Source organism: Clostridium drakei (assembly GCF_000633595.2).
Taxonomy (GTDB): domain Bacteria; phylum Bacillota; class Clostridia; order Clostridiales; family Clostridiaceae; genus Clostridium_AM; species Clostridium_AM drakei.
In genome coordinates, this window is the sequence record NZ_JIBU02000012.1 from 65,574 (window position 1) to 180,916 (window position 115,343).

104 protein-coding genes (1 of these 104 only partly in view) are annotated in these 115,343 nt (G+C 29.6%); 87 read left to right on the plus strand and 17 right to left on the minus strand.

Annotated features, from left to right (window positions below; genetic code table 11):
• Positions 1 to 325: 325 nt before the first annotated feature.
• From EG57_RS25140 to EG57_RS0206020, 3 genes are read right to left on the minus strand one after another with little or no spacing between them, the layout of a single operon-like run.
• Complete coding sequence (locus tag EG57_RS25140) at positions 326 to 979, minus strand: alpha/beta fold hydrolase (protein ID WP_341350105.1); 654 nt, start codon at positions 977 to 979, stop codon at positions 326 to 328.
• 48 nt (positions 980 to 1,027) lie between these two features.
• Positions 1,028 to 1,288 carry a DUF1294 domain-containing protein gene (locus EG57_RS0206015; protein WP_032076367.1) on the minus strand — a complete coding sequence of 87 codons (261 nt, stop codon included), beginning with the start codon at positions 1,286 to 1,288 and terminating at the stop codon, positions 1,028 to 1,030.
• A gap of 58 nt (positions 1,289 to 1,346) precedes the next feature.
• The gene (locus tag EG57_RS0206020; protein WP_032076368.1) at positions 1,347 to 2,486 is read right to left on the minus strand and encodes a hypothetical protein; all 1,140 of its coding nucleotides are present in this window, start codon (positions 2,484 to 2,486) and stop codon (positions 1,347 to 1,349) included.
• A gap of 222 nt (positions 2,487 to 2,708) precedes the next feature.
• Between EG57_RS0206020 and EG57_RS0206025 the strand changes: the two genes are divergently transcribed.
• From EG57_RS0206025 to EG57_RS0206060, 8 genes are all read left to right on the plus strand, one after another.
• Positions 2,709 to 3,536 carry an alpha/beta hydrolase gene (locus tag EG57_RS0206025; RefSeq protein ID WP_032076369.1) on the plus strand — a complete coding sequence of 276 codons (828 nt, stop codon included), beginning with the start codon at positions 2,709 to 2,711 and terminating at the stop codon, positions 3,534 to 3,536.
• 95 nt (positions 3,537 to 3,631) lie between these two features.
• Positions 3,632 to 4,579: a glycoside hydrolase family 73 protein gene (locus EG57_RS0206030; protein WP_032076370.1), complete on the plus strand. Its 948-nt coding sequence runs from the start codon at positions 3,632 to 3,634 to the stop codon at positions 4,577 to 4,579.
• 305 nt (positions 4,580 to 4,884) lie between these two features.
• Positions 4,885 to 5,307 carry a cytochrome b5 domain-containing protein gene (locus tag EG57_RS0206035; RefSeq protein ID WP_032076371.1) on the plus strand — a complete coding sequence of 141 codons (423 nt, stop codon included), beginning with the start codon at positions 4,885 to 4,887 and terminating at the stop codon, positions 5,305 to 5,307.
• 52 nt (positions 5,308 to 5,359) lie between these two features.
• Positions 5,360 to 6,184, plus strand: coding sequence for a hydrogenase small subunit (locus tag EG57_RS0206040; RefSeq protein WP_242859821.1), 825 nt, complete (start codon positions 5,360 to 5,362; stop codon positions 6,182 to 6,184).
• A gap of 17 nt (positions 6,185 to 6,201) precedes the next feature.
• Positions 6,202 to 7,602: a nickel-dependent hydrogenase large subunit gene (locus tag EG57_RS0206045; RefSeq protein ID WP_032076373.1), complete on the plus strand. Its 1,401-nt coding sequence runs from the start codon at positions 6,202 to 6,204 to the stop codon at positions 7,600 to 7,602.
• 42 nt (positions 7,603 to 7,644) lie between these two features.
• Positions 7,645 to 7,995 carry a hydrogenase maturation nickel metallochaperone HypA/HybF gene (locus EG57_RS0206050; RefSeq protein WP_084572172.1) on the plus strand — a complete coding sequence of 117 codons (351 nt, stop codon included), beginning with the start codon at positions 7,645 to 7,647 and terminating at the stop codon, positions 7,993 to 7,995.
• Between the two features lie 3 nt (positions 7,996 to 7,998).
• Entirely contained in the window at positions 7,999 to 8,661 is a 663-nt protein-coding gene (gene hypB / locus EG57_RS0206055; RefSeq protein WP_032076375.1) for a hydrogenase nickel incorporation protein HypB, read from the plus strand.
• Positions 8,658 to 9,098, plus strand: coding sequence for a hydrogenase maturation protease (locus EG57_RS0206060; RefSeq protein ID WP_032076376.1), 441 nt, complete (start codon positions 8,658 to 8,660; stop codon positions 9,096 to 9,098). The genes hypB and EG57_RS0206060 overlap by 4 nt, the downstream gene beginning before the upstream one ends.
• 110 nt (positions 9,099 to 9,208) lie before the next feature.
• Here EG57_RS0206060 and EG57_RS26640 read toward each other — a convergent pair whose 3' ends face one another.
• Together EG57_RS26640 and EG57_RS0206070 are read right to left on the minus strand one after the other, a co-directional pair.
• Entirely contained in the window at positions 9,209 to 9,853 is a 645-nt protein-coding gene (locus EG57_RS26640; protein ID WP_152563672.1) for a hypothetical protein, read from the minus strand.
• 178 nt (positions 9,854 to 10,031) lie between these two features.
• Positions 10,032 to 10,238 carry a hypothetical protein gene (locus tag EG57_RS0206070; protein ID WP_029159257.1) on the minus strand — a complete coding sequence of 69 codons (207 nt, stop codon included), beginning with the start codon at positions 10,236 to 10,238 and terminating at the stop codon, positions 10,032 to 10,034.
• A 776-nt stretch (positions 10,239 to 11,014) separates the two neighbouring features.
• Between EG57_RS0206070 and aroF the strand changes: the two genes are divergently transcribed.
• From aroF to EG57_RS0206110, 8 genes are read left to right on the plus strand one after another with little or no spacing between them, the layout of a single operon-like run.
• Complete coding sequence (gene aroF / locus EG57_RS0206075) at positions 11,015 to 12,028, plus strand: 3-deoxy-7-phosphoheptulonate synthase (RefSeq protein WP_032076377.1); 1,014 nt, start codon at positions 11,015 to 11,017, stop codon at positions 12,026 to 12,028.
• A gap of 18 nt (positions 12,029 to 12,046) precedes the next feature.
• Positions 12,047 to 12,904, plus strand: coding sequence for a prephenate dehydrogenase (locus tag EG57_RS0206080; RefSeq protein ID WP_029159259.1), 858 nt, complete (start codon positions 12,047 to 12,049; stop codon positions 12,902 to 12,904).
• A 3-nt stretch (positions 12,905 to 12,907) separates the two neighbouring features.
• Positions 12,908 to 13,969 carry a 3-dehydroquinate synthase gene (gene aroB / locus EG57_RS0206085; protein ID WP_032076378.1) on the plus strand — a complete coding sequence of 354 codons (1,062 nt, stop codon included), beginning with the start codon at positions 12,908 to 12,910 and terminating at the stop codon, positions 13,967 to 13,969.
• A 20-nt stretch (positions 13,970 to 13,989) separates the two neighbouring features.
• A complete protein-coding gene (aroA, locus tag EG57_RS0206090) occupies positions 13,990 to 15,270 on the plus strand; it encodes a 3-phosphoshikimate 1-carboxyvinyltransferase (protein ID WP_032076379.1) in 1,281 nt (426 codons plus the stop codon).
• On the plus strand, positions 15,248 to 16,321 hold the full coding sequence (aroC, locus tag EG57_RS0206095; protein ID WP_032076380.1) for a chorismate synthase: 1,074 nt from the start codon (positions 15,248 to 15,250) through the stop codon (positions 16,319 to 16,321). Before aroA ends, aroC begins: the two co-directional genes overlap by 23 nt.
• Positions 16,322 to 16,335: 14 nt before the next feature.
• Complete coding sequence (locus tag EG57_RS0206100; RefSeq protein ID WP_032076381.1) at positions 16,336 to 17,460, plus strand: chorismate mutase; 1,125 nt, start codon at positions 16,336 to 16,338, stop codon at positions 17,458 to 17,460.
• 6 nt (positions 17,461 to 17,466) lie between these two features.
• Entirely contained in the window at positions 17,467 to 18,282 is an 816-nt protein-coding gene (gene aroE / locus EG57_RS0206105; RefSeq protein ID WP_032076382.1) for a shikimate dehydrogenase, read from the plus strand.
• 34 nt (positions 18,283 to 18,316) lie between these two features.
• Complete coding sequence (locus EG57_RS0206110) at positions 18,317 to 18,811, plus strand: shikimate kinase (RefSeq protein ID WP_032076383.1); 495 nt, start codon at positions 18,317 to 18,319, stop codon at positions 18,809 to 18,811.
• A 298-nt stretch (positions 18,812 to 19,109) separates the two neighbouring features.
• On the opposite strand, the gene EG57_RS0206115 is transcribed toward EG57_RS0206110, so the two are convergent.
• Positions 19,110 to 20,021, minus strand: a complete 912-nt coding sequence (locus tag EG57_RS0206115; RefSeq protein ID WP_032076384.1) for a LysR family transcriptional regulator — start codon at positions 20,019 to 20,021, stop codon at positions 19,110 to 19,112.
• A gap of 349 nt (positions 20,022 to 20,370) precedes the next feature.
• Between EG57_RS0206115 and EG57_RS0206120 the strand changes: the two genes are divergently transcribed.
• On the plus strand, positions 20,371 to 22,377 hold the full coding sequence (locus tag EG57_RS0206120; protein ID WP_032076385.1) for an oxidoreductase: 2,007 nt from the start codon (positions 20,371 to 20,373) through the stop codon (positions 22,375 to 22,377).
• Positions 22,378 to 22,441: 64 nt separating this feature from the next.
• Here EG57_RS0206120 and EG57_RS0206125 read toward each other — a convergent pair whose 3' ends face one another.
• Positions 22,442 to 23,338 (minus strand): LysR family transcriptional regulator, encoded by an 897-nt coding sequence (locus EG57_RS0206125; protein ID WP_029159268.1) that lies wholly within the window; start codon positions 23,336 to 23,338, stop codon positions 22,442 to 22,444.
• A 303-nt stretch (positions 23,339 to 23,641) separates the two neighbouring features.
• Here EG57_RS0206125 and aroD point away from each other — a divergent pair, with 303 nt between their 5' ends.
• Positions 23,642 to 24,409 (plus strand): type I 3-dehydroquinate dehydratase, encoded by a 768-nt coding sequence (gene aroD, locus EG57_RS0206130; RefSeq protein ID WP_032076386.1) that lies wholly within the window; start codon positions 23,642 to 23,644, stop codon positions 24,407 to 24,409.
• Positions 24,410 to 24,466: 57 nt separating this feature from the next.
• Complete coding sequence (locus EG57_RS0206135; RefSeq protein ID WP_032076387.1) at positions 24,467 to 25,339, plus strand: shikimate dehydrogenase; 873 nt, start codon at positions 24,467 to 24,469, stop codon at positions 25,337 to 25,339.
• Positions 25,340 to 25,475: 136 nt separating this feature from the next.
• Here EG57_RS0206135 and EG57_RS0206140 read toward each other — a convergent pair whose 3' ends face one another.
• Positions 25,476 to 26,360, minus strand: a complete 885-nt coding sequence (locus EG57_RS0206140) for a LysR family transcriptional regulator (protein WP_032076388.1) — start codon at positions 26,358 to 26,360, stop codon at positions 25,476 to 25,478.
• Positions 26,361 to 26,640: 280 nt separating this feature from the next.
• Here EG57_RS0206140 and EG57_RS0206145 point away from each other — a divergent pair, with 280 nt between their 5' ends.
• The 50 genes from EG57_RS0206145 to EG57_RS0206390 all read left to right on the plus strand — a co-directional run bounded on the left by EG57_RS0206145 (position 26,641) and on the right by EG57_RS0206390 (position 88,484).
• Positions 26,641 to 27,495 carry a sugar phosphate isomerase/epimerase family protein gene (locus EG57_RS0206145; RefSeq protein ID WP_029159272.1) on the plus strand — a complete coding sequence of 285 codons (855 nt, stop codon included), beginning with the start codon at positions 26,641 to 26,643 and terminating at the stop codon, positions 27,493 to 27,495.
• A gap of 53 nt (positions 27,496 to 27,548) precedes the next feature.
• A complete protein-coding gene (locus tag EG57_RS0206150; protein ID WP_032076389.1) occupies positions 27,549 to 29,471 on the plus strand; it encodes an oxidoreductase in 1,923 nt (640 codons plus the stop codon).
• 37 nt (positions 29,472 to 29,508) lie between these two features.
• Entirely contained in the window at positions 29,509 to 30,378 is an 870-nt protein-coding gene (locus EG57_RS0206155) for a shikimate dehydrogenase (protein WP_032076390.1), read from the plus strand.
• Between the two features lie 194 nt (positions 30,379 to 30,572).
• Entirely contained in the window at positions 30,573 to 31,775 is a 1,203-nt protein-coding gene (locus tag EG57_RS0206160; protein ID WP_032076391.1) for an MFS transporter, read from the plus strand.
• Positions 31,776 to 32,069: 294 nt separating this feature from the next.
• On the plus strand, positions 32,070 to 33,374 hold the full coding sequence (locus EG57_RS0206165; protein ID WP_029159276.1) for an MFS transporter: 1,305 nt from the start codon (positions 32,070 to 32,072) through the stop codon (positions 33,372 to 33,374).
• A 245-nt stretch (positions 33,375 to 33,619) separates the two neighbouring features.
• Positions 33,620 to 34,933 carry an MFS transporter gene (locus EG57_RS0206170; RefSeq protein ID WP_032076392.1) on the plus strand — a complete coding sequence of 438 codons (1,314 nt, stop codon included), beginning with the start codon at positions 33,620 to 33,622 and terminating at the stop codon, positions 34,931 to 34,933.
• Between the two features lie 121 nt (positions 34,934 to 35,054).
• A complete protein-coding gene (locus EG57_RS0206175) occupies positions 35,055 to 36,011 on the plus strand; it encodes an alpha/beta hydrolase (RefSeq protein ID WP_032076393.1) in 957 nt (318 codons plus the stop codon).
• Positions 36,012 to 36,413: 402 nt separating this feature from the next.
• On the plus strand, positions 36,414 to 37,286 hold the full coding sequence (locus EG57_RS0206180; protein WP_032076394.1) for a shikimate dehydrogenase: 873 nt from the start codon (positions 36,414 to 36,416) through the stop codon (positions 37,284 to 37,286).
• Positions 37,287 to 37,619: 333 nt separating this feature from the next.
• Complete coding sequence (locus tag EG57_RS0206185) at positions 37,620 to 38,924, plus strand: MFS transporter (RefSeq protein WP_032076395.1); 1,305 nt, start codon at positions 37,620 to 37,622, stop codon at positions 38,922 to 38,924.
• Positions 38,925 to 39,091: 167 nt separating this feature from the next.
• Positions 39,092 to 39,796 (plus strand): MgtC/SapB family protein, encoded by a 705-nt coding sequence (locus EG57_RS0206190; protein ID WP_029159281.1) that lies wholly within the window; start codon positions 39,092 to 39,094, stop codon positions 39,794 to 39,796.
• 71 nt (positions 39,797 to 39,867) lie between these two features.
• On the plus strand, positions 39,868 to 40,515 hold the full coding sequence (locus EG57_RS0206195; RefSeq protein WP_032076396.1) for a DUF4397 domain-containing protein: 648 nt from the start codon (positions 39,868 to 39,870) through the stop codon (positions 40,513 to 40,515).
• 1,122 nt (positions 40,516 to 41,637) lie between these two features.
• Positions 41,638 to 43,413, plus strand: coding sequence for a DUF4365 domain-containing protein (locus EG57_RS0206200; RefSeq protein WP_032076397.1), 1,776 nt, complete (start codon positions 41,638 to 41,640; stop codon positions 43,411 to 43,413).
• A 411-nt stretch (positions 43,414 to 43,824) separates the two neighbouring features.
• Positions 43,825 to 51,159 (plus strand): DUF4011 domain-containing protein, encoded by a 7,335-nt coding sequence (locus EG57_RS25370; RefSeq protein WP_052037753.1) that lies wholly within the window; start codon positions 43,825 to 43,827, stop codon positions 51,157 to 51,159.
• Positions 51,156 to 52,871, plus strand: a complete 1,716-nt coding sequence (locus EG57_RS0206215; RefSeq protein ID WP_032076398.1) for a protein kinase domain-containing protein — start codon at positions 51,156 to 51,158, stop codon at positions 52,869 to 52,871. Before EG57_RS25370 ends, EG57_RS0206215 begins: the two co-directional genes overlap by 4 nt.
• A gap of 17 nt (positions 52,872 to 52,888) precedes the next feature.
• Positions 52,889 to 54,301: a DUF5050 domain-containing protein gene (locus EG57_RS0206220; RefSeq protein WP_032076399.1), complete on the plus strand. Its 1,413-nt coding sequence runs from the start codon at positions 52,889 to 52,891 to the stop codon at positions 54,299 to 54,301.
• 395 nt (positions 54,302 to 54,696) lie between these two features.
• The gene (locus tag EG57_RS0206225) at positions 54,697 to 56,736 is read left to right on the plus strand and encodes a DUF5050 domain-containing protein (RefSeq protein WP_032076400.1); all 2,040 of its coding nucleotides are present in this window, start codon (positions 54,697 to 54,699) and stop codon (positions 56,734 to 56,736) included.
• Positions 56,737 to 56,864: 128 nt separating this feature from the next.
• Positions 56,865 to 57,248, plus strand: a complete 384-nt coding sequence (locus EG57_RS0206230) for a hypothetical protein (protein WP_032076401.1) — start codon at positions 56,865 to 56,867, stop codon at positions 57,246 to 57,248.
• Between the two features lie 20 nt (positions 57,249 to 57,268).
• Positions 57,269 to 58,573 carry a hypothetical protein gene (locus tag EG57_RS0206235; RefSeq protein ID WP_032076402.1) on the plus strand — a complete coding sequence of 435 codons (1,305 nt, stop codon included), beginning with the start codon at positions 57,269 to 57,271 and terminating at the stop codon, positions 58,571 to 58,573.
• A gap of 12 nt (positions 58,574 to 58,585) precedes the next feature.
• Positions 58,586 to 59,191, plus strand: a complete 606-nt coding sequence (locus tag EG57_RS0206240) for an FHA domain-containing protein (protein WP_032076403.1) — start codon at positions 58,586 to 58,588, stop codon at positions 59,189 to 59,191.
• Positions 59,185 to 59,805 carry a 4Fe-4S single cluster domain-containing protein gene (locus tag EG57_RS0206245; protein WP_032076404.1) on the plus strand — a complete coding sequence of 207 codons (621 nt, stop codon included), beginning with the start codon at positions 59,185 to 59,187 and terminating at the stop codon, positions 59,803 to 59,805. Before EG57_RS0206240 ends, EG57_RS0206245 begins: the two co-directional genes overlap by 7 nt.
• 2 nt (positions 59,806 to 59,807) lie before the next feature.
• Entirely contained in the window at positions 59,808 to 61,679 is a 1,872-nt protein-coding gene (locus EG57_RS0206250) for an AAA family ATPase (protein WP_032076405.1), read from the plus strand.
• A gap of 2 nt (positions 61,680 to 61,681) precedes the next feature.
• A complete protein-coding gene (locus tag EG57_RS0206255; RefSeq protein ID WP_032076406.1) occupies positions 61,682 to 62,440 on the plus strand; it encodes a PP2C family protein-serine/threonine phosphatase in 759 nt (252 codons plus the stop codon).
• A gap of 55 nt (positions 62,441 to 62,495) precedes the next feature.
• Entirely contained in the window at positions 62,496 to 62,603 is a 108-nt protein-coding gene (locus EG57_RS26995; RefSeq protein WP_242859817.1) for a PTS glucose transporter subunit IIA, read from the plus strand.
• Positions 62,604 to 62,780: 177 nt separating this feature from the next.
• Positions 62,781 to 63,737, plus strand: coding sequence for a carbohydrate kinase family protein (locus EG57_RS0206260; RefSeq protein ID WP_032076407.1), 957 nt, complete (start codon positions 62,781 to 62,783; stop codon positions 63,735 to 63,737).
• Positions 63,738 to 64,084: 347 nt separating this feature from the next.
• Positions 64,085 to 65,266, plus strand: a complete 1,182-nt coding sequence (locus EG57_RS0206265) for a 1-propanol dehydrogenase PduQ (RefSeq protein WP_032076408.1) — start codon at positions 64,085 to 64,087, stop codon at positions 65,264 to 65,266.
• Between the two features lie 162 nt (positions 65,267 to 65,428).
• Positions 65,429 to 65,773, plus strand: a complete 345-nt coding sequence (locus tag EG57_RS0206270) for a BMC domain-containing protein (RefSeq protein ID WP_029159291.1) — start codon at positions 65,429 to 65,431, stop codon at positions 65,771 to 65,773.
• 43 nt (positions 65,774 to 65,816) lie between these two features.
• Positions 65,817 to 66,245 carry a EutP/PduV family microcompartment system protein gene (locus EG57_RS0206275; protein WP_032076409.1) on the plus strand — a complete coding sequence of 143 codons (429 nt, stop codon included), beginning with the start codon at positions 65,817 to 65,819 and terminating at the stop codon, positions 66,243 to 66,245.
• Between the two features lie 39 nt (positions 66,246 to 66,284).
• Positions 66,285 to 66,857, plus strand: coding sequence for an ANTAR domain-containing response regulator (locus EG57_RS0206280; RefSeq protein WP_032076410.1), 573 nt, complete (start codon positions 66,285 to 66,287; stop codon positions 66,855 to 66,857).
• Positions 66,850 to 68,286, plus strand: a complete 1,437-nt coding sequence (locus tag EG57_RS0206285) for a sensor histidine kinase (protein WP_032076411.1) — start codon at positions 66,850 to 66,852, stop codon at positions 68,284 to 68,286. Before EG57_RS0206280 ends, EG57_RS0206285 begins: the two co-directional genes overlap by 8 nt.
• 116 nt (positions 68,287 to 68,402) lie before the next feature.
• A complete protein-coding gene (gene eutA, locus EG57_RS0206290) occupies positions 68,403 to 69,836 on the plus strand; it encodes an ethanolamine ammonia-lyase reactivating factor EutA (RefSeq protein WP_029159295.1) in 1,434 nt (477 codons plus the stop codon).
• A gap of 22 nt (positions 69,837 to 69,858) precedes the next feature.
• Complete coding sequence (locus EG57_RS0206295) at positions 69,859 to 71,223, plus strand: ethanolamine ammonia-lyase subunit EutB (RefSeq protein WP_029159296.1); 1,365 nt, start codon at positions 69,859 to 69,861, stop codon at positions 71,221 to 71,223.
• Positions 71,224 to 71,243: 20 nt separating this feature from the next.
• Entirely contained in the window at positions 71,244 to 72,131 is an 888-nt protein-coding gene (eutC, locus tag EG57_RS0206300; RefSeq protein ID WP_029159297.1) for an ethanolamine ammonia-lyase subunit EutC, read from the plus strand.
• Positions 72,132 to 72,152: 21 nt separating this feature from the next.
• On the plus strand, positions 72,153 to 72,806 hold the full coding sequence (gene eutL, locus EG57_RS0206305) for an ethanolamine utilization microcompartment protein EutL (protein ID WP_029159298.1): 654 nt from the start codon (positions 72,153 to 72,155) through the stop codon (positions 72,804 to 72,806).
• 12 nt (positions 72,807 to 72,818) lie between these two features.
• Positions 72,819 to 73,370 (plus strand): BMC domain-containing protein, encoded by a 552-nt coding sequence (locus EG57_RS27235; protein ID WP_032076412.1) that lies wholly within the window; start codon positions 72,819 to 72,821, stop codon positions 73,368 to 73,370.
• Positions 73,371 to 73,374: 4 nt separating this feature from the next.
• A complete protein-coding gene (locus EG57_RS0206315) occupies positions 73,375 to 74,841 on the plus strand; it encodes an acetaldehyde dehydrogenase (acetylating) (protein WP_032076413.1) in 1,467 nt (488 codons plus the stop codon).
• A gap of 54 nt (positions 74,842 to 74,895) precedes the next feature.
• Positions 74,896 to 75,183, plus strand: coding sequence for a BMC domain-containing protein (locus EG57_RS0206320; RefSeq protein ID WP_029159301.1), 288 nt, complete (start codon positions 74,896 to 74,898; stop codon positions 75,181 to 75,183).
• Positions 75,184 to 75,340: 157 nt separating this feature from the next.
• On the plus strand, positions 75,341 to 76,102 hold the full coding sequence (locus tag EG57_RS0206325; RefSeq protein WP_200880533.1) for a cobalamin adenosyltransferase: 762 nt from the start codon (positions 75,341 to 75,343) through the stop codon (positions 76,100 to 76,102).
• Positions 76,103 to 76,110: 8 nt separating this feature from the next.
• Positions 76,111 to 76,743: an ethanolamine utilization phosphate acetyltransferase EutD gene (gene eutD, locus EG57_RS0206330; protein ID WP_414629340.1), complete on the plus strand. Its 633-nt coding sequence runs from the start codon at positions 76,111 to 76,113 to the stop codon at positions 76,741 to 76,743.
• Between the two features lie 24 nt (positions 76,744 to 76,767).
• On the plus strand, positions 76,768 to 77,475 hold the full coding sequence (locus EG57_RS0206335; protein ID WP_032076414.1) for a hypothetical protein: 708 nt from the start codon (positions 76,768 to 76,770) through the stop codon (positions 77,473 to 77,475).
• A 16-nt stretch (positions 77,476 to 77,491) separates the two neighbouring features.
• Positions 77,492 to 77,773: a EutN/CcmL family microcompartment protein gene (locus EG57_RS0206340; RefSeq protein WP_029159305.1), complete on the plus strand. Its 282-nt coding sequence runs from the start codon at positions 77,492 to 77,494 to the stop codon at positions 77,771 to 77,773.
• Positions 77,774 to 77,843: 70 nt separating this feature from the next.
• Complete coding sequence (gene eutH / locus EG57_RS0206345) at positions 77,844 to 78,974, plus strand: ethanolamine utilization protein EutH (RefSeq protein WP_029159306.1); 1,131 nt, start codon at positions 77,844 to 77,846, stop codon at positions 78,972 to 78,974.
• Between the two features lie 31 nt (positions 78,975 to 79,005).
• Positions 79,006 to 79,464 (plus strand): cupin domain-containing protein, encoded by a 459-nt coding sequence (locus EG57_RS0206350; protein WP_029954335.1) that lies wholly within the window; start codon positions 79,006 to 79,008, stop codon positions 79,462 to 79,464.
• Positions 79,465 to 79,862: 398 nt separating this feature from the next.
• Complete coding sequence (locus EG57_RS0206355) at positions 79,863 to 80,660, plus strand: FAD binding domain-containing protein (protein WP_032076415.1); 798 nt, start codon at positions 79,863 to 79,865, stop codon at positions 80,658 to 80,660.
• Positions 80,651 to 81,100 (plus strand): (2Fe-2S)-binding protein, encoded by a 450-nt coding sequence (locus EG57_RS0206360; RefSeq protein ID WP_032076416.1) that lies wholly within the window; start codon positions 80,651 to 80,653, stop codon positions 81,098 to 81,100. Before EG57_RS0206355 ends, EG57_RS0206360 begins: the two co-directional genes overlap by 10 nt.
• A 2-nt stretch (positions 81,101 to 81,102) precedes the next feature.
• Positions 81,103 to 83,388: a xanthine dehydrogenase family protein molybdopterin-binding subunit gene (locus tag EG57_RS0206365; protein ID WP_032076417.1), complete on the plus strand. Its 2,286-nt coding sequence runs from the start codon at positions 81,103 to 81,105 to the stop codon at positions 83,386 to 83,388.
• Between the two features lie 56 nt (positions 83,389 to 83,444).
• Positions 83,445 to 84,179, plus strand: a complete 735-nt coding sequence (gene yqeC, locus EG57_RS0206370; protein ID WP_032076418.1) for a selenium cofactor biosynthesis protein YqeC — start codon at positions 83,445 to 83,447, stop codon at positions 84,177 to 84,179.
• A gap of 55 nt (positions 84,180 to 84,234) precedes the next feature.
• Entirely contained in the window at positions 84,235 to 84,807 is a 573-nt protein-coding gene (gene mocA, locus EG57_RS0206375; protein WP_032076568.1) for a molybdenum cofactor cytidylyltransferase, read from the plus strand.
• A 3-nt stretch (positions 84,808 to 84,810) separates the two neighbouring features.
• Positions 84,811 to 85,644 (plus strand): selenium-dependent molybdenum cofactor biosynthesis protein YqeB, encoded by an 834-nt coding sequence (gene yqeB / locus EG57_RS0206380; protein WP_052037755.1) that lies wholly within the window; start codon positions 84,811 to 84,813, stop codon positions 85,642 to 85,644.
• 112 nt (positions 85,645 to 85,756) lie between these two features.
• Positions 85,757 to 87,184 (plus strand): TldD/PmbA family protein, encoded by a 1,428-nt coding sequence (locus tag EG57_RS0206385; protein ID WP_032076419.1) that lies wholly within the window; start codon positions 85,757 to 85,759, stop codon positions 87,182 to 87,184.
• A 1-nt stretch (position 87,185) separates the two neighbouring features.
• The gene (locus EG57_RS0206390) at positions 87,186 to 88,484 is read left to right on the plus strand and encodes a metallopeptidase TldD-related protein (RefSeq protein ID WP_032076570.1); all 1,299 of its coding nucleotides are present in this window, start codon (positions 87,186 to 87,188) and stop codon (positions 88,482 to 88,484) included.
• Positions 88,485 to 88,587: 103 nt separating this feature from the next.
• Here EG57_RS0206390 and EG57_RS0206395 read toward each other — a convergent pair whose 3' ends face one another.
• A complete protein-coding gene (locus EG57_RS0206395; protein WP_032076420.1) occupies positions 88,588 to 89,808 on the minus strand; it encodes a multidrug efflux MFS transporter in 1,221 nt (406 codons plus the stop codon).
• Between the two features lie 77 nt (positions 89,809 to 89,885).
• Positions 89,886 to 90,722 (minus strand): AraC family transcriptional regulator, encoded by an 837-nt coding sequence (locus EG57_RS0206400; protein WP_032076421.1) that lies wholly within the window; start codon positions 90,720 to 90,722, stop codon positions 89,886 to 89,888.
• Between the two features lie 144 nt (positions 90,723 to 90,866).
• Between EG57_RS0206400 and EG57_RS0206405 the strand changes: the two genes are divergently transcribed.
• Complete coding sequence (locus EG57_RS0206405) at positions 90,867 to 91,313, plus strand: staygreen family protein (protein WP_029159319.1); 447 nt, start codon at positions 90,867 to 90,869, stop codon at positions 91,311 to 91,313.
• 336 nt (positions 91,314 to 91,649) lie between these two features.
• A complete protein-coding gene (locus tag EG57_RS0206410; protein ID WP_032076422.1) occupies positions 91,650 to 92,573 on the plus strand; it encodes a polysaccharide deacetylase family protein in 924 nt (307 codons plus the stop codon).
• A 57-nt stretch (positions 92,574 to 92,630) separates the two neighbouring features.
• On the opposite strand, the gene EG57_RS0206415 is transcribed toward EG57_RS0206410, so the two are convergent.
• The 3 genes from EG57_RS0206415 to EG57_RS0206425 all read right to left on the minus strand — a co-directional run bounded on the left by EG57_RS0206415 (position 92,631) and on the right by EG57_RS0206425 (position 94,648).
• Positions 92,631 to 93,068 carry a threonine/serine exporter family protein gene (locus EG57_RS0206415; protein ID WP_032076423.1) on the minus strand — a complete coding sequence of 146 codons (438 nt, stop codon included), beginning with the start codon at positions 93,066 to 93,068 and terminating at the stop codon, positions 92,631 to 92,633.
• Entirely contained in the window at positions 93,065 to 93,814 is a 750-nt protein-coding gene (locus EG57_RS0206420; RefSeq protein WP_029159326.1) for a threonine/serine exporter family protein, read from the minus strand. The genes EG57_RS0206415 and EG57_RS0206420 overlap by 4 nt, the downstream gene beginning before the upstream one ends.
• Before the next feature lie 141 nt (positions 93,815 to 93,955).
• Positions 93,956 to 94,648 (minus strand): hypothetical protein, encoded by a 693-nt coding sequence (locus EG57_RS0206425; protein WP_032076424.1) that lies wholly within the window; start codon positions 94,646 to 94,648, stop codon positions 93,956 to 93,958.
• A gap of 213 nt (positions 94,649 to 94,861) precedes the next feature.
• On the opposite strand from EG57_RS0206425, the gene EG57_RS0206430 reads away from it, so the two are divergent.
• The 8 genes from EG57_RS0206430 (at position 94,862) to EG57_RS0206470 (ending at position 102,641) form a co-directional block, all read left to right on the plus strand.
• On the plus strand, positions 94,862 to 97,123 hold the full coding sequence (locus tag EG57_RS0206430) for an alpha/beta fold hydrolase (protein ID WP_032076425.1): 2,262 nt from the start codon (positions 94,862 to 94,864) through the stop codon (positions 97,121 to 97,123).
• Between the two features lie 26 nt (positions 97,124 to 97,149).
• A complete protein-coding gene (locus EG57_RS0206435; RefSeq protein WP_032076426.1) occupies positions 97,150 to 97,704 on the plus strand; it encodes a GNAT family N-acetyltransferase in 555 nt (184 codons plus the stop codon).
• A 147-nt stretch (positions 97,705 to 97,851) separates the two neighbouring features.
• Complete coding sequence (locus EG57_RS0206440) at positions 97,852 to 98,418, plus strand: beta-class carbonic anhydrase (RefSeq protein ID WP_032076427.1); 567 nt, start codon at positions 97,852 to 97,854, stop codon at positions 98,416 to 98,418.
• Between the two features lie 570 nt (positions 98,419 to 98,988).
• Positions 98,989 to 99,543: a PadR family transcriptional regulator gene (locus EG57_RS0206450; RefSeq protein WP_032076428.1), complete on the plus strand. Its 555-nt coding sequence runs from the start codon at positions 98,989 to 98,991 to the stop codon at positions 99,541 to 99,543.
• 21 nt (positions 99,544 to 99,564) lie between these two features.
• Positions 99,565 to 100,266 carry a flavodoxin family protein gene (locus EG57_RS0206455; RefSeq protein ID WP_032076429.1) on the plus strand — a complete coding sequence of 234 codons (702 nt, stop codon included), beginning with the start codon at positions 99,565 to 99,567 and terminating at the stop codon, positions 100,264 to 100,266.
• A 104-nt stretch (positions 100,267 to 100,370) separates the two neighbouring features.
• A complete protein-coding gene (locus EG57_RS0206460; RefSeq protein ID WP_032076430.1) occupies positions 100,371 to 100,982 on the plus strand; it encodes a VC0807 family protein in 612 nt (203 codons plus the stop codon).
• A gap of 11 nt (positions 100,983 to 100,993) precedes the next feature.
• Positions 100,994 to 102,193, plus strand: coding sequence for an alpha/beta hydrolase family protein (locus EG57_RS0206465; protein ID WP_032076431.1), 1,200 nt, complete (start codon positions 100,994 to 100,996; stop codon positions 102,191 to 102,193).
• Between the two features lie 106 nt (positions 102,194 to 102,299).
• Positions 102,300 to 102,641 (plus strand): hypothetical protein, encoded by a 342-nt coding sequence (locus EG57_RS0206470; protein WP_032076432.1) that lies wholly within the window; start codon positions 102,300 to 102,302, stop codon positions 102,639 to 102,641.
• A 67-nt stretch (positions 102,642 to 102,708) separates the two neighbouring features.
• On the opposite strand, the gene EG57_RS0206475 is transcribed toward EG57_RS0206470, so the two are convergent.
• Positions 102,709 to 103,725 (minus strand): MarR family transcriptional regulator, encoded by a 1,017-nt coding sequence (locus EG57_RS0206475; protein ID WP_032076433.1) that lies wholly within the window; start codon positions 103,723 to 103,725, stop codon positions 102,709 to 102,711.
• 254 nt (positions 103,726 to 103,979) lie between these two features.
• Here EG57_RS0206475 and EG57_RS0206480 point away from each other — a divergent pair, with 254 nt between their 5' ends.
• The 8 genes from EG57_RS0206480 to EG57_RS0206515 all read left to right on the plus strand — a co-directional run bounded on the left by EG57_RS0206480 (position 103,980) and on the right by EG57_RS0206515 (position 112,783).
• Positions 103,980 to 105,764, plus strand: coding sequence for a proton-conducting transporter transmembrane domain-containing protein (locus tag EG57_RS0206480; RefSeq protein WP_032076434.1), 1,785 nt, complete (start codon positions 103,980 to 103,982; stop codon positions 105,762 to 105,764).
• A gap of 34 nt (positions 105,765 to 105,798) precedes the next feature.
• The gene (locus tag EG57_RS0206485) at positions 105,799 to 106,728 is read left to right on the plus strand and encodes a respiratory chain complex I subunit 1 family protein (RefSeq protein WP_032076435.1); all 930 of its coding nucleotides are present in this window, start codon (positions 105,799 to 105,801) and stop codon (positions 106,726 to 106,728) included.
• A 126-nt stretch (positions 106,729 to 106,854) separates the two neighbouring features.
• On the plus strand, positions 106,855 to 107,466 hold the full coding sequence (locus EG57_RS0206490) for a hydrogenase (protein WP_032076436.1): 612 nt from the start codon (positions 106,855 to 106,857) through the stop codon (positions 107,464 to 107,466).
• Between the two features lie 10 nt (positions 107,467 to 107,476).
• Positions 107,477 to 108,937 (plus strand): proton-conducting transporter transmembrane domain-containing protein, encoded by a 1,461-nt coding sequence (locus EG57_RS0206495; RefSeq protein ID WP_052037757.1) that lies wholly within the window; start codon positions 107,477 to 107,479, stop codon positions 108,935 to 108,937.
• 30 nt (positions 108,938 to 108,967) lie between these two features.
• Positions 108,968 to 110,548: an NADH-quinone oxidoreductase subunit D-related protein gene (locus EG57_RS0206500; protein ID WP_032076437.1), complete on the plus strand. Its 1,581-nt coding sequence runs from the start codon at positions 108,968 to 108,970 to the stop codon at positions 110,546 to 110,548.
• Between the two features lie 8 nt (positions 110,549 to 110,556).
• Entirely contained in the window at positions 110,557 to 111,309 is a 753-nt protein-coding gene (locus EG57_RS0206505) for an NADH-quinone oxidoreductase subunit B family protein (protein ID WP_032076438.1), read from the plus strand.
• A gap of 315 nt (positions 111,310 to 111,624) precedes the next feature.
• Positions 111,625 to 112,005 carry a MerR family transcriptional regulator gene (locus EG57_RS0206510; protein ID WP_007061303.1) on the plus strand — a complete coding sequence of 127 codons (381 nt, stop codon included), beginning with the start codon at positions 111,625 to 111,627 and terminating at the stop codon, positions 112,003 to 112,005.
• Positions 111,989 to 112,783: a carboxymuconolactone decarboxylase family protein gene (locus tag EG57_RS0206515; RefSeq protein WP_032076439.1), complete on the plus strand. Its 795-nt coding sequence runs from the start codon at positions 111,989 to 111,991 to the stop codon at positions 112,781 to 112,783. The genes EG57_RS0206510 and EG57_RS0206515 overlap by 17 nt, the downstream gene beginning before the upstream one ends.
• Positions 112,784 to 112,872: 89 nt before the next feature.
• On the opposite strand, the gene EG57_RS0206520 is transcribed toward EG57_RS0206515, so the two are convergent.
• The 3 genes in view from EG57_RS0206520 to EG57_RS0206530 are tightly spaced (at most 47 nt apart) and all read right to left on the minus strand, a layout consistent with a single transcriptional unit that may run on beyond the window.
• A complete protein-coding gene (locus EG57_RS0206520) occupies positions 112,873 to 114,330 on the minus strand; it encodes an FAD-dependent oxidoreductase (protein WP_032076440.1) in 1,458 nt (485 codons plus the stop codon).
• Between the two features lie 47 nt (positions 114,331 to 114,377).
• On the minus strand, positions 114,378 to 115,064 hold the full coding sequence (locus tag EG57_RS0206525) for an NADH-ubiquinone oxidoreductase-F iron-sulfur binding region domain-containing protein (RefSeq protein WP_052037759.1): 687 nt from the start codon (positions 115,062 to 115,064) through the stop codon (positions 114,378 to 114,380).
• Between the two features lie 16 nt (positions 115,065 to 115,080).
• On the minus strand, positions 115,081 to 115,343 hold the 3' end of the coding sequence (locus EG57_RS0206530) for an FAD-dependent oxidoreductase (protein WP_032076441.1). Its footprint extends 1,852 nt past the window's final position; 263 of the gene's 2,115 nt are visible here — the last part of the coding sequence; its start codon lies off the right edge, out of view; its stop codon occupies positions 115,081 to 115,083.

Sequence of the window (115,343 nt, forward strand, 5' to 3'; positions counted from 1 at the left end):
CATAAAAGTTAAAATTCAAACTAGTAACTTCAAGTGTACACATATAATTACATTGTTATAAGTAGTTTTAGTAAGTCAAAATTATATTTATAATCGCAACTTATAATGTTTAAAAATTAAGGCGTAGCCTGCTGCTAGGCTAATATTTCATTTAAAAGCAAGTTACTTCGCTTACATACGCTTAAGTCGCATTATTTTTATAAATTCTATATTTTACTTGATAACATCTAAGCTAAAAAAAGAATTTGCTATATTAGCAAAAGAAACAGCGTTTGAAATCATAGCAGGATGAAATCCAGTATCAAATAAATGCATTTTTCCGTTTTTAACTTTTAAGATTATATTCTGAATACTTTTTTTCAAAATGCTTTTCTAACATTTCATCTTTTTTACTTCCAGTGAGTAATATTTCGGTTTTTAGACTTGTTAGTGGTTTTCTAAATAAATTAGTATTTTTATTGGCAAACTCACAAAAAGCATTTGTATCATTATCAATAACTTGTTCCCAATCGTTGCCGTTACATAAAGAATAAAAGTGTCTTGCTTCATCAATTTGTTTTGATAATTCACGTTGTTCTCTAAGTTGATTACAAAAATCTGATTCTAAAGTTTCACCATTAAAGCTATCAGCAATTACTTTCATAACTAGGTCAGGTCTTTCAAGACATACATTTAGTGCAGTCCATGCACCACCACTTGTACCTATAATATTTACTTTTTTATAGCGTAAATGTTCTATAAGTTGTATCACCTGCATTGATTCATCAAACCATAAGTTTATAGGAAATTTGTTTAAGTGTTGAGAACGTCCATATCCTAAAAAATCTATTAAAACCAACTTATATTTATCTTTATACAAATTAAGGATAGCTTCAAACATTTTTGAAGAAGCAGTATTTCCATGCAGCAAAAACAGGGGAGTACCTATTCCTACTTCTTCATAATAAATATTTTTGTTGTTGTACTTAAAATATGACATGCCAATTATCACCTCTCTTAATATTTGAAAATAAAAATACTAAGTACCTTAACTAAAGTACTTAGCAAATATAAATATTTGAATAATAAGTATTACTGGTATTCCAATTGTAAATCTTTTATGCTTGGTTTTATGTCTAAATAAATACATGCCTATAAGTATACCAGGACTTCCAAGGAGAAGTGATGTGACAAAGAGAGTTTTTTCAGGTATTCTCCATTTGCCTTTTTGAGATTTACTTTTATCAGAATGCATTAAAAATATTCCATATAAGTTTATAACTAAGATATAACATAAAAAAACTTTCATTCTTCATATTTATATACTTTTTAAAGTATAATTCCTTTTGGAATCCTCCTGTTCGTAATTACTTGCATTTTTCACTTAAATCTTTAAATATAGCTTCTACACCTTTACCCCAATTTTTATCTTCAGCATAGCTTTTACCAACCCATAAAAATGGATCTGAATCTTTAGGCATATCTTTAGATAAATTGATAACAGTTCTTGCAGCTATTTTTGAAGCATCTTTTATATCTGTATTATACTCCTGCCAGCTGTGAAAAACGTTAAAAGGGTTATTGGCAATTTTAGAAGCAAACTTTGTATCTTCAGGCACAAAGCTTTGTTCTTGTCCAGTTATTGAAAAGAGCACTAGAGGATTTAAATTAAATTCTTTTGCAACAGACATAATAGTAGAAAAATAAGGCTCCTTCACAAGTAAAGATTTATGTAGAGTTAAAAATTTTTTTAATTTTACTTCATCTATATCTTTATATTTCATGTAATCTGGAAGATGGGCATTTGAAAATTTACAATTAGTATTTTGCAGTAAACCTTGAGAAACACTTTTTTCCTTGAAAGAATAAAACTTAAAATTACTTTTAGAGCTCATACTATAAGCAACTTTACTTATAGGATAAAACATAATAAGGAATATTATAACGATAAAAGTAATAATAGTTTTATTACTAAATTTCAATGTTCCTAAATATTTTAAATAAGTATTTAAAAATTTATAATTAGGAGCATTATTTTCAACATTAATGTTACTATCAGTCATATTAACTATAAGTTTATTATCATCAGTATTTTTAACTTTCTTTTTATGGTTAACCTCTTCTTTAATACCTAAATATGACTTCAAATCTTCATCTTTAATTGGATTATCTATATTTAAGTTAATCCAGTTTGTTAATAAGCTTGTACAATTAGTTTTTAATTTATTTTCCATCAAACAGCAATCGAAAACATCATACATAGTAATTGAGGTCTTATTTTTGGCAAAGGTATTTTTTAGTATATTTACTTTTATAGAAGATTTATATTCATTTGGTATTCCTTCCAATTTTGTGTATAGTATATGATGAATGGTGTTTGAAAGCATACTAGCTCTTTCTTTAGTTTGATTTTTAGCATACTTTTTATCAATATAATTTTTAAAAGTTTGAATATCATTTCTATTTATAACTTTTTTTGCTCTTAATTCATCTGTAAATTTATCCATAATTTTCACAACCTGTAAAAAATATTATACCGTATTATAATTTTATCGTAGTTTTAAAAAAAAACTTTATATTTATTACTATTATATAGTAATTTGTTGAAAAAGTAATACTTAGATACAATAAGTATACTATAAAACATAAAAATGTCATATTGAAAAAATAGTAAATTTTGAAGGAAAGTGAAATCTTTTGTAGAATAGGTTATTACGGAGGTGGGATGTATGTTTAACAAGCTACAAGGTGAATTTAATGCGTTTGATGGTACTAAACTATTTTATAGTAAGGACATAGTAGATTCTGCAAAGGCAGTAGTTGTAATAGTTCATGGCCTTTGTGAGCATTTAGAAAGATATAATTATTTTACAAAGAAACTAAATGATTTTGGTTATACAGTTTATAGATTTGATAATAGAGGTCATGGGAAATCTGGAGGAGAAAGAGGCTACATAGAAAATTTTCAGGATTTTTTTAAGGATGCAGATAAAGTGGTGGATATGGCTTTAGAAGAAAATAAAGGATTGCCTGTATTTATGTTTGGGCATAGCATGGGAGGATTTATTACAGCAGGTTATGGAATGAAATATAAAAATAAATTAAAGGGCCAAATATTATCAGGGCCTGCAATCACGGAACCTCATGCTTTTAAAGACTTAAAAAAGGATAATTATTTTGAAAAACATCCAAGAGAAAAATCGCCTAACGCTTTATCGAAATTTATTTGTAGAGATGAGAATGTAGTTAAAGATTATGATAATGATCCTCTTGTACTTAAAGAAACAAACATAAAACTTTTAGGAGAAGCATTTATAAAAGGCTCTAAATGGATTAGTGAAAATATTAAAAACTATGAGTATCCATGCCTTATACTTCATGGAGAAATGGATAGAATAGTTAAAAATGAGGCTTCTAAATGGATGTTCAATAATATAAACTCTGATGATAAATCTATGAAGATATATCCAAAATGCTATCATGAGATATTAAGTGAAAAAGAGGAAAAAGATGATATTATAGAGGATATACATAGGTGGATTGAAGAGAGAATTTAAAGAATTTTTGTAAACAATTTAATTTAACTGGTGCAAAATATTCTCATTATGTAGTATACTAATATGGATTTGAATTTAAAGACAGGAGAGGCTTAATGGGAAAAAAAATAAATAATTTACTTAAAATAATTGTTGTACTAGTTTTCTTTTGTGGAATTTTTAGTATAGCAAAATATTATATATATAAACATGAGCATATAAATACAAAAAATATTAATATGAATCTTTATATTGATACTACAGATAGTGTAAGTAAAGATAAACTTCAAGTAAATTGGAAACAACTTGCTGCTATTGATGGAGTTAGGTACAAAAATGATTTTTCAAAGGTAAGTGGAGAAAATATAACGAAACTGGCAAGTATGTTTTTAGTGAAAAACACATCAGTGCATAATGTTGGAAATAGTAAATATAAACTTTTAAGTTTAGATGAAGTTTTGGACAAGCTATCTTTAAAAAAGAGTGAAAAGGAAAAAGTATATAGATATTTAAAAGATTTAGATTCTGTAGCATTAAATAGAAAGTTAAAAGATGATCCTTCTTATAAAAAGTTTATAGATGAATTGACTCCAGAAGCGATTGACATATATAATAGGTATGGTATTTTACCTTCTGTAACTATATCACAAGCAATATTAGAATCAGGATGGGGAAAATCAGAACTTGCTTCCAAATCTAATAATTTATTTGGCATAAAAGCGGATAGTAGTTGGAAGGGAAAAAGCGTAATTATGAAAACTTCTGAGTATTATGATAAAATTATAAAAGATTCCTTTAGAGTTTATGCTAGTAAAAGTGAGTCACTAAAGGATTATGGTGATTTTCTTTATAAAAATAAGAGATATAAGGACAAAGGTGTTTTATCAGCATTAAATTATAGAGATCAAGCAGAAGCTATAGAAAAAGCTGGATATAGTACTGTACAAGATAAAAAAGGTAATGAAATTTATGCAGATTTAGTTATAAAAATAATAAAAGAGAACAATCTTCAACTTATAGATAATAAGGTTCAACTAGAAAAAAGCCAAGCATTATCTAAGTGATTAAATAGTTGAAATTTGTCTATAATTAAAAATACAAAAATATTTAGTGCCACAGCAGGGATACACAAGGTGGCAGCAAAATAGGCACTTGAATTTCAAGTGCCTATTTAAATTTAATATATTCTTGAAATATCATATCTAGGTAACATCTCTAAGTACATGTATTTATGAACATATTCTTAAAATTTCCTCCACTAGAAAATTTAAATGAGCACAGTCATTTGATAAATTATTGTAGAATTTTCAGTAATAAATTTAGGGTTTTAAAATATATTTACATTGAAGATTATAAAAGGGGGAAATTTATGGACAAACGAACTTCTCAAGAACTTAAAAATATGCTTCAAGAAATAAATTATTATAGGAAATTGATTAATGATTCTATATGCCCTTATGAAAAAATATATTTGATAAATACAATAGCTTATAAGACAACAGAAATTTTAGATGATATAAATATGAATGAAAATATGGAAAGAGAAATGCCAATTCAATCATCAAAGGAATTTACTATTGAAGAATTGGCTGAATATGATGGCTCCATGGGAAAACCTGCCTATGTAGCAGTAAATGGTATAGTTTATGATTTAAGTTACATCAGTGTTTGGGGAGGAGGAACTCATTTTGGACTATATGCGGGTAGAGATCTTTCAAAGGAGTTTAAAAGCTGCCATGGTAATAAAGTTGAAATGTTAAAAAATCTTCCAGTTGTAGGCAAAATTAAGTAAATGCTTTAATTTATAAGAGAAATATATAATGGGGGGATAAATTTTGCCTTTAATGAAACTTGTATATGAGGCTATAGATAAAATCAATAGAGGAATAGTCAAAAAACCTAATTTTATTTGGCTTGAATGTACTGGATGTGAGGGGAATATAATTTCTTTTCTCAATGCAGATAAACCAGATTTTAAATATTTTCTTAATCAAATGGTAAATTTAAAATACAGCAATAGTTTAATGCAGCCTGATGGAGAAAGAGCTTATGAAAATTTTCTAGAAACTTTGAATACAGATTTTATACTTGGAGTAGAAGGAGCCATTACAAAAAAAGATAATGGCTTTTATACATTAATGGCGTATTATAACGGAAAACAAATATCTGCAGCAGAAGGAGTTAGCTTGGCAGCAGCAAAGACAAAAAAAATAATAGCTATAGGTACTTGTGCTTCCTTTGGAGGAATATCTGCTGCAAAACCCAATCCTACTGGTTGTATGAGTTTAAGTGAATTTTTAAATAGGAAGATTATAAATATTCCTGGGTGTCCAGCAAATCCTTTATGGGTTATAGGAACTATTGCCAGTCTAATTTTATATGGTGAGATAGATGTTGATGACAAAGGTAGGCCATTAATGTTTTATAGAGAAACTAATCACACTGATTGTGAAAGACGTTCATATTTTGATAATAATATATTTGCAAAAAAACTTGGAGAACATGAATGTATGTTTAAACTTGGATGTAGAGGACCTATAACAAAAGCTTATTGCCCTTTAGGAAAGTGGAATTCAAGAATGAATTGGCCTGTAGAAAATAATACTCCTTGTATAGGTTGTGCTAGTGAATATTTTCCAGATGGCACAGAGCCTTTTATAAGGTATTAAGGAAGGGGAAATTTATTATGGATACAAGGATAACTATAGAACCAATAACTAGAATTAGTGGACCTTTAAGTATGGAGGTTGAAATTGAAAAGAATAAAATAGTAAATGCTAAAAGCAGTGGAGTATTGTTTAGAGGTTTTGAAAGTATGTTAAAGGGAAGGCCTCCATTAGATGCTGTGTATTTTACTGAAAGGATATGTGGCATATGTTCAACTGCACATGGAGTGGTTGCAAGCTTAGCTCTAGAAGATGCTTTAAAGGTAAAACCAGATAAAAATGGAGTAAGAATAAGAGATTTTGCCCATGGAGCTGACTTTATTCAAAATATTATAAGACAGATTTGTATTTTTGTATTTCCTGATTATGCTAAGATAAAGGAAGTTCCGGGAAGTATAGATTATGATTTTAGACTTCCTGATAAGTTAACACAAAAAATCAGTGAGGACTATTTAAAAGCATTAGAATATAGCCGTTTTGCTCATGAAATGGTAGCTATTATTGGAGGAAAAGCTCCTCATAATCATGGTGTATTTGTAGGAGGAACTACTGCAAATTTGGATGCTTCTAAAATAATAAGACTTAAATATTTGCTGCAGCAAATTCACGAATTTATATGTTCAGATATGATTGAGGATATAAACATTATATCAGCATATTATCCAGAATATTTTAATATGGGAGCAGGAACGAAGAACCTTTTGACATTTGGTTTATTTAATGATTTACCTGAAAAGGAATTAGTTTATGTTTACCCTTCTGTATATATCGATGATAAAAAAAGCAGCTTAGATGTAGATGCTATAAAAGAAGGTGTAGAATATTCTTGGTATAAAAATACAAAATCCAATACAGTGCCATCTGAGAAACCTTCAGAATTAGATATAAAAAAACCTGGAGCTTATACTTTTATAAAAGCACCTAGATATAGAGGAAAAGTTGTTCAAGTAGGTCCTTTGGCGCGTATGATTTTAGGTGGCTACTACAAATACAATGTATCAACTATGGATAGGTTAATTGCTAGAGTACTTGAAGGTAAAATATTATCAGAAAAAATGCTTGAACTTTTAGATTTTATAAGGCCAATACCAGCAGTTCAAAATCAGTATATAATTCCTGAAAGTGCAGAAGGAAAAGGACTTTATGATGCAGTAAGAGGAGCACTTGGACATTGGATAAAAATAGAAAATGGAGTTATAAAAAATTATGATATAATCACCCCAACAGTGTGGAATCTTTCACCTAAAGATAGTGTGTCACAGCATGGGGCTATTGAAGAATCACTTATAGGTACTGAAATTCAAAATGTAAAAAATCCGGTGGAAATAGGAAGAATAATTCGCTCTTTTGATCCTTGTGTATCTTGTGCAACTCATGTGACTACAGATTGTTGTAAAGACTATAATATTGAAATTGTATAAATTAATTTAGGCATTTTTAGAATGCAATATACATTTAGGGAGATGGTAAAATTGCATGAGATTTCCATAATGGAAAGCACTATAGATATTGTACTTAAAAAGGCTGAGGAATGTAATTTTAAGATTATAAGAAAAGTTACATTAAAAATTGGAGAGTTGTCAGGAGTAATGGATGAAGCTTTAAATTTTGCATTTAGTGAACTTAAAAATTATTCCATTTTGAAGGATGCAGAGCTTTGTATAGATAAAATAAAAGCAAGAGCTTATTGTAAAAATTGTGATATAAACTATGACATAGATCATTTTAATAAGCTTTGTCCTATTTGTGGAGGCTTCTCTTCAAAGATTATAACTGGATATGAATTATATTTATATTCTATAGAAGGAGAATAAAATATGAGTGAAATTAAAGTTATTGTAAATATGCTTCATACTAATGAAGAAATTGCTTTAGAAAATAAAAAGATTTTTGATGATGAAAATATATTTGTAATAAATTTGATGAGTGCGCCAGGTTCAGGTAAAACATCTATACTTGAAAAGTTAATTTGCAGTATTAAAAAGCATTTAAATATTGCAGTAATAGAAGGTGATATATACACTACTAAGGATGCAGATAGGATAGAAGCTAAAGGGATTCCAGTGGTACAAATAAATACTTCAGGAGCTTGCCATTTAGATGCAGATATGATAAGAGAAGCAGTGCTTAATTTAGATTTGAGAAATTTAGATATGATTATAATAGAAAATGTGGGGAATTTAGTGTGTCCTGCAGAATTTGAAGTAGGAGAAGACATGAAAGCATGTGTGCTCAGTATAACAGAAGGAAATGACAAACCATTAAAATACCCACTTATGTTTGAAAAAAGTGAAGTATTGATTTTAAATAAAATAGATCTAATTGATTTTACTAATTTTAGCAAGGAAGAATTTTATAAGGATATTAACACAGTGAATTCTAAAATTAAAGTTTTTGAAACTTCCTGTACTAATAATAAAGGGATAGATGAATTATCCAATTGGATTTTAGAAAAAGCCAATGAAAAAATATCAATATGAAAAAAATAGTGATAGGTGTAGGTAATAAACTTATGCTAGATGATGGAGTAGCTATTTTTCTACTTGAAAATATAAAAAGTGTTTTAGAGGATAATGATATAGAAGTAATAATTGGAGAAACGGATGTGGATTTCTGCCTTTCTAAGTTAAATAATGTCGATGAATTTTATATTGCAGATTCATATTTTTCTGATAAGGTTCCTGGCGATTTAACATTCAAGAAAATTAAGGATATAAAAAAAATAAGAAAGCAGTGTGCTGCACATTCTTTAGGGTTAATGGATTTAATTGATATATATGGAATAGAAGTGAAAGGATATTTTATAGGAATAGAAATAGGAAGAATAGATATGAATATAGGATTGAGTAATGACTTACAAGTAGAATTTAAAGATATATGCAGTAAAGTATTGAATTTTATTTTAAATGTGACGTGAATTCAATTAATAATCTGAAACTATAGATATTTTATTTGAAAAAGGGTATTAATGGAACATTTGAATAAATTTCAAACGTTCCATTAACAGAATTTGAATGAATGTCTAGTTTACAAAGGTAAATAGTCTCTATGATGAGGATATTTAGGATAATAAGGGTAATAAGGGTAATATGGATAATATGGGTATTTAGGATATTTAGGATATTTGTAGTAAGGATAAAATCTATCCTCATCCATATCCATATCAATATCATCATCTTCGCTGCGCATTCCAGCTCCACAAGAACAATTTGCTTGAGCACCAGCACCTTGGAATGGGAATCCTTGTGAATAAGGGAATCCTGCCCCAGCTCCACAAGAACAGTTTGCTTGAGCTCCTGCTGTAGGGAATCCAAATCCACCACCCAGCCAAGGTGAGTTCATCCAAGGTGATAACATCCAAGGTGAGTACATCCAAGGGAAAAATGGCATACAACAGCAATCGCGTCTACGGCGATGGTGACGGCTTTGATCCATGTCAATATCATCATCTTCACCACGCATTCCAGCGCCACAAGAACAACTTGCTTGAGCACCGGCACCTTGGAATCCACCACCGAACCAAGGAGAGCCACCACCGAACCAAGGAGAGCCACAGCCACCACCAAACCAAGGAGAGCCACCACCAAACCAAGGAGAGCAACCGCCCATCCAAGGGAAAAATGGCATACAGCAACAATCACGTCTGTGATGATGATGACGACTTTGATCCATATCAATGTCAATATCAGTATTAGTATTTTCGCTATCATTTTGATAGTACATGTACATACCTCCGTAAAATCTATCTTCACTATATATAGTATTAAGAAAGTAAAAAATAGTTACAACTTTTTAAAAAAAATAAGACTTTGCAAATTAAATGCAAAGTCTTATTTGTTATAGTATTATTTTATCTTTTGAAAAAATAATATAATGCTATAATTATCATTAAAATAAATAAAGGTCCAGCAAAAATTATTTTAAATATTAGTGCTAAAATTGAAATTACTATACCTATAGCAAAAATAAAAGCAAATATAGGTAGTGCTACTGCAGCAATTACTGAACCCAAAAGAATGAATACTACAGCAGATAAAAGTATTGTTAAGATTATCATAAAAATAAACCTCCTAATTGATATATTTATATTTTTTAAATTATACGCATAAAAGAGTAATTTGCAATGTGTTATGGAGTATATTATACCATATAATGAAAAAAGTACAAAGCTCAATTGTTATTAAAATTTTTCAATTTAAAGCAAATTACAACATGTACAAAAAAATAGTTAGCATCGCGTATAAAAGCTGGTTCTTGCTTTAATATAGTAGTTGTTATGCTTTAGTAAATAGAATATAAAATATTGAATTAAGTATCTATGAAAAATCATAATATTAAAAAAGATAAAATTATTTATTGACATCATAAAAATATATGTTATAATTACAACTAATATCAAGTTAATTTTAACATAAACCAATAAAAATTGTTTTGGAGGGAAAAATCATGAAAAATATCATTGGAAAGGGAATAAGCGGAAAATATTATTTTTATTTTAGCTGGGGCTACTTTTATTTTAGCGCTGGTTACTTTTTCTGCAAAAAAATATATATTCTTTTTTTCAATGAGTTTAATAGATTGAAATTTAATTGGTGTAAAGAAATGCTATGCGTATAGCACTATACATTTAATTTGTTTAGTAAGGCTCATTAGAGCCTTACTTTTTTTTATCTATAATGAGGTAAAGTGCTGAATTATACCATATATTTTATGAAAAAAATAGCAATTTAATCTAAAATTTATAAAAATAATTTTAAGCCGGCAAATAAATTATTTAATATATAAAAGCAATATACAAAATAATATTTTTAAAATTTTAAGGAGGTTTATTTTATGGTAGTAATTATGAGATGTGGTGCAACAAGAGAGGAAATAGAAAGAATAAAAGAGAGAATAGAGATGGAGGGCTGTAAGGTGAATTTAATACAAGGAGAAAATCAATGTATATTAGGAATTGTTGGAGATACTACAAAGCTTGATCCTGATAAAATTCAAGCTAATGAATGTGTAGAAAGAGTTACTAAAGTACAACAGCCTTTTAAATTAGCAAATAGATTATTTCATCCAAGTAATTCAGAAATAAAAGTTAATGATCAAGTAATAGGTGGAGATAAGATAGCTATTATGGCAGGACCTTGTTCTGTAGAAAGTGAAGAGCAGATCTTAGAAATTGCAAAAACGGTAAAGGAAAGTGGAGCTGGATTTTTAAGAGGAGGAGCTTTCAAACCTAGAACCTCACCATACAGTTTTCAAGGACTTAAGCAAGAAGGATTAGAACTTCTTAAGCTTGCAAGAAAAGAAACAGGACTTCCTATAGTAACAGAGATAATGTCTGCTGATATGATAGATACATTTGTTGAAGATGTAGATGTTATTCAAGTGGGTGCAAGAAACATGCAAAACTTTGATTTATTAAAACAACTCGGAAAAACAAGAAAACCAATTCTTTTAAAAAGAGGCTTATCTGCAACCATTGAGGAATTAATCATGTCTGCTGAGTATATAATGGCAGGTGGAAATGAAAATGTAATATTGTGTGAAAGAGGTATAAGAACCTTTGAAACATATACAAGAAACACTTTAGATTTAAGTGCTATACCTGCAATAAAAAGATTAAGTCACTTACCTATCATAGTTGATCCAAGCCATTCAGCAGGAATGTGGTGGATGGTAGAACCCTTAGCAAAAGCGGCTCTAGCAGTAGGAGCAGATGGACTTATCATTGAAGTACACAATGATCCAGCTAATGCAAAGTGTGATGGACAACAATCTATAAAACCAGAGAGATTTAAAGAACTTATGAAGGAATTATCACAAATAGCTAAAATAGAGAAAAAGGCAATCTAAAATTTGGGGGTGGTTACATTGGAGGAATGTGATTTTAACTTTAATATAGTTATTGTTGGTTTAGGGCTTATAGGTGGATCATATGCTATGGCATTAAGAAAATTAAATCCTTTAAGTATAAGTGGTATAGATGTAGATGAAAATTCATTAAAAGAAGCTGTAAATAGAGGAATAATAGACCAAGGATTTACAGATGGAAAAGAAGCTTTGAGAAAAGCAGATTTAGTTATTATGGCCACTTATCCTGAAGAAATTGTGAAATTTATGAAAAGCAATATAGGTGATTTTAAAAAAGGAGCTGTAATAACAGATACTTGTGGGATAAAGGAAGGATTAATAGATATTATAAACTCTTTTTTGCCTGATGAACTGGATTTTGTTGGAGGACATCCAATGGCAGGAAAAGAATCAAAGGGAATCAAGGTTGCTTCTGATGATATTTTTAATAATGCTAATTATATAATTACACCTACAGAAAGAAATCTTAAGGAAAATATAATGCTAATAGAAAAGATGGCAAGAGCTATAGGTTGTAAGAAAGTAATAAGTATATCACCTGAAGAACATGATAAGATAATATCATTTACAAGTCAGCTTCCACATGTTATAGCAGTATCACTTATGGATTCAGATTTTGCAGAAAATAATATAGAAACTTTTACTGGGGGAAGCTTTAAAGATGCTACTCGTGTTGCGGTTATAAATTCTACCTTGTGGTCAGAGTTATTCTTTCTTAATTCAGATAATTTGATTAATGAGATAGAAAGATTTCAAAAATCCATGGAAAAAATAAAAAATGCTATAATGTCAGAGGATGAAAATACTTTAAAACATATATTTAGAAATGCCACTGCAAGGAGAAAGAAGATGGTATAGATTATGAAAATAATTGAAGTAAAACTTAAAGATAATAGTTATAAAATTTATATTGAAAAAAACATTTTTGAAAAAATAGCAGCTTATTTGAAAGAAAACCATGAAAATAAAAAAATTCTTATAGTAACAGACAAGAATTTGGAAAAATTATATGTAAAAGCTTTAAACAAAACTATACAGGATAAAAATTTTAAAACAAAGATTATTTCCATAGAACCAGGAGAAAAAAGTAAATCTATAGATACACTAAAAAAGTTGTATGAGGATTTTACTAATTTTAATCTCACAAGAGGGGACTTAATATTAACCTTTGGTGGTGGTGTTGTTGGTGATTTAGGTGGCTTTGCAGCTGCTACTTATTTAAGAGGAATACCATATATACAAATACCTACATCACTTTTAGCTCAAGTAGATAGCAGTGTGGGTGGTAAAGTTGCGGTGGATTTACCTTGGGGGAAAAATTTGGTAGGAAGCTTTTATCAACCTAAAGCTGTTTTTATAGATCCAGAATTACTCAAAACTTTGGATAAAAGGTTTTTGCATGATGGATTAGCAGAAGTAATAAAGTACGGATGTATAAGAGATGAAAGTATATTTAGAACACTTATGAATTATAAAGATGATGAAGAACTCTTAGAAAACATAGAAAAGATAATATACACATGCTGTAATATAAAAAAGAAAGTAGTGGAGAGTGATGAGAAGGATTTAGGCGAAAGAATGATTTTGAATTTTGGTCATACTTTGGGGCATGCTGTAGAAGAATATTTCAATTACAGCAAATATACTCATGGTGAAGCTGTTGCTATAGGCATGGCTGAAATAACTAGAAGAAGTGAAGAACTTAACATTACTAAAATTGGCACTTATAATTTTATAAAAAAAATACTTATGAAGTATGAATTACCATACAGAAGAATAGAAATGGACAAAGAAAAAATACTTCACACAATAAAATTGGATAAGAAGAGTAGTGGGGAAAATATTAATTTAATTCTTCTAAATAAAATAGGTGAAGGTTTTATCAAAAAAGTGTCCATTAAGGAAATAGAAAATTATATTTAAAAAATAGGGGGCTAAATTTTATGAAATATGTAATGATTAATCCAAGTAATCTCAGTGGAAAAGTAGAAGTTCCAACTTCAAAAAGTGCTTGTCATAGAGCAGTAATTTGTGCTGGACTTTCAAATGGAACTAGCAATATATCTAATGTAGTTTTTTCAGAAGATGTAGAAGCTACTTGTGATGTAATGAAGAATTTAGGAGTAAGAATTAAAAAGGAAAAAAATTCACTTCAAATAAGAGGTTTGGAAAAGTTAGAACCTATAAATTCAAATATGGATTGTTCAGAATCTGGGTCAACACTTAGATTTTTAATACCAGTAGGAGCAACAACAGGGGAAAAACTTACGTTTAAAGGAAAAGGAAAGCTTATAGAAAGACCTTTAAAGTGCTACTATAATATATTTGATGAACAGAAACTTAAATATGATAATGCAAATGGAAAACTTCCATTAACTATAGAAGGTAAATTAAAACCAGATGAATATAAAGTTAGAGGAGATATAAGTTCTCAATTTATCAGTGGATTGATGTTTGCTCTTCCACTTTTGGATGGGGATTCAAAGATAATAATTACTACAGAATTGGAATCAAAGCCTTATGTAGATTTAACTATGGATATGCTTAAAAAGTATGGTATAGATATAGAAAATAGAGAATATAAGGAATTTATTATAAGAGGAAATCAAAGCTATAAATCATCAGATTGTGAAGTAGAAGGTGATTTTTCCCAAGCAGCCTTTTGGCTTGCAGCAGGATTACTTGGAAATGATATAGTATGTGAAGGACTGGATATAAATTCTTTACAAGGAGATAAAGCTATACTCAATATAATAAAAAGTATGAATGGTAAAATTTCTATACAAGGAAATAAAATAAGAGCAGTACCTTCTAAAACTAAAGGTACAATTATAGATGCTTCTCAGTGTCCAGATCTTGTACCTATATTAACATCACTGGCAGCATTAAGTGAAGGCACTACAGAAATAGTAAATGCAGCTAGACTTAGAATTAAAGAATCTGATAGATTAAGTGCAATAAGTACAGAACTTAACAGACTTGGAGCAGATATAGAAGAAAAAGAAGATGGACTTATAATAAGAGGAAAAGAAAGTCTTAAAGGTGGAGAAGTTCAAAGCTGGAATGATCATCGTATAGCCATGGCACTAGCAGTGGCTTCCATAAAGTGTAATGAGCCTGTTATAATAAAAGATGCGTCTTGTGTTAAAAAATCCTACCCAGATTTTTGGAAACACTTCAGAGCTTTAGGAGGTAATATAGATGAGTGGAGTTTGGGGCAGTAAAGTAAGACTTTCGATTTTTGGAGAGTCTCATGGAAAGGCTATAGGCATAAATATTGATGGCCTTAAGCCAGGTATAGAATTGGATTTAGATTATATAAATAAAGAGATGAAAAGGAGGGCTCCAGGAGGAAACGAACTTTCTACTCCTAGAAAAGAGGAAGACAATTTTGAAATATTAAGTGGATACTTTAATGGAAGAACTACAGGAACACCTTTGTGTGCGATTATTCATAATAAAAATCAACATTCCAAGGATTATGAAAAAACTAAGAATTTAATGAGACCTTCTCATGGAGATTTAACAGGATATGTTAAATATCAAGGATTTAATGATTATAGAGGAGGAGGGCATTTCTCAGGAAGGATAACAGCTCCTTTAGTATTTGCAGGTGCTATCTGTAAACAAATATTAGAAAAAAAAGGTATATTTATTGGAAGTCATATAAAAAGTATAGCTAAAATAGAAGATGTAAGCTTCAATATGACTGAAATAGAAAATGAAATCTTAAAAAGTTTAAATGAAAGTAAATTTCCTGTTTTGACTGAACAAATAGGTATTAATATGAAAAACAGCATATTAAAAGCTAAGGAAGAAATGGATTCTTTAGGTGGAGTTATAGAGACAGCAGTAAATAATTTACCGGTAGGTCTTGGAGAACCTTTCTTTGACTCTGTAGAAAGTGTTTTATCACATTTGTTATTTTCTATTCCAGGAGTAAAAGGAGTAGAATTTGGTGAAGGCTTTAATATATCAAAAATGAAGGGTTCAGAAGCCAATGATGGATTTTATATTGAAAATGAAAAAATAAAAACCTACAGCAATAATAATGGGGGAATTTTAGGTGGAATTACAAATGGAATGCCTTTAATATTTAGAACAGCTGTAAAACCAACACCATCCATTGCAAAAATTCAAAATACAGTGGACATACAAAAGAGAGAAAATGCTAAGATAGAGATAAAAGGAAGACATGATCCTTGTATTATACCTAGAGCACTTCCAGTGGTGGAAGCTGCAGCTGCAATAGCAATAATTCAATTTATAGATTAAGGAAAGTGATAAACATGGAAGATTTAAACTATTTAAGAGAACAAATTAATGAAATAGATGAGGAATTAGTAAAGCTCTTTAAAAAGAGAATGTCAGTAGTTTCTAATGTAGCTCATTATAAGATAGAAAATCACATGGAAGTATTGGATAGTAGTAGAGAAGATCAAATTATAAACAAGCATTTGAAGAAGGTTGAAGATAAAACTTTACAAAACTATTTAAAGGAGTTTCTTCAAGATTTAATGAGTATAAGCAGAGAATCCCAAAAGGAAATACTCTCTAAGGTATCATGTAATTGTGAAGCAGATGAAGATAGTGAATTTAAAGTAGGGTTTCAAGGGGTTCCTGCCTCATTTAGTCACCAAGCGGTAAATGAGTATTTTGGTAACAATGTAAAGTCAGAACATTTTAAGAGTTTTAAGGATATTTTTGAAGCAGTACAAAAAGGTGACATAAAATATGGTGTTTTACCTATTGAAAATTCATCAACAGGTGGTATTTCTGAAGTTTACGATCTTATGAGGGAATATGGATTTTATATAGTTGGTGAAAAATGTGTAAAGGTAGATCATAATTTAATGGGAATTGGAAATGCTGAAATTTGCGATATAAATGAAGTTTACTCACATACACAAGGTTTTCTGCAGTGTAAAGAATTTTTTGATGTTCATAGTGATTGGAGATTAATTCCATACTTTAATACTGCTAAAAGTGCAGAGTATGTAAGCAAGGAAAATTTGAAAAATAAAGCTTGCGTGGCAAGCAAAAAGGCAGCAGAATTTTATGGATTAAAAATTTTGAAGGAAAATATAAATTATAATAGTAACAATTATACTAGGTTTATAATTATAGGAAGAAAAGAAAAATGTGATGTTAACTGTGATAAGATAAGTGTTATTTTATCAATATCTCATGAGGTAGGAGCCTTGTATAAAATTTTAAAGCATTTTTCAGATAACAATTTAAATATGATGAAAATAGAGTCAAGACCAATTGTAGGTAAATCATGGCAGTACTTTTTCTATATCGATTTTCAAGGAAATATATTAAATGAAAATACAAGAAGTGCTTTAAAGACCATAGAAGAAGAAAGTTTGTATTATAAGTTTTTGGGAAACTACAAAGGTGAGGTGAGTTAAATATAGATGGGAAATTTATATGGACTAATTGGAAAAACTTTAGGACACAGTATTTCTCCTAAAATACACAGTTTAATATTAGAAGATTTAAATTTAAATGGTTTTTATAATTTGTTTGAAGTAAATAATGAAGATTTAAAAAAAGCTGTAATTGGATTAAAAGCACTTGGAGCTAAGGGAATAAATGTAACTATACCTCACAAAGTGAACATTATGGAATACTTAGATGATGTATCTGTGGAAGCTTCAAAAATAGGAGCCATTAACACTATAGATTTTAAAGGAAACAAACTTATAGGGTATAATACGGATTATTATGGCTTTGGTGAATCGTTAAAAAGAGAAGAAATAGATACTTATAATAAAGAAGCCGTTATACTAGGCACTGGAGGAGCTTCAAAGGCAGTGTTTCACTATTTATTGGATAACGGAATAAATGATATCATTTTTGTGAGTAGGATTCCTGAAAATGCTAAAGATAAGCTTAAAGATTTTAAGGTTATATCTTATGAAGATATGAATAAGCTTAAATGCAAGGATATAATTATAAATTGTACTCCTTGTGGAATGTATCCTAAGATAGAAAGTTGTTCAGTGGATAAGAATATATTAAGTAAATTTAGTTCGGCAATAGATTTAATATATAATCCTATAGAAACTATTTTTTTAAGAGAAGCTAGGGAAATTGGAGTAAAAACTGTAAATGGACTTTATATGTTAGTAGCTCAAGCTATAGCATCACAAGAAATTTGGCAGCAAATGAAAATTGGACAAGAAATTAAAAAGCATATATATAAAGTTATTGAAAAATGTAATTGTTAAATTTTTGAAATAAAAAATGAAAGGTGTTATAAATATGGTGAGTAAAAATATAGTATTAATAGGAATGCCAGGCAGCGGAAAAACAACAATAGGAAAAATTTTATATGAAAAATTGAGAACAGATTTCATTGATATGGATGATTATATAGAAGATAGAGAAGGAAAAACCATAACAGATATATTTAAAAATGGAGAAGATTATTTTAGAAAACTAGAAAAAGAAGCTGTTTGTGAAGTAAGTGCAAAAAAATCAGCTATAATATCCACTGGTGGTGGAGTAATAAAGAATTTTTCAAATATAGAAAACTTCAAGAAAAATGGTATTGTAATTTTTATAGATAGACCTGTAGAAAATATTGCAAAAGACATAAATGTATTAAGTAGACCTCTTTTGAAAGATGGAGTAGGAAAATTATATGAACTTTTAGATGAAAGATATGAACTTTACAAAAAATACTCAGATTTTCGAATTGAGAATAATGGTAAAATTGAAGATGTAATTGAAAAAATACTAGAATTAGCAAAATAAAAATTCAAACAGCAGTAAGTGACTTATACTAATTCTTAAATTTTCTATATAAATAATTAGATATAGTATTTTATAATTCCATAAGATTTAGACATATGAAGAAAATAACCAGTAAATATGTTTTTAACTTGTTATTTTGTTCATATGTTTATTTTCTAAAAATATTAATAATTACTATTAATTTATTCAATAACTTAATTATATATTTCATGTTTCAAAATATCTAATAGTTTTTTTGTGTATAATCAATAGAACAATTCTATAGATTTGTAGAGTGTATGTAAAAATAAAAGAAATTTTATATGCACTTATTTGTGTCTAAATAATTTTTCTTACCATATTTAATTGCAAATGAACGAAAAGAATCTGTAGCAAGAGTGTTATAACGATTTTTAACAGTAGCTGCATAAATAAATCTTTTATAATTTGGTTGTTTGATTTTAAGTATTTTTACATCAAAATTTTTTAAAGATGGTATATTAGGAATGATTGCCATTCCATAATTAATAGCTACAAAGCCAGCTATAGCACTATCCTCTTCAGCTTCACATGCAATTTTAGGTACTATATTTGAATCTTTAAACATTTTATCTATAAGTGGGCGCAAACCACTTTCATTACTGAAGAAAACAAAAGGGTAAGGTGAAGTTTCACTTAAACTTATACTTTTGTAATTAGAAAGAGGATGATCTTTAGGTACAATGATAACTAATTCTTCTTGTGCTATAGGAATAAAATCAATATTGGGTTCATTTTCAACAAAAGAGCAAAAAACCAGATCAAATTTTCCTTCTTTAAGGTTATTAATTAAATATTGAGTGTTTCCTTGAGCAAAAGAAAAATCTACATTTTTATAATTAGTTTCATTTAAAAAGCTTTGAACTATATTAGGTACAAATTTTGAACCTAAAGTGTAAATAAAAGCTAAGTCAACCTTTCCTTCTGTTGGACTTACCATTTTTAACAATAGATTTTTACCTAAATCTAATTCATCAAGAGCTTTTTCTACATAAGAAAGAAAAAAACGTCCATATTTTGTCAATTTTACATTTCTACCTTCCTTTTCAAATAGTTGAGTACCAAATTCTCTTTCTAATTCTGAAATACTATAACTTAAACTAGGCTGTGTTATGTATAATTTTTCAGCTGCCTTTGTGTAATGCTCAGTTTGTGCTAAAACACGAAAGTATTGAAGCTGTTTCAAATTCATTTTAATTCACCTCTTTCTATATTTTTATTTTAATACTTTTTTTAGAATTTTTAATCGTTTATAGTACTCATTATAATAGAATATATAAATAAATTCTATAGCTTTAAAGGAAAATATGAATTAGATTTATGATAACGGTTTTGCTATAATGAATCACGAGATGAATGTTAATTAACAAACACATTCATTTAAGTTTAGTTGTATTGATAAAAAAAGTATTTGATATAGTGAAAATCCAATTCTTGATACAAACACGATATAAATGCAATATGTTAAGAAAAAACTTTCCATATTGTTTCTAAATTCTACTATATAAAGATAAAATAGGTATAAAAATGGAGGAAGAAAAATGAAAAGCAAATATCCAAATCTTTTGTCACCAATTACTATAAATGGAATGACTCTTAGAAATAGAACTGTTATGCCACCAATAGGTAGTAATTTTGCTACTGTTAGTGCAGAAGTATCTGAAGAGATGATTAAATATTATGAATTAAGAGCAAAAGGTGGTACAGGGCTTATCATAGTTGAAAATGCTTGTATTGATTTTCCAATGGGAACTAACGGAACAAAGCAGTGCAGAATTGATGATAACCAATATGTACCTGGACTTTATACATTAGTGGAAAGACTTCATGCTTATGGAGCTAAAGTTTCAATTCAGCTTAACCATGCTGGAGCATCTGCTTATGCTGCAAGATTAGATGGAGTACAAGCAGTTTCTGCTTCTAATATTCCTTCAAAGACAGGTGGAGCAATTCCAAGACCATTAACTGTAGAGGAAATGAAAGATATTGCAAAAAAATATGGAGAAGCTGCTGCAAGAGCTCAATTAGCAGGATTTGATTCAGTTGAAATTCATGCAGGTCATTCTTATTTGCTTAATCAATTTTTATCACCTTTATTTAATGATAGAACTGATGAATTTGGTGGAAGTGCTGAAAATAGAGCAAGATTTGCTGTAATGGTTATAGATAGTGTTAGAGCTGCAGTAGGTCCTAGATTCCCAATTTCTATAAGAATTAGTGCTGATGACATGATTGAGGGAGGTAACACGCTTGAAGATTCTCTAGAATTAATGGGATACATGCAGGAAAGAGTAGATTTCTTAAATATTTCTATAGCACAAAATGATACCTTATATCTTCAACATGATAAAATGAGTTTAGCAGAAGGCTGGAGAAGCTATATGGCGAAGGCTTTCAAAGAAAAATTCAATAAACCAGTAATAACTTCAGGAAACATTCGTTCTCCAAAAGTTGCTGAGGAAATCATTGCTAAAGGAGATGCAGACCTTTTAGCTATGGGCCGTGGTTTAATTGCAGAACCATATTGGGCTAATAAGGTTGCTGACGGACAGGAACATCTTCTTAGAAGATGTATATCTTGTAATATAGGATGTGCTGATCATCGTTTAGCAAAATCACAACCAATTCGCTGTAGTATAAATCCAGATCTTTTATTTGAAGATGCTTATAAAGAAAAACAAGTAAAGAAACCTGTTAACGTTGTAGTTATTGGTGGAGGTACAGCAGGACTGGAAGCTGCCTGTACTGCTGCAGAAGTAGGTTGTAATGTTACATTATTAGAACAAAAGGATAGATTAGGTGGATTAGCTTGGATGATCGGAACGATTCCAGCAAAAGCAAGAATTCATTATTTTGTAGAATATTTAGAAAATAGAGTGAAGGAACTTCCTAACCTTAAAGTAAAACTTAACACAAAAGCTTCAAAAGAAGTATTAGATGGATTAAATCCAGATATTGTAATTAATGCAACAGGATCAAAACCATTACTTCCTCCAATATCGGGATTATTAGATCGTGTAGATAAAGATGGATCAAAGGTTAAATCAACATTTGGATTTATTAATAACATCAAAGAGTTTGATAAAGACTGTAAAGATAAAAAAGTTGTAGTAGTAGGTGGAGGAGCAGTAGGACTTGATGTTGTAGAGTTCTTTGCTGAAAGAGGAGCAGATGTTGCTGTCATAGAAATGATGCCAGTAATAGGAAAAGATTTAGATACTAATACAAAGCTTGATGTATATCATATGATGAAAGTAAATAATGTTAAACAGCTTGCAAATACTGCACTTCAGACTGTTAATGATAGTTCGTTTACAGTGAAAAATTCTGAAGGAGCTGCTGTATATATAAACTTCGACTATGGTTTTGTATGCCTAGGAATGAGATCAGAAAATGCTGAATTCCCTATGGTTGAAGAGTATGCTTCAGAAAATAATGTAAAACTTCTTAACATTGGTGATAGTGTAAGAGCAAGAAGAATAATATCTGGTATTGAAGAGGGTAGAAATGTAGTTAAAACTTTAGAGGTTATGGGTGCATTTAAGTAATAATTTAAATTAAGTAAAAATAGTGCCGATTAAGGTGATTTGATTTCACCTTAATCGGCTATTTTTATAGTGATTCACTTACAGAACTTTTTTCCTTTATATATGAAATAAAATTAATAACAGCAGAAGGAAAATACTTATTTTTTTTATATGCAAGATATATTATTTGAGAATATTTTGGGCTGTTGATGTTTATTTTTTTTACTTTAGCATGTGCAAGAGCAGGCGCTTCAGCTATAATAGCTACTCCAAAGTTTGCAGCAACTAGTGAAGAAATAGCATATTCATCAGCAGCTTCACAAATAATTTTTGGATTCAAATTAATACTTTTCAATAATTTTAAAGTAGTTTTTCCCATAGCAGAAGTTTTATCATATGCTACTAAAGGATATGGTTCAATATCTTTCAAATCAATGCTTTCAAATTTTGAAAGCGGATGATCAAAAGGAACAATAACAAATAAATCCTTTTTAATAATTGGAACAAACATAATATCAGGTTCATTTTCTATGTGAGAACAAAAAATTAAATCATATTTATCATTTTTAAGTTCCTCTATCATTTCGTAAGAAAAACCTTGTTTAAATGTGAAAGTAACATTTTTATTTTGTTCTATATTTAAAAAACTACGCACTGTATCAGGTATATAATATTGTGCTAATGGCGAAATATATGCTATATCAACATGACCATGTTCACTGCTTGCTAATTGATTCATCTTATTTTTGGCATTTTCTAATTCGTTTAAAATATTTTCTACATATTGTAAAAAAATTTTGCCATACTTAGTTAGATGAACATTTCTTCCTTCTTTATCAAATAAGCAAATACCCAGTTCTGATTCTAAATTTAGCATTGATTTACTTAAGCTAGGTTGAGATACATTTAATTCTAAAGCTGCTTGTCTGAAGTGCTCTAATTGAGCAATTTTTCTAAAATAGTATAATTGGCTTAAGTTCATAGAGTAGTCCTCCTAAATAGAATAATACATAGTATATCATAATTGATAGATAAAAACTATTAATAATCATAAAAATATGTATTAGAATTATCAAATGTATTGCAGTATAATAAAGTCAAGATATGTTAAAAAAATAACTAAACTGTTATATAATATACAATTATAGTAGAAAAGCTTTTATTATGTAGTGTTTTGTACAGTATTATCTGTTAAAATTTATAAGTAATAATTTTTTTAATTCTTTAAGATAACGATTACTTAATCTTAATCAATAATTTAAAAAGTTAAGAAAGGAAGTAAAAAATGAAAAGTATAGTTCAAGTAAGAAATATGAAATTAGGTCAGGGAATTCCCAAAATAGCAGTACCATTCATGGGATGCAGCAATGAAGAAATTATGAAGGATGTAGCTTATTTAAAAGAAGTTAAATTGGATGTTGCAGAATGGAGAATAGATTTTTACGAAGATGTATATAAAATTGAAAAAGTAAAAGAAATTTTAGCTGAAGTTAGAAAAGCATTAGGAGATACACCTTTGTTAGTTACTTTTAGGAGTGCTAAAGAAGGTGGAGCAAAGGAAATTACATTAGAATATTATATAGAATTACAAAAGGCAATATCAGCAACAGGCAATGCAGATATGATTGATGTGGAATTATTTATTGGTGATGAAGAAGCTGTGAAGGAAATTGTAAAAGCAGCACACGAACATGATGTTAAAGTAATTATGTCTAATCATGATTTTGATAAAACGCCTAGTAAAAATGAAATAATAGCAAGGCTTTGCAAAATGCAAGAATTAGGAGCAGATGTACCTAAAATAGCAGTAATGCCTTTAAGCAGTACAGATGTAGTTGAATTATTGACAGCTACAAATGAAATGACACGTGATCATGATAAAACACCGATTATAACTATGTCTATGGGACCACTAGGAGTTATAAGTCGTCTAGCAGGTGAAGCCTTTGGATCAGCGCTTACTTTTGGATCAGCAAAAGTTGCATCAGCTCCAGGACAATTAGAAGCAAATGAATTATACAAAATACTTTCACTTATTAGTGCTAATAAATAGTTATTATAATAAAAAACTATATAAAAATATAAATTAGATATAAAGGAGACGATTATTATGGCAGAAAGAATTACAGGACACACAGAACTTATAGGATTAATAGCATATCCAATTAGACATTCAAGTTCACCAGCAATGCACAATGAAGCATTTGCAAAATTAGGTTTGGATTATGCTTATCTTGCATTTGAAGTAGGTAATGAACAATTAGAGGATACTATAAAAGGCTTCAGAGCAATGAAAGTTCGTGGATCAAATGTATCAATGCCAAATAAAACAGTGGTACATAAGTATCTTGACAAGTTATCAGAAGCAGCAGAACTTTGCGGTGCAGTTAATACAATTGTAAATGACAATGGTGTTTTAACTGGACACATCACAGATGGTATTGGTTATATGCAATCATTAAAAGATGCTGGAATTGATGTTGTTGGTAAGAAAATAACAATAGCAGGAGCAGGTGGAGCAGCTACAGCAATAGAAATACAAGCAGCTTTAGATGGAGTGAAGGAAATATCAATATTTAACCGTAAGGATGAATTCTTCGAAAGAGGAAAGAAGACAGTAAAAGATATTAATGAAAAAACTAACTGTAAAGCAACTTTATATGATTTAGATGATCTTGCAAAATTAAAAGAAGAAATTGCAGACAGCTATTTATTTGCTAATGCAACTGGTGTTGGAATGAAACCTTTAGAAGGTCAAACTTATATTCCAGATCCAAGCTTCTTAAGACCAGATTTAATTGTAACAGATACAGTTTATGCACCTGCAGAAACAGCATTGTTAAAAATGGCAAAAGAAGTAGGTTGTAAAACAATGAATGGTTTTGGAATGATGCTATTCCAAGGAGCAGCAGCTTTCAAGCTATGGACTGGAAAAGAAATGCCTATAGAACACATGAAAAAAGTATTAAACATTAAATATTAATTAATTCAATTTTGCTATATATAAAACTTAGATTTAATATGAGCACATTGAGACACAACTTTTTAGAGGACAAAGAGTAATTGTCCTCTAAAAGTTGAATTAATAGGATTTTGTATACACATAATACAACTAAACTTTATATTTCAGTATTTTCTATAACAAAATTTTTAAATTCATGAACAATTGGTGCAAGGTAAGCATCTTTCAACATTGCTAAATAAAATAGTCTTTCAAAATTTGGACTTGAAATTTTAATTACTTTCAAATTCATAGAATTCAAAATAGGCATGTTAGGACAAACTGCAATGCCAAAATTTTTAGCAACAAGTCCAGCAATTACTTGATCTTCTTCAACTTCATAAACAATTTTGGGTTCTTTACCGATTTGTGTAAACAAATCATCAACTATAGGTCTAAGTCCACTTTTGCTTGTAAAAAAGATTTGAGGGTACGGGATTGTATCAATTAAATCTATTGAGTTTTTATCTGCAAGTGGATGGTCAGTAGGAACAATTAGTACTAGCTCTTGGTTAGCAACTGGTATAAATTCAATACCTTGTTCTTTACCGATTTTGGAGCAGAAAGCAATGTCATATTTTCTCTCCTTGAGACCTTGGATAATATCAACAGAAGTTGCTATAGTGTTGAAATTAAATTCTATTGATTTTTCACTATGGGTTTCTAAAAACTTTCGAGTAATATCTGGTACGAAATCCGTTCCTAATGTGCGAAGAAAGGCTAGCTGAATTTTACCTTCACCACTGCCAATAAGTTTTAAAGTTTTAACACTAGAATCAAGAATTTCTAAGGATTTTTCTACATTATTTAAAAATACTTTTCCATATTTGGTAAGCACAATGTTTCTACCGTCTTTTTCAAACAAAGAGATGCCTAGTTCATTTTCTAATAAGGATATTGCATGACTTAAACTTGGCTGAGTAATCATTAATTTCTCAGCAGCTCTTGTATAATGTTCTAAGTGTGCTAGAGTTACGAAATAGCGTAAATGATATAAATTCAATTTCATGCCTCACTTTCAAAATATGATTGGCACAATTATAACACAAACTATACATAAAATCTATTAATTGATAGGAAATTATCAATTTGTTTTATGAAAACTTATATAATATAATGAGTTTATAAATTTCAATTAAATCGATTACTTAATTGAAATTAGGCCTATTTTAATAGGAAACTACCGGTAGAAAATGACTTGATTAATTTATTAAATATCTCATACATAAGTTAAAAACTAAGCTAAATTAATAACAATTTTTCATTTGAAAGGGGATAATATCATGAAAAATCAATGCCCACCAATTACAGTTAGTTCATGGACATTAGGAGATCAATGTAAATTTGAAGAAAGAGTTAAAGCAGCAAAAGAAGCAGGTTATGAAGGAATAGGTCTTCGTGCTGAAACATATGTAGATGCATTAAATGAAGGTTTATTTGATGCTGATATACTTGATATTCTTAAAAAATATGATATGAAGGTTACTGAAGTTGAATATATTACACTTTGGGCTGAAGATAATCGTTCTTATGAAGAAAAATATAAAGAACAAATGTGTTTCCATATGTGTGAATTATTTGGTGTTAACCACATAAATATTGGATTAATGGAAGATTATAGTGTTGAACATACTGCACAAAAGTTAAAAGAATTATGTCAAAGAGCTGGTAAGTATGTTATTGGTTTAGAACCTATGCCATACAGTGGTGTTCAAGATATTAAAAAAGGTTGGGCAGTAGTTAAAGCTTCTGGCTGCGACAATGCTAAGCTTATATTAGATACATGGCATTGGGCAAGAGCAAATCAGGAAAATGATATTAAATTATTAGAAGGTATACCAGCTGATAAAATTGTATCCATCCAGATCAATGATGTTTATGAAAGACCTTATGCAAAATCTATATTAAGAGATGAATCAATGCATGATAGACTTGCACCAGGCACTGGAATTAATGTAACAGAAGGTTTTGTTCAGATGATTAAAGAAAAAGGTATAAAACCTGCATGTATTGGTGTTGAAGTAATAAGTGATGCTATTTTAGAAAAAGGTGTTGCTGAAGCAGCTAAGCACACATATGACAATACTATAAAAGTATTAGATAAAGCTTGGCCAGAAGTTTCTCCAAATGCAAAATAGTAATATATTATAAATTTTAATGGATTTCAAAAAATGAAAGGATGAGATTTTTTATGATGTTTAAATCCATGTTTGCTCCAATAAAAATTGGTCCAATGACAGTTCCAAATCGTTTTGTTGTTTCACCTATGGGAAACAATTTTGCAAATACAGATGGAACTATGAGTGATAAATCATTGGCCTATTATAGTAAACGTGCTCAAGGTGGTTTTGGATTAATAACTTTTGAAGCTACAGTTGTGCATAAAGAAGCTAAGGGAGGTCCTAGAAAACCTTGCTTATTTGATGATAGTACAGTAGAAAGCTTTAAACGTGTTATTGACGCTTGTCATGAAAATGGTGCTAAAATATCTATTCAGCTTCAACATGCAGGGCCTGAGGGTAATGCAAAAGTTGCTGGATATCCATTAAAATCTGCGTCAGCAATACCATCAGCATTAGGTCGTAATATACCTGAAGCAATGACTACTGAAGAGATTTATGAATTAATTGAAGCATATGGTGATGCAGCAGTACGTGCGAAGAAAGCTGGAGCTGATGCAGTAGAAGTACACTGTGCACATGGATATCTAATTAGTAGTTTCCTATCTCCAAGAACAAACAAACGTGTAGATGAATTTGGAGGATGCTTTGAAAATAGAATGAGACTTCCTCGTTTAGTTATTGAAAATATTCGAAAAAAAGTTGGACATTCTATAGCTATTATATGCCGTATAAATTCTAGTGATGAAGTTGCAGGTGGATTAGATGTTCACGATAGTGCAGTAATTGCTGCTTATTTAGAAGAGTGTGGTATTGATGGACTTCACGTTTCACGTGCTGTACATCTTAAAGATGAATATATGTGGGCACCTACAGTTATACATGGAGGCTTCAATGCTGAATTAGTTACAGAAATAAAAAGAGCAGTAAATATTCCTGTTATTGTTGTAGGACGTTTTACAGAACCACATTATGCAGAAATATTAGTTCGTGAAGGAAGATGTGATTTAGTAGCCTTTGGACGTCAAAGCTTAGCTGATCCAGAAACACCTAATAAGGCTGCAGCTGGATGCTTGGATGAATTAACTCCATGTATTGCTTGTTTACAAGGATGTGTTTGCAACATGTATCAAGGAAAGCCAATTACTTGCCTTGTTAATCCACTACTTGGAAGAGAAAATGAGTTAAAACAAGCAGATACTAGTAAAAAAGTAGTAGTTGTTGGAGGCGGAGTTGGTGGTATGCTTGCGGCATGGGTATGTGCTAAGAGAGGCCATGATGTAGCATTGTTTGAAGCAACTGATACACTTGGTGGACAAATGCGTTTAGCAGCTTATCCTCCAGGAAAAGGCGACATTACAAATATGGTACGTAGTTATATCAATAAGTGTAACAAATATGGTGTGAAAATCCATATGAATACAAAGGTAACTCCTGAAATAGTATCACAAGAAAAACCTGATGCAGTAATTTTAGCTACAGGAGCAACACCACTTGTACTTCCTATACCAGGAATCAATGAGTCTGGATTGATCCATGCAGTTGATCTTCTTGATGGAAAAGAAGTTTGTGGAAAAAAAGTTCTTGTTGTAGGAGGCGGTATGGTTGGATGTGAAACAGCTGCTTTCTTAGGAGAACTTGGACATGATGTTACTGTTGTAGAACTTCGTGATGAAGTAGGAGCTGATGTAATATCAGAACACCGTAAATATTTAATGAAAGATTTTGATGAATATAAAATTAAAACTATTACAGGAGCAAAAGTTGCAAAATTCTTTGAAGATGGCGTAGACTATACACTTGCAGACGGAGTAGGACAAAGTGCTCATGGTTTTGATTCAGTAGTTCTTGCTATGGGATCACGTAACTATGATCCATTAAGTGAAGATGTTAAAAAAGTTGTAAAAGAAACTTATGTTGTTGGAGATGCAACAAGAGCACGTAGAGCATTAGATGCAACAAAAGAAGCACTAGATGCAGCATTACAAATATAATGCTATAGCACTATAACAATTTTAGGGGGCTTACATTATGGAAAAAAGAATTTCAGGAACAACAGCTTTATATAGTTTAATAGGTACACCAGTGGGACATTCAGGATCTCCTGCTATGTACAATTACAGCTTTCAAAAGACAGGAATAGATTCTGCATATTTAGCCTTTGACATTTCTTTAGAAAAAGTTCCTGATGCTATTGCAGCTATTAAGACTTTGAATATTAAAGGGTCAAATGTCACAATGCCATGTAAGAGTGAAGTAGTTAAATATATGGATGAGCTATCTCCAGCTGCTCGTATAGTAGGAGCAGTAAATACTATTGTCAATAACAATGGTAAATTAACTGGAAATATTACAGATGGTGTTGGATTTGTACGCAGCTTAAATGAAAATGGAGTAGAGGTAAAAGGTAAAAATATAACTATTATTGGTGCAGGTGGTGCTGCAACGGCTATTCAAGTACAATGTGCTTTAGATGGAGCTAAGGAAATTTCCATATTTAATATAAAGGATGATTTCTATAAAAGAGCTGAAGAAACTATTGAAAAATTAAAGCAAGAAGTACCACAATGCGTTGTAGAGTTATACGACTTAGAAGATAGACAAAAGCTTAGAGAAAAAATTGCATCTTCTAATATTTTAGTAAATGCAACAAGAGTAGGAATGCACCCTCATGAAGATGAATCTCCAATAAAAGATAATTCAGTTTTTAGAAAAGATTTAGTTGTATCAGATACAGTATATAATCCAAAACAAACAAAGTTTTTAAAAGCTGCTGAAGCTGCTGGATGTAAGACAGTAGATGGGACAGGAATGTTATTATGGCAAGGAGCAGAAGCCTTTAAGTTATATACTGGATTAGAAATGCCAGCAAAAGAAGTTAAGGAATTATACTTTAAGTAATGGCTAACATTTAGTATCCAATTAGGTTGGATTTATAAATCCAACCTAATTATTAAAACAGAAAAGTTAATAAATTAACAAAAAAAGTATATAAAAATTAACAAATTAATAACAAATTGCAGACGGAATTTTAATATATAAAAATATAATTTTTATCAATAAAACTTTTAGATGAAGAATGAGAGGAGAAAAAAATGAATAATAAAAAATATTATCCAACGGCCTTAGCATTATATTTCACCTATTTTGTACATGGTATTGGGGTATCAATTTTAGGACAATATAAAAAGGATTTTGCTACTGCTTGGGGAGGACATGTTTTAGCTAATGGTAATATTGATGTAAGTATAGTGCTTGCTGTTATCGCTGCACTTGGACTAGGTCGTCTTATTGGATATCCTTTTTCAGGACCTATTTCAGATAAGTTTGGAAGAAGAGTTTCAGGACTAATTGGTATAGTACTTTATGTGTGTTATTTCTTTGGTCTTATATTAGCACCAAATATGTATGTTGCTTATATATTTGCACTAATTGGTGGTGCTGCTAACTCATTTTTAGATACATGCGTTACTCCATCATGTTTAGAGATCTTTGTAAATTCTGGTGATGTTGCTAACATGTTTACTAAATTCTCTATATCTATATCTCAATTTTTACTTCCATTTATGATAGGTATCGTTTCAGCAAACCACATGACTTATAAAACTATTTTCATTGTGACAGGTATTTTACTTGCTATAGATGGCATCTTAATTGCATTTATGCCTTTCCCTCCAATGAACACTGGTGCTAAGAGTGATAAACCTAAGGAAGAAAAGATGAAATTTACACCAACTAGCATTGCAGTTATTCTTATTGGTTTTACATGTACATCTACATTCCAATTATGGTTAAACTGTAATCAAGAATTAGGAAAATTATATGGGCTTGCTAAGCCAGCTCAAATTCAATCATATTATGCAATGGGATCAATGGTAGCAGTACTTTTAACAGCAGCTTTAGTAAAGAAATTCCTTAAACCAGTTAAAGTACTTGTTCTTTATCCTTTGCTTTCAACAATAATGCTTTTGATCATATACTTTGTACAGACACCAACGATTTGTTTAATAGGTGGATTTGTAATTGGATTTACAGCAGCAGGTGGAGTGCTTCAGTTAGCTGTATCTACAGCAAACTCAATGTTCCCAGCAAATAAAGGTAAGATTACTTCCATAGTTATGATTTCATCTAGTGTAGCAAACTATGTTATTTTAAATGCTGCTGGTGCTATAACAAGATCTGGTGGTACAGATGGACCAAAATATGTAGTTTTATTTAATGCAGTAATTACTATTATTGGTGTAATACTAGCTTTATATGTAAACAGACAATATGCAAAACATGCAGTAGAACAATAAAAATATATTAGAACAATAGAATAGAACATATTAAATAAAACTTAATTGCAGATATTATGATATTTGCAATTAAGTTACATCTATTTCTTGAAAAATAATTTTTTGAAAATTTTAAATTTTGAATTGTGAAAGTTAAAATTAACCCAATCAATTATACATATAACAAAGATTTTGCTTAGATGTTGAAAAAAATTAGCAAAAAACGTACATAAAATAATATATTATTACATATTTCATGTTAACTTTTAAATTATTGAAAACATAAATTATGAAAATTTATACAGGAGGGGAAAAATGAGAGAAGTAATTATGGAGAAAGAAGAAAGAAAAGCAACTGGCAAGAGATGGTTTATATTGTTATTAGTGTGCATAATAACATTTGTAAATTATCTTGATAGGGCGAATTTATCGGTAGCGTCAACAGCAATATCAAAGGAATTTGCACTAAATCCTGCTGTAATGGGATTGATATTCTCAGCTATGAGTTGGGCATATACTTGTATGCAAATTCCATGTGGGTGGTTTCTTGACACATTTGGACCTAGATTAGTATATGGAATTGCTCTTTTAGGTTGGTCCTTAGTTACAGGAGTTATGGCATTTGCTTCTGGCGTAAGTAGTTTGATAGCTTGTCGTATTGGTCTTGGCTTTTTTGAAGCACCAGCTTTTCCGGCAAATAACCGTATTGTTACTACTTGGTTTCCATCTCATGAACGTGGTTTGGCAATTGGGGCTTATACTGGCTCGGAATATGTAGGACTTGCACTTTGCACTCCAATTCTTACTTGGCTTTTAGTAACATTTGGCTGGAGATCAATTTTTATTACTACTGGTGTACTTGGAGTACTATGTTTTATAGGTTGGATTGCTTTTTATCATGATCCTGCTTCTGCAAAAGGTGTTAATAAGGCAGAGCTTGATCTCATTAAAAATGGAGGAGGACTTTCCGACACTATAAAAGAGAAGAGAAAGATTAGCTTAAGAGAATTAAAGTATCTTTTTAGTAATAGACAATTGTGGGGCATGTATATAGGTGGATTTTCAATTGCCTCAATACTGTTCTTTTTTATGACATGGTTTCCATCTTATCTTGTAAATGAAAAACATATGGCTATATTAAAATTTGGTATATATGGCGCAATACCATATTTTGCAGCTATTGCTGGTGTATTTGTAGCTGGAAGATGGTCTGATTGGATGCTTTCAAGAGGACTTAGTATGAGTATATCTCGTAAAATGCCTGTTATTATTGGTTTATTACTATCTGCTATGATTATAGGTGGTAATTATACAAATAATATCACGTTAGTTATAATTTTTATGTGTATTGGTTTCTTTGGACAAGGTATGGCATCAACTGTTTCCTGGGCATTGCTTTCTGAAATAATGCCAAAGAATTTAGTTGGTTTATGCGGAGCTACTTATAATTTTATAACTAATATGGGAGGAGCGTTATCACCTCTTATAGTTGGATATCTGATTGCTAGAACTGGTTCATATTCTTCAGCATTAGTCTTTATATCAATTATGGGTATTATAGGTGCTATATCTTATATATTTATAATTGGAAAACCTGAACGTATTGTAATTTCTGATTAATGTATCAATAATTGCTAAACTATGAGACAAAGAATAATTGATATTTTCAAATTACTTGATTGGAATTGATTTTACTTATTTTATCTATAAAACACCATCATATTCATGACAAGTATTTTATCTATGTGTAAAATGTTTTGACAAAAAGTGAGTATGATGGTTATTAGTATAGGTTGTATGTTAATTTCTAAATTATTAAGAAATATGAACTATATTACAAATTATTCAGTAAGGGGGAGTATGTTATGGAAACTTCAACAAAAAAAATACCTGGAGCAAGATGGATATATATTTTGCCAGTATGTTTTATTACAACTTTTTTCTATTTTATAGATAGACAGATTATAAGTATAGCACTGCCAGGAGGACTTCAAAATGGGCTTGCTTTAAATTCTACAATGGCAGGTTTAGTGGCAGGAGTTTTTTCTATTGGTGTATTGTTTCTTTCTGTACCAGCTGGACAGCTAGCTCAAAAGGGAAAAGTTAAAAAGTTTGTTTCAATTTGCATTGCTGGATGGAGTATATTTACTATACTTACTGGATTCGTTCAAACCGGTTGGCAATTAGTAGCAGTTAGATTTGTTATTGGATTTTTTGAAGGTGCATTTTCTCCTGCAATTACTACTATATTCACATTCTGGTTTCCAGATAAAGATGGAGAAAGAAACAGAGCAAATTCAACTTATTTTACAGCAATTTCAATAGCAGCAGTTTCTATGGGACCTATTGGAGGAACTCTTATACAATTTTATGGATGGAGAAGTTTATTTATAATACTTGGCTTATTAAGTTTAGTAGGTTGTGCTCTATGGCATTTTTTTATTTTTGATAGACCAGAACAAGCAAAATGGTTAAGCAAAGAAGAAAGAGAGTATATAGAAACAACTATACAACAAGAACGTGAAGAAGCTAAAAAAGTAGCAGGAAATGTTGAAGTAAAAAGTGAAAAATTACCTTTAGGACTTTTATTACGTAACAAATATGTATGGAGTTTATGTATTGTGGGTTTTACTGTAAATATAGGTCAATTTGGTTATACTATTTGGATGCCTACAATGATTAAAGCTATTACCAAAACTAATATTTTAAATGTAGGATTTATATCTATAATACCAAATATTTTTACAGTAATTGGTCTTTGGGCATGGACTTACATTGCAACCAAGGTAAAGAATAGAAGGTTGACTACAGGTTTACCGCTTGTTATGTTTGCAGTATCTTTGTTAATAGCAAACTTTGCAGGAGGTACATTAACTCCAGTAGCTGAAATTGCATTATTATGTCTTGTTAGTATATTTGTACAAGGACATATGCCAAGCTATTACTCAATACCATCTCTTGTGTTAGTAAAGGAACTTGATGGTCCAGCAAGAGGTATGATGGCTGTTGCTATGGGATTAGGATCATTTGTTGGTCCATATGCAGTGGGGTATTTTATTACATTAACTGGTTCATCAAAAGCTGGAATGTTCTTTTTAACAGCTATGCTTATAATTGGTGGTTTATCTACATTATTATTACCAAAAAATATGATAGCAAATACTTCTGCTTCTAAGTAGGGAGAAGTTTCTTAAAATCTTTAATAGTTATTGATAAATTCTAATTACTAATTGTAATTATGGATTTATGATATTTACTTTTTATTATATGTAAAATATTATTATTTAGGAGGAAGTTGTTATGGATAGAAATGACGCAATTGGTAGGGAAGTATCAAATGAAGCACTTTTAATGCTTGAAGTAGAAAAGGTTTTCAAAAAAACTTATTTGGATATTTCATATGCTAATGAAAGTAAACATCAAAAGATGGATATAATTATTCCAAATGAAGGTGAAGGCCCATTTCCAGTAGTTATTAATATTCATGGAGGTGCATGGTTCTTTGGAGATAAGAGAAATGTACATACAAGATCAAGTATCCAGTTGGCTTTTAAAGGGTACGCTGTTGCAACTATCAATTACAGATTAAGCGGTGATGCAAAATGGCCAGCACAAATATATGATTGCAAGGCAGCTGTAAGGTTTTTAAGAGCAAACTCAGCTAAATATAATATAAAAACAGATAAAATTGGAGTTATAGGAAATTCGTCAGGAGGACACCTTGCTGGAGTTATGGCAACTACAAATGGACGTTCTGAATATGAAGATTTGTCAATGGGGAATTCAGAATATTCTAGTGATGTACAAGCTGTAGCTGCATGGTATGGAATTTTTGACTTTATTAATATAGAAAATCATAAAAAACAACTTGTTAAAGTGGGAGAAACCTATAAAGGTGAAGATGATGGTGTTTTAGATCGTCTAATGGGATGCAGCATGAAAGGAAATGAAGACAAATATGCTGATGCATCTCCAATTTACCAAATGAATGCAAATATGCCTCCAATGCTAATTCAACAGGGGACATCTGATAAAGTAGTACCATATCTACAAGCAATTGATTTTTTCAACAAGTATATAAAGTTTTGTGGAGATGAGAATGTGCATATTGATATATTAGAAGGAGCTATTCATGGTGATGATGCTTTTAGGACTAATGAAAATATGTATAAAGTTCTTAAATTTATGGACAAGTACATCATGGGAGTTCAAGGTAGATCATATGGAGAAATTCCTGAAATTCCTTTAGCTAAATAAATATTAAAAACTATTATATAAGGAGTGATACATAATGAAAAGATGATTTTTAAGTTGATTAGAAATCATCTTTTTACATAATATAATTTTTTATACCAGAATAAGTAATAATTATACAGGGGATTACAATACATAGAAAAAAGCTATTAATAATGATAAAAATATGTATTAGAATTGTTAAAATATAAATAGTATAATATAGACACAAAATGTTAAAAAAATAACTATATATTAAGTGGTGAATAATGATGAAAACAAATACTTTTTGTAAAATTATTTCTTTAAAAATTACATAAAATAGTTATTTACGTACTTTAAGATAACGATTACTAAAAATTATATTAATTTAGAGGTTGATTATAATAATATATAAAAATTTTAAGGTTAAAGGAGAGAATTATTATGGCAGAAAGAATTACAGGACATACAGAACTTATAGGATTAATAGCATACCCAATTAGGCATTCAAGCTCACCAGCAATGCACAATGAAGCATTTGCAAAATTAGGATTGGACTATGCTTATCTTGCATTTGAAGTAGGTAATGAAGAGTTAGAAGATACTATAAAAGGCTTCAGAGCAATGAAAGTACGTGGATCAAACGTATCAATGCCTAATAAAACAGTAGTACACAAGTACCTTGACAAGGTATCAGAAGCAGCAGAACTTTGTGGTGCAGTTAATACAATTGTAAATGATAATGGTGTCTTAACTGGACATATTACAGATGGTATTGGATACATGGAAGCATTAAAAGATGCTGGTATTAATATCATTGGTAAAAAAATGACCATTGTAGGAGCAGGTGGAGCAGCTACAGCAATAGAAATACAAGCAGCTTTAGATGGAGTAAAGGAAATATCAATTTTCAATCGTAAGGATGAATTTTATGCTCGTGCTGAAAAGACAGTAAAGGATATCAATGAAAAAACAAATTGTAAAGCAATTTTATATGATTTAGCAGATCTTGATAAATTGAAGGAAGAAATTAAGGATAGTTATATATTCACAAATGCAACTGGTATGGGAATGAAACCTTTAGAAGGACAAACTTATATTCCTGACCCAAGTTTTTTAAGATCAGATTTAATTGTAGTAGATGTTGTTTATTCACCAAGAGAAACAGCATTGTTAAAAATGGCAAAAGAGGTTGGATGTAAAACAATGAATGGGTTAGGAATGATGTTATTTCAGGGAGCAGCTGCATTTAAATTGTTTACAGGAAAAGATATGCCTATAGAACATATGAAAAAGGTGCTAGATATTAAATATTAATTAAGATTTATATGTGTATAGTGAATAAGCTATGTGAATACTAGAAATTGAATTATATTATGTAATTAATAAGTTACACATGGGTTGGATTTTAAAATTCAACCCAATTATAAAAATAAAACATTTAATGAGTTAATAAAAAAGGAATTTATAGAATAGTGCATATTAAAGTAGTATAGTGCAAATCAATTTTAAGTATATGAAAAAAATCATTTATATAATACAATATATTAGGAAATTATAAAAATAATTATCTGAAAATTTCAAAAAATACAATTAAATATATATAATAAACAAATTTAAGCAACTTTAATTGGAATTGGAGGAATATTGATGAAACAAAGTAATATGAACAATTTACAAAACAAACCAACTAAGAAAAGATGGTTTATACTATTTTTAGTATGTACAATAACATTTATAAATTATTTGGATAGAGCTAATCTTTCTGTTGCTGCACCATTTTTATCAAAAGATCTTAATTTAAATCCTGCTCAAATGGGATTGATATTTTCAGCATTAGGTTGGTCATATACTTGTATGCAAATTCCTTGTGGATTTTTGCTTGATCGTTTTGGAACTAAATTAATATATGGAATTGCACTTTGTGGATGGTCAATATTTACTGGTGCTATGGCGATTACGTATAATGTTGCAAGTATAATTGCTTCTAGAATTGGACTTGGATTTTTTGAAGCACCTGCTTTCCCTGCCAATGGACGTATTGTTACTACATGGTTTCCATCTAAGGAGCGTGGACTTGCAATAGGAGCTTATACTGGTGCTGAATATATTGGACTTGCACTTTGTACTCCTATAATAACATGGATTTTGATAAATTTTGGATGGAGAGCTGTATTTATAGTTACAGGGGCATTGGGACTTTTGTTTGCTATTGTTTGGTTTACTTGTTACAGTGATCCTGCTAAAACAAAAGGTATTAATAAAGAAGAACTTGATCTTATTAAAGATGGTGGAGGACTTTCAGATACTGTAGCAGAGAAAAGAAAAATTACTTTGAAAGATTTAAAGTATCTATTTTCAAACCGTCAATTATGGGGTATGTATATAGGTGGTTTTTCCATTGCTTCAATACTATTTTTCTTCATGACTTGGTTTCCATCATACCTTGTAAGTGAAAAACATATGCCTATACTAAAAGTTGGAATTTATGGAGCATTACCTTACTTTGCAGCAATTGCTGGAGTTCTTATATCTGGAAGATGGTCAGATTGGATGGTTTCTAAGAATTTAGGAATGAGTATATCAAGAAAACTTCCTGTTATTACTGGATTATTATTGTCTTCTGTAATTATAGGAGCTAATTATTCCAATGAGGTTAATACTATAATTACATTTATGTCAATAGCATTTTTTGGGCAAGGAATGGCATCAGCTATTTCTTGGGCACTACTATCTGAAATAATGCCAAAAAATTTAGTAGGATTGTGTGGCAGTACTTATAATTTTATAACTAATTTGGGAGGAACTCTATCTCCAGCTATAGTTGGATTTCTAGTTGCTAGAACGGGATCTTATTCTTCTGCATTGGTTTTCGTATCTGCCATGGGTATTTTAGGAGCTTTTTCTTATATATTCATTATTGGTAAACCTGAACGTGTTGTAATTCCTGATTAGAAAAAGTTTTGATTTCATAAAAGTAAATTGCGAAGCTCTGCTTCGCAATTTTTTTGAGGTTGTAATTAATACTATTAATTCATTAAATAAACAATAATAATTTATTATTAACTTAAAGTTTGTTATAATAAGATAAAAATTTACAAATAAATTAGGGAGTAGATTAAATGAGAGTTTATGAAGTTGCAGTTAGACTGCTATTGGCTATAATTATTGGAGGATTAATAGGATATGAAAGGGAATATCAAAATAGACCAGCAGGATTTAGGACACATATACTTGTATGTATAGGTGCTTGTGTGATATCTATGATACAACTATACGATGTTCAAAAGACTGTTGAAATGATAGGGCAAAATCCACAATTAAGCAGTGCTTTAAAGGCAGATATAGGTAGAATAGGAGCACAAGTGGTAAGTGGTGTAGGTTTCTTAGGTGCTGGTACAATATTACATGAGAAAGGTTCTGTTAAGGGGCTTACTACAGCTGCTAGCCTATGGGTAGTTGCATGTATCGGGCTTGCAGTTGGATTAGGTTATTATGTGTTAAGTATTTTATCAACTGTTGCTGTAGTCATTGCACTTGTTAGCTTAAAAAAATTTGAAGCAAAATTTATTGATAAAAGTAATTTGGTAAAATTGGAAATAGAATATATGGATAAACAAGGAATGGTACAAATGGTTAATGGATATTTTGAGGGGAAAAATATAAAAATAAAAAACATTGAGTTTTTAATTGAAGAAGTAGATGGATGCGAAGATGGATGTATGAAGAGTTTATATACCATATTAATACCAAGACATATAAGAAAATCGGAAATTATTAAACATCTTGCATCTATAGAAGAAGTTATAAGAGTAACGGTAAAGTAGATATCTTTAATAACAAAAAAATTATAATAACATATAATGGTATAGTATAGTAATATTGAAAGGTGATTTAGATGCTATTTTGTCCTTACTATAATAGCTATTTTAGACAAGGGCCAGGATATTCATATATTAGAGTTTTTCATGCTGCACCAGATGTATCACCAATAGATGTTTATGCAAATAATGATATTATTGCAACGAATCTTAGATTTAAAGGGTTTACAGACTATATAAGATTACCATTAGGAAGATACAGAATTAGAATTTTTAGAAGAGGTACTCAAATCAATCCTTTGCTGGACAGAAGTATAGTTATTCCTCAAGGTAAAATATTTACATTAGCTGCAACAGGTTTAATACCTAATTTAGAATTAAGAGCTGTAGAGGATACTATAGAACCTTTAAGACCTGGAAGAGCTAAGATTAGGTTTGTCCATTTTTCTCCAGGAGCACCTGCTGTAGATCTTACATTATATAATGGAGATATAATTTTCAAAAATGTTTCATATGGTGGAATTACTGAATATAAGGAAATTGCTCCTGGAAATTATAATCTTCAACTAAGAGTTGCAAATACGGATCAAAAAGTGTTACTTTTACCTAATACTAGATTTGGTCCAGATAAATTTTACACTATTTATGCAGTAGGTTTAGTAAATAGGGAACCTAAACTGCAAGTTGTAATACCATTGGATGGAAACACATATTTAAAATTTTAAAGTATGATCTTTACAAAATAAGCATAATGCGATACAAGAGTACAGTGGAAGTTTAAATTTTAACTTTTACTTCATGATATATGATAAGTGTGTCATCACGGCTAAATGTTTTAATTATTCTAAAGCTCGAAGTTTTTAAAAGTCTAAGAACTTTGTCAAACTCGGTTCCCTCAGACAGGACTAAAGTTCTAAGACTTTTAAAAACTTCGAGCTAAGAATAATATTAAAACAATTTAGCTAATGTGATGACACACTTATCATATATCACTACATAAAAGTTAAAATTTAAACTAGTAACTTCAAGTGTATGCGCATAAATACATCGTTGTAAATGATGTCGCTAAAATGATAAACATACCTAATACATGACGTTTGTGTAAGCACAAAGGATTAAACTTCTCCGTTGAATATTACCAATAATTTTAAAAGTCAAATATAGTTTCTATATATCGTACTGGTGTTCAGACATATTTTATCACAGGCGAAGATGGAATGGGAGTTCTAAATACTATTGAAGTAATTGTATCACATGAAGGAAATGAATTTCAAACAATACTAATATAAATGAAATTACAAATTAATTTATGATTTCTAAGATAAATTTAAATAAAATAATGAATGATAACAGCAGCTTGTATTTGAAAATAGATACAGGCTGTTGTTAATTTACAAAATAAAAATACAAGAGGATATAGACAAGTTTTAATTCTTCCTCCTGTCAGAATAAAAGCTAGTCCTTTATTTGGATATTCGGCAGAGTGTGTGGGTTGGGAATTGTTTGCTGTAAAAATCTGCATGTATGGGCATTAAAAAGACATGTCCATATGGATTTCTGCAGCAAGACAGATCTGTTGGAGTTATGCTTTTATATAGGTTGTATAAAATTAATATGGGTTACATGATGTTAAGCAATATTCGAAATAAAGGTAAATAAATTTTATTTTGTAAATATAAGTATTAATATGGGCAATATGGTATAATTTGATTAAAAATATTATAACGTATGTAATGTATTTTAATTATAGTAATTATGTCTATAAAGGAAAGATGTTAGACTGATAAAAGTAGTATTTTAATAAATAAGAATTAGCTTTAATTTTATGGTTAAGGATGTGAAATAGCATGATGCTAGATCCATTGAGAATTGAAATGAGATCAGTAATTAAAATAAAGGATTTTCTTACTCGAAATCAAAGGCTTATTCCAGATATTCGAGAAAATGATAAAACACCTTCTTGGGATGGAGAAATTATTGTTTATAAATCTAATTCCATTGCCAAAAAAGATATTGAAGGCAGGGTTCCTGTTCAGATTAAAGGTTCTGTTCAAAAAGATTTATCTCAATATACAATTAAATATACACTAGATTGCAGTGATTTACGAAATTATTTAAGTAGTAATGGAGCAATTGTATTTGTTATTTATATGAAAGATTATGATGAGTGCAAGATATATTACAATGTTCTGCTACCTTTTGATTTAAATAAGTTAATTAAAACAATGGGAGGACAAAAAACTAAAACAATTGAATTACAAGAATTTCCAAAGGATGATCCAATTGAGGTAGTAAATATTTTCATTAATTTCATTAAAGATCAAAAGTTACAAGGTGGAACTGTAGATCAGAGAGTTTTGTCCTTACGTAATATTAAAGAACTTGGACTTGAAACTGATGGATTCTATTTTGGTTATAGGGGTATAGGTCTTAACAACTTCACAGATGTAATTAAGTATTCTTTAACACATTCTACGTATATTTATGCACAACCTAAAGGATTTAATGTTAAAGTTCCAATTGATAAGATAGAGGTAGATCAAATTTTATCTGATATACCAGTGCCAATAACAGTTGATGATAAAATTTTTTATAGCAGTTGTAAAGTTATACATGAAATTGGTAAGCAGGTATTAAATATTGGAAAAAGTATTACTTTCGATATCAATACGGGAAAATTCAATTATAAGCCTTTAGGAAAATTATCTGAAAGAGTAAAAGATTTAAAATTTGTAATAGCATTACTAAATAATAAGAATATAAAAATCAATGGAGTCATTTTTTCAGCAGATAGCATAAAAGGTAACTATCTAGAAAATCTAAAAAATCAAGAAGAATATTTACATGGACTTGAAGAAATTCAATCAGCTTTAAATATATTAGGGGTTAAGAAAGATTTAGAGATGGACAAACTTTCAAAGAAAGAATTAGATAAATTATTTTTATTAGTAAAATCAATTCTTTATGATGAGTATGTACCACTTAGTGTTAATAATAAGTCTGGAATTGGTAATTTGGATATAAGTAATATAACTATTAGATTGTTATGCATTGAAGTTGAGGCAGGAAAGTATAAAATATTTAATTTTTTTAGTGATAACAATCTTTCTTGCAAGGCTACAGTTGATGGAAAAGAAGTTGCTTTAAGCGTTTATAGCTACTTAAAAAAAGAAGACTTTTTAACAGTATCGAATATAAACTATTTAAGAATAATAGAATCAATTATTCATGCACCAAAATCAAAACTGCAAGATGAATTAGCAAATATATTAGTTTTGGAGATGTTGAAAGCTTATGATGAACAAAAAGAGAAAGATTTAGAAATTCTGAATTCAGCACAAAAGATTATGATGTGGCTTTTAGAGAGAGCTACTATTGATTTAGAAATTCTAACAGTAAATAAGTTTCAAATTCTTAAAAGAATGAGACCACTTTTGTCGGATGAATTACAAGAGATTTCTAAAATTAAATACAACACAACTGATGAGGCAATTTTAACAGCGGTGAGTATTTTGTTGGATAGTTTTCTAGAGGCTAAGTTACATTATGACAGGATTTCAGAAGAACGTCGTAAAGAATTTGATGGATATCCCATTACAAATTTATGGACAGAGAATAAGTAAAAATTATTGTTCATGTGAAAATCATACTATATAAAATAAGCTGTTAAAGTTTATAAAAATTAATAGGTAAAGTAGCTATCTAATTACAAAACTTTCAAATAGCTAGGTTAGTACAAAATCAATATATGAGATTCATGTTATACATGTACTTATTACATTAATAATATGTATAAGAACTATAATAAAAAAATCTTTCAGTGTAAATTAGGAAAAGCTATGATAACTATACTTCAAGGTAAAAGTGGTAGCCTAGCTATTGATATTAAAACACGTTAATAAAAAAGTGCTATATATGATGATTATATGATGATTAAAAGTTTATATATTATAAATAGAATTAACAGTAAAATGATTTACAGAGATAATATACATATTTAGTTAATTTAATAATTCAGAAACAGGTGAATTAAAGTGATTGATTATAATACAAAAATCGAAAAAAGGATTGAGATATGGAAAGATAGTTTATTAGATCCTGGTAAACGAAATAGGCTTTTGAATTATAAGAAGACTAAGCGATCAAATATAGGTATTGTTGAACCAGAATTTATGGATATTTATAAACGTATAGTGGGTAATGAAGAAAAACTTACTTTTAAAGCTCCTATAAGTAGAAATACTGATAAAAAAATGTATGACGTATTATCATTACTATCAGCTATGTCAGAACCAATAACTGTTGTTAGAGGGGACATTAAGACAGAAGTAAGTAATGAAGAATGTAAAAAGACACTAAAAAACTTACGAGATAAATCGAAGCTATCCCTTGATGAACAAGGTATTAATATACTTTATTTGGTATGTGGTTTTTTAAGGTGGAGAGATAAAAGTTATAATAGTTGGTTGCTATCACCACTTATATTAGTTCCAGTATCAATTGAAGTTGAGGCAATACATGCACCATATACGCTAAAATTGTACGATGATGAAATTGTACTTAATCCTACATTGGCATTTATTTTAGAAAAGGATTATGGTGTTACATTGCCAGCATTTGATTCAAATGAAGATGAAATTGAAACGTTTATAGATAAAGTTGAAGAAATAGTTAACTACAATGGTTGGGGTATTTTAAGAGAAACAAGTTTAAGTTTATTATCTTTTTTAAAAATTAATATGTATAAGGATTTAGAAATAAATACAGAACGTATTATTCAAAACCCTGTTATAAGGGCTATGTGTGGAGATAAAAGTTCTATTTTAGGATTTGATGAAGCATCAGATGGTTATGATCATGATAGTATTACTAAACCAATTGATACCTTTCAGGTTATGGATGCAGATTCAAGTCAGCAAGATGCAATATTACTTTCTAAGAAAGGTATTAGTTTTGTTATGCAAGGGCCTCCAGGTACGGGGAAAAGTCAAACTATTACGAATATAATTGCAGAAGCGTTAGCTGGTGGTAAGAAAGTTTTATTTGTATCTGAAAAAATGGCTGCACTGGAGGTTGTGTATAGAAGACTTACTGAAGTCGGCTTAGCAGATTTTTGTTTAGCAATTCATAGTCATAAGGTAAATAAGAAATGTGTTCTAGAAGATATAGGAAAAACATTATTGTTACCAGAAGAAACGGTAAATAATAATGCTTTAGGTGTATTAAATGAGTTATTAGTAGAGCGTGAAAAACTTAATAAATATAACTCTGAGCTACATACAGTTATTGAACCTTTAGGCATGAGTATTTATGAAGTATATGGTCAAGTGTTTAAGTTAAGTGAAATTCCAGATATATCATTCACTATAAATAATATAGATAAGACTACATTTGAGAATTTGAGTAGATATCAATATGCAATTAAGCTGTATATAAATACAATCAAAAATTTAAGAATAGATTATTATAAAAATCCTTGGAAAAACTGTACATTGTCAATGGTAACACATGAAAAGAAACTTAGTATTGAAAGTAATGTTAGTATATTGTATATAAAATTTGAAGATTTGGTTGAAAAATTAGAATGTTATATAAACAAGTATCATTTACCATTTGAATTTAAGCTAGAAGTGATCGGAGAAGTTCTTGAGGTGCTAAAAATCTCATCACAGTCTCCCACAGTTCCTCTATCGTGGATATATAATGATAATATAGAAGAACTAATAGAATGCGCGAAGATTTATAAAAAGACAAACGAACTTTACAAAAGTTCATTAGATGAGATTTCAAAAAATTACTCTTCAGGTATTTTGCAATTAGATGCTAAAAAAAGTGAAAATAGTATTGTTCAATCAATTAGATTAATTGAAAATATAATTAACGAAGGAAAATACACTGATAGGGAGAAAATTTTAGAAAGTATTGAAGATATAAGTAGAGTGGCCATAAACTTATATGATGATTCTCTAACTTTATATAATATAGCATCAAAGGTCTCAGAAAAGATTGGTATTCAAAGAGATATTACATTAAATTATATTAAAGAAATGGTGGACATCTGTAATAGTATAAATGAAATTCCAAAACTCGAGGAAATATGGTTTAGCCCAAATGCAATTAATGAAGCAGAAAAATTAGTTGATGCAGGTGAAAAGATTTCCACAGAAACAAATAAAGTATTAAGCGAAATTCTAACAAAGTATAAAGAAAATATATTAGAAATTAATTCAATAGAGATGCTTGATAGATTTTATAGTAAATATAAACAAGTATTTAACTACATACAGCATTGTAAGATGAAAGAAACTATCGATTCAGATAAGTGTGAAGGCATATACCAAATTGATGTGCAAATATTTGCTAAAAAAGCTAGAAAAATAGTTGAAGATATATCTAATATTTTTAATGATGCTTACAAAACTATGTTAAAAATATCAGAAAAATATTCAATGAATATTTATAGTACAATTGGTGATTTACATAAACTTAATGAATTAAGCAAATTAATTATTTCGGATGTAAGACCAACAGAAATTTGGTTTGATAAAAGTAAGCATATAGTTATTACGAAAATCCTTTCTAAAATAAAAGAAGAAGTTAATTTGCTAGTTGACAAGACTAATGAAATCAATATGTTATGTAGAAAAGATGTATTTAATACAGATTACTTGAAAATATTGAATAGATTTAAATTGCAATATAGTGGTATCTTTGAAGCATTTGAAAGATCAAGTGATTATAACGATCAACCTAATGAAAGAAAACTTATAACACTAAAATTCATCCCCAAAAATAAATTATTAATAAATGATGTTCAAAGACTATATAATGAGGCATATAATGCAGCATTAAATATTATAGAATCATATGGACTTAAATCATACGATACAATTAATGAAATAAATGAACTAACTGAAATATGCACACTAATTTTAAGCAATATAAGACCAACAGAAGTTTGGTTTGATAAAAATAGGTATGATGAGATTTCACAAACAATCGAAAATACTAGGAAAAGGGTAGAACTACTTTATTCCAAGATGAATAAAGTAGCTTCCATATACGAAAAAGGTATTTTTGATATAGATTACTTAGGTATGTTAAATAGATTTAAAGTAGAATATACAAGTATATTTAAAATATTCAAAAAATCATATAGAACTGACAGAAAAATAATTAGGAAAATGAATAAAAATGTAGTTAAAAAGCTTAAAGATGAAACTATTATTGATCTATTATTTGATTTAAAGGAAATAGATGAGAGTAAAAATTGGTTAGCTGAAAATGACATTTTAATAAAAAGTATGATGGGTCAACATTATGCAGAAGATAAAACAAATTGGAATAATATATATGAAAAGCTTAAGGATTTTAATAAGTTGCTACAATATTTTTCAAAAGAAAATATACCACCTAAAATTAAGGTTGAACTTATTGAAGGAGTAGCCGAAGATAGTGTTATTGCTAAGCAATATAGCAAAATTAATTCTTTAAAAGATTTCAATAGTACAGAAGATTTTTCTTTGATATTCCCAGATTTAAAAAATATAAAAGATCTACCAATTGATAAGCTTATTTATAATCTTAAATATAAATACAGCATAATGGAAAATATTGAATGTGATTATAATAGTATAATTTCTAATATTTATGATCAGCATATCAACGGAATTGATGATAAGAAAATAACTCAATTACTGGAAGATTTGAATATAATTAATGATAGTAAGAAGTGGTTATTTGAAAATGATAATTTGATTAAGAAAGTTTTAGGTGACTACTATTTGACAGAAAATACAAATTGGGATGTTATAGACAATAAGATAAATACATTTAGCAGTATTTTAAGTTTCTTCGAAAATGAAGTAATGCCAAACAAATTGCGAAATGAGTTTCTTTGTGAAGAAAGAAATTGGAATGAGTTTAAAGAATTTAATAATTTTATGATGAAATTACCAAATATTAATATAGAAGATACTATAAATTTGCTTTTTTATGATTTATATGATATTGAAGAAATAAATGTGAAAGACTTTTGGAATCTTACTAATAATATGAAGAAAACTACCATGGATATAGAAAAAGATTTTAATGATATCCTTTGTTGTTTAAAGAGAAGCGAGGAATGTAAAAATATTAATGAGAAAACAATAGAAAACTTGCTAAACTCTATAAAAAAGGTTCAAGTAAATAATCAATGGTTAAATGAAAATGACAGTATGTTAACTAATTTTTTTCAAAACATGAATTCAGGATTGGATACTGATTGGGAAAAATTAAGGAAAATTTGTAATTATGTTAAGAATATAAATAATTTTTTTGGACATCAAGATATAGCTGAAAAAACAAAGGAAATATTAATGGGAAAAGGTGATAAAAAAGAATTAATAGAATTAGCTGGAGAAATTAAAATTATTATAGAAACAAATTTAGTGGCACAGATATCAGATTTTTTAAAAAATGATATTATTAAACATGATAAAATTATTGAAATTGTTAACTATTGTAAGCAACTTATTAAATCATCAAATGAAATCATAAAAGAATATAATAATGTTTCACCAATGTTTATAACAAAACGTAATTATATAGAATTAATCAATGATTTAGATAAATTAATCATTATACAGGATTTTATTAAAGATATTCAACAGAATACTAAAAAATTAAATGACTTATACGTATATAAATTTATAGGAATCGATACGAACTGGGAAAATATACTAAGTGATTTAAATTGGACAATGAAGTTTAAAGATGCTTGTTTAAAATATAAATTAGACAAAGAGTTTATACAGTATGTTTGTACTCATAAAGATTCAGGAAAGAATATTTATTTAGCAGTAAAGCAATTGGAGGAATCCTACAATAATGTTATTCTTGACTTTAAACAGTATGAAACTTTATTTGAAAACAAGTTATCTTCTATGAATTTGAGAGAACTTTTAGTGAAAATACAAGGATGTGGGGACATTTCATTACTTGATGAGTGGATTAATTATAAAATTAGTAAAAGTAATTGTGAAGTAAATGGGGTAGGGGATTTTATTGAAAAAATAGAAGAGGAAAAGTTAGAAACTAATTTAATAATGAATTCATTTTTAAAAGGATTTTATAAGATGTGGTTAGATGCTACTATTGTAAGATACCCAGCAATTTTAGAATTTCGTAGAGTTATGCAAGACATAAGTGTTGAGACATTTTCACAATTAGATGAAGCTCAGTTTATAATAGCACAAGCTAGAATAAGAGAATTGCTAATAAAAAAGATACCTAAAAAAAATAAAATTGTATTAGCAAATGATGAACTTTCAACTTTGAAGCATGAATTAAATAAAAAGAAAAAGATAATGCCTTTGAGAAAGTTATTCAAAGCAATACCTAATTTACTTATGACACTTAAACCTTGTTTAATGATGTCTCCACTATCTGTTTCATATTTTTTAGAGGCACAAAGTTATAATTTTGATATGGTAATATTTGATGAAGCATCTCAAGTTCATCCACAGGATTCAATAGGTGCAATTTTTAGAGGAAATCAAGTTATAATAGCTGGCGATAAAGAACAGTTACCACCAACAAGCTTTTTTGCCAATCATACAGAAGATAATAATTTTGATGAAGATAATGAAGAAGATGAAGATTTATATGATAATTTTAGTACACAAGGCTCAATACTAGATGAAATGTCAAATATAATACCAGAACATACACTTCTATGGCATTATCGTAGCCGTAATGAAGATTTAATAGCATTTTCTAATAAAAAAATTTATGATAGTATGCTAACCACATTTCCAAGTAATAATAACTTACAGGATAATGGTGTTGAGTATATATATGTGGAGAATGGAGTTTATGAAAAGAGTTGTAATAAAATAGAAGCGCAAAAAATAGTAGAGCTGATAAGAATACATATTGCTAAATATTCAAAACGATCTTTAGGTGTTATAACATTTAGCCAGAAACAGCAGGATGTCGTTGAGGATGTCATTAATAAATTCAGAATTGAGAATCCACAATATGAAACATTCTTTGATGAAGCTAAAGAAGAACCTTTTTTTGTTAAAAATCTTGAAAATGTACAAGGGGATGAAAGAGATACAATTATATTTAGTATAGGTTATGCAAGAAATGCTAAAGGAACTATGTATATGAGATTTGGACCTCTTGGACATGAGGGTGGATATAGAAGATTAAATGTTGCTATTACTCGTGCAAAGTACAATGTAAAACTAGTTGGATCAATAAGGCCAACAGATATAGACTTATCAAGAACTAAGTCTGAAGGGGTAAAAATGTTACGATCTTATATTGAATTTGCTATTAATAGAGATAATCTTTTAAGTGAAAAAGATATTCATATGGATAAAGAAAAAGATTTATCATTTGAAGAATATATTGCAGATATATTAATTAAGTCAGGGTACAAAGTTGACACTCAAATAGGAAGTTCGGAATATAAAATCGATATAGCAATTAAGGATCCACAAAATTATCAGAGATACGTCATTGGTATTGAGTGTGACGGATATAATTATCATTTAGCTAAAACAGTTAGAGACCGGGATCGATTAAGGCAAAGTATGTTAAAAAAGGTTGGGTGGAAGCTATATCGTATTTGGTCAACTGAATGGATTAGAAATCCTATTACAGAGAAGGAAAGGCTTTTAAATGCAATAAAACAAGCTATCCAGGACAGTAGTCATGAAACCAATAAAATGCAGCAGGTTAAGACAAATAAAAAGATTGAGTTGATTGCAAAAAACTTAGTGGAATCTCATAATGATATTGAAGCAGAAGATGACAGTTTGGATACAAATAATCCATATCAATTTGAATATTATAAAGAGGCCCATTTATCAGAATACGTAGCTTCTGAGAAGCAACCATCATTATATGGTGCAATTAAGTTTGTTGTAGAAAATGAGCAGCCAATACATAAGGATCTATTGTATAAAAGATTAGCATGTCTTTGGGAAAATCAAAAAGTTACGATAAAGGTACGTAAAGCAGTAGATAGTCAACTAAGCTTTAATTTAGAAAATGATGTAGAAATAATTCAGGATTTTTGCTGGAGTAAGTTAAATAAAAAAGCTAAAGTTCGTATACCAGAAAAGGGTGGAGAAGTAAGATCTATAAAACACATATGCAAAGAAGAACTTGCGGAAGCAATGAGTGTAATAGCAAGTAAAAGTATTGGAATTGATGAAGAAGAATTACTTTTGGCAACGGCTAGGGAATTTGGTTTCCAACGATTTGGTGATAATATTAGGCAGGCAATGACAGAAGCGAGAGAATATTTAATAAACAGTGAACGTGTACTAAACATTGATGGCAAAATTTTGAAAAAGGATGATGCAAAATGAAAAATAACAATAACATAACGCAGATTAACGGAACTGTTTTATCTGGAGAGCAAACTCAATTAAATCTGATAATTGATGATAATAAAACATCAATTAATCAAGAACTTAATAATACTATAAATAATAATTTAGAGCCTGGTACTGTGCTTTGCGATAAATATGAAGTTATTAGTAAATTGGATGTGGTGACAGGAGAGGCGGACTTATACATTTGCAAGTGGAATAATAAAGAGTATATTGCTAAGGTGTACAGGCGTGAATTTGCTATAAAGCAGGATGTTGTAGAAATATTAAAAAGTATTAATTCGCCATTTGTATCTAAGATATATGAGACAGGTATACATAAAGGAAAACCTTTTGAAGTTTTGGACTATTATAAAAACGGAAGTTTGCAAGGAAGAAAATTAAACAAAGATTTTAATTATGAAGAGATTCGCAAAAATATTATTCCAAGTATTAATGAAGGTTTGAAGGTTTTGCACAGTAATGGAATTATTCATAAAGATTTAAAACCATCTAATATCATGATTACTGACAATGGAAAAGATGTTACTATTATTGACTTTGGTATCAGTTCAGTGAAAAGTGATGGTAATACAATAATTGTTACCAAAACAGGAATGACACCAGAGTACTCGGCACCAGAAACTTTTCGTAATTTATTTTTGGAGGAATCTGATTATTATTCTTTTGGAATAACAATATTTGAGCTATTTTGCGGATATACTCCATATAAAAATATGAAGGCTGAGGAAATAGAAAAGTATGTATCTGTGCAAAGAATACCATTTCAAGAGGATATGCCAAGTGAACTAAAAAATTTTATTTCTGCACTTACTTATTATGATATTACAAATAGAAGAAATAAAAAGAACCCCAATCGACGATGGACATATGATGAGGTTAAGCAGTGGTGTGATGGAAAGAAACTAGCTATTCCTGGAGAAGGCATTGGTAATTCTGAAAAACTTGAAATGCCACCATATACTTTTTTACGCAAAAAATATACAGATATTCCATCTCTTGTTGCAGCATTAGCTGAGAATTGGGAAAATGGTAAAAAGCAATTATTCCGCGGATTGATTTCAGGATTCTTTAAAGGTTTTAATCCTGAGATTGCTACATTTTGTTTAGACGCTGAGTTAGAAGCAACAAGAACTAGTGGAAAAGACGATATCATCTTTTGGAAATTGCTTTATACTATTTATCCAGAATTAAGAGCATTTTATTGGAAAGGAGGAAGCTTTGAAAGTATCAATGCTTTAGGTCGAGATATGCTAGAGCGGCTTTGGAAAAATGATACTAGTAAGTTAAATTATTATGATAGTATACTTTCAGAAAAGTTACTTTCAACTTATGTTCAGACGATAGCACCTAATGATGAAAAGCTGAAGAGTGCAGTTGGTAATATTGAAGCTATGCATGAATTTAATAATAATGATGAACGCAGTAAGTTGATGACTTGTTATCAGATGGCTTACATGTTATCCGGACAGAGAATTTTAGATTTAGATGGTGTTAAATTTAAAAATGTAGGAGAACTTGCTTCATATATGAAAGAGCTTCTTAATAAGTCTTATGAAGAATTTGAAAGCTTTTGCCATAAGCTGATAGATAGTGAAGATAATTTGGACATACGTTTAGAGAGTTGGCTTATTGCTATTGGAAAGAGAAAAGAATTGGATAAGTGGAAAGAAACACTAGTAGGATAGTATGGGGGAAGATGAGTATGTTTTTATTTAGAAATAAGGAGATTGATAAATTAAAGCAAGAGTTGAAGGTTTTAAAAAACGAGAAACAACTACTATTAGATAAATATGAAAAATTGGATAAAGAGTTACATAAATTTGAAAATGAAAATAAGAAACTTTTAGAACGTGCAGAGCTTGCAGAAAAGTTTGAAACAGCTGATCGTTTTCACAAGTTTTTAGAATCATTTGGGAAAAAACCTAAGTTAGTTGACTTAATATTTGAATTAGAAAAAGATAATAAAGATGTACAGAAAATAGTTTCTGCTTTTAATAAAAATGAAAGTATTTTAATTAATGAAAAGTCATCATATTTGTTTCAATATACAGATAAAAAGGATAAATCTCAACCTAAAATTGAAGATATAGAAGATATGAGCAAAAAAATCGATACTGAATTAAATCAAATTGTATCAGCTGGATTGGAAAGAATAGAAAATGAAAAGAAAGAAAAGCGGAAGAAGGAGGAAGAGGAACGTTTTGGAAAAGTTTTATATTCTGAAGATGATACTATAAGGTATGGCAATACACCTGGAAATATAGCTAATGGGGGTAGGTGTTGTATTTATGGTGATAGAATATACATTGGACTTAAAAATAAAATTATGATTGAATATAGTAAAAAGACTGGTGAAAAAGTAAAAGAATATAGAGGATTTAATTTAGGAAAACTTGCCGTAATCCACAATAAATTGTTTTATGGAAATATAAGATATGAAAAGTTTATAGCGTTTTTAGGAAATCGAAATATTGAATGTTTCACGTGTTTTAAAGGAGAATTTTATTGGGGGAGTCAAACTATTTATGATGGAAGACTTTATTTTACAAATAGAGATGATGGAGATAGGATTTATTATTGTTCATTGCAAGGCCAGAATGTAACAGAATTAAGCAGCAATGCTTTACCAGCAAAAAGAGGAACCGAGCTAAGTTTCTCGAGTGATTGGGTATATTATAACAGTACAAGTGGATTTGCAAGGATAAACTCAAACAATAGTTCATTTGAACTGCTTCCAAATGGACTATATGGTATTATTTGTAGCCCAAAGGGTGTATATGGGCTAATTTCAAAAAATTATAGAAGTCAATTATATTACTTTAAGCATACAAATCCTGAAGAAACTATTCTTATTATTGATGATGTTATATGCTTTAACCTTAATAAAAACAAAATAGTATTTTCTTCTAGAAATAAGAAAGGATTATTTACTGCTAATTCTGATGGAAGTGAAATAAGAATGATAGTTCAGTATACTGCATGGTCTATTAATATAGTAAATGATTGGGTATATTTTAAAGATAGTAACATGATGGATGACTACTATCGTGTTCGAATAGATGGCACAGGTCTAACTCGCTTAAAAGAAGGTGAGCCATTATATGTAGTTGACTAGAATATGCTTTATATAATAACATAAAAAAATTTTATTAACTGTTAATATAGAAATGACTTTCTGGTAAAATAGAGAGGTTTATACTTCAAGGTAAATTGCCCTAATTAGAAAAAGAAATGAATTATTTGATATAAATGTTGTAAAGATACAGAAATTTTTGAAGGATAAGTTAATAAATAGTATTATTCGAGTAGAATTATTGATTCTATGAGATTTGGTTAGGTATAATATTTATTTAGAATTAGAAAGATTATATGAAAAAGTTAAAGTTTTTTCACAAACTGGCAGACGATGAAGATAATTCTGATATGTATGTTGAAAGCTAATTCATTATTTTAGGAAAAGAATTGATAAATGAAAAGAAATGTTACTAGAATGGTATGGAGGAAAAAATTATGTCCTTATTTGAAGACAATAAAATTAAAGAATTGAAAGAACAATTTGAACTTATTAGCAAAGAAAAGGCGAGTTTATTAGATGAGAATGGTAATTTGTATTTTCAGTTATATAATCTTGAAAATGAAAAAAGGCAAATTTTTGACGCTACTTCTAAATTAGAAAAAGTAAGACAAGTATTATTAGATAAAGTTGAGAAATTAGAGATACAGTTGCATGAAATTAAAAGCGAAAATAAGCAACATTCTCAAAGTATTTATAAATTAGAAAAGGAAAAACAAGTGTTATTAGATAAAGTGGAGAAACTAAATATAGAGTTACATGAAATTGAAAGTACAAATAAGCAACTTTCAGAAGCTCTTTCTAAACTAGAAGAAGAGAAAGTGAAAAAGGATATTAAATATGCTAATTTGGAGTATGAAAATCCTTATAATACTAAAACAAGAGAAGTTTTTTTAGAAAGTACAGAGTCTGAAGAAAAACAAAAGTCATTTTTAAGATTACAGTATATTTTAGCACTTTATATAAATAAAAAAGAGAAAATTAATTTCTTTAAAATGATGCAGAATTTAGAAATGGAAAAGAAAATGTTGCTAGATAAAAATCAAGAATTTGAAATACAATTACATAATATTAAAAGTGAAAACATTGAATTTTCAAAAATTATTACGCAACTAGAAAAAGAAAAAAAAGTACAAGTGGAAGCACACAATAGTAAATCAGAGAATGAAAATATTCGTGTTGCTAAGATTAATGAGGAAGTTTTGAGACGTGCTGAACTTGCCGAAAAATTTGAAACAGCAGATCGGTTTCACAAATTTTTAGAATCATTTGGCAAAGCTCCTAAATTAGTTGATTTAATTTCCAAATTAGAAAAAAATAATGAAGATGTAGAAGAAATGGTCTCAACTTTTCATGAAAATGAAAGTGGATTAATTGAAGAACAGTCTTCATATTTGTTTGAATATATAAATGAAAAGCAAGAAATTCAACCTAAAATTCAAGTCATAGAAGAAGTGAGTAAAAGAATTGACAGCGAATTAGAGCAAGCAGTATTAAATGAATTAGAAAAATCCAAAACAGAAAAAGAAAAACACCAACAAAAGGAAAGAGAAAAGCGCTTTGGAGACGTTTTATATACAGATGAGGATATTATGAATTATGGAAATATCCCAGGGAATATAGCTAATGGTGGGAATTGTTGCGATTATAGGGATAGAGTATATATTGGATTTAAAAAAGGAACGATGACTGAATATAACAAAAACACAGGTGAAAATGTTAAGGAATATACTGGGTATAATAAAGAGAAACTTACTGTTATGAAAGGAAAATTATTTTATGGACATGGATTTGATAAATACTATAGTAACGCTGGAGGTAAGGGTCTTTGGCATAGTCAAATGATTTACAAGGAAAATCTATATTTTGTAAATAAGGAAGATGGAGATAGAATTTATTATTCTTCATTAGAAGGCGAAAATCCCAAAGAGCTTTGTAATAATGCACTACCTGTTGATTTGGAATATGGTTCTACAATTGAGTATGCCTTTTCTTCTGAATGGATGTATTACAATAGTATAGAAGGATTTGCACGAATTAACTTGAAAAGCAGTAAATTTGAATTAATTCATAATAAATTAGATAAATTTAATAAATTGAGAGATATTATTTGTACACCTAAAGGGTTATATGCTCGAATTTGTGGTAGTCGTAATTTATATTATACCTCACATGTAAATCCTAAAAATTTTGAGTGCATTATTGAAGATATTGGTTATTTTAATTTATATAAAAATAAAATAGTATTTTCTTCTGAAAAGCAAAATGGATTATTTATTGCTAATCCCGATGGCAGTAATATAAAACGGATAGCTCAATATTATGCATGGGACATTTATATAGTAAATGATTGGGTATACTTTCAAGATAACAAAGCATTTATGGACAGAAAACTGTATGATTACTATCGCGTTCGAATAGATGGTACAGGTTTAACTTGGTTAAAAGAGGGTGAGCCCCTATATGTAGTTGACTAAGATATAAAAAATATATATAAGTATAAAATTCTTTGATAACTAATGGCGATAATATGAATTTATGGAATAATAAGGAAATTAAATACTTAAGCAAAAGGTGCTTCAATTAGAAGAAGAAAGGAAAATTAGTGCAGCCAGAACTTGAACAGTTAATTAGTTTTGGGAATAAGTTAAAAGAAGAATTGCTATCCGCAGGATACAAAAACTTTTCTGCTACTACGCCTAAAAATGATAAATTAAAAAGTAATTTCATTACAAGAAAAAAAGGACAATCTGATCAAGAATACTATTCAATTTTGTTTAAGAATGCTGAAAACTTTGATGAGGCTATCAAGCTTTATTGTAATAATACACCATATAATGATTTACTGCTAACATCAAAGCTAAGTCGTATTAGAAACATCCTTCTTTCTAATAATCTTTTGCCAAAGGCGATTAGTGGTAATGAGCTTTATGATGTTGTTAAAAGAGTAAGTGCTAAAATTAATAGTAATGTCCATCAACAAAATTGAAAATATAAGGAGGAGTATAAATGAGCGGTCCCAAAACGTCTAGGTACACATTAACTAAAGAGCAAAGGCGTATTCTTAGAGAGCAGTTAGAAAGAGAACGACGTACGCAGGAAGAAAAAACAAAAATTAATAGATATATTAGCGAACTAAGAACTATCTGTGCTAGCTTTGATGAGCCTCTAGAACAGGTAAAGGAGCTTCAAAAGAGAACTAATGAGGGAAAAGAGTATATTTCTCAAGTAGAAAATTTATGCGTGGATATACAACAGAAAATAGAAAGCAATTCTTTAAATGATAAAGAACTGACGTTAGAGAGGCTGGAAATTCATAATAAATCTTTAGAAGCTTATCTTAAAAAAATAATGAAAAAAGCAGATATGCTTACTGAAAAAGCAAAAGATTTAAAGAAGAACCTTATCCAAGACATACAAAATGGTATTGATGAAGGCTTTTTACTTGAGATACCTACAAACATTGGCAAAGTGGAATCGGATAAGGATTCTAAGTTATCAGAAACTATGTTGACAAAGCTAAGTGAGATGTCAGAAAACCAAGTTTTACCACAGACGATGCGAAATGACATAATGGCTGCTATGCATAAAATAAGAGAGATTAGTGATATCGGATTTTTACAAAATTACAAAGCTATGACTTTTACGGAGCTTGTAAAACAATATAACAAATATATTATAAGTTATCAAAATGAAAAAGAAACCTATGATGATCTTATCGTACGATATTCAGCATTATGCAATATGGTAGGAATAACAATTAAAAAACATACATTTTCAGATGAAGCAATCAGTAATCTTAAACTTGAAATTGAACAAATAGAGAAACAACTTGTAGAACAGCGTGAAGAATCATATATAAACAGTTGTATGGATGAGGTAATGGCTGAAATGGGATATGAACTACTGGGCGATAGAAAAGTTACTAAGCGTAGTGGTAAGAAATTCAAAAATGAATTATATTCGTTTAATGAAGGAAATGCAATTAATGTTACCTATGCTTCTGATGGGAATATAACCATGGAGCTAGGTGGTGTAGATAAGCAGGATCGATTACCAGATGATGCTGAAATAAATAGGCTTTGTGAAGATATGGAGAGTTTTTGTGAAGATTTTACGGGAATTGAAAAGAAATTAAGTGAAAAGGGAGTAATAATTAGCAATAGAGTTTGTATTTTACCTCCTAAGCCTGAATATGCACAGGTAATAAATACTTCCGATTATAACATAAAAAGTGATATGGAAATTGAAATAATGAAAGCAAAAAAACGTAAAGTTAGTGCTGGAAACAAGAAAACTTTAGAAAGGAATTAGTGGTGATAATTTATGGATAAGTATAAAGTTTGTCCATCTTGTGGAGAAAAGAATGCCCCCCAACTATTAGAATGTATATATTGTGAAACAGATCTTTCAAGTACAAAAGTGTTGGATGAGGTTGAAGAGCAGATTGTGAAACAAGAAGAGGAAAAGCATAATATGCCACAAGAAAAAATGGTTCGAATTTGTGACTGTGGAACTCATAATATTCCACAAGCACGAAAATGTAGCAGTTGTGGAGAGGATATTTCAGATACCCAGCCAGTATTGTTAACAGAGAAAGCAGACTATTCTTTAGTAAGTATTGATGATAAATATACCTTTAAAATTACAAAACAACTTCATATTATTGGTCGAGAGAATGATATGAGTGATTATTTGCAGTTTAAGCCATATGTGAGCCGTACTCATGCTAAGTTAACATTAGTAGAAGATGATTTGTATATTACTAATTTAAGTCAAACCAATTTTACTTATGTAAACAATGAAAAGCTTGTAGAGGATATTCCAAGATTATTAAAAGATGGTGATGAAGTTGGGCTTGGAGGAATGAAAAAAGATGATGGATATCAAGAAAAAGCAGCATATTTTATTGTGAGAAATTATGTATGTTAGTTGCAAGAATATTATATCCAGTTGAAGTTCTAGGACCTGGTAAACGGATTGGAATTTGGATGTGTGGTTGTAAGCATGGTTGTGAGGGGTGTAGCAATCCTGAATTGTGGGAATTTGATGATAAGTATGAGATATCTGTTAATGATATATTTAAAATTATATATAGTCTAAGTATGAAATATCGAATAGATGGATTCACTATTACGGGAGGAGATCCCTTTGAGCAGGTTGACAAGCTATCAGAATTGATTGAAAGGATAAAAGCAATAAGTTCTGATATTTTAATATATACCGGATATACTCTTGAAGAATTAAAAGGAAAGAATAAATTATCAATTACAAACGTATTGGGGAATATTGCGGTTTTAATTGATGGTAGATATATTGAGAAAAGAAATAATAATGTGCTTTTAAGAGGCTCTGATAACCAGAAGGTGCATATTTTAAATAGTGCATATAAGGAAAGATATGAAAAATATCTAAGTAAGGGGGCTAATAAAATACAAAATTTTAAAACTATAGATGGAATAATATCTGTAGGAATACATAAGCCTGGTTTTATTAAGCAATTAGATGATGATGTAAAAAAGTTTGGATTGCAAAAGGGGGAATAAGAGTGGAAAACTTAGCAGCAAAATGGCATAGGGAACTTGATATTTTTCATAAAATTAAGCCTTTAATTATAATAGAGGGGAATATACTTGATGTCTATCAATATCCTATAGATGGAAGTGTTTATAAAGGCAGTATATTAAGTTTAACTGAATATTTACATTACTACTTTAAAGATTGTGGTTATGAAACTATAGCCTTATATGATAGTATGAATGGTTTTTATAATAATAATGAAAATAAGCATATTGAGAAATTTGCAGAGCTTGTAGAAGCTAATGTAGATGATGGAAGGATCAAGTGCGATTTCAAAGGAAGAGGAGCAAATGCAACAACATACATAAAAAACGTATTATCACAAAACAAAAGTGCTACGGCAGTAATTATGAATTTAGCATCTAGGTATATCATATCACCAGACAACCTTCAACAATCAGAGGTTGATAGCTTTACAAATTTATTATTAGCATCTATGAATGGAAAAGAAGTTAAGACAGAAAAGGGACTTGTAAAAAATATTCTTGTAATGATTGTTAATAAGATAAATGATTTACCAGCTTGGTTATATATAAACAATCCCAATGTTAAAACATTAACTATTGATACGCCTACAAAAAATGAACGGGAACAACTTATAAAAGGGGACAACTTTCCCACTTTCTTTAAGAGAGATATTTACAATGAAGATATAAAGCATTATGAAGATAAAAAGGGTGAATTAGAAAAAATCCAGGATAAATTTATAGCACTCACAGAAGGCTTTTGTTTTACAGAACTCAATGGATTGAGGAAGCTTTGCAAAAATGAAGGTATTCATATATCAAATATGTCAGACGTAATTGATCTATATAAATATGGTATTAAAGATAATCCTTGGAATAGTTTAGACTTATATAAGTTTAAAAATGCTGAAGAAGACTTTAGAAAAAGAGTAAAGGGGCAAGATGAAGCTATTATAAAGGTACTTGATGTTATTAAAAGGGCAGCAATTGGTATGTCGGGATTGCAGCATTCATCACATTCAAAGCCTAAAGGAATTTTATTTTTTGCAGGACCAACAGGAACAGGTAAGACAGAAACAGCTAAAACACTTGCAGAGAAATTGTTTGGAGATGAAAAATATTGTATAAGATTTGATATGAGTGAGTATAGTCAAAGTCACAGTGATCAAAAACTTTTAGGAGCTCCTCCAGGATATGTTGGATATGAATCAGGCGGACAATTAACGAATGCAGTAAAAAATAACCCGTTTTCAATTTTACTATTTGATGAAATAGAAAAGGCACATCCATCAATATTGGATAAATTTTTACAAATCCTTGAAGATGGAAGAATGACTGATGGACAAGGAAATACGGTATATTTTTCAGAAACAATTATTATATTTACAAGTAATTTGGGGATTTACACAAAAGATGAATTAGGTGAAAGACGTCCTAATGTTACTTCAAATATGAATTATGAAGATATACAGAAAAAGGTAAAAGGGTCTATTGGAAATTATTTCAAATTAGAATTAGGGCGACCAGAAATATTAAATCGTATAGGTGAAAATATAGTTGTTTTTGATTATATTAGATCAAATGTTGCTGAACAAATTTTAGATTCACAAATAAATAAAATATTCAAGACTTTACTGATGGATAAAAATATAGACGTTAAACTAACTGATGATGCAAGAAATGTGTTATTAAGAAAAGTCAATGAAAATCTTGATAATGGTGGAAGAGGTATTGGAAATGTTGTAGAAAGTTTATTAATAAATCCACTATCAAGATATTTATTTGATAATATGATTTTGAACAATGCTAATATTTTAATTAAGAATATAAATTTCAATAAGAGGCCGGTAACTATTGAATGTGGGGAGGATTAAATTTGCAAGTTCATGCGATAACTAGAAAGGGGATTAATAAAGACAAAAATGAAGACAGTGTTTTTATTAATAATATAATATTGGATAATGAGTACTATACTATGAGCATAGATGATACTTGTATATTAGCTGCAATTGCGGATGGAGTTGGTGGAAATAATGCAGGTGATGTAGCATCCAATATGGTAATAGAAGCTATAGGCACACTGAGTAAATGTGAAATTATAAATGAGCATGCAATTATTAATTTGATTAATGAAATAAATAACAAGGTTATTAGAGAATCAAATAAAAATGTACAACTGTCTAAAATGGCAACAACATTATCTGGAATTTGTATTATTAATAATAAAGCATGGATTTTTCATGTAGGAAACACAAGAATATATACTATGCAGGGTAGTTATTTAAAGCAGTTAACGGAGGATCATACTACAGTAAATTGGTTAATAAAAAAAGGTGTTATTACAGAAGAAGAAGCGGAGACTTATAGTAAAAGAAATGAAATTACAAACTGTATGGGTGGGGGAAATGAAAAGTTGCTGAAAGCTCTTTATGTAGGTGAAGTATTTAAGGTTATTGAAAATTCGAGGAAAATTATAATAACCTCTGATGGAGTACATGAGTATGTTGGAATTGATGAATTAGAGAAGATCATATCGGATACTTCGTCAGGACAAGAAATATGTGAAAATGTTGTTGCAGAGGCAATTAAAAATGGTTCACAAGATGATATTTCTATCATTCTTATTATGAGATAGTGGCTTAAAAAATATCAATAAATGCATAATAAGAATTGCTATGAAGAATAAAGTATTGGAAATATATATTCATATTGTAATAGATAAAGTAAATATGAATGGAGAAGGTTTTAAAGTTTTTGCAAAAATGGGGACAATGTTAAAGCTGGAGATAAATTATTAGAAGAAAAGGGAAAATCACCTATAACTTCTGTAGTTGTGACAAATTCAGAAAAATTTAATTTTCTTAAAGGCGTAAAAGAAGGAAAAGTGGAATTAAATGATGAATTTATATTTTTGGTAGGAAATAGTAAGGATTAATTTGCAAATTGTTGCAACTGCAATTTTAGGAGGAATGATTATGAATAATAGAATACTATGTGTAGGTGAATTGCTTATTGATTTTATTTGTTCGGATGTTAACTCTACTTTATCTGAAGGAAGTAATTTTGTTAAAAAAGCAGGGGGAGCACCTGCCAATGTTACAGCAGCTATAGCTAAATTAGGTGGAAAGGCTTTATTTGCAGGTAAAGTTGGTAAGGATGCATTTGGATTGTTTTTAAAGAATACTTTAGATCAAGCAGGTGTGGATACTTCTATGTTAATTATGGATAATAATTCAAATACTACACTAGCTTTTGTTTCTTTAAAATCTAATGGTGAAAGAGATTTTATATTCAATAGAGGTGCAGATGGATTATTAAAATATGAAGAATTGGAAGAAGAAAAAATAAAGACTTCTAAAATAATACATTTTGGTTCTGCTACAGCACTTCTTGGTGGAGAATCGAAAGAGACTTATTTAAAAGTTATGGAGATTGCAGAAAAACAAAATATATTTATATCTTTTGATCCTAATTATAGAATAGACCTGTGGAAAGGAAGGACCGAAGAATTTATAGAAACATCTAAATTTTGCATGAAGTATGCTGATTTAGTAAAGGTAAGTGATGAAGAAATAAAAATTATATCAGGAGAAGATGATTTAAATAGAGGATTAGAGATGCTTCACAAGCTAGGAGCTAAAATTGTAGCTGTAACTTTAGGAAAAGAAGGGACTTTAATATCAAACGGTAAAAAGTCTGCCATAATTAGTAGTATAAAAATAAAAGCTATAGATTCCACAGGTGCAGGAGATGCCTTTGTTGGAGCATTTTTGTATAAAATAGCTGAACTTGAAGATCCCAAGTCTTTAATAGAAAAGTTTGAAAAGATAGAAGAAATAACTGCTTTTGCAAATAAAGTAGGAGCTGTTGTATGCACAAAACTAGGGGCTATAGCATCATTACCAAGGTTAATAGAAATAGAAGAATTGTAAAGAGTGTTGTTTATATAGATATTTCTTTAATAGTAATATTTACAAATGATGACTAAAAAGTTTTTATAAGTAGGATTTATTCTTAAAAAATATGAATTAATGTGAAAGTATATTGACATAATTCATTGAAAATTATATAATTACAGTTGAAAATTTGTAAAAATTAAAAATTTTTTAATGTACAATGTAGTGCATTTGAAAGAAGCAAAGTAGCTCCATAGGAAAGTAAATTTCCTGTGGAGCTTTTTTATTTAAGCAGACATCCAAAATCTGTGATTTTGAGATGATAGCATACTTACCTAAAGACAGGAGAAAGAGTTTCAATATTAAACATGAGGAGGATTTACATGGAAAATTTTAAATTAAAAACAAATATTTTTTTTGGAGAAGGGTCTTTAAAAAGGTTGAGTGAATTACAATATAATAAGGTATTTATAGTAACAGATCCTTTTATGGTTGAATCAGGTGCTATAAATAAGATAGTTGACAAATTTAAAAAAGAAGATATGGATTTATCAATATTTTCAGATGTAGTACCAGATCCGCCTATAGAAAATATAATCAAAGGTGTAAAGGTTATGATAGAATTTGATCCAGATGTTGTAGTAGCTTTAGGTGGAGGCTCGGCCATTGATACAGCAAAAGCTATATGTTTATTTAAAAATAAAGTATCAAATCAATTGGTAAATGATACAAATAAGAAAAATGTTAAGTTTATTGCTATACCAACTACAAGTGGTACTGGATCGGAAGTCACAAATTTTTCAGTTATAACAGACAGAGAAAAAGGTGTAAAATATCCTTTGATTTCAGATGAACTTTTAGCAGATGAAGCAATACTTGATGCAGAGCTTGTAAAGACTGTTCCAGATTTTATTACAGCAGACACAGGTATGGATGTTTTAACTCACGCAATTGAAGCTTATGTTTCATTAAAGTCTACAGATTATACAGATGCTTTAGCTGAAAAATCTATAAAAATGGTTTTTGAAAATTTAATTTCTGTATATAATCATGGGGATAACATGGAAGCTAGAAGAAAAATGCACAATGCATCTTGTATGGCTGGAATAGCATTTAATTCAGCTTCATTAGGCATAAATCATGGAATAGCACATACAATAGGAGGAAGATTTCATCTTTCTCATGGAAGAACTAATGCTATATTATTACCTTATGTAATAGAATTTAATGCGAATATAAAAAATAATTCAATTTACAATTATTCAGATTCTTCAGATAGTAATACAGCAAAAAAATATGCACAAATAGCAAGTATTTTGGGACTTCCATGTCCAACTGTGAGACAAGGTGTAAAAAATCTTATATCAGCTATAAACAAGCTGTTAAAGGAGCTTAAAATACCAAATTCATTTAAAGAAGCAGGTTTAGATAAGAAAGAATTCTATGATGAATTGACCATACTTTCACAAAGGTCTATAGATGATAGATGCAGTAGTACAAATCCTAAGAGTTTAAACATTGAAGAAGTAGTTGAATTACTTAAAAAGGCGTATAATGGAAAATAACAATAAATTTTAAAAATATATTGACATATTTGATCAAAAAGTGTAGTATTTAATCATAGATACACAATGAAGTGTATAAATGTTGAAAAGCAATGAGGCTTCTTAGAAATATATTTTTATTTTTAAGAGGCCTATTTTATTTGAAAGAGGTGATGATGCATTATGGAAGACAAACAAAGAATAATTCAAGAATATGTACCAGGAAAACAGGTAACATTAGCTCACATCATAGCAAATCCAAACAAGGATATATATAAGAAGTTAGGACTTGTTTCTGAGATAAAAGATGCCATAGGCATTCTCACTATAACTCCAAGTGAAGCGTCTATAATAGCTGCAGATGTAGCAACTAAAGCAGCTGGAGTATCAATAGGTTTTTTAGATAGATTTAGCGGTTCTTTAGTTATAACAGGGGATGTAGGAAGTGTAGAGTCAGCTGTTAAAGCAGTGCTAGATGTTTTAACTAATACAAACTCTTTTTCAGCATCACCTATTACAAAGTCATAAGGTGTTTTTAAATAATTAAAGTATTAGAGGAGTTATATTAAATATGAAAACGTTATTGCTCATTGGAAGGACAGGCTCTGGAAAAACTACATTAACTCAGGTGCTAAATAAAGAATGTGTGCAATATAAAAAGACTCAGGCTGTTGAAGTTTGTGAAAATATAATCGATACTCCGGGGGAATACATAGAAAATAGAGCTTATTATAAAGCTTTAATAGTATCTTCAGTAGAGGCAGATATAATTGCATTTATTCAGGATTGCACAGAGGAAGAAAGTTTATTTCCACCAGAATTTGCAGGGGCTTTTGAAAAGACTGTTATAGGAATTATAACAAAAATAGATTTGTGCAAATGTGAAAACAGCATAAAAAGGGCAGAAAAATTACTTGAAGTTGCAGGCGCTAAAAAGATATTTAAGATAAGTAGTACAGAAAATTCAGGTATAGATGAAATAAAAAAATATATCCAGTAAAATTTATTTATATATATTTTTTATTTATGAGGTGAAGATATGTTAAAGAGAATAGTAATAGCCGATGATGAACCTATTACAAGAATGGATTTACGAGAAATGCTGGAGGAAGCTAAATACAATGTGGTAGCAGAAGCTTCTGATGGTTTTGATGCAGTGGAGCTTTGTAGAAGATATTTACCGGATTTGGTGATTATGGATATAAAGATGCCTATACTTGATGGATTAAATGCTACAAAAATAATTCAAAATGAAAATTTAGCAGGTGGAGTAGTACTTCTTACAGCCTACAGTGGAAATGATTTTATTGAAAAGGCAGCTAAAGTTGGCGCAATAGGATACTTGGTAAAGCCACTAGATCAAAAATCTTTAGTTCCTACTCTTGAGGTAGCGATATCTAAAAGTAGAGAATTTAAAAAGATGAAGAAAGATCTTGAAAATATTAGTAAGAAACTTGAAGAAAGAAAAACAATAGAAAAAGCTAAAGGGTTGTTAATAAAAAAAGAAAATATTAGTGAAGAAGATGCTTACTCTAAAATTAGGAATTTAAGTATGAATAAAAGATGCACCATGAAACAAATATCGGAGATAATACTTTCGAATTATGCATAATCCAAATATAAGAGAATTATGTATACAATATACTGATTTAACTAAACATGATATATTAAAAATAGAAAATATGGTGTGTTCAATACAATCTTTAGCAGATGTATCTAATGGGGATGTATTTATAGATTGTCCAACAAGAGATAAAGATGTAGCAATAGTAGTAGCAGAAGCAAAACCACTAAATGGTAAGAGCATGTATAAAAATTCAGTAGTTGGAAAATTAGCTTATAGAAGTAATGAGCCAGCAGTATTAAGAACATTGGAGCTTGGTATAGCTACAAAGGAATTAAAAGCTGTAACTCAAGAAATGGTAAATGTAAGACAAAGTGTTGCACCTATTAAAAATAATAATAGGGTAATAGGTGCACTTATAATAGAAAAAGATGTAACAAGTAAGATCAATAATGACAGATATGTAGAAATGTTAACTGAAGGATACAAAACATTAACAGATACACTTATGTCTATAACTGAAGGTGGTAATCCTATAACCAATAATTTAGATCAAGCTATAATCATGTTTGATGAAGATGGAGTGGTAAGATTTAAAAATCCTAAAGCTGATAGGCTTTATTCAAAGTTAGGTTATAAGGATACATTAATTGGAATGGATTATGATAACATATCCTTTGATAATTCCACATTCGAAAATGTTATAAAAGAGAGTAACATGGAAAATGCTTCTTCAGGCCAAAGCATTCAAGTACAAGAAGTTAATGTTGGAAACTTGTTTTTAGAATTAAAAAGAATATTTATACCAGCCAAAACGATAAAACTTATTTTAATGATTAAGGACATAACCAGTATGAAACAAAAGGAAAAAGAACTTATATTAAAATCTGTGGCTATTAAAGAAATACATCACAGGGTTAAAAATAATCTTCAAACCGTAGCAAGCCTTTTAAGGCTTCAAGCTAGGAGAAGTGATAATGAAAGCACAAAAGAATCCTTAAATGAAAGCATGAATAGGATATTAAGCATAGCAGCTACACATGAGATACTTGCCAAAGAAGGCATAGATGAAGTAAATATTCAGGATGTAGTAAGCAATATAAAAAACAATACTGTAAAATACTTTGACGGTGAAAGCAAAAATATAAAAGTAAATTTAGAAGGTGACGATTTTAAAATAGATTCTGATAAGGCAACGTCTATAGCATTAGTTGTAAATGAGTTATTACAAAATTCTATGCATTATGCTTTTAAAAATAAGGATTCAGGAATTATAGATATAATAATTAAAAAAGGTGAAATTTATTCCGCTATAAATTTAATAGATAATGGAATAGGTTTTGATATTAAAAATAAGAGAAGTAATAGTCTTGGTTTAAGTATAGTAAAGAATTTAGTAAAAGATAAACTAAATGGAGATATAGATATAGTTTCAAATAACACAGGAACAAAAATAAGATTTGATTTTAAAAATTAAAATAGTGAATTAAACACAAAGGCGTGTTTATATAAATCAAGCAAAGAGGCTTAAAATTATTATTTAAATAGTAATTTTAAGCCTCTTTGTATTTTTAAAAGGAAGGAGGATTGAAAGTGAAAGAAGAGATTTTAAGTGTGGGAATTGACATAGGGACATCCACTACACAGCTTATATTCAGTAATATAACAATTGAAAATACAGCTTCAAGTTTTTCTGTACCAAGAATAAGTATAGTAGATAAGAAAATTGTATATAGAAGCGATATTTACTTTACACCTCTTATATCTCAAAAAGAAATTAATGGTGAAAGGGTAAGAGAAATTGTAAAAAGTGAATATGAAAAAGCTGGAGTGTCTAAAGATGATGTTAGAACAGGGGCTGTAATCATAACAGGAGAAACTGCAAGAAAGAATAATGCCAATTATGTAATACAAAAATTAAGTGGGTTTGCTGGAGATTTTGTAGTGGCAACTGCAGGACCAGATCTTGAGTCAATAATTTCAGGAAAAGGTGCAGGTGCTGACAGAATATCTAAGGAAGAAAATACTGTGGTAGTTAATTTAGACATTGGTGGAGGAACCACAAATATTGCAGTATTTAATAGAGGAGAATTAGTTGAAGTTGGATGTCTTGATATAGGTGGAAGACTTATAAAAATTGATAAATCTTCAAGAAAAATAACTTATATAGCAGAAAAAATAAAAGAGTTATGTAAGCTAAAGAAAATTGAAATTCAAGAAGGTGAAGAAGCCTCAAAAGATAAACTTTCTGCTGTAGTAGATGAAATGGTAAAACTTTTGGAAGAAAGTGTAGGTCTTAGAGAAAGATCAGGATTTTATGAAAGAATTATAACTAATAAAGGATTAGATCTTAAAAAAGATATAAAGTGCATAACCTTTTCAGGAGGGGTTGCAGATTATATATACAATGAACCAGATGGAGATATCTTTAAATATGGTGATATAGGAATACTATTAGGTCAAGCTATTAAAAAATCTTTTTTATGTGAAAAGTTAAACTTAAAAAAATCTCAAGAAACTATAAGAGCTACAGTGGTAGGTGCAGGCTCACATACTACAGATATAAGTGGAAGTACTATAACCTACACAGAAGATAAACTTCCTATAAAAAATCTTCCAATATTGAAGTTATCTTCAGAAGATGAAAAGTTAGAGCCTAAAGAACTTACTAAAATTATAAAGGAAAAATTAAACTGGTTTGTATTAGAAAATGAAATTCAGCCAGTGGCACTTGCTTTAAAAGCTAAGAAGAATCCTAGCTTTAAAGAAATTGAAGAGCTTTCTAGTGTGCTAATAGAAGGTATGGCAGAAATAATGAAAGAGGATTTTCCTATTATAGTTGTAGTAGAAAATGATATTGCTAAGGTTTTGGGACAAACTATACAGAATAACTTGAATTTTAAGAAACCAGTTATATGTATAGATGCTATAAAAGTTCAAAATGGGGACTACATTGATATTGGTAAGCCATTAGCAGATGGAAAAGTAGTACCTGTAGTAATTAAGACATTGGTATTTAATTCTTAATGATATAAAGGAGGGAATTGTTTTGAAATTAAAAACAAAATTATTTGGACATGTATATGAATTCAAATCATTGATGGAAGTAATGGCTAAAGCCAATGAAGAAAAATCAGGAGATAAGCTTGCTGGAATTGCTGCGGAATCTTCTGAAGAGAGAGTAGCTGCTAAGGTAGTTTTAGCAAGTGTTACTTTGGAAGATCTAAGAAATAATCCTGCAGTACCATATGAAGTTGATGAAGTAACAAGAATAATTCAAGATGCAGTAAATGAAAAGATTTATAATGAGATAAAAAATTGGACAGTATCAGAATTAAGAGAATGGATATTAGATGAAGACACTACTGGAGCTGATATAAAGAGAGTGAGCAGAGGATTAACTAGTGAAATGGTTGCTGCAGTAGCAAAGCTAATGTCAAATTTAGATTTGATATATGGAGCAAGAAAGATAAGAATAACGGCTCACTGCAATACAACTATAGGATTAGAAGGAACTTTATCTGCAAGACTTCAGCCTAACCATCCTACAGATGACCCTGATGGAATACTTGCATCTCTTATGGAAGGATTAAGTTTTGGTATCGGAGACGCTGTTATAGGATTAAATCCAGTTGATGATTCTGTGGAAAGTGTAACAAAAGTATTAAAAAAATTTGATGAGTTTAAAAATAAATGGAAAATACCAACACAGAATTGTGTACTTGCACATGTAACAACTCAAATGGAAGCTGTAAGAAAAGGAGCTCCAACTGATCTTATATTCCAAAGTATAGCAGGTTCACAAAAAGGAAATGAAGCCTTTGGAATAACTGGTGACATGATTGAAGAAGCTAGACAACTAGCATTAAAAGAAGGTACTGGAGAAGGACCAAATGTGATGTATTTTGAAACTGGACAGGGATCTGAGTTATCTTCAGACGCCCATCATGGAGTTGACCAGCTTACTATGGAAGCAAGATGTTATGGTTTTGCTAAAAAGTATAATCCTTTCCTTGTAAACACAGTAGTTGGATTTATAGGACCTGAATACTTATATGATAGTAAACAGGTTATAAGGGCAGGACTTGAGGATCATTTCATGGGTAAACTTACAGGAATACCAATGGGATGTGATGCTTGCTACACTAACCACATGAAAGCTGATCAAAATGACATAGAAAACTTAGCTGTACTGCTTGCAGCAGCAGGCTGTAACTACTTTATGGGAGTGCCACATGGTGATGATGTAATGCTTAATTACCAATGCACAGGATACCATGATACAGCTACTTTAAGAGAATTATTAAACTTGAAGCCAATAAAGGAATTTGATCAATGGCTTAATAAAATGGGTTTTGTAGAAAATGGAAAATTAACTAAAAAAGCAGGAGATGCATCTGTATTTCTTAAATAGTGAAAGGAGAAATATCAATGATATCAGAAGTAGAATTAAAACAATTAGTTTCCCAACTTTTAACGGAAATGACAAGTGATAAAAAAGAAGAATTTAAAAAAGAAATTGAGCCTAAAAAATGTACATCATCATCTCAAGTAGAAAATGGATTTGTAGATGATATAACAGAAATTAATATAAAAGAGCAGCTTTTAGTTCCAAATCCATCGGATGCTGAGGGATATTTAAAAATGAAAGAAAAAACTCCATCAAGAATTGGAATATGGAGAGCTGGTCCAAGATATAAAACGGAAACTTCACTTAGATTTAGAGCAGACCATGCAGCAGCACAGGATTCAGTATTTTCAGATGTTCCTGAGGAATTTTTAAAGGAAGAAAATCTTTTCTCAGTAAAAACTTTATGTGAGAATAAGGATGAATATATAACAAGACCAGATTTAGGAAGAAAGTTTTCAAAGGAAACAATAGATGAGATTAAATCTAAGTGCACTATGAGACCACAGGTTCAAATATATGTATCAGATGGTTTGAGCTCAGCTGCAATAGAAGCTAATATTAAGGACATACTTCCAGCTATTATGCAAGGACTTAATTCTTATAATTTAAGTGTTGGAACTACTTTCTTTGTAAAATACGGAAGAGTAGGAGCTATGGATGTCATTTCAGAAGCATTACAAGCAGATGTTACTTGCGTGCTTATAGGTGAAAGACCAGGTCTTGTAACAGCAGAAAGTATGAGTGCATATATAGCTTATAAGGCAACAGTAAATATGCCAGAAGCTAGAAGAACTGTTCTTTCAAATATACACAAAGGTGGAACAGCACCAGTTGAAGCAGGAGCACATATAGCTGAAATAATAAAAGAAATTTTGGATAAAAAAGCAAGCGGTATAGATTTAAAAATTTAACTGGTTTAGGAGGAAAAGCATATGAAAAACGAAGCTATTCGTGCAACAGTATTAAGTGTAAAGATAATTTCAAATGTAAGTCCAGAAATGGCTAAAGCCTTTAATTTAGAATCACATCATAAAAGTCTTGGTTTAATAACATCAGATATAGATGATGTAACTTACACTGCTTTAGATGAAGCTACAAAAGCAGCAGATGTGGATGTAGTTTATGCAAAATCAATGTATGGAGGTTCGGCTAATTCAAATACAAAATTAGCTGGTGAAGTTATAGGTATACTTGCAGGACCAAATCCAGCAGAAGTTAGAAGTGGTGTTAACTCACTTCTTGACTTTGTAGAAAATGGAGCGCATTTTGTAAGTGCTAATGATGACAATTCAATAGTATATTATGCTCATTGCATATCAAGAACTGGAACCTACCTTTCACAAACAGCTAATATAAAAGAAGGAGAAGCAATAGCTTATTTAATAGCACCTCCTCTTGAAGCAATGTATGGATTAGATGCAGCTTTAAAAGCAGCAGATGTAAGTTTAGCAGCATTTTACGGACCACCATCAGAAACTAACTTTGGTGGAGGATTATTAACAGGAAGTCAATCAGCTTGTAAAGCAGCATGTGATGCTTTTGCTGCAGCAGTGCAGTTTGTAGCTGAAAATCCAACAGCTTTTTAATAAGGTAATTTTATGAATAATGGAGCATTAGGGTTAATAGAAGTATACGGTTACCTTGGTGCCATAGAAGCTGCTGATACGGCACTTAAAGCTGCTAATGTTAATTTAATAGGATGCGAAAAAGTAAAAGGTGGAATAGTTACTGTAAAAATAAAAGGAGATGTAGGGGCAGTTAATTCAGCGGTACAAGCTGCAGAAGAAGCTACTAAAAAGATATGTAAATTGATTTCAACACATGTTATAGCAAGACCAGAAAAAAGTACTTGGAGTATTCTGGAAGAAAAAGTTGAAATTATAGAGGAAAATAATAATTTTGTTAGTGAAGACGCAATTATTGAAAAAACGTTAAATGATGAAGAAGAAAGTAAAAAATTAGAATTTGAAGAAGCTACAAGTAAAAAAATTGTTAAAGAAGACTTTGCAAAAGAGTTAGAAAATAAAACTGTAGAAGAATTACGAAGATTAGTAAGGTCAATGAAATCGCCTATGACAAATAAACAAATTAAATTTGCCAGAAAAGATAGGCTGATCCAAGAAATACTAACCTATTATAAGGAGGATTAAATAGATGGACGTTATAGATAAGGACTTAATATCTATTCAAGAAGTTAGAACTCTTGTATCAAAAGCTAAAGAAGCTCAAAAGATACTTGCAGCGATGAGCCAGAAACAAATAGATAAAATAGTTAAGGCAATATCGGATGCTGGAGCTGAAAATGCAGAAAAATTAGCTAGAATGGCAGAAGAAGAAACAGGATTTGGTAAGGGGAAAGATAAAATTGTAAAAAATACCTTTGCCAGCAAAAGAGTATATGAATATATAAAAGATATGAAAACTGTAGGAATCATAAATGAGAATAGGGAAAAGAAAATTGTAGAGATAGCAGTACCTGTAGGTGTTGTGGCAGGTCTTGTGCCTTCAACAAATCCTACTTCAACAGTTATATATAAGGCTATGATATCTGTTAAGGGGGGAAATTCTATAGTTTTCTCACCACATCCTAATGCAAAAAATTGCATATTAGAAACTATTAAAATTATTTCTAAAGCAGCAGTTGAAGCAGGATGCCCAGAAGGAGCTATATCAGGTGTTACAGTTCCGAGCATGGAAGGTACATCTGAACTTATGAAACATAAAGATGTAGCTTTAATACTTGCAACTGGTGGATCAGCAATGGTAAAAGCAGCATACAGTTCAGGAACACCAGCTATAGGAGTAGGACCTGGAAATGGACCTGCATTTATAGAAAAATCTGCAGATATAAAATTAGCTGTTAAAAGAATTTTAGATAGTAAAACTTTTGATAATGGAACAATATGTGCTTCTGAACAATCAGTAGTAGTAGAAGAATGTTCAAGAGTTAAAGTTATTGAAGAGTTCAAAAAACAAGGTGGATATTTCATGACAGAAGAAGAAGCAGATAGATTGTCAAAGTTTATTTTAAGAGCTAATGGAACAATGAATCCTAAAATTGTAGGTAAGAGTCCTAAGAATATAGCAGAAATGGCAGGTATAAGTATACCAGAAAATACACGAGTACTTATTGCTAAGGAAACAAAAGTTGGAAAACAATATCCTTATTCAAGAGAAAAGCTTGCTCCAATTTTAGCATTTTATTGCGAAGAAAATTGGGAAAAAGCATGTGAAAAGTGTATAGATGTATTAAATAATGAAGGAGCTGGACATACTCTTATAATTCATTCAAGTAATGAAGATATAATAAGAGAATTTGCACTAAAAAAACCAGTTTCAAGACTTCTTGTAAATACTCCAGGAGCTTTAGGTGGAATAGGTGCAGCAACAAATCTTGTCCCAGCCTTAACTTTAGGTTGTGGAGCAGTAGGTGGAAGTTCAACTTCTGATAATATAGGACCTATGAATTTAATCAATATAAGAAGAATGGTTTATGGAGTTAAAGAAATAGAAGAATTAAGAGGAGAAGAGAATATTTCTTCTTGTGAAAATTTAAAAGATTTAAATGAAGAGTATATAAATGCAATAGTTGAAAAATTATTAGAAAAACTTAAAGGTTAAGTGAAAGATTGTAAATTAAAATAAAATTATTTGAATATTTAGGAGGAATTTAAAATGGCAAGTACAAATGCATTAGGAATGATTGAAACAAAAGGATTAGTAGGAGCAATAGAAGCAGCAGATGCTATGGTTAAAGCTGCAAATGTTACTTTAGTAGGAAAAGAACATGTAGGAGGCGGACTTGTTACAGTAATGGTAAGAGGAGATGTTGGAGCTGTTAAAGCAGCTACAGATGCTGGTGCAGCAGCTGCAGAAAGAGTTGGAGAATTAATATCAGTTCATGTAATCCCAAGACCACATACAGAAGTAGATGCAATACTTCCAAAAGTAGAAGTTCAATAAATTTATTTAAATAGATAGAGGAATTGCTAATTATTCCAGGTTAAGAACGTGGGACAGGCTAGCAATTATTAGAAACTAATAAAACATACTATCCGTCAGGTAGTTAACTTACGGATAGTATGTTTATATAGGACATTCTAAAAAGGATGTGAAAATTATGGTACTTACAGAAGCAGGAGTAAGAAGAGAACTTAAAAATTTACCAGAAGGTGAAAAAAATTTTCAAATAGAAAAGGGAGTCATTGTAACTCCGTCTGCAAGACAATATTTGAATGATAGAAATGTCAAGTTAGTAGTAGTTGATAAATTAACTAATAAAAATAGCAAAGTTGAAGTTTCAAATCAAAGTGAAGATTCGGGTAAAATTTTTCCTAAATATAAGTGCTTTCAAGGTGGTTATTTAGAGGAAAAACCTGAACACATGACTCAGCTTTATGGAAACAAATTAGTATTTAAAGATCATAAAAAAATTGTATTAAGAGGAAAAATAGATAGTTTAGAGTCTAAAATATTAGAAACTCAAGTTTTATCAGTAAAACTTCAAAATGAAAAGTTAGCATTGGAATTGGAAGAAATTTTATCTTTTGTAAGAGAGATATTAAGGTGTGAAGTGTTGGAAAAGCCTCTTGGAGATATTAATCTTATAGGAATGAATGAAAAGGAAATTAGAGAAATTTCTCATGATCCTAAAAAGTATTTTAATATGGAACACTTTTTTACAAGCTATAAAATGGGTGAAATTGTAGTTTCAATAAATTCATTAAGAAGTGCCGTTCGTGAGGTGGAAATAGAAGCATTTAAAGCTTTTAAAAATGAAGAGGGAGAGGTATCAAGAGAAGATATCATAAGAGCTCTAAATAGATTAAGCAGCTGCTTTTATGTAATAATGTTTAGATGCCTTACAGGTAAATATAAATAGAAAGGGGTATAAGATTGGCCAGTTTAGATTTGGAATTTATAGTTCAAGAAGCTTTAAAAAGAATTGAAGAAAAGCTTTCTGTACAGGTTGAAGCTTCTGGAAGGCATGTACATCTTTCGAGAGAGGATGTAGAATTACTTTTTGGCTCAGGGTATAAGCTTACAAAAGTAAAAGAGCTGTCTCAAGTAGGACAGTATGCTTGCAAAGAAAGAGTCACACTCATAGGACCTAAAGGTACTATCAAAAATGTAGTGGTTTTAGGTCCAGAAAGAGAAAATACTCAAATAGAACTTTCTCTTACTGATGCACTTTCTTTAGGGGTAAAGGCCCCTATTAGAGAATCTGGAAATATTAAAGGCAGTGCGCCAATTACTATAGCAACAGAAAAGTATTCTAAGGATTTTAAGGAAGGTGTTATAGTAGCTAAGAGACATATACATTTATGTCCTAAGGATGCGGCTTTTTACAATGTAGAGGATAAAGAGATAGTTAAAGTTAAAGTTTTAAGCAAAAGACCTTTAATTTTTGATGATGTTGTTATAAGGGTAAATGAAAACTTCAGAACTTTTATGCACATAGATTATGATGAAGCAAATGCTTGTGGATTTGTAAAGGGAACAAGAGCAAAAATTTTAAAATAGCTTTCCATAAAGGATGTGATATAAATGGATATGGAAAAATTAGTAGAAATGATTACTAAGGAAGTAATGAAAAGGATAAAAAAGCTATCTTATGATGAAAATAGATATGTTAAGGATAAAATATTATTGCTGGGAGATTGCTTTGAAAGCTCTAATATAAAGGAAGCTTTAGAAGAAAAATATATAGTTGATTTATACAATAGTGATGTGAATGTAGACTGTTATAAGGCAGTTGTATTATCAAAATTAAATTTAAAAGTTTTATCTAATTTAGCTCTTGGACTTTGTAATGGTCAATATGAAGAGATTATTATAAATGCCCTTTTTAAAGGTAAAAGAGTATATGTTTTAGAAGATGGAATGGAATATAGAAAATATATGTCAAGTGCCAATAAAAATTTATATAAGCTTTATACAGAATATGAACAAAAACTTATGTATAATGGTGTTGATATATTAAATGAAGGAAACTTAATAAGGGCGTTATTATGTGGACAAGATATTCACAAATCACAAAACCATGAGGTTTATGAGGACAGTATAAGTGAAAAAATTGAAAATAAACAAGAGTTTATAAAGAATTCTTTAAGCAAAAAGCTTATAACAGAAGTAGATTTAAGAAGGCTTTATATGGATGGTGTAAAGGAAATAAACATACTTAAAAAATCTATATTAACACCACTTGCACAAGACTTTATTAGAATTAATCATTTGAAAATAAAGCGAGTGTAGTCTTGGAGGAAAAATTATGGTCATAGGAAAAGTTATTGGCAATGTATGGGCCACAAGAAAAGATGAAAAGTTAAACGGGTTAAAATTCCTTGTAGTAGCACCATCTAAAACCACGTATGAAGGTGGAATGTCAGCCTTTGTAGCTGTTGATAATGTAGGTGCAGGCATAGGAGAAACTGTTCTTGTAACAAAAGGAAGTGCAGCTAAGTCTTCCTTTGATATAAAAGCAGTACCTATAGATGCAGTAATTGTTGGAATTATTGATAGTCTGGAAGTAGAAGAAAGTTTATTAAAATAAATCATGTTAAAAAAATAACTAGTAGATAGTGTATTTTTTAATATGTTTAAACGTAGGAATGGGGGATAACATGCAGATAAATGAAATAATTATATATATCATGGTTGCATTTATGGCTATTTCAGCTATAGATAAGTGCATTGGAAACAAATTTGGATTAGGTGAAAAATTTGAAGAAGGTTTTATGGCTATGGGGTCACTTACTGTAGCAATGGTAGGTGTTATATGCTTGGCTCCAGTGCTTGCAAACGTGTTAAAACCAGTGGTAGTTCCGCTCTATAAAGCTCTTGGTGCAGATCCATCTATGTTTGCAACAACATTGCTTGCTTGTGATATGGGAGGATTTCCACTTGCAATTCAGCTTGCGGAAACTAAAGCAGCAGGTTTATTTGCAGGAGCAATACTAGGATCAATGATGGGGCCTACAATAGTATTTACAATTCCAGTAGCACTTGGAATCATAGAGAAAAAAGATCATAAGTTTTTAGCAACAGGTGTGCTTGCAGGTATTATAACAATTCCAATAGGTTGTTTAATAGGTGGTCTTGTGGCAGGACTTGAAATAGGAATGATACTTAGAAATTTAGTACCGATAGTAATTTTTGCAGCACTTATAGCTATAGGACTTTGGAAAATACCAGAAAAAATGATAAATGGATTTAACTTATTTGGAAAATTTGTAGTCATATTAATAACAATAGGACTTGCTTGTGGAATAATAGAAAAGTTAACAGGATTAGTTATAATCCCAGGAATGACTCCATTAGATGATGGAATAAAAGTAGTTGGAGATATTGCAGTAGTATTAGCTGGTGCATTCCCTATGGTTTATGTAATTACAAAAGTGTTTAAAAAGCCACTTATGAAGCTTGGATCACTTCTTGGAATGAATGATGTTGCAGCAGCAGGTATGGTAGCAACTCTTGCAAATAATATTCCTATGTTTGGAATGCTTAAAGATATGGATGACAGAGGTAAGCTTATAAATGTAGCTTTTGCTGTAAGTGCAGCTTTTGTATTTGGTGATCATTTAGGTTTTGTTGCAGGTGTTGCAAAACAAATGATATTTCCAATGATAGTTGGAAAGCTAGTTGGAGGTGTTACAGCAGTGATGTTGGCTTGTGTAATAGCTTCTAAAAGTAACATTGTATCTAAAAATAATGAAGATAAAGCAGCAAGCAGTGAAGCGATAAATTCTTAAATATTAGTTGGTAAAATTAGGAGGTATATATATGCAAAATATTGATTCAAAATTACTTGAAGATATGGTAAGAAAAATAATCACAGAAACTTTAACTGGAAGTGCTAACAAAGAAGAATTTGAAAAACATGTAGATCCAAGTGGAATATTATCAGTAAAATTAAATACAGTTAAGCCAGAAAAGTTTGATACAGGAAAAGAAGGGGATAAAGTTTACCTTAAAGATCTTGTAACTTTAGAGGAAAGTCCAAGGCTTGGATGTGGTCTTATGGAAATGGATGAGACATGTTTTGATTGGACATTAACATATGATGAAGTAGACTATGTTATAGAAGGAACTTTAGAAATTAATATAGATGGAAGAAAAGTCGTAGGTAATAAAGGAGATATAATCTTTATACCTAAAAACTCAAAAATACAATTTTCAGTACCGAATTATGCAAAATTTTTATATGTAACATATCCAGCAGATTGGGCAGAGCAAAAATAAATAAAGTATATAAATCTAAGCTATGAAATATGAGGTTTAATACCTTAATTTTATAGCTTTTTTTAAATGCAAAATTATATACAAATACAACTAATAATATTCTTAGTTTGCTTTGAATTAAAAAAATTAGCATATAAGGCATATAAAAAACTATAATTATGTTGGTTAATATTGGACATTGACGAAAATTTTTTATGAAAAATAAATAAATGTTCGACTTTTACGAAAAATATGATATAATAGCTTTTGTAAAAATGGAAAACTGTGAACAATATTTAGATTTGTGATAAATATTGAACAATTTAATATATTTTTGTTTAAATTAAAATGATATACAAAAGTTAAAGCGTTTTATTACTATACTGAAAGTGAAAAATACAGATTATAAGGAGGTAAAGATGTTTACAATACTAGATTTAGTTCAACCCAATACAATAGATGAAGCATATAAAGTACTTGTAGATAAAAAAAGCAATACCATTCTTGGAGGTTGTGCTTTTTTAAGGATGGGTGCTAAAAGAATAGGTACAGCTGTGGATTTATCAAAGCTTAATTTAAATTATATAAAAGAAGATGATGAATATATAGAAGTGGGAGCTATGACTAGCTTTAGAGATATTGAGACAAGCCCCCTATTTAAAGAATACTTTAATGGAATATTACCTAAATCAGTTAGCAATATAATAGGAGTTCAGTTTAGAAATGTAGTAACTGTAGGTGCTACTGTATATTCAAAGTATGGATTTTCTGATTTGATAACAGCATTATTGTGTTTAGATACAGAAGTGGAATTATACAAAGGAAAGAGAATGTCCTTAGAAGAGTTTTTAGAAAGACCTTATGAAAAGGACATTTTAACTAGAATATTTATAAAGAAAAATAACAGAAAAGCTGTTTATGGAAATTTAAGAAATGCTATAAGTGATTATCCTATATTAAATGTATCTGTTTCTAGATTAGAGGATAAATGGACTGTAGTCGTAGGAGCTAGACCTTTACATGCTAAAATTGCAAAAGGAGCATCCCGCGAGTTATCTAGTGGAAATTTCAGCATTGAAAATGTAGAAAATGTGGCAAACATAGCTTCAGAAGAGCTGCATTTTGGAAGCAATATGAGAGGTTCAGCAAAGTACAGGAAATCTATGTGCAAGGTTCTTGTAAAAAGAGCGATAATGGAGGTATTACAGTGCAAATAGAAATTATTTTAAATAATAAAAAAGTTAATTTTGAAATAGAAAAAGATGAATTTTTAGCCGATACTTTAAGAAAAAATGGAATATTAAGTATAAGAAAAGGCTGTGATACAACTTGCTGCGGTCTTTGCACAGTATGGATAGAAGGAAAGCCAACTTTATCCTGTTCAACTTTATCTATAAGAGTTAATGGAAAAAATATTACTACTATAGAAGGAGTAAAAGAAGAAGCAGAGGAATTTGCCAAAATTCTTGTATCAGAAGGCGCTGAACAATGTGGGTTTTGCAGTCCGGGTTTTATAATGACTGTAATTGCTATGAAAAATGAACTTAAAAATCCAACAGAGGAAGAAATAATTCATTACTTAACTGGTAACTTGTGCAGATGTACAGGCTATATGGGTCAGTTAAGAGCAATTAAAAAATATCTGGGGGTAGCATAAACATGAGAATAGTTGGTAAAGGTATTTCAAAGATAGATGGAATGGCTATTGCAACAGGTAAACCTGTTTATACGGAAGATTTAGCGGTAAAAGATGCTTTAGTAATAAAAATACTAAGAAGCCCACATGCTTTTGCAAGAATAAAATCTATAGATACATCAAAAGCAGAAAAAATAGATGGTGTCGAATGTGTTTTAACCTATAAAGATGTCCCAAATGTGAGATTTACATTAGCTGGACAATCTTATCCAGAACCTTCACCTTATGATCGTTTAATATTGGATGAAGTTGTTAGATATGTAGGAGATGAAGTTGCAATTGTAGCTGCTGTAGACGAAAGGACAGCTTTAAAGGCTATAAAGTTGATAAAAGTTGAATATGAAGTTTTTGAGCCTGTTCTGGATTTTGAAAAAGCAGAAGAACATGAATCAACAGTTCATGAAGAGGATCTTCATTGTAATTTTGACATTGGTATGCAGAGGGAAAAAAATATTGTTTCTAGACAAAATATGGAATATGGAAATGTAGAAAGTGAACTTGAAAAGTGTGATGTTATAGTAGAAGATACTTATTATAATCAAGCACAAGCTCATTGCATGATGGAAACTTATCGTTCTTTCAATTATATTGATCATGCAGGAAGACTTGTAGTTATAAGTTCAACACAAATTCCATTCCATGTTAGAAGAAAATTAGCTAGAGCTCTTAACATACCATCAAGTAAAATAAGAGTAATTAAACCAAGAATAGGCGGCGGTTTTGGAGGTAAACAAACTGTTGCAGTAGAAATTTTTTCTGCAATAGTAACTATTAAAACAGGTAAACCATCTATGATAATATATGATAGAAAAGAAACTTTTGAATGTACAACTAGCCGTCATGCTATGAGAACAAGGGTTAGATTAGGTGCAGACAAAGAAGGATATATAAGAGCAATAGATATACAGTGTTTATCAGATACAGGAGCTTATGGTGAGCATGCTTCTACAGTATTTGGACTTGTAGGACAAAAAACACTTCCTTTATATAACAAGACAAAAGCTGTTAGATTTATGGGAGATGTAGTTTATACAAATAAAACTCCAGCAGGAGCATTTAGAGGATATGGAGCAACCCAAGGAGCTTTTGCTGTTGAATCAACAGTTAACAAATTAGCGGAAAAGTTAAATATGGATCCAACAGAAATTAGACTGAAAAATTTAATTAAAGAAGGAGAAACTTCTCTTGCTTTTGAAGGAAAGATTTTAGGAAGTTCAGCTCTTCATAGATGTATAAAAAAAGGTAAAGAGTTAATAGGCTGGAATGAAAAATATCCAAGAAGAGAAATAAGTGAGACTAAAGTAAGAGCTCTTGGTATGGCAGTAACCATGCAGGGATCAGGAATTGCATGTATAGATACTGCATCTGCAGAAGTAAGGTTAAATGATGATGGAAATTATACACTTCTTATAGGTTCTACAGATATGGGAACAGGAAGTGATACAATATTATCACAAATGGCTGCTGAGATTTTAGAAACATCAATGAAAAAAATTATAGTAAATGCAGCAGATACGGATATTTCTCCTTATGATCCAGGTTCTTATGCTTCAAGTACAACTTATGTTACAGGAATGGCTGTAGTGAAAGCAGCAGAATCACTTAGAAAACAGATTGTTGAAGCAGGAGCTAAATTACTTGAATTGTCCCCTGAAGATGTAGAATTTGATGGAGAAAATATAAAAGCTGTTGATGGAGAGAAAACTATGAGTTTAGAAAAATTAGCTGAACTTACGGTTTTAGGCACAGGAAAGCCTCAATTAGTTGGTAACGCTACTTATGGAAGTGAGGTATCACCTCCACCATTTATGGCAGGCTTTGCAGAAGTAGAAGTAGACAAGGAAACAGGAAAAGTGGATGTAATAAACTATGTAGCAGTAGCTGATAGTGGAACTATCATTAATCCAAATTTAGCAAGACTTCAAGTAGAAGGTGGAATTGCTCAAGGAATAGGAATGGCATTATATGAGGATATTAAATTTAACTCAAAGGGAAGACTTGAAACAAATACATTTATGCAGTATAAAATTCCTTGTAGAAAAGATGTAGGAAGTATAATAGTGGATTTTGAAGAAAGCTATGAGCCAACAGGTCCTTTTGGAGCAAAATCTATAGGAGAAGTTGTTGTAAATACTCCATCACCAGCAATTGCACATGCAGTTTATAATGCTGTAGGAGTTAGAATGACATCTCTCCCAATGACACCAGAAAAAGTGTTTATGGCAATGCAGGAGAAAGAGAATAAATAAATTCGTATAACTATTCACTTTTAACTATTAGTTCTTAACTATTTAGGAGGTGCAATATGAATTTAAGGGATTTATTAAACTTAAAAAAAAGTGACGTAATATCCATTGTAGGTGCTGGAGGAAAAACTACTTTCATGTATTCTTTAGCAGAAGAATTAAGAGGTGAAAATAAAGTACTTGTAACTACTACTACAAAAATTTATATGCCTCATAAAAAATACTATGATTTTGTTACTATAAATGAAAGTAACTTTAATAAGTATAATTGTGAAAAAGTTAATGGTGTATATTTGTATGGAAGTCATTTGAATGAAGAAAATAAAATAATTGGATTGAATACTGAGCTTTTAAAAGCTCAGTTACCATATTTTGACTATGTTTTAGTAGAAGCAGATGGTTCTAAGAGAAAGTCCATTAAGGGATGGAAAGATGATGAACCTGTAATAAGCAAAGATACTCATAAAACTATAGGCATTTTAAGCATAGATGCCTTAGGTAAAAAAGTAAATACTGAAAATATTCATAGATTATGTGAATTTGAGAGTATAACTAATTCAAAAGAAAATGAAATTATAACTGAAAAGCAGTTAACTTCTTTAGTATTTCATAATAAAGGTTTGTTTAAAGATGCTATAGGAGAGAAAGTTTTATTTATAAATAAGGTAGATGGGAAAAATGAGCTTATTTTAGCAAAAAGGTTAGCAGCTAATATTTTAGAAAACAATTATAACTATGTAGATAAAATTATAATTGGAAGCTTAAAAAATAAGCAATGCCAATTGGTAACTTAGGCTTACAAAATAAAAATATTTATATAAACCAATAGGATGGTTAAGGGTGATAAAAATGATTAGTGCTATTATTATGGCATCTGGTTCTGGAAATAGAATGGGTAAAAATAAATTGCTACTGCCGTATAAAGATAAAGCTATGGTTGAACACATTATAGAAAAAGTCATGGCTTGTGATTTTTACAGCAAAATCCTTGTGGCTAAAGATGAAGAAGTATTGAATATAGGTATAAAAAAGGGTATTAAGGTTGTAAAAAATAGCAATGCATTTAAAGGGCAGAGTGAATCCATAAAACTTGGAATAAGTGTATCAAAAGAAGCTGATGGATATATGTTTTTTACATCAGATCAGCCTTTGCTGGATGTTGATACTATAAAGCTTCTAATGGATGTATTTGAAAAAAATAATAATTGTATAGTTGTTCCTATCCATGAAAATAGAAAAGGGAGTCCTGTAATATTTCCAAGAAGGTTTATAGATGAACTTAAATTGCTTCAAGGAGATAATGGCGGGAAGAACGTTATTAATAATCACGCTAACAATGTAATAACTGTAGATGTTAGAAATGAATATGCTATGGTAGATATAGATACCTGGCAGGAATATGAGAAAATTACAAGGGGTTAAAGTATGATTGAAGATATTGTTATAATAAGAGGTGGAGGAGATATTGCCTCTGGTATAGTTCAAAAATTATATAGAAGTGGATTCAAGGTTTTAATAGCAGAAGTAGAAAAGCCTACTTCCATTAGAAGAAAAGTGTGTTTTAGTGAGGCTATATTTGATGGTTATGCGATTGTAGAAGGTATAAAATCTGTACTTGTAAAAAATATATATGAAATTAAGAAGGTTTGGTCTGAAGGAATTGTACCTGTTATTATAGATCCAGAAGGCAAATATATAGATATAATAGAACCTCAAATTGTTATAGATTCAATAATAGCAAAGAAGAATTTAGGAACAAGTATGAACATGGCGCCTATGACTATAGCAGTTGGTCCTGGATTTGAAGCTGGAAAAGATGTTGACATAGTTGTAGAGACTATGAGAGGTCATAATTTAGGAAGATTAATATTTAGCGGTATGGCTATGAATAATACTGGGGTACCTGGAAAAATAGCTGGTTATGCAAAGGAAAGAGTGCTACACAGTCCGGCTGGTGGTATTATTGAAAATGTAAAGGAAATTGCAGATATAGTTAAAGCTGGAGAAGTTATAGCTTATGTGAACGGAATAGAAGTTAAAGCTACTATTGATGGAGTATTAAGAGGAATAATAAGAAATGGAAGTAAAATTTCTAAAGGGCTTAAAATAGCAGATATTGATCCTAGAATTGAAGAAAAGCAGAATTGTTATACAATTTCTGATAAAGCTAGAAGTATTGGTGGTGCAGTGTTAGAGGCTGTATTGTATTTAAAAGCAACTAAAACCAAGATTTTTAGAGAAATGACTAAGGTAGTATAAAATAATAGTTTTAATTTTGTAAGCATTACTTGTTATTTGGTACAAGTAGTGCTATATTTTTATTATTTGTAATGGTAAAATATAGAATGGATGAAAGTGAGGAGGAATTTATATGAAGGTTAAAATGTCCAATTTTTTAAATAACACAAAACCAAGTATAAAAAAACTTATAAAAAACTTATCTAAGGATTTCAAATATGTATCAGTTTTAGGTAGTGATGTTTGTGGAAAATTATATTTAGTTCAAAGGACAGGAATTTCCATTCAAGATTCATTTTGGAGTGAAAGAGGTTTTGTAGTAAAGGTTTATAATGGAATTAGTTATTCTGAAATTTCTTTTAATGAGATAAATGAAAATGAAATTGAAAGCATAGCAGAAAACATAAGGAAAAAAATAAAAGGACAAATTGAATCCTTAAAAAATAAAGTGGACATAAATGCTTATGATTTGATAAATGAAGAAAAAATAGAAAAAACCTTTATAGGAGAAGTTAAAGTGCTCCCAGAACAAATAAGTGATAAAGAAATAATAGAAAAAATGATAAGTATAAAGGATAAGGCTTTTTCTTTAAGTGATCTTTTAATAGATTTAAGAGTTAGATACCAGCAAGTTCATGTATCAAAGATTTTTATTTCTAATAATAAGGATTTAGCTCAAAGTTACATATGGAGTGAAGGATCAATATTTAGTATTGTAAGACGAGAAAATAAGACTAAATATTCATATAGTCCTTTTTCTGGACTTAAAGCTTCTGAACTTTTAGAGGAAATTTCAGAAAAGGTAGATGAAACAGTAGATATTTCTATAAAACTTCTAGATTCAAAGCCAGTTACTCCTGGAGAATATGAATGCATATGTTCTCCAGATGTTTCAGGAATAATTGCACATGAGGCTTTTGGTCATGGTGTAGAAATGGACATGTTTGTGAAAAATAGAGCTAAAGCAGCTGAATATATGGACAAGGAAATAGCATCTCCACTTGTAACTATGCATGATGGAGCTTCTTCAGCTGTAGATGTTTCTTCATATTTATTTGATGATGAAGGGGTTTTAGGAACAGATACTGTAGTTATAGATAGAGGAATACTTAAGAAAGGTATATCAGATACACTTTCAGCTTTGGAGTTAAATACTACTCCAACAGGAAATGGTAAAAGGCAGTCTTTTGAAAGAAAAGCTTATTCAAGAATGACCAATACTTATTTTGCCGCTGGATCTAGTAAGCTTGAGGATATGATAGCTTCAATAGAATTTGGATATTTATTAGATTGTCCAATGAGTGGTATGGAAGATCCTAAGAATTGGGGAATACAATGTATGGTGAATTATGGTCTTGAAATAAAAAATGGAAAGTTAACAGGGAATATTGTATCTCCAGTAGTTTTAACAGGATATGTGCCTAATCTTTTGAAATCTATATCCATGGTTTCAGATAAAGTAGAGCTTTGTGGTTCTGGTGCTTGTGGCAAGGGATATAAGGAATTTGTAAAAGTGTCTTCTGGAGGCCCATATATTAAAGCGAAAGTGAGGCTTGGATAAAATGATAAACAGAATAAAAAGTATATTAGAAACTTTGGATGTTGATGGATATAAAATAGTTGAAACAAAGGTAAATTCAGAAGAATTATTTTTCATAAAGAAAGATTTAGATATGAATAGAAGTAAAGATGTTCACCATTTTAAAGTTACAGTTTATAAGGATTTTGAAGAAAATAAAATAAAATATAAAGGATCTTCTATAGTAAATATTCATCCTACCATGAATGATGAAGAAATTAAAAAGTCTTTAGAAGATGCAGCCTTTGCTGCTAGTTTTGCTAAAAATCAATATTATGATCTTCCTAAAAAAGTTATAAAAGGAAATGAAAAGAATAAAGAAAGCAGCTTTAAAGGCAATACACTTTCTTATTGGATGGAAAAATTAACAGAAAAGCTTTATGAAGCTGACAATAAAGAAAGAGGAAATATAAATTCATCAGAACTTTTCTTGGAAAAAGTATATAAGAGAATTATAAATTCAAATGGAGTAGATGTTAGTTTTGAAAATTACAAAGGAACTATTGAATTTATAACTAATTGGAGAGAAGAAGAAGAAATAGAACTGTATAAATCCATAGGGTTTTCAAATTTTGATGAAAAACAAATTGTGTCTTCTGTAAATGAAATGCTATTTGTTTCACAGCAGAGAGCTTTGGCAAAAGATATGCCAAAGGTGGGAAAATATAAGGTTATATTTACAGGATCAGCTGTTAAAGAACTTCTTTCTTATTATGTGTATCAAGGAAATGTAGAAGCAGTTTACAACCATATGTCTATAGCTAGGCTAAATGAAAATATACAAGGTGATGATGTAAAAGGGGATTTGTTAAGTATAACGCTGGATCCAGCATTAGAAAACTCATCTTACTCAGTTCCTTTTGATGAAGATGGGATTGCTTTATCAAAGGTTCAAATATTTGATAAAGGTTTACTTAAAAATTATCATGGGGATTTTAGACACAGCTTTTATTTAGGAGTAGAACCTACAGGAATTATTAATAATTTCACAGTAGATGGAGGAAGCAGAGCTTATAAAGAAATGAAAAATGAACCTTATATGGAGCTTGTTGAATTCTCTGATTTTCAAATAGATAAGCTTACTGGAGATTTTGGAGGAGAAATAAGACTTGGATGGTACTTTGATGGAACAAAAACTACTCCTATAACTGGAGGTTCTGTATCTGGAAATATGAAGGATTTTCACAGTAATATGTATCTTTCAAAGGAAATACAAAAAGATAATGAATTTGAAGGACCAAAGGCATTAGAACTATTTGATGTATCCATTGCCGGTAAGTAAATAGTAATCGTTAATATAGTAAAAATCACTATCAAAATTTATTGGAATTCAATAAAATAGATAGTGATTTTGATTTAGTTTTCTTTTATGCGATTAATGGCTTTTAAACCATATGTCCTTTTAATAAAGGAGCAGTACTCGAATTCAATTTCTTACATATTTTGTTATAAACCAGTATGGCATTTAAAATAAGTAATGTGCTAGTAATAAAAAATACATATTTTATACCAAAATGTGAAGCTATTTGTCCACCAAGTAAAGAACCAGAAAAGGTTCCTAAATAAAATGCACTCATATTAAAACCATACATTCTTCCAGTAAGAACGTCTGGTGTTATTTTCTTTAATAAGGTGTTAATTGATGGTGCTAGACCTGCTGTTACAAAACCTAATGCGAATCTTAATGTTATTAATTCCCAGGAGTTTTTTACAAAAGCTTGAGGGATAAATATTAAACCAGCTATAATAAGTGATGCAAGCATAACTTTTTGAGGACCAACTTTATCTGATAACTTCCCAAGTCTTGGGGCTGAAATAATGCTGGCAACACCTGAAGCAGAAAAAGCCATTCCAGAAATTAAGGCAATATGAGCTGAATTATGGGATAACTCAGATATATATATTGTTACTATTGGTTCTATAGAAAAAAATGCAAGCTGCAAAATAAAAGAAGTAGCAAATAGAACAATAATTAAATGAGAATCAGGCAGCTTATGCCAAACCTCTTTTGTACTGAGTACTTTTTTATCAGATGCTGCAAAATCTTCTTTTACAAATAGTAAAGTTAGGATAAAAGCAACTAACATAAGAGCACCAGTAAAGAAAAAAGTGAACTGTAATCCTAAAATTTCATCTAGATATCCTCCAATAAGCGGACCAAGTAGTGAACCTGAAATAGAAGCTGTGGACAGTACACCTAATGCCCAACCGGAATGTTCTTTATCAGTTTGAGTTGCAACTAATGTCATACAAGCTGTACTGTAACCTGCTACAATTCCCTGGAGCATTCTTAAGGCAATAAGCTGATATACATTTTGTGCAAACCCCATAGTTGAAATTACAATACACATACCGAAACTTGCACGTAAAAGCATAGGTTTTCTACCAATTTTATCAGCTGCATATCCCCAAATTGGTGAGAATATTGCTAAAACTATAAAAGTAATTCCAAAAGCAATTCCAGATATTTGTTCAACAGCAGAAATATTGTGAATACCTAGCTGCTTAATGTAAAGCGGCATTATAGGTGCTATTTGGCTCAATCCTAAAGCAGTTACAAATGATCCAAACCAACATACAATTAGATTCTTTTTCCAAATTTTCAATAGTGTCAACCTTCTTTCGCAATTAACAATTATATTTTAATTATAAGCTTAAAGAAGGCTTAATTACATGAAATATTTTAATATTCATGGACATTTTTGTTGTAAAATTCTTTAGGGCTTATACCTTTGATTTTTTTAAACAGTCGACTAAAGTAAAATTCATCCTTAAAACCTATAAGCTCAGAAATTTCTTTGATTTTTTTGTCACCAACTATAATCAGTGCTTCAGCCTTATCTATTTTCATCCTATTAAAAAATTCAATTATTGAATATCCTGTTGTATCTTTAAATGTCCTTGAAAGATAGCTAGGAGAAAGAGAAACAAGATCTGATAATTCTTTTAATGTAATGGATTTATTTATATTTTCATGTAAGTATTTTATAATTTTTTCTACTTTAATAGTTGATGAATAATTTGTATCCTGTCTTTTTAAATTATCATATATTTCTAACAAAAGCTCTTCAAGAATTATTTTGCAGGAAAATTCGTAATCAGGTAACTTTGTACTCCATGTTTCAACAAGTTTTTTAAATATATGGAAAAGAGGATAGTAATTTTTAAACTTCTGCATTATAGGAAATTTTAAATATTCAATTTCATTAGATAAATTCCATTTATCATTACAAAAATTTACACAAATAAAGCTAAAATGAACTGATAAAAAAGTAAGTGGTTCACTTAAATTTGGTTCTATTGAATGAAAAATATCAGGTTTTAAATAAAATAACATTCCTTTCTCTGCAAAGAATTCTTTGTTTTCAGTTGATATGTAACCTTTACCACCAGTTACAAGTAAGAGTTCATGGTGCTTGATTTTTCTAGCAATCTTTTTCTTATGTTTCCGTTTCCAATCCTCATATGTTTCTCTGTGATTACAATAATGAATATGAAAATAAAGATTATTCTTGTCCATAATACGTCTCCTATTTATAAACTTATAGTTTTGTGTCTTGTGCTTTGAACACATTATATAATGTATATTTAAATTATTCAATTTGCACAGTTAAAGATTAATTTAATATTATAGTAAAGAGAGCTATTATAAGGAATGATAATTTTGAAAAAATTAAATCCAGAAAAGCTTTTTGTAAAGTTTAAGGATGGAGTTAATAGTGTAGGTCCAATTATACTAAGGAGATATACATTAACGCATTCGGATAAAACAGCAGAACTTTTTTTAGTAATAGGGTTAACATATGCTTATGAAAACATAACAGCTCAAAGGGATGAAGTATTAGCAGAATGGAAATTTGTAAACAATCAGTATGTTCTAAATGTATTTTGTTATGTTGGAGGTGAAAACAACAAGAATAAAGCTGCTTTAAGGTATAAAATCTTTGTAAGAGAATTACCATTAGCTTTAGAAGCAATTTGTTATGGCGATAGAAAATTTTTTGAAATACATCCAGTTCTAAAAAAATCACCAATAATAGTTAGATTTGAATCTGTCTATCCACAATATAATAATATAAAATACTTTGGAATGCCCAAAGACTATTTGTAATTACATTAAGAAAAGTGTGAGGAAAATTCATTAATAAAAATGAGGTGTATCAAGCACCTCTTAATTATTTATATGTATTATTAAGAATAGATATTTGGTACTATGGTTATTTTTTTCTTAGATATATTTAAAATTAAGAAATTAAATTTAAGACAAATTTTAAGAAATTTTTTATAGAAGATTGAAATTTAAAAGTTTTTGGAAATATATTGTAATTTTCTGTTATAATAGTTGTAATAGCATTTTTATTAATTAATTTAAAAATTAAATTTACATATGGAGTACAATGAAAAGCTTTAAAATGCTGTAATATGACAGATATTTGGAGGGATAAAATTGATTAAAAAGAACTTAGCCTTATGTATGGCTTTAGTTTTATTTTTTTCAGGATGTGGAACAGTAAATAAAAATGCATCAAAAAATACGGAGAACAAAAATGAAACTACCATGAATGATAAAAATAATAATTCTACTAATAAAAGTTCTGAAAATAAACAAAAAGAAACTGATAAATCTGAAATTAAAGAAAAATATTTTACTCCTTTAGTGTTATCAGATGTTTCATCACTTAGTACTAAAGCTATATCCTGGTCATGGATGTATTCACCAAGAGATAATGCACCACTATTATCAAAATATAAGGGATATGCTTTTGGAGATAATTCAAAAAAAATTATTTATCTTACTTTCGATGAAGGTTATGAAAATGGTTATACATCTAGTATTTTAGATACATTAAAGAAGAATAATGTACATGCGGCTTTCTTTGTAACTAAGCCATTTGCAACTGGTAGCTTTAAAGGAGTTCCAAATGCTAGTTTATTAAAGAGAATTAAGGCTGAAGGACATATAATAGGAAATCACTCTGTACACCATAAATCTATGCCTACATTTAAAAATGAAAAAGCTTTTGATGATGAAATTACTGGAGTAGAGTCTGTAGTAAATAGTATTCCTGGATGTAAGATGTCAAAATATTTCAGACCACCGGAAGGTACTTTTAGTGAATTGTCTCTTTATTATACTCAAAAGCTTGGCTATAAATCTATATTTTTTGCTCTTGCACATCAAGATTATGATGCAAATAAGCAACCTGATCCCGAAAAATCTAAAGCACTTCTTTTGAAGAATACACGCAATGGTATGATTTGCTTACTTCATGCTATGTCTAAAACTAATGCTAGTATTTTAGATAGTTTGATCAAAGAATGGAAGAGTAAAGGATATGAATTTAAAACTTTAGATGAACTTCCCAATTAGTATTTTTAGCCTTCAGTGTAATTTATTAATACTGAAGGCTTTAACATACTAAATTATTTACTTAACTTTTTGTTTTGTTAATTTTGAAATAAAACGAAAAGCTGTTGTAGAAAGCATTATTCCAAATGCAATTGCTCCGCCGACAGCAATAGTTTGCATACCTTTAGAGTATGCTAATGAGTACTTTTGCTCTACAATACTATTTATGGTAGTATAAGCCGTAATACCAGGTACTAGTGGAAATATTCCTGGTATTGAAAATTGTACAGCAGGTGTTTTAAGTATTCTTGCCATCAATTCACTATATATACCTACAAAAAATGCACCTACAAATGATGCAGAAACAGGACTAGAGGTATACTTATAAACTACAAGATATGCAGTCCAGCCAATAGCACCACAAAATCCAGTCCATATTATTTTTTTTCTATCGATGTTAAAAAGAATAACAGGAAATATGCTTCCTAAAAATGCTAATAATATTTGTTTTATCATAGTCTTATACCCATCCCAATAGTTAATGCTGAACCGATGCCTGCTCCTACTGCAGTTATAATAAGCATTGCTTCACCAAATTTAGTTATGCCTGATTCAAAGTCACCAGATATAATATCTTTTATGCCATTAGTTAGAGGAACTCCTGGTAATAGTATCATTATTGATCCAGTTATTACATTACCTTTGTTTACAAGAGGTATTAAGTTTTGAGCGATTATACTGGCAATACCTATAATAAAACCTGAAAGAAAAAATTGTAAAAAAACAATTCCAGATATTTTTTCTAGTATAAAATAAATAACTATACTTATAATTACAGAAATTATTGAATCACATATAGTACCATTAAAAAATAGTGAATAAATAAATGAAGTCATACTAGCAGCAAATAGTCTTATTGGAAAACTGAAGTATGGAGCTTGTTCTATATCTTTTAGTATTTGTTTAGCTTTTTCATAGGAAACAGGGTCATGTTGAATGTCTCTTGAAAAAGAATTAATTAATTCTATTCTATACAAATCAACATTTCTTGTTCTGATTTTTTTTAATGAAGTTACTTTTTCATCATTAAGATCTATTATAGAAATAAATACTCCTTTAGCAGTAACCATACATTCACATTTTAGATTATATGCATTACATATTCTTTCAATTGTTTCTTCAACTCTATAGGATTCTGCACCGCTGCTTAAAAGCATTTGACCTGCACAAAGAGAAATTTCCAAGACTTGTTTTGCTTTCATAGCATACTCCTTTAATAAGCTTTTTACATGAATTATGATCATAAAGACTCTTATTCATTATCTAAAGTTTATAGAAAATTTATAGAAAATGCAATGCTTTTATTTTAAAAATAGATTTTATTATTTTGTATAAATTTCAAATTAAGTTGAAGAGTATTGATCTCCTTGAAGTTCAGTTAATTTGTCGCAATCTTCTAATTTATACGAGTCTTTTTCAAAGGATTTGTTAATGTTTTCTTGTATGAAGTTTATATTACAAGAAATATTGTTTATCACATGTTTATAAGTATTGCTGAGTTGAGTTAATGAAGCTACTTTCTCATGGTTTTTTTTCTTTTTATATTCTTCTATTTCTTTTAAAACTTTTTTATGTTCTACTCTGAATATCCAAACAAGGCTGGTAGCTGTTTCATATTGTTTTTGACATTTAGTTAAAGCTGAGGAAGATAGCTTTATACTATCAGATTTAGTAGAGGATTTAAGTAAAATGTTAGAAGCATGATTTAATGCACCTTTAAATGCATTATCAAGTAGGTCTATATAATTATTTATATTCTTGCCATAAATACCAGAGTTAATTTCTTTTTTTATATTCTCATATTCAGAATTATATTTTTCTATGAAAGGAGATTCAGTAATATTTTTTACAGAACTCTCAATACGGTTTAAAAATTTATAACTAACCATGGCATCACTAGATATGTGTGAATCATCCGTGTTTTGAACGATAGTATTATTGTGGGAATTTTCATTTTTATCATTGCTAAATGAATTTTTATGTTCTCTAGCATTAGTTTCATAAGTTATTGATTTATTTATTATAATTGAATCCATAATAACCCCCTCCTATATACTGTATATATTTTCAATATCGAAGAATATTTAGAAGACTTAATATAATATTTACAAATTATTGGTTAATATTATTTATGTGAAGCAGCAAATGTTTTTGTATAAAAATCCATAAAATGTTGCTTTTCATAAAGTATTTGTTATAATAGATGTATAACAAATATAATAAATGTATTAATGGAAAAGGGGAGTAATATGTTAAATAGAAATTTTAGATTAGGTTTAATTTTGGCTATTGCAGCATGTACTTGTATATCTTCTTCAGTTTATGCAGATGAAAATATTAGTGTAAAGAGACTCAGTGGTAATGATAGATATGAGACTTCTGCTAATATAGCTAGTTATTATGAAGGTGGACAATTGAACAGTGTTATTGTTACTAGTGGTAATGGATTTGCAGATGCACTTTCAAGCAGTTGCATTCAAGGATTTTGGGGTTCTCCTGTAATGCTTGTAGGAGATAATATACAAAATAGCAGTAAAACTATAAGTTATATTGAAAATCATTTAAAGAAAGATGGTACTATATATATTTTAGGAGGGGAAGCTTCTGTAAATAGTGGATTTGACAAATATTTTAAAGGAAAAGGGTTTAATAAAATAATAAGATTAGGTGGAAATGATAGATATGAAACTAATATAAAAATAGTGAATCAGGCTAATGTAAGGGAAGGTACACCAATAGTTATAGCAAATGGTGATAATTTTCCAGATGCTTTGAGTATATCTAGTATAGCGGCATATAAGGGATATCCTATTTTTATAACTCCATTTAATAATTTACCAAGTAAGACAGAAGAAAAAATAAAGGAAATTAAACCTTCTAAAATATATGTTATAGGAGGAAGCAGTTCAATAAGTAGTGGAATAGAGGATAAATTAAAACAAATATCAAAGGATGTAGCAAGAATACAAGGTAAAGATAGATATGAAACCTCTATGAATATATGCAAATATTTTGATGAGAATTTAGATAATGTAATAATTGCCAGTGGAGAAGCTTTCCCGGATGCACTTTCTGGAACTGCTCTTTCAGCTAAACTTAAAGCACCTATAGTAATAACCGATGGAAATAATATTAGCAGTGTTAAAGAATATATAAAAAATAGAAAGTTTAAAAATGTCATAATACTTGGGGGAGAGGGTTCAGTTTCAAAAAGTGTACAAAATGCTTTGAGCTTTGGTGGGGATACAAATTCATCCAAAGATTTAAAAGTTAAAGCTGAAAGTTTTGTAAGTAATTTATCAAATAAGAATATTGATGAAGCTTTAAAACAATTAAGTAGTGATTTAAAAACAGGTTATGGAGAAGGAATAATGAAAAATTATCTTTCAAGTGTAAGCTTTAAGGGAGTTGACACAAAACCAATAGATGTAAAGCAAGAAGAAGCACCACTTGGAAATGTAATTACACTAACTTATAAAGTTGAAGGAAGTTCTACCACTGTTGATGTAAAAATAAAATATGATAATGATGGACAAATATACGATTTAGTATTTGAAAATACTCCAGTTGATAGTAAGTATAAACTGCCAAGTTATGCAAATATGGATAACTTTACTGAAAAAAAAGTAACTATAGGTGATGAAAAATACAAATTGCCAGCAGTATTAAGTATGCCTAAAGGAAATGGTCCATTTCCAGCAGTAGTACTTGTTCATGGCAGTGGTGCTGGTGATATGGATGAAACTTCTGGAGATACAAAAGTGTTTAGGGATATATCAGCAGGGCTTGCTTCGAAGGGGATTGCAGTATTACGATATGATAAAAGAGCAAATTGTTATGGAACATTAAGTTTAGTAGATACAAAAATTGATTTAAATAAAGAAACAGTAAATGATGCAGTGGATGCTGTAAACTTATTAAAGAAAACTGAAGGCATTGATTCGAATAAAGTTTTTGTTTTAGGACACAGTTTAGGAGCAATGCTTACATCAACAATAGTAAAAGATTGTGGTGATAATGGAGCAGCTGGAGGTATAATGATGGCTGGACCTGTAGATTTCCTTGACACTCTTTTAGAACAAAGCAAATATTTAAATTCAATAGGAGAGATGAATGAAAATCAGTTAAAGGGAATAGAAAGTGTATATAGTACAGTAAAAGATAAAAACTTTCCAGGAAATTTACCTGAAAATACACCGATTTTTGGTGCTTACCCATATTATTGGTTAAGTGTTAAGAATTCAACTCAAGTAAATGATGCTGTAAGTATAAAAGAACCTCTTCTTATTCTTCAAGGAAAAATGGATTATCAAGTGGATGTTTCTAACCTAGATAAGTGGAAAAATATATTGAAAAATAAGCAAAATGTAAATTACAAATCTTATGATAAATTAAACCACTTTTTTATAGAAACAAACTCTAAATCAACTGAAGGGTATGGAAAAGCTGCTAATGTGCCTGATTATGTTGTTAATGATATAATTAATTGGGTTGATGAATATTCAAAATAAAATATGAAAGTGAGAAGTGAGTTTATTTGTTTAAGTATGTAATTGATGGTGATATAGAACTAAAATTGTTAGATAATTGTCATATAGAAGAACAATTTGCACTAATACAGAGAAATCGATCTTATCTTAAACAATGGTTGCCTTGGGTAGATGGAATTAAGACTTTTGGAGATGTGGCAAAATCTATAAAAATTTCTAAAGAACAATATGTAGGTAATGATGGATTTCGATGTGGAGTATGGTATAAGGGAAGAATGGCAGGCATAATTGGATATCACAATATTGATTGGTCAAATAAATCTACAAGCATTGGTTATTGGATTGGAGAAGAATTTCAAAAAAATGGTATTATGATAAGAGCTTGCAAGGTTTTGGTAGATTATGCTATAAAAGAGCTTGGATTAAATAGAGTGGAAATTAGGTGTGCTGAAGAAAATTTTAAAAGTAGACACATTCCAGAAAAGCTGGGTTTTAAAAATGAAGGAACTTTACGAGAGTCAGAATGGCTATATGATCATTATGTTAGTCACATTGTTTATGGAATACTTAAAGATGAATGGATGAAGATGTATTACAGATAATAAATTATGATTTTTATTGAAAACTTATTCTATTTAAATTTTCTCATTTAAAGATATATAAATATTGATAAAAGAAATTTTCGTAGTATAATATATTTAATATAATCTAAAATATATATCTATATGTAAATTATTTGGGGGTAAAAAATGAGCAGATTAGAAGAAATATTAAAGTACAATGAGAATTTTGTAAGTAATAATGAATATGAACCATATGTAGTTAGCAAAATTCCAAAAAAGAAAATGGTTGTATTATCTTGCATGGATACTAGATTGACAGAGTTATTACCAAGGGCTATGAATATAAAAAATGGTGATGCTAAAATAATAAAAGATGCAGGAGCAACAGTTATTCATCCTTTTGGTGGTGTTGCTAGGAGTATAATGGTTGCAATATATGAGTTTGGGGCAGAAGATGTCTTTATAGTAGGACATTCTGGCTGTGGAATGAGTAATTTAGATACTAAAAGTCTTATTAATAAAATGATAAATAGAGGGATAATGGAAGATACTATAGATATATTGAACAATGCAGGTGTTCATGTTGAAGAGTGGCTTCATGGTTTTGAATCAGTGGAAGAATCTATAAAAGAAAGTGTTAAAATGATAAAAAATCACCCTTTAGTTCCTAAAGATATTAGAGTACATGGATTAATTATGGATTCAGAAACAGGGAAAATAGATGTAGTTATAGATGGAGATAAAGAAGATTAGATAATAAGATTTATTTTGTTTTCAAAACCATAAAATTTTATTAAAAGATTATTCATTTTTATTAGCCTAAAATGTGTTATTATATGGTGTAGTGAATCTTAGTTATCAAAGGAGAGTTCTAGTATGGTATATACAAACTTCTTGTACAAAAATCGTAATTTAATTTATGTTCTAAATAATATTCTAAATTGTACTTTAGTTTTTAAATCTATAGTTACAAATCATTTTAACTTAGTTGTTTTATGTATACTTTTCTTCATTGTTAATTTGTATGCATATAATAAAATTAGTGATATGAAACTGCAAGAAGAATAAAATAAGTTAAGAAAATACATCGATAGTTTATAGATTTTTAAGAAGAACCTCTTAGAATTTATATCTAATTTAAAAGATTAGGTATAAATTCTAAGAGGTTCTTCTTAGTTTGCATAATGAATTCAATTAATAAAATAAAAATTATTTTATTGATAAAAATATATTGACTTTATATATCACTCTGATATAATCATATATATCAAAGTGATATATAAAACGATAATATATAAATATAAATTTGGAGGGGAAATTAATTTGGCAAAAATAAATAAAACTAAATATGCTCTTTTAGGAGTACTTACTTTAAGTTCAGGTTCAGGATATGATATTAAAAAATTTTGCGATTCATCTATAGGACATTTTTGGAATGAAAATTATGGACATATATATCCTGTACTAAAAAAGATGGAGGAAGAAGAATTAATAACTAAAAAAGTTGAACAAACAGAAGGAAGACCATCAAAGAATATATATTCCATTACAGAAAAGGGTAAGAAGGAATTAGAACAGTGGCTCATTCTTCCTGTTGAGCAGCAACCTGTTAGATCAGAATTTTTACTTAAAATATTTTGTTCAAAGGATATACCTGTTAGAAATGTCATTGAAAAGATTGAAAAGATGAGGGAAGATTGCGAAGAGGAACTTAAATTATATTTTAAAATTAAAGATATGTTGAATTCATCTAAATTGGATAAAAAGAATTTAGTATTATGGATTAGTACCATCAATTTTGGAATATATGATTGTGAATCGAAATTAAAATGGTGTGATGAGACTAGAGAAAGTTTAGAAAATATAAAAGATTTGTAAAGTAAAAGGAGATGTTTTTATATGAAAATTTTAGCTGTAAATGGAAGTCCAAGAGGAGAAAAAGGAAATACAGAGGTCATTTTAAAGCCATTTCTTAAAGGGTGTGAGGAAGCTGGTGCGAAAACAGAAATAGTATACCTTAAAGACAAAAATATAGAGCACTGCAGTGGATGTTTTACTTGTTGGACAAAAACTCCAGGAAAGTGCATTCATAAGGATGATATGGAAGAATTGCTTGGAAAAGTATTAGAAGCTGACATAATAGTTTATGCTACTCCATTATACTATTTTACTGTAACAGGGATAATGAAAGATTTTATGGATCGTATGCTGCCATTAAATAATAGAGAAATTGTTAAAAAAGGTGAGAACTATACACATCCTAAGCGTTTTGGAAAATCACCTGCTAAGAGTGTATTGATTTCGAATTGTGGTTTCCCTGGACAATATAATTTTTCAGGTTTAGTTGAAACATTTAAAGTTATGACAAAAGGGAATTTATTAGGTACTATTTTATGTGCACAAGGAGGAATACTTGGCGCTGTTAATAGTAACGATATGTTAAAAAAGATGTATGCTGAATTTTTTTCAGCACTAAAAAGTGCAGGGAAAGAAGTGGCGAATTATGGATATATAAAATCAGAAACTCAAGCTGTACTTGATAAGGATGTTATTGATCCTGAAGCTTATGTGAAAAATGCAAATCAAGTGAGTTTTAGTTAAATTTATACAAGAAAAGATAGCTTTTTATAATGCTTTGAAAAAGGTAGAGTATAGGAGTAGGTAATTATTTAACAAAAATTTGGAGATATAAGGAGAAAATAATTATGGAAAAGTCAGTTAGAAATAACTCAATATTAAGCAAAGTATTTAATAGAGATTTTATTGTAAGTGCTATTATTCCTATTATAATATTCTCAGTTTTTGATAAAATGGGAATGACTCTTAAAGGAGTAATTTTATCTGGAGTATGGAGTATAGGCGTGGTTTTTATTAATTTCATTAACGAGCATCAAATTAATGCACTTGCATCAATGGCAGCAGTTTTTTCTGGAATTGGATTAATAGGTACTATTATTTCAAAAAATCCAACATTTTATTTTATATCTCCTATAGCTCAAAATACATTAATTGCTGTAGTTCTACTTGGTTCATTGTTTTTTGAAAGATCATTAATTCAAATAGTAGCAGAACAAAGTTTTTTAAAAAATGCTTCAAAAGAATTTAAAGAGAGACCAAAATACAAGACTAATTGGAAAATACTTACTACTTCATGGGGGATTTTAAATATAACTGAAGCTGTTTTAAAAATTATACTTTTAAATATAGTATCTATGAGCTCATACTATGCAATAAGTACTGTTTGCGGCAATATATTAGATTCCTTTCTTTTAATATTTAGTATTTTCTTTTCTAAATGGTATTTAAAAAAGAAATAGGAGGGTTAGTTATGAAAAAATTTTTTAAAGATAGTCAATTTTCATTTCAAGCATTGAGACTTTTAGGAGAAGCTGCATGGGGAGCAGCAGACATAGGAGAGGTATTAAATACAGTGGACAAAATAGAGGATGGAAATTTTGAAAGCTGGTGTTTAGAATGGGCTAAAACTGCAGAAAGAATAGAGAAATTTGCAAAAAAGTGTTATTTAGATGGAAATATGGTTAGTGCTGAAGAAGCTTACTTACGTGCTTCAAATTATTATAGAACAGCAGAGTTTTATTTGGATAAAAATTTAGAAGCTAAAAGAAGTCTAAAACTTTATGACAAGAATTTAGAATGCTTTTCTTTTGTGATGAAATTTAATAAGCCTGTTATTGAACCTGTAAGAATACCTTATGAAGGAACTAGCTTACCCGGACATTTTTATAAGGTTGTTGGAAATATGCCTAGAGCAACATTGATTGCAATGACTGGATTTGATGGTACAAAAGAGGAAATGTATGGTTTAGGTATGGCTGCAGTAAAGCGAGGAATAAATTGCATTGCAATTGAGGGACCTGGACAAGGTGAGGTCATACGTAAACAAAACCTTGTATTTAGACTAGACTATGGAAATGTAATAACACCAGTTGTAGATTACCTTGTTTCAAGAAAAGAAGTTGATTCAAATACTATTTTACTTTTAGGTGAAAGTTTTGGTGGTTATTTAGCTCCTAGAGCAGCAGCTTTTGAAAACAGACTAGCAGCTTGCATTGCTAATACTGGAGTTTTTGACTTTATGGGGTTTAGAAGACCTAAGGGTATGAAAAGAGGAGAATTCTTCAAACAAATTCGTGACAATTTTAAGGATACCAATATTGAATTAAGAAAAATTATGGAAACTAATACTGAAATGATGTGGGCGTTAACACATGGAATGTATGTTTTTGGTGTGAAAAGTCCTGCTGAATTTATGATACAATGTGAAAATTATTGGCTGCAAGATATATGCGATAAAATTAAATGTCCTACTCTTATTGTAGATGGGGAAAATGAGAATATGTTTCCAGAACAAGCAAAACAACTTTATGATTTGCTTACTTGCCCAAAGGAATATATGATGTTTACTTCAGAAGAAGGTGCAGAAGCACACTGTCAGGTTGGAGCTAAACATATATCTAATGAGCGTATTTTTAATTGGGTAGAAAATGTAGTTTTAGCTCATAAGTAGTATTTATATCTTTAAGATTATTATAGGCATTTTAGTTACTTTTTAAAAAATAAAGGAGATCGAGTTTTTATGTAGAAGTTATAACTAAGAGGGGATGAGGAAAATCATGGATAAATATAATATATCATTGGGGACTTTAGTTGAAGTAAAACATATTGACTCAGAAGCCGATAAAAAGAATCATGGAGTAAGGCTTTATGTTGTGGCACATCATAAAGATGCAAAAGGAATACCTATATACTCATTAGGGCTAAAAGGAGAAACTAATGCTTTAAAAATGTATAATGGATATTATGAGGAAAATTTAAAAGTTATTGATAAAATATCTGTTGAGTTAACTAAAGATGAAATAAATGATATAGTTCAATGGGGAGATACTTGCGAGGAAGAAGGATGGCTAATTGATAAGGAAGTAGAGCTAAAAGATAGATTAAGTAAAATTATTTAGTTCGAAAAATTTCTGTATTAAGAAAAACTGCTGACAAAAATGTTTTGTCAGCAGTTTTTCTTCTAAGTTATCTAAATTTATCATGGTAGCTTTCTAATATTTCGTGAATCTTTTCAATGTAGGTTTCTACCATATCATTTTTAAGTTTTTTATTAATCAAATATAAGCAATTATTTATTGTGTTTAAAGTTTTTTCTTCTGTATCTTTCAAATAATCATTAATAATTAGTCTATGATTATTTAGTTTAAAATCTTCTATTAAGGTTTGTTCTCCCTTAGAATTTATGAAAAGATAAAGAGAGTTTTTTACTGCTGCTTTTTCTTTATAAATAAGGTCTTTAGTATATAAATTTTTTACAATTAAACTTGCGGTTGAAGGAGACCAGAAGGCTAGAGAACTTAATGCTCTAGACGTAACTCCAGGAAAAGCTTCAATTATCCATAAGGCTCTTAATTGAGGGTAGGTTAAATTTAAATTTTTTAATAAGAGCCTATGATCATGTTCCATATGTAAAATAAATATTCTTAAAGTGTTATAAAAAAACACAAGTTTTTTTAATTTTTTAGTGTCATTTTCGGAAAAATCAGTGTAATCCACTTTTAAACTTAGTGAATTAATTTTGTCTACATATTGGAAAACATAATCTTTACCAGCTTTAATAACTATATCTTTATAAAATTCTACAATATAATCTAGTTCTTCTTCAGAAAACAAATTCATTAAATCAAAGAGATGAAAATTCTTAGATTTATTTTGCTTATTTATATTAATATATTTTTCCCCTTCTTCAGTAACATTTAATTTATAAACCTTTTTATTTACTGAATCTTCTTTTATAACTAATTTTTTGTCAACTAGAATTTTTAAAATATTAGTTACTGTAGGACATGTCCAATAGCCTATAGTTGCAATCTTTCCTAGGGATATTCCAGGAAAGGCTTTTAATATCCATAAAATTCTTAGTTGAGGCAGTGTTATTCCAGTTTGTTCTACAACAGAACTATAATTATATTCTATATTTAAAAAGCAATACCTGGATAAATTATAGAATGTATGTATATCAAGTGATTTTCTATTTTTCAATGTGAAGCCCTCCATAGTACAAGTTAAACATTTTAAGTTTTTACTTTTACAAGATGTAGTATTAAGTAAAAGTCAAATATATTGTATTTTCGACAATAAAGTGATATGATAGATTTCGTGTCGCATTCTAATATTCGAATACTAACTATATTAAAAATTTGACATAATTAAATTCTAATACAAAAAATAAAAAAGTACATAGTTATTTTAATATTCGAGTGCTAATTATAATAAGAAAAGGAGTGAAAAGTATTTTGTTACCAACATTTTTTTGTAATGGTGTTATGAATGATCCAATTTCTATATTTTTTGCAATTATAATTTTTGTAGTTTTTGCACCTATTTTTATATATTCAATAGGTTATACTGCAGAATATAAAGGTAAGTATTCAGTTAAATATAATTTTATGTTAATGCTCTTATTTGCAGCATCAATGTTATGTGTAGTACTAGCACGAGATAGCATTACTTTTATTGTATTTTGGGAAGTTATGAGTGCTGTATCATTTTTTCTTGTTGTTTATGAGTATAAAAATAAGGAAAATATAAGGTCAGGAATAATGTATTTTATAATGACACATATTAGTGGGTTATTCCTAATGATTATGTTTGCATTTTTATATAAATATACAGGCAGCATAAGCTTTGATAAGTTTTATCAGTTATCAAATAGCTTTACAATAAATCAAAAATATATAATTTTCACTTTTGCTATTTTAGGTTTTGGTGCAAAAGCAGGACTTCTACCACTTCACGGATGGCTGCCAAAAGCTCATCCTAGTGCGACCTCCAATGCTTCAGCTCTTATGTCAGGGGTTATGCTTAAGGTTGCTATTTACGGATTAATAAGAGTAACTTTTACATTTATTAAAGTACTTCCTTTAAAAGCAGCTCTTTTATTAGTACTTTTAGGAGCAGTAACTGCAATTTTTTCAGTATTGAATGCATTAGTTCAAAAGGATATTAAAAAACTGCTTGCTTATTCCAGTGCTGAAAATATAGGAATAATAATTTCAACTTTAGGACTTTCTTTAGTATTTTACAATTTGAATTTAAATTCATTTGCCAATCTAACTTTAATTGCAGCTTTATTTCATATATTCAATCATGCTATTTTTAAAAGTCTGCTTTTTGCTAGTGCAGGTAGTGTTTTATATTCTACAGGAACAAAGAATATGAACGAGCTAGGGGGGCTTTATAAGAAAATGAAATTTGCAGCCATATGTGCTTTTATTGGTACTGCAGCTATTTCAGCAATTCCTCCTTTAAATGGTTTTGCCAGTGAAATTTTAATATTTAAGTGCTTTATAATTGGAACTGCTTCAATTAAAGGTACATGGACTGCTTTAATCATTATAGGTAGCGGACTTATTATAGCACTAACTAGTGGAGTTACATTATATGCATCTGTTAAGAGCTTTGGAATAACTTATCTTGGAGCACCGAGAAGTGAAAAAGCAATAAATGCACATAAAATTCCACTATCAATGAATATTGGGCTTGGAATTTTAGCTTTACTATGTATAATTTCAGGAGTATTTTCACCTTTTATAATTAATTTAATATCAAAGGTTTCAAATTCAATTTTAAATACAAATTTACCTTTGATAAATAGTGAAATAAATAATGAAATAATAATCGTATCCTGTATTTTTGTAATTATAACAGCTATTTTAGCTTTAATATCAAAAGTATTAAATAACAAAAAAGCTACAGTAATAAAAGAAACTTGGGGATGCGGCTTTAATAATGTAAAGTCTAATATGCAGTATAGTGCAAATGGACTAAGCCAGCCATCAACAAGAATCTTTGGAAAAATAGTTGGATATGAGAAAGAAGTGAAAAATGGTTATTCAATATTATTAAAGGACAAGGTACTAGATAACATAGAAAAATACATTTATGGATCAGTAGTTAAGGTTGTTTATTATATATCATTACGTGTTACCAAAATTCATTTTGGAAAGATACAAGTATATGTATCATATATTTTTGTTTCACTTTTAGTTACAGTTTTACTTGTTAACATGTTTATATGATGGCAGCATTCATTGATTTAAGGAGGTAAAAATCTTGAAGTACATAGCAATTAATTTTTTACAAAGTATGCTTCTTATTATAGTAACTCCTCTTTTTATGGGTATTCTTAAAAAATTCAAGGCTATTTTAAGAGGATATAAGGGAAGTAGTATTTTTCAAGTATATTATGATTACCAAAAGTTGTTTAGCAAAGAAAGGATAAGGAGTAGTCATAGTAGTTTTATAACACAAATAGGACCTATATTAAGTTTAGCGGCTGCTATAACTGCTGTTTTTATGATTCCTACTTTTTTCAGCAGTGGACAAACATACTTAGGAAGTTTATTTCTTATTATTTTTATGATGTCAGTTATAAAATTTTTAAATACATTAATAGGATTAGATTGTGCCAGTACCTTTGGAGGAATGGGGACAAGCAGGGAGCTTTTCCTGTCAATGCTTGCAGAGCCAGTAATGTTTCTTACTATTATGTTTTTATATTTTGAAAATAAATCCTTTAATATTTTCACTATATCCTTCAATAATAGTGCAGGAGCTTTTTATGGTATAGGACATATTTTAGCTGCAATTTCATTTTTTATATTGTTACTCACGGAAAATGCAAGACTTCCTATAGATAACCCGGAAACTCATCTAGAGCTTACTATGATACATGAAGCAATGATATTAGATTTATCAGGAACGGATTTAGCTTTTGTAGAAATGGCTTCACAAATTAAACTAATGATATTTTTAACCATTTTTATAAATCTTTTTATGCCCTTTGGAGCAGCAACAACACTAGGTGTGGTTACTATATTAAAAGCTGCTGCAGTTTTCTTTATAAAGATTCTAGTTATTTTATTTGGTATTTCTATTATTGAAATTTCAATGACAAAATCAAGATTGTTTAGAGTTCCAGAACTTTTATCGGCAGCATTAGCTATTGCTATTGCAGCTATATCTTTAAACTACTTTTTATAATTAACTCAACTTAAAGTGTAGTGGAAGTTTGGATATTAAGTCGAAATTTTGTATGTGCGAAATTTAAGTAGGTAAAATAAAGGAGTGTACAAGTAGGTACACTAGATATAGAAAGGAGAATAAAAAATGTTACAGCTTTTACTTGCTATTATAATATTATCTGGGATTTTAATATGCGGACTTAGAAGAGTTAAGCTTTTAGTATTAAGCTTTGCATTTCAATCCCTTGCCATAACTTTTATATGTATTATTTTAGGATATAATACAAAAGAAGTTCATTACTACATAATGGGACTTTTAACCTTAATAATAAAGGTAATTATAATACCTTATATAATAAACAAATCTACTAGATATTTAAAAGTAAAAAGAGAATTAGATTTGATTATAAATGCAGTTAATTCCTTTGTACTTTCAGGTTTCTTTATAATAATTGTTTTTGCTTTCTTTAGAAATTATAATAATACTTATTTAAAAACAGCAGTGTTTTTGGCACTTGTTGGTGGAACCCTTATGATAGGTAGAAAAAAAGCAATTACTCAAATGATAGGTTTTTTAACTATAGAGAATGGGATTATTTTATTTGAAATGTCAGTAGTAAAGCTTTCACTTATTTTAGAAGCTTGGATGGCCCTAGAAGTTTTAGTTCTTGCTCTTCTTATGGGAATAATGATATTTAATATTAATAAAACCTTTGACACTATAAATACAGACTACCTTTCAAATTTAAAAGAATAGAGGTGAGAAAATGATATTATCTATATGTGCAACTGTATTTGCAGTAGTTATTTTATTAAACATACTTCTTAAAAGTATGAAAGCAATATCTATTTTAACAATTTTAAATATGGTTATGCTTGCCGCAGTTTCGCTAGTATTTTATAGAAATCTTAAATTACAGGATTCACTTAATTTTTGTAATAATTTAATATACATAGATAGTTTAAATATAATTCAGTTAATTTTAATAAGCACTATATCGTTAGTTGCAGCATTATATTCTCATAAATACATAGGAGAAGAAATACATAATGGTTCAATAAGTATTAATTTTGCTAAAATTTATTATTTCTTATTTAATTTATTTGTATTATCAATGATTGCAGTTGCAATAAGCAACAACATAATATTAATGTGGATAAGCCTTGAAGCAACCACTCTTTCCACAGCATTTTTAATTGGTTTTAATAGGCATAAGCTTTCATTAGAAGCTGCATGGAAATATATTATTATTTGTTCTATTGGTATAGTACTAGGTTTGATAGGAATAATTTTATTTATTTATTCATCTGGAGATCCTTCTAATAAGGTTTTAAATTGGACATACCTTGTTAAAAACTATTCTCTACTAAATAAGAGTATAGTTAAATTTGGTTTTTGTTTTATTTTTGTAGGTATTGCCACAAAAGCTGGACTTGCTCCAATGCATACCTGGCTTCCAGATGCTCACAGTGAAGCGCCATCTCCAATTAGTGCTATGATGTCTGGAGTACTTTTAAATCTTGCACTTTATGTAGTCTTAAGATTTTATATAATAGTTAAACTCATAAGCGGATTGGAAAAAATGAAATACTTATTTATAGTATTTGGATTAATATCCTTGATTATATCAGCCTTCAGTATATTAAATCAAAAGAACTATAAAAGATTATTAGCTTTTTCTTCTGTAGAAAATATGGGGATTATTACATTAGGTTTTGGTATAGGTGGACCAATTGCTTTGTACGGTTCAATGCTTCATTCTATTATACATGCATATGGAAAATCACTGTTATTTTTGATATCAGGTAATATATTAAGTGTTTATAAAACAAAACGTATAGATAGGGTAAATAATTTAATAAAAACAATGCCTATAAATTCAGTGCTTTTGATTTGCGGGATTCTTGTTATAACAGGTATACCACCATTTCCATCATTTTTTAGCGAATATAATATACTTGCTGCATCAATAAAAAATGGTCATTATCTTGTATGTGGTATTTATGCTTTATGCCTTCTTATAGTTTTTGCAGGCTTTTTAAAAGTTTTTATTAATATGATATTTAGCGATGATAAGGACTTTAATACAAGAAGTGAAAAGGATAAGGAAAATATAATTCCACTAATTATTATATTTTTCATAATAATTATTCTAAGTTTTTTCTCTAGATACGAAATAGCTTCATTAATTAATAAAGCTGTTTTAATTATTAATTCTATGCAGTAACAAGTTTATTAATAGAAGGATGTGAAAATAGTGAACATTGACTTATTTAAAGAAGAATTAAGCAATCTTAAATATAATAGTGAAATTAAAAACAAGAATGAAATTTATGTGGACGTTGAAATTTCACATGTTAAATCGTTAATTAGCTTATTTTTAGTAAAATATAAATTAAAATTTATTGCGCAATTTTGTGTTGATAACAGTAATGAAGAAAATGCTCAAAATGATTTTATGATTAATATTATACTTTCTAATAGTAAGAAAAGGTATTTTGTAATAGTACGGTACAAGACCCAAGAAGAAATTAAAACTTTCCAGGATATTTTGTTCCAAAGTCATTTATTTGAAAGAGAAATGTGTGACCTATTTGGTTTGAAAATAAAAGATGGTATAGATACTAGGAAAATTGTTAAACATGAAAAGTGGCCTGAGGATGTATATCCATTAAGAAAAAGTTTCCCTTATGGTGCTAAATTACAAGAAAAAAATGAAATTTTGCCTTATAAATGCAAGGAAGCTTTTGGAGATGGAGCTTATCAAATATCTGTAGGACCTGTGCATGCAGGCATAATTGAACCAGGACATTTTAGATTTAGTGTTATAGGTGAAGCTATTGAAAATCTAGAACTCAGGTTTAATTATAAGCATAGGGGAATAGAAAAGATTTGTGAAAATGTAGATGCAAATAAGCTTAATCTTGTATTTGAAAGAATGGCATGTGAATCCTCTGCAGCTTATGCTGAAAGTTATGCTCTTTTAGTTGAAAAGTTGTTATCTTATGATATACCTCAAGAAATAAAGGCATTAAGAGTGGTGCTTTTGGAATTAGAAAGAATATATAATTTTTTAGGTGATATATCCGGTATATGCGTGGATATTGGATTTAGTTATCCTGCTAAAAGGTTTGGAGCTTTTGGAGAACAAATTCACAAGCTTTGCGAAAGAATAACTGGAAGCAGGTTTATGAGAAATGTTATTATTCCCTGTGGCATAAATATAGATTTTACAAAGGAACATATTGAAGATATTAAAAAGACTTTAAATGGTATGAAGAAGAGAATGGATGAGATTATAGAAATCACATTGAATTCTGTTTCCTTTTTAGATAGAGTTGAAAATACTGGGATAGTACGTAATAAAACTGCTAAAAAACTTTATATGACTGGTATCAGCGGGAGAGCTTCTGGAATTAATTATGATGTTAGAAAGAGCTTCCCATATGAAATATATGGAATTCTAAAAAAGAGTAATAATACCCTTGAAATTGGCGGCGTTTTTGAAAGGTACAAGTTAAAAATTAAAGAAATTTATGATGCTTATAATTTTATTTTTGCTTCATTAGATCTTATAAATAAAGACATTTTAAAAACCAAAACTGAATTTAAGTTAGTAGAGGAAACAGAAGCACTTGCTGCTGTGGAAACAGTAAAGGGTGAACTTATTGTGTATGGTAAGGTTGGTAAAGATAATAAATTCAATAGAATTTATTTTAAAACACCTTCCGTTACTAACTGGAATGGTTTAACTTATGCAGTGCTTGGAGAAATAGTACCAGATTTTCCTTTGTGTAATAAGAGTTTTAATATGTCTTATTCTGAAAATGATAAGTAGGTGATGAAATGAAGTTTTTATTAGATAGAATAAAAAATGGAAAAGATACAGTTAAAAATCCTCTTATGGATAATCCATATAGCTATGGAAGAATAGAAGTTTGTAATGATAATTGTACAGGCTGCGGCAAATGTGTACAGGAGTGCTTGGTTGATGCTATTTCCATTAGAAAAGATACTGAACATAACAAAGTTAATACAGATAAAGCATTTGATATAGAATTAGATTTTAAAAAATGCATTTATTGTAATAATTGTGTTGATGCATGTTCTTATAAAGCATTAAAGAGAAGTAATGATTATAAAATGGCAAGCATTGAGATATTAGGACAGGAAGTTAAAGAAAAAATATACAGCAAATTTAAAAGATCCTTGGTTTTAAGATCTGTTGATACAGGGTCTTGTAATGGATGTATGATGGAAGTATCTAATACACAAAATACCTACTATGATTTATCAAGATATGGTATTAAGTTTGCTGCATCTCCAAGACATGCTGATGGAATAGTGGTTACAGGTCCTGTTACTTTAAACATGAAGGAAGCATTAATAAAAACTTATGATGCTATTTCAGACCCTAAGATTGTTATAGCAGTAGGCAGCTGTGCTTACAGTGGAGGCATATTTAAGGATGGATACAGCATTTGTGAAGATTTAAATGAAATATTGAAAGTTAACCTGGTTATACCAGGCTGTCCACCATCTCCACAGGCAATACTTTATGGAATGCTTAAAATTATGAACAAATTAAATGAAGAGTAAATAATACAAAGTTAAAGCTGGAATAACCTAAAACTAACGGTTTATACCAGCTTTTATTTTTAACAACAAAAATTGAAGATCAGGTTGCTATAAATTTTTGTTATAAAGTAAGTCATTTATAAATTTAAATCCCAGCGCTCTTTTCTAAAATATCTTTTCCCCAAGTTGTATTTTCATGAGTTTGTGTTATTTTAAAAATTATAATTTTGCTATTGACTTAAAGTGCACTTTAAGTGATATGATTTTGTTATTGGGAGACAAGATAGTATAAATGATCATTTAAGGCAGCATAAGGAAAGTGGGAGGGATTTTAGCTTGGAATTAGAAATAAGTGAAGTATCAAAGATAACTAAATTAAAAGCACATACCCTTAGATATTATGAGGATATTGGATTAATTAGAGATATAAAGAGAAATTCTGCAGGAAAAAGAGTTTATAGTGAACAGGACTTAAAATGGCTTGAGGTAATAAACAGGCTTAGGGCAACAGGAATGAATATAGCTAAGATGAAAGAATATGCAAACTTAAGGCATATGGGAGATGAAACTATTACAGAAAGAAAGAATATTATGGAAGAACATTTAAAATTTATAGAACAGCAAATTGAAAAATTGCTAGAAGCAAAGGATTATGTTGCAAGAAAAGTTCAAATTTATAGTGAGATGGAGGAAAAAATTAATGAAAGAAGAGACTAGATTAGAAAGAGGATATGGAAAATTACAAGAAATTGATGGAAAAGCAGGTGAAGAGGTAAAAAATAGTTTAAATGATATATCGCCTGATTTAGTAAAATATATGATTGAATATTCCTTTGGAGACATATATTCAAGGGATGGATTGGATTTAAAATCAAAGGAAATTGCTGTTGTTGCATCACTAACAGCACTTGGAAATGCAGAGCCTCAATTAAAGGTTCATATAAATGGAGCGCTAAATGTTGGATGTACGATCAATGATATAAAAGAAATAATACTTCAAATGTCAGCATATTCTGGTTTTCCAACATGCATAAATGCTATGAATGCATTAAAGGATGTTTTAAGTGAACGTGAAAAACAAGGAATAAAAGATTCTATAGGGAAGGAGGCAACAAATAAAATTTCTCCTGAGGATAGATATGAGGTTGGTGCAGCTGAACTTTCAGAATTAGATGGCAATCAAGTAGAAATTCTTGAAAATGCATATAATAATTTTTCACCAGATCTTGTGAAATTAGTAGTGCAAAGTTATGCAGATATTATTTCAAGAAATAATTTAAATAAGAGATATAGGCAAATTGCTACTATTGCTGCATTAACTGCTTTAGGCAATGCTAAGTCTCAATTAAAATTTCATATTAATGCAGGACTTAATATAGGGTTAACAGCTGATGATGTAAAAGAAATAATGCTCTTAATGACAATTTATGCTGGTTTTCCATCTGCCATAAATGGGACAAATATTTTAAAAGAAGTGTTACATGAAAGAAAATAATTTAAAAGGATTAAAGAGCCTCAGTCTTATGAAAATTAAAGACTGAGGCTTTTTAAGTAAACTTTTATTCTTTTACTAATAAACAGTTATTATTCTTCAACAAGATATGTTTTAATGTATTCTACAGCACTATTACCTGATATTCTTCCACTGTTCAAAGCAAAACCTAGAGAATTTCCAGGTAGTACAAAAGCATAATCAGGATTATATAGTGAATTAGCATCAGTTCCAGCAGCATAAAGTCCCTTTATAACATTTAAATCATCATTAAGAACTTCAGTATTATAGTTTATTTTTATACCGCCAGCACTTCCATATGCACTTAAACCAAGTTTTAATGCATAATATTTAGAACCTTTAATTGGTAATAAGTATTTAGGATTTTTATGGAATAACTCATCTTTTGAATTACAATAAGAATTATAAGTTTCAATGGTATTTTTTAAGTTTTCTGCATCAATGCCAGTTTTTTCAGCTAACTCTTCTATAGAATCAGCAATAAATAATACATCACTACCATTTTTCTTTGCTTCTTCTTCTTCTTGTCTAAAATAACTCATATCCATACCAGAAGTAACAACATTTATAAGATCCAAGCCTTTTTCTTCATAGTGCTTGATTATTTCTTCATCTAATATAGAATATGCAATTTTCTTTTTTTGTTTTTCAATAGCATTTGCAGTAAATACAGGATTTTCTATAACTTCTTCATTTATAAATCTTTCACCATCTAAGTTAACTAAAAGATTAGGTTGGCGGAAAGGTAACTCTATAGGAGCATATCCACCAGTATTAGGAGCAAAGAAGACCATTTCCATAGTCATAAAATCCTTTGAAGCACCAGCGTCCCATGCCATCTGAATTCCATCTCCAGTTAATCCAGGAATTCTATATGAGAACAAGTCTTTTCCCCATTCAAGTCCAACATGCTCTTTAATGAAATCTGGGTTATCGCCAAATCCACCTGTACCAATGATAACTGCACCAGCATATACTTCTAATTCACCATCTTTATCGTTAGCTGTTACACCAATTACTTCGTCTTGATCTTTAATAATACTCTTTACAGGTGTTTCTAATAATATTTTAACGCCTAATTCTTCTGCTCTTTCAGTCATAATTTTAATCATAGTAGCAGCTGCACGAAGTCCTGGTTTTCCAGTTTTAGGTTTAACAATATGCCAAGTTGCTTCTGAACCTGGAAAGTATTTTGAAGGTAATGCGAATTCTACTCCCATGTTTTCTAACCATTCAATAGTTCCTGCTGATTGCTCTAAATATCTTCTTATCAATCTTGCATCTGATCTCCAGTGAGTATATTCCATGAACTTATTAAATGCTCTATCAACAGAGATATCTATAAGTCTTTCTCTTTGCATTCTTGTTTCAACACCAAGAGGTCCCATTGCCATGTTAGCACATCCACCTGTAGTATTAGCTTTTTCAAGTATCATTACTTTTGCACCTTTTTCAGCAGCAGTAATTGCTGCTGCAAGTCCTGAAGCTCCTCCACCAACTACAACTACGTCTGTTTCAAATTCTCTCATTTTTTACTCCTCCTTTAATATTGTCATTTATATATTAATTTATATTATTAACTTCTTCTACGCCTTCTACCAGCCATTAATCCACCACCATTTTGTGGTTCAGCCTTAAAAGTTCCAACTGGCACTGGCTCTTGTGGAAGTTTAGGTACCACTGCGCCTGCCTTTTGAATTGCTGCTTTTTCACATATTATTGTACATTTCCCACATCTATCACAAATATCTGAATTTATTACATGAATCAAATCTTTATCTCCAGCAATTGCCTTTTGAGGACACTCCTCTTTACACTTATTACAGCCATTACATTTTTCTGGTGCAATATAGTAACTGAAAAATTTCTTACATATTAAAGCATCACATCTTTTTCTTTTTATATGTTTTTCAAACTCTTCCATTCCTTCTTCAATTATTTCTTTAGTAATTTTTCCAACTTCTTTACCATAATCACAACATGATCCTATGGTTAGATCATCTGATATTTCAGTTAAAATCTCAATATCGCCATCACGTCCTTTGCCCTCAGAAATTGCTTCTGCTATTACATTGAGCTGAAGTATTCCTTCTCTGCAAATTACACATTCTCCACAACTTGTACGCCTTGTACTGTCAGTAAATTTTTTCATTTTATCAACAGGACATGGATTTTCTGACTGTTTTTTATATTCTTCAATTGCAAAATCCTTTATTTCTTCTGAAGATATCTGTTTCCATAACTTTCTTTGAATTAATGCCATACTTTTCCACTCCTTTCTATTTAATTTTGTACTCAGCCCATAATTTTGGCTTTGTAATTTGTGTACGTAAATCACATTGCAAACATCTATTTGATTCCTTGCAAGCAGAAGATTCACTTAAGCAATGATTTACTTCTTTGAAATTCGTAGTACGACTCCCGACACCTTCACATTCATTTTTAGCTCTTTCAATAGATAAAAAGCTTTCATCTTTACCTATGTAGGGATTTAGAATAACATCTTCTGTTAGTTTATCTTCAATTATGCCATCTCCACCTA

Bases quoted from the DNA above. Each gene is read 5' to 3' on its own strand.
- EG57_RS25140 (WP_341350105.1), bottom strand. From the start codon at position 979: ATGTCATATTTTAAGTACAACAACAAAAATATTTATTATGAAGAAGTA.
- EG57_RS0206015 (WP_032076367.1), bottom strand. From the start codon at position 1,288: ATGAAAGTTTTTTTATGTTATATCTTAGTTATAAACTTATATGGAATA.
- EG57_RS0206020 (WP_032076368.1), bottom strand. From the start codon at position 2,486: ATGGATAAATTTACAGATGAATTAAGAGCAAAAAAAGTTATAAATAGA.
- EG57_RS0206025 (WP_032076369.1), top strand. From the start codon at position 2,709: ATGTTTAACAAGCTACAAGGTGAATTTAATGCGTTTGATGGTACTAAA.
- EG57_RS0206030 (WP_032076370.1), top strand. From the start codon at position 3,632: ATGGGAAAAAAAATAAATAATTTACTTAAAATAATTGTTGTACTAGTT.
- EG57_RS0206035 (WP_032076371.1), top strand. From the start codon at position 4,885: ATGGACAAACGAACTTCTCAAGAACTTAAAAATATGCTTCAAGAAATA.
- EG57_RS0206040 (WP_242859821.1), top strand. From the start codon at position 5,360: ATGAAACTTGTATATGAGGCTATAGATAAAATCAATAGAGGAATAGTC.
- EG57_RS0206045 (WP_032076373.1), top strand. From the start codon at position 6,202: ATGGATACAAGGATAACTATAGAACCAATAACTAGAATTAGTGGACCT.
- EG57_RS0206050 (WP_084572172.1), top strand. From the start codon at position 7,645: ATGGTAAAATTGCATGAGATTTCCATAATGGAAAGCACTATAGATATT.
- hypB (WP_032076375.1), top strand. From the start codon at position 7,999: ATGAGTGAAATTAAAGTTATTGTAAATATGCTTCATACTAATGAAGAA.
- EG57_RS0206060 (WP_032076376.1), top strand. From the start codon at position 8,658: ATGAAAAAAATAGTGATAGGTGTAGGTAATAAACTTATGCTAGATGAT.
- EG57_RS26640 (WP_152563672.1), bottom strand. From the start codon at position 9,853: ATGGATCAAAGTCGTCATCATCATCACAGACGTGATTGTTGCTGTATG.
- EG57_RS0206070 (WP_029159257.1), bottom strand. From the start codon at position 10,238: ATGATAATCTTAACAATACTTTTATCTGCTGTAGTATTCATTCTTTTG.
- aroF (WP_032076377.1), top strand. From the start codon at position 11,015: ATGGTAGTAATTATGAGATGTGGTGCAACAAGAGAGGAAATAGAAAGA.
- aroB (WP_032076378.1), top strand. From the start codon at position 12,908: ATGAAAATAATTGAAGTAAAACTTAAAGATAATAGTTATAAAATTTAT.
- aroA (WP_032076379.1), top strand. From the start codon at position 13,990: ATGAAATATGTAATGATTAATCCAAGTAATCTCAGTGGAAAAGTAGAA.
- aroC (WP_032076380.1), top strand. From the start codon at position 15,248: ATGAGTGGAGTTTGGGGCAGTAAAGTAAGACTTTCGATTTTTGGAGAG.
- EG57_RS0206100 (WP_032076381.1), top strand. From the start codon at position 16,336: ATGGAAGATTTAAACTATTTAAGAGAACAAATTAATGAAATAGATGAG.
- aroE (WP_032076382.1), top strand. From the start codon at position 17,467: ATGGGAAATTTATATGGACTAATTGGAAAAACTTTAGGACACAGTATT.
- EG57_RS0206110 (WP_032076383.1), top strand. From the start codon at position 18,317: ATGGTGAGTAAAAATATAGTATTAATAGGAATGCCAGGCAGCGGAAAA.
- EG57_RS0206115 (WP_032076384.1), bottom strand. From the start codon at position 20,021: ATGAATTTGAAACAGCTTCAATACTTTCGTGTTTTAGCACAAACTGAG.
- EG57_RS0206120 (WP_032076385.1), top strand. From the start codon at position 20,371: ATGAAAAGCAAATATCCAAATCTTTTGTCACCAATTACTATAAATGGA.
- EG57_RS0206125 (WP_029159268.1), bottom strand. From the start codon at position 23,338: ATGAACTTAAGCCAATTATACTATTTTAGAAAAATTGCTCAATTAGAG.
- aroD (WP_032076386.1), top strand. From the start codon at position 23,642: ATGAAAAGTATAGTTCAAGTAAGAAATATGAAATTAGGTCAGGGAATT.
- EG57_RS0206135 (WP_032076387.1), top strand. From the start codon at position 24,467: ATGGCAGAAAGAATTACAGGACACACAGAACTTATAGGATTAATAGCA.
- EG57_RS0206145 (WP_029159272.1), top strand. From the start codon at position 26,641: ATGAAAAATCAATGCCCACCAATTACAGTTAGTTCATGGACATTAGGA.
- EG57_RS0206150 (WP_032076389.1), top strand. From the start codon at position 27,549: ATGATGTTTAAATCCATGTTTGCTCCAATAAAAATTGGTCCAATGACA.
- EG57_RS0206155 (WP_032076390.1), top strand. From the start codon at position 29,509: ATGGAAAAAAGAATTTCAGGAACAACAGCTTTATATAGTTTAATAGGT.
- EG57_RS0206160 (WP_032076391.1), top strand. From the start codon at position 30,573: ATGAATAATAAAAAATATTATCCAACGGCCTTAGCATTATATTTCACC.
- EG57_RS0206165 (WP_029159276.1), top strand. From the start codon at position 32,070: ATGAGAGAAGTAATTATGGAGAAAGAAGAAAGAAAAGCAACTGGCAAG.
- EG57_RS0206170 (WP_032076392.1), top strand. From the start codon at position 33,620: ATGGAAACTTCAACAAAAAAAATACCTGGAGCAAGATGGATATATATT.
- EG57_RS0206175 (WP_032076393.1), top strand. From the start codon at position 35,055: ATGGATAGAAATGACGCAATTGGTAGGGAAGTATCAAATGAAGCACTT.
- EG57_RS0206180 (WP_032076394.1), top strand. From the start codon at position 36,414: ATGGCAGAAAGAATTACAGGACATACAGAACTTATAGGATTAATAGCA.
- EG57_RS0206185 (WP_032076395.1), top strand. From the start codon at position 37,620: ATGAAACAAAGTAATATGAACAATTTACAAAACAAACCAACTAAGAAA.
- EG57_RS0206190 (WP_029159281.1), top strand. From the start codon at position 39,092: ATGAGAGTTTATGAAGTTGCAGTTAGACTGCTATTGGCTATAATTATT.
- EG57_RS0206195 (WP_032076396.1), top strand. From the start codon at position 39,868: ATGCTATTTTGTCCTTACTATAATAGCTATTTTAGACAAGGGCCAGGA.
- EG57_RS0206200 (WP_032076397.1), top strand. From the start codon at position 41,638: ATGATGCTAGATCCATTGAGAATTGAAATGAGATCAGTAATTAAAATA.
- EG57_RS0206215 (WP_032076398.1), top strand. From the start codon at position 51,156: ATGAAAAATAACAATAACATAACGCAGATTAACGGAACTGTTTTATCT.
- EG57_RS0206220 (WP_032076399.1), top strand. From the start codon at position 52,889: ATGTTTTTATTTAGAAATAAGGAGATTGATAAATTAAAGCAAGAGTTG.
- EG57_RS0206225 (WP_032076400.1), top strand. From the start codon at position 54,697: ATGTCCTTATTTGAAGACAATAAAATTAAAGAATTGAAAGAACAATTT.
- EG57_RS0206235 (WP_032076402.1), top strand. From the start codon at position 57,269: ATGAGCGGTCCCAAAACGTCTAGGTACACATTAACTAAAGAGCAAAGG.
- EG57_RS0206240 (WP_032076403.1), top strand. From the start codon at position 58,586: ATGGATAAGTATAAAGTTTGTCCATCTTGTGGAGAAAAGAATGCCCCC.
- EG57_RS0206245 (WP_032076404.1), top strand. From the start codon at position 59,185: ATGTTAGTTGCAAGAATATTATATCCAGTTGAAGTTCTAGGACCTGGT.
- EG57_RS0206260 (WP_032076407.1), top strand. From the start codon at position 62,781: ATGAATAATAGAATACTATGTGTAGGTGAATTGCTTATTGATTTTATT.
- EG57_RS0206265 (WP_032076408.1), top strand. From the start codon at position 64,085: ATGGAAAATTTTAAATTAAAAACAAATATTTTTTTTGGAGAAGGGTCT.
- EG57_RS0206270 (WP_029159291.1), top strand. From the start codon at position 65,429: ATGGAAGACAAACAAAGAATAATTCAAGAATATGTACCAGGAAAACAG.
- EG57_RS0206275 (WP_032076409.1), top strand. From the start codon at position 65,817: ATGAAAACGTTATTGCTCATTGGAAGGACAGGCTCTGGAAAAACTACA.
- EG57_RS0206280 (WP_032076410.1), top strand. From the start codon at position 66,285: ATGTTAAAGAGAATAGTAATAGCCGATGATGAACCTATTACAAGAATG.
- EG57_RS0206285 (WP_032076411.1), top strand. From the start codon at position 66,850: ATGCATAATCCAAATATAAGAGAATTATGTATACAATATACTGATTTA.
- eutL (WP_029159298.1), top strand. From the start codon at position 72,153: ATGAAAAACGAAGCTATTCGTGCAACAGTATTAAGTGTAAAGATAATT.
- EG57_RS27235 (WP_032076412.1), top strand. From the start codon at position 72,819: ATGAATAATGGAGCATTAGGGTTAATAGAAGTATACGGTTACCTTGGT.
- EG57_RS0206315 (WP_032076413.1), top strand. From the start codon at position 73,375: ATGGACGTTATAGATAAGGACTTAATATCTATTCAAGAAGTTAGAACT.
- EG57_RS0206320 (WP_029159301.1), top strand. From the start codon at position 74,896: ATGGCAAGTACAAATGCATTAGGAATGATTGAAACAAAAGGATTAGTA.
- EG57_RS0206325 (WP_200880533.1), top strand. From the start codon at position 75,341: ATGGTACTTACAGAAGCAGGAGTAAGAAGAGAACTTAAAAATTTACCA.
- EG57_RS0206335 (WP_032076414.1), top strand. From the start codon at position 76,768: ATGGATATGGAAAAATTAGTAGAAATGATTACTAAGGAAGTAATGAAA.
- EG57_RS0206340 (WP_029159305.1), top strand. From the start codon at position 77,492: ATGGTCATAGGAAAAGTTATTGGCAATGTATGGGCCACAAGAAAAGAT.
- eutH (WP_029159306.1), top strand. From the start codon at position 77,844: ATGCAGATAAATGAAATAATTATATATATCATGGTTGCATTTATGGCT.
- EG57_RS0206350 (WP_029954335.1), top strand. From the start codon at position 79,006: ATGCAAAATATTGATTCAAAATTACTTGAAGATATGGTAAGAAAAATA.
- EG57_RS0206355 (WP_032076415.1), top strand. From the start codon at position 79,863: ATGTTTACAATACTAGATTTAGTTCAACCCAATACAATAGATGAAGCA.
- EG57_RS0206365 (WP_032076417.1), top strand. From the start codon at position 81,103: ATGAGAATAGTTGGTAAAGGTATTTCAAAGATAGATGGAATGGCTATT.
- yqeC (WP_032076418.1), top strand. From the start codon at position 83,445: ATGAATTTAAGGGATTTATTAAACTTAAAAAAAAGTGACGTAATATCC.
- mocA (WP_032076568.1), top strand. From the start codon at position 84,235: ATGATTAGTGCTATTATTATGGCATCTGGTTCTGGAAATAGAATGGGT.
- yqeB (WP_052037755.1), top strand. From the start codon at position 84,811: ATGATTGAAGATATTGTTATAATAAGAGGTGGAGGAGATATTGCCTCT.
- EG57_RS0206385 (WP_032076419.1), top strand. From the start codon at position 85,757: ATGAAGGTTAAAATGTCCAATTTTTTAAATAACACAAAACCAAGTATA.
- EG57_RS0206390 (WP_032076570.1), top strand. From the start codon at position 87,186: ATGATAAACAGAATAAAAAGTATATTAGAAACTTTGGATGTTGATGGA.
- EG57_RS0206400 (WP_032076421.1), bottom strand. From the start codon at position 90,722: ATGGACAAGAATAATCTTTATTTTCATATTCATTATTGTAATCACAGA.
- EG57_RS0206415 (WP_032076423.1), bottom strand. From the start codon at position 93,068: ATGATAAAACAAATATTATTAGCATTTTTAGGAAGCATATTTCCTGTT.
- EG57_RS0206420 (WP_029159326.1), bottom strand. From the start codon at position 93,814: ATGAAAGCAAAACAAGTCTTGGAAATTTCTCTTTGTGCAGGTCAAATG.
- EG57_RS0206425 (WP_032076424.1), bottom strand. From the start codon at position 94,648: ATGGATTCAATTATAATAAATAAATCAATAACTTATGAAACTAATGCT.
- EG57_RS0206430 (WP_032076425.1), top strand. From the start codon at position 94,862: ATGTTAAATAGAAATTTTAGATTAGGTTTAATTTTGGCTATTGCAGCA.
- EG57_RS0206440 (WP_032076427.1), top strand. From the start codon at position 97,852: ATGAGCAGATTAGAAGAAATATTAAAGTACAATGAGAATTTTGTAAGT.
- EG57_RS0206455 (WP_032076429.1), top strand. From the start codon at position 99,565: ATGAAAATTTTAGCTGTAAATGGAAGTCCAAGAGGAGAAAAAGGAAAT.
- EG57_RS0206460 (WP_032076430.1), top strand. From the start codon at position 100,371: ATGGAAAAGTCAGTTAGAAATAACTCAATATTAAGCAAAGTATTTAAT.
- EG57_RS0206465 (WP_032076431.1), top strand. From the start codon at position 100,994: ATGAAAAAATTTTTTAAAGATAGTCAATTTTCATTTCAAGCATTGAGA.
- EG57_RS0206470 (WP_032076432.1), top strand. From the start codon at position 102,300: ATGGATAAATATAATATATCATTGGGGACTTTAGTTGAAGTAAAACAT.
- EG57_RS0206490 (WP_032076436.1), top strand. From the start codon at position 106,855: ATGTTACAGCTTTTACTTGCTATTATAATATTATCTGGGATTTTAATA.
- EG57_RS0206495 (WP_052037757.1), top strand. From the start codon at position 107,477: ATGATATTATCTATATGTGCAACTGTATTTGCAGTAGTTATTTTATTA.
- EG57_RS0206505 (WP_032076438.1), top strand. From the start codon at position 110,557: ATGAAGTTTTTATTAGATAGAATAAAAAATGGAAAAGATACAGTTAAA.
- EG57_RS0206515 (WP_032076439.1), top strand. From the start codon at position 111,989: ATGAAAGAAGAGACTAGATTAGAAAGAGGATATGGAAAATTACAAGAA.
- EG57_RS0206520 (WP_032076440.1), bottom strand. From the start codon at position 114,330: ATGAGAGAATTTGAAACAGACGTAGTTGTAGTTGGTGGAGGAGCTTCA.
- EG57_RS0206525 (WP_052037759.1), bottom strand. From the start codon at position 115,064: ATGGCATTAATTCAAAGAAAGTTATGGAAACAGATATCTTCAGAAGAA.